Genomic DNA, 113,436 nt, shown 5'->3' on the forward strand with positions numbered 1-113,436 from the left:
ATCGCTATGGCCGCCCCGGCAAGGGCAACGACACGGGGAATGTCGAGGCCTTTCTGGAAGAACAGTGCCGCAAGCGCCAGGGTGACAGGCTGCGCGGTGAGAGCGAGACGATCGCTGAACGGCTGCAGCGCGATCTGGCAGCTATGCAGACCTTGCCAGCCTCGCCCTTTGACGCCTTCGATCAGGCCAGTGCCAGACCTCAATGGATGTCGTCAGGGGCTTTCACTGGCCTTGACCAGACACGCCGCAAGCCTTTCCGGGTTGGGCGCAAAGCCGTGGCCGGGGCGGTCCGGTGCTTTTGCCTCTCCGGGGCCGCTCAGGTGGATCGGGGGCTCGGCCATATCCTTTGCGTAGAGCCGGCCTTCCGGAAAGATGTCGGCGGCATAGGCCAGACCCGGCAATGTCGCCAGCGCCATGGAAACACCCTGGCCGACACAGGATTCCAGCATGCCGCCGATCCAGCAGGGGACGTCGCGTTCAATGCATAGGGCGTAAATTGCAAGCGCATTGGTCAGTCCGCCCACGCGACCGTGCTTGATGTTGATCCAGCGGGCCGCGCCGAAATCGAGTGCCTGTTGAGCGCGCTGGAGGGAAATGATGCTCTCGTCAAGACAGATCGGCGTTTCAAGCTGCGCCTGCAACCAGGCGTGGTCGAGAAGGTCGTCGCTTGAAAGCGGCTGTTCGATCATTGTCAGGCCAAGCGTGTCGAGTTCGCGGAAAAGCGGCAGGTCGTCGCGGGAAAAGCCGCTGTTGCAGTCGATATGCAGCACAGCGTTGGGAAAGGCCTCGCGCACGCTGCGAACCATTTTGGCGCCGCTATCGGGCCGGAATTTCATCTTGATGCGCGAGAAGCCCGCATCCACCGATTTCTGAACATCGGACAGAAGTTTCTCCATACTGTCCTGTACGGGGATATCCGCGCCCACTTTCACGGTTGCACTCTTGCCGCCGATCATCTGCCAGAGCGGCATGTCGCGGCTCCTGGCGAGAAGGTCCCAGAAGGCCGTGTCGATGGCGGCCTTGGCAAACTGGTTGCCCTTGAAACGCGAGAGCATACGCTGAAGCGTTACGGCATCCTCGATGTCCTGACCCTCGAGGAGTGGCTTGAAGATATCGCGGATGAGATAAAACAGCCCGCTTGCCCATTCAGCACAGAATTCCGGTGCGGCATAGGGGGCGGCTTCGCCCCAGCCGACAAGATCGCCGCTCTGGATGCGAACCAGCACGCTGTCGATTACCGTTTCCTCGCTGAACGACGTTTTCCACGGCGCGATCAGGGGCATGGCCACATGAAAAACGTCTATTTTATCGATGCGCAATGACACACCCTCCTGCATTCAGTTTCTGTTCTTGTCCGGTGTCAGTTGCTGCTGTCGAGCTCGCCGAGCAGGTCCATCATTTCTTCAATGCGGACCAGGCGCTGTCGCGCCGGCTTGCCGCCAATTTCATTGGCCTGCGTGCAGATGAAATTGATCAGGCTGATTACCGAAGCGTAGCTGTCGAAAAGCGAGGTGCCGCGCACGTGGCAAGCCAATGTCCAGGTCGCATATTTGGTGGTTGATACCGCGCGCCGATCGGTAATGTAGGCGATCGGCACGTTCTGCCTTTGCAAGAGCGCCATGGTTTCTCCCAGCGCACGGGCGCGACGGCGCAGGCCGACCGCAAAGACAAGATCGTCTTCTCCCAGGTCCGACATATCTTCCATGAGCATCTGGCCAGCGCTTGGAAGAACCGTAACCTGCGGCCGGGTGTTGATCATCAGGCGCCGGGCATAGGCGGCGAAAAAATGGCTGTTGCGGAAACCAAGGCAGACGATCCGCTTGGCTGATACGATTTTTTCAGCCACGGCGAGCGCTGTTTCCTCATCGATATTGGCAAGGGTCTGGCGCATGCAGTCGATGTCTTGCTCGAAATGGGCCGCGAGCAGGCCGGTCTTCTCAGCCTCGTCCTTCTTTCGACCCGAGGTCAGGAAAATCGGATCGCCGGTCGACTGGGCGTGGCGAATTTCCTTCTGCATGTCGCGAAAATCATTGTAGCCCAGACGTTTGACGAAGCGCGTCACCGCCGCCTTGGATGAGCCTGCCAGATCCGCCAGTTCGGTTGCCGAGCAGACGATGACGTCGCCCGGATATTCAAGAACACGGTCCGCCAGCACCCGCTCGCTGCCCGGCATGCTCTCGTAGGCCGCCTTTATCCTGCGCTCGAAAGCGCGGGGCTGCAGAGGGTTGGTTTTATCATTCGTCATGGTCGTCTCGCCTGCTTCGTCTCGTCCGGGCCGGACTGCTTTGCATTAAAACATTTTTTTTAAAACGTTGACAAACTAAAAATTCAGTATCAGTCTTCGTTTTGTGTGGCGGCGCACAATAAATCTAGCACTCAAAAATAAATGCGGAACAGCTCGAATAAGGAGACAGCGAATGTCTGGCAGTAAGACACTGGCCATGGCCGGTATCATTTTAATGGGGGTAGCAGCTCCCGCCGCCGCGAAGGATATCGTGTGGGCGCGCGATGGTGATATCGATTCACTTGACCCGCACCGCGCGACTTCAACCCTTTCCCGTCAGGTCTGGTACCAGATCTATGACTCGCTGCTCGAGTTCAACGACGATGGCGAACCGGTGGCAAACCTTGCGACAAGCTGGGATGTTTCCGATGACGGCAAGGATGTCACCTTTCACCTGGCCGACGACATCGTCTGCCATGACGGTACGCCCTTCAACGCTGACGATGTGCTCTGGACGGCCAATCGTGCACTCGGCGATGATAATCCGAGCCTGACCAAGGCAAGCTGGGGTCCGATCACATCGGTCGACAAGATCGACGATCTCACCGTGAGCTTCAAATTCTCCGAGCCCTTCGGCGCCTTCGTGCCGTTCATGGCCGACCAGTTCACCTCCATGCTGTGCGACAGCAATGCGGATGCCGAAGGCTTCGGTGTTTCAACCGCAATCGGCACGGGTCCGTGGAAATTTGCGAGCTGGACCAAGGGCTCGGAAATCGTTCTCGACAAGAATGCCGACTACATCAACCGCGGACGTCCGGTCGACAATCCCGGCGCTCCCCTGGCTGACCGGCTGGTGATCCGCACCATTCCCGAAGCGCAGACCCGCGTTGCCGGCCTTCGTACCGGCGAACTGAACGTGATTGCGCCGCCGATCCAGGAGGTGAAGGCGCTGCAGGATGATGACGCGGTCGATGTGCATGTCGCCACCGGCACGGGTCAGAACATGTTCATCCAGTTTGCGGTTAACCGTCCGCCCTTCAATGATGCGCGCGCCCGTCAGGCCGTTTCCCACGCGATCAACAAGGATATGGCCATTCAGGTCGTCTACGGCGATCTCGTCGAACGTCAGTATTGCCCGATCTCTCGGGGCGTCTTCGGCAATGATCCGGAATTCTGCAAGCAGTATGACCAGGATTACGATCCGGCAAAGGCGAAGGAACTTCTGGCCGAACTCGGATACGGTCCCGACAACCCGATGGAGGTGACGCTTGCCACATGGACCGGCGACAGCCGCGAGCGCATGCTGCAGATGCTTCAGAACCAACTGGCCCAGGTTGATATCGTCGCCAATATCGAAGTCATGGATATCGGTACGCTGAATGCGCGCGATACGCAGGAGAACGAAAAGACCGAAGGTCCCGGCTACATGGACCTGATGGGCTGGACCTGGTTCGACCCGGACCTCCTCTATCTGCTCTGGCATTCGCCGGGTGCCTATCATGGATTCCACACGCCGGAACTCGATGCGCTTCTGGAAGACATGCGCACGACGGTCGATCCTGATGCCCGTGAAGAGGTTGTCCACCAGGCCTTCAAGATCCTGCTTGAAGAAGCAGGGCAGGTGCCGATCTACACGCCCGGCTGGTCGTGGCTCTATGCCGTCTCGGCCAATACACCGGGCTTCAAGATCGGCCCTTTCAACCGGGCTGAATTCGCCGCCATGCAGCCCTGATTGAAGCGCGGACGGGACTGAAGTCCCGTCCGCACTCTTTTCTTCCTATCGGAGAACCGCCATGAGCCGCTACCTGCTCCAGCGATGTCTTGCCGCGCTGCTCACGATCTGGGTCACCACAATTGCCGTTTCGATGCTGATCCATCTGGTGCCGGGCAATCCAGTCCAGATCATGTACGCGCAATCTCAGGGTACAACGCCTGAACAGCTGGAAGAAGTCCGCCAGCGCCTCGGCCTCAGCGATCCGCTGGTCGTCCAGTATTTTCATTACATGGTGCGCGTCTTCCACGGAGACCTTGGCTATACGATCCGCGGCGAGCAACCTGTACTGCCGCTGCTTCTGGAACGTCTGCCAAACACGCTGGCGCTAACGGGTGCAGCGCTTCTGATTGCCTGCGTCATCGGCCTGACCTTCGGTTTTATCGCCGCCTACAAGCGTGGCAGTTGGCTTGATACGACGCTGATGACATCGGCCATTCTCGGCGTTTCGATGCCGCATTTCTGGCTTGGGCTCATCCTGCTGTTTTTCTTTGCCGTGCGGCTTCACTGGTTTCCGGTGGCGGGCAATGGCGTTGAAAACCTCATTCTTCCGGCACTCACACTCGGCATTACCAATGCGGCGATCATTGCTCGTCTCACACGCTCGTCGATGATTGATGTGTTCGATCAGGAGTTCATCCGCACCGCACGCGCCAAGGGCCTGCCGAAAGCCATGGTGCTCTATGGCCATGCGCTGCGCGCCGGGCTGGTGCCGATCGTCACCATGATCGGCCTGCAGTTCACCTACATGATGGGCGGCGCCATCGTGGTCGAGAATGTCTTCGGCTGGAACGGCGTCGGTCGCATGGCGATTCAGGCGATCTTCCAGCGCGATTATCCGCTGATCCAGGGCTTTATCCTGATGTTCGCCTGTGTCGTGGTCGCGGTCTCGCTGATCATGGATGTTATCTATGCGTGGCTTGATCCGCGTATCCGCTACTGAGGAGACGGCGATGAACAAGCGCATGAAAACAGCCCTTGCCGTTGCCTCGGCGGCCGGTCAGCACAGCCATTCGATACCAGATACGCCGGGGCCACTCAGCGTCTTCTTCCGTAGCCTTTATGCGGTGCTCAGTGCGGCAACAGCCAATCGGGGCGCAAAGGTCGGACTTTTTCTCGTCCTGGCGCTCATATTCGTGGCTATCTTCGCACCTTGGATTGCGCCCTATCCTGCCGATCAGATGGGGGCGGGCATGGCGCTGTTGCCGCCCAACGCAGACTACTGGTTCGGCACGGATGAGTTCGGTCGCGACATGTTCTCCCGCGTGGTTTATGGCGCGCAGCTCACCATCCAGGTGGGCCTGATCGCCGTCGGCATATCGCTGACCATCGGTACGCTGACCGGCCTTGTCGCCGGGTATGCGGGCGGCTGGACCGAGCGCGTATTGATGCGCCTTGTTGATGTGGTTTTCTCGTTCACGGAAACGCTGATTGCACTGGCCGCCGTTGCGGTGCTTGGTCCGAGCCTGACCAATGCGATGATCGCAGTCGGTATCGCGGCCATTCCGTTTTACGCTCGCGTTGCCTATTCGGTGACGCTGGTGGAGCGTAACCGCGCCTATTTCGATGCCGCCTATGTGGCTGGCGCCGGACATTTGCGGCTCATCTTCCGCCATCTTCTGCCGAACATCATTCCGCCGTTGATCGTGGTGGCAACGCTCGGTGTTTCCTCGGCCGTGCTGGCGGCAGCGGGCTTGAGCTTTCTCGGTCTCGGCGCACAGCCGCCATCGCCGGAATGGGGGGCGATGCTCTCGGCAGGGCGCGACTATTTCAATCAGGCACCGTGGATCATGATCTTCCCCGGCGTCGCAATCATGGTCGTGGTTCTGGCCTTCAATCTGCTTGGTGACGGTGTGCGCGAAGCGCTCGATCCGAGGCAGAAATGATGCGGGAGAGCGATATGGCAGTTATGCAAGCTAAAGCGACCCATGCACGTCAGGCCGATACCGTGCTGGCCGTTGAGAACCTGCAGACCGAGTTCAAGACGAAAGCCGGTATTGCGCGCGCTGTCGATGGGGTTTCCTTTGCGCTGAAAGCCGGAGAAATTCTCGCTATCGTCGGCGAAAGCGGGTCGGGCAAGAGCGTAACATCGCTGTCGATCATGGGGTTGATTCCGAACCCTCCGGGCCGGATTGCCGGAGGCCGGGTGCTGTTTGATGGCAAGGACCTTACGACACTTTCCGACCGGGCTTTGCAGGACCTGCGCGGCGCTGATCTTTCTATGATCTTTCAGGAGCCGATGACCTCGCTCAACCCGGTGCTCAGCATCGGCCGTCAGATGACGGAGGGCATCAAGCAGCATCTCGGCATGAATTCGTCGGAGGCGCGCGAACACGCGATCAAGATGATGAAGCGGGTCAGTATCCCGGCGCCGGAACAGCGGCTGAAGGAATTTCCGCACCAGTTTTCCGGCGGCATGCTGCAGCGCATCATGATCGCCATTGCCATGTCGTGCAATCCGAAGGTCCTGATCGCCGATGAGCCGACGACCGCACTCGACGTCACCATTCAGGCGCAGATCCTCGACCTGATGAAGGAACTGCGCGACAATACAGGTACGGCTATCGTACTGATCACCCATGATATGGGCGTGGTCGCGGAAATGGCCGATCGGGTAATCGTCATGTATGCCGGACAGAAGATCGAGGAGGCGCGGGTTGACGACCTGTTCCGCCGGCAGCGCCACCCTTACACGATCGGCCTTTTGGGCGCGCTCCCAAAGCTTGGTGAGGCCGGCGAAGTCGGCGATACCGAGTTGCAGGAAATACCGGGTGTGGTGCCGCCACTGACAGATCTGCCGCCCGGCTGTCGCTTTTCCGACCGCTGCCGCTTTGCCACCGACAAGTGTCGGAGCGAAATGCCGGTCTTCGAAGCCAAGGCACCGGATCATTTCGCCGCCTGCTGGCATTCAGATGCGCTGGAGACCCAACCATGAGTATGCAATCCGTTCTCACCGTCGATAGTCTGGCGAAGCGTTTTCCGGTGCGCGGCAAGGGCTTTGTGAATGCAGTCAATGGTGTTTCCTTCGATATCGCACCCGGTGAAACGCTCGGACTCGTCGGCGAAAGCGGCTGCGGCAAATCCACTGTCGGCAAGATGATCATGAAGCTGCATGAACCTTCCGACGGCGCGATCATGGTGCATGGCAAGAATATTGCCGGGCTTTCCCGCAAGCTGATGAAGCCGGTGCGCCGCCAGGTTCAGACGATCTTTCAGGATCCCTATGGGTCGCTCAACCCGCGCATGACGGCTGGGGCGATTGTCGGAGAGCCACTGAAAATCCACGGGCTCGCTTCAGGTCGCGAACTGACGAAAAAGGTTGCCGAAACTTTCGAGAAAGTCGGGCTGCGTCCCGATCAGATGACACGGTTCGCCCACGAATTCTCCGGCGGCCAGCGTCAGCGCCTCTCCATAGCAAGGGCCCTGATCGTCGAGCCGGAGGTAATCGTTGCCGATGAACCGGTTTCCGCGCTTGATGTCTCGATCCAGGCATCTGTGATCAATCTTCTGATTTCGCTGCAGAAGGAAATGGGCCTGTCGCTACTGTTCATCTCGCACGATATGAGCGTGGTCGAGCATATCAGCCACCGTGTTGCGGTGATGTATCTCGGGCGGATCGTCGAGATCGGGCCGCGCAAGACCTTGTTCGCCAGCCCGCAACATCCCTATACGCAGGCGCTTCTCTCGGCCGTTCCCGTTGCCGATCCGTCTGCCCGAAAACGCGAGCGGATCGTGCTCAAGGGGGATGTGCCGAGCCCGGTAAACCCGCCGTCTGGTTGCCATTTTCATACGCGCTGTCCGATTGCCGAGGACATTTGCCGCCAGAAGGTCCCGCCGTTGAAGCGCGTGGCATCCGGCCAGAAGGTCGCCTGCCATTTGCGCGAGGGTGTTGAAGCCGGAAAGATCGGTGCGGCATGACCATCGGCATTGGCGCAATGGGCCCGCAAGCGGGACTGGCGGTCTTTCGGGCATTACGGGCGGCTGAACGGGTCGGAACCGGTTCGATCGGCGGGTTTGCGGTCTTCGCCGCGATCACTGCTGACGGCCGGTTGCTGCGGGCCGAAACCCAGCGCGGCGGCACGTCGACGCTTTTTACCGAAGGCGAGATGACAGGCCCATTGCCGTCGACCGAAATCGCCGACGCGCCATGCGCCGCCGTCATCTCAAGCGGTCCCGACCGGCCTGCGCCGCTTATGCAGTTTCTGGCAGCGGATGCGGATACCGGCCTTGTCACCGGCCACCGTCTGCCAAACGCCTATTCTGTGTCCGGACTGCCGCTCAATCAAGCCGTGCTTGCCGAGATGAACGCCGGCGCGATAGCGGCCGACGCGCTGAAAAAGGTTCTAGATGAAAACGCTGACCGTGATGTCGGAATGATCGCGCTTGGGCCAGGCTGCGGCCTTGCTGCACGCAACAGCGCGTTCGTCGGCAAAAGGCCGGACCTGGGTTCCGCGCGGCGCGTTCGTGGCGAGGCCTGCGTCGAGGTGCTGCACAATGCCATCGCGCCGCATCAAAGCCTGGCCGCTCTTGTCGCCGATATCGCGCTTGACGTCATGGCACCGCTTTACACGCCGACAGGCACCATAATAGTCAATGCCGGAACGCCGCTTGTTGCTGCTGACCGGCATCGCATCATTGTCGACGGCGACTGTGTTGTTCAGAGTATCGAAACGGACGCCCACTATCTGCTGTCGGGACGATGGAATTGCGCCGCGCTCTATCTGGGCGCACCGGTTGTGCAGGACGGGCGCATCATTGGCCATACCACCGCTGAACCGAATGTGGTTGTCGATGGTGGTGCGGTCGTGAGCCTCAGCGGCAAGCAACAGTTCTCGATCCCGTTTTCGGCTCCGGCAAGCGCAAAGAAATGACCTCAACCACGCTCAACCATCTCGAAAAGCTTATCGGTTTTCCGTCCGTCTGTACCGCCGCCAACTATACGGATATCGCAGACTACATCGTCGACCATCTGGCCGGTATCGGCTTTGCCTGCCATAAGCTGCCTGATCCGACGGGCACGCGAGCCGGTATATTCGCAACCTCTGATCCGGGCGCTCCGGACGGTGTCATGTTGTCGGCACATCTTGATGTGGTGCCGGTGGAAGGTCAGCCTTGGCGCTTCGATCCTTTCGCGGTGACGGAGCGGGACGGGCGGATTTACGGACGTGGAAGCTGCGACATGAAAGGCTTTGCCGCCGCCGCGCTCGCCGCCGCCGACAGAGCGGCAATGATGGAACTGGCTCAGCCGCTGAAGCTCGCCTTTTCCTATGACGAGGAGCTTGGTTGCATCGGTATTGCCAACATGATCGGCGAGCTCGATGCGGCCATTGGCAAACCTGCGATCTGCATTGTTGGTGAGCCCACCCGCATGCAGCCCGTCATCGGCCACAAGGGCAAGACCTCCTACCGCGTCACATTCGAGGGCATGGCCGGACATTCCGCCTCCGCCCCGAAATTCCTCAATGCGCTGCATCCGGCCGGTGATTTTCTGGCGATCCTGCGGCAGGTTCAGGCCGATCTTGCGCAAAACGGCGCGCAGGACGCCGCCTATGGCATTCCCTTTTCCACGGTGCACGCCGGACTGTTTTCCGGCGGCACGGCGCTCAACATCGTGCCCGACAAGGCGGTCATGGAATTCGAGATCCGGCATCTGGCCGGTGAAAAGCCGGAGGGTATTCTTGCACGCTTTGCAGCCGCGGCCGGCAAGCTTGAAGAGGCGTATCGCTCGCAATTCGGTCAGTGTTCGATTGTGATCACGAACACGAATGCCTATCCGGGCTTTGATGCGAAACCGGATGATCCCGCCGTTGAAATGATCGCTGCCACAGGCGGGAAGGGAACGTGCGGCAAGGTCGATTTCGGCACGGAGGCCGGCTTCTTCCAGTCAGCGGGCATTGCGACCGTGGTTTGCGGACCGGGCGACATGGCGCAGGGGCACAAGGCGGACGAATTTGTGGAACGCTCGCAGCTTGAAGCCTGTGACACGATGCTTGACGGGGTTCTGCGGAGGCTTGCTGCTGGACATAGCTGAGCAATCTGCCGGTCCGCTCTCAGGCTTCCCTGTTTGACTTTTGCAGATGAACCTGTGCGGGCACAACCAATCGCTGACGAGCGTTGAGGAACACGAAAGTCATCTTCTTGTCGCGGGATGTCAGAGTTTTTTAGGCTACGTCGTGATCGCCACAACCATGAAGGCGGCTCGGCAACACCGCCAAGCAGTGCCGCGGCCCCCTGCGGCTCGCTTCTCTGCACATCGACCGTTTCAATACGCGAGAGATATGATCTCGGATATATCGATCTGGAACAGAGAACATTGCAGACAATCGACAGCCCGCTCGGCTCGAGGATGTCACCCATGTCCTAGGTACATTCTGTTATCTATGTCTTCGGGCTGCACAGACGATGTGATGGCGGAGGAGGTGGGATTCGAACCCACGGTACGCTTTCACGCACGCCGGTTTTCAAGACCGGTGCCTTAAACCGCTCGGCCACTCCTCCGCAAAGGGCTGCGCTGCCGGTCCGCAGCTTTGGCGGGCGTCCCGGATGCAGCGTTCCGCGCTTTATCACCGCTTTCTTGCAACGGTCAATGCTGTATCAGGCGACAGATGCCAATATGCTGACCTGGAGCCTGTGGTTGTCGCGCTTACGGCAATTACGGGTTGAATAGGGCGGTTGAATTTGCTACGCGCCATAAAGAGGCCACGAAGTCTCCCCATAGGGGACGATATCCAAATTTCAAGATGGCGGTTTCAGGCGATGTTTTTCCGCTGGCCGGTCAAGACAAATGGAAGAATTGCTGGCATGAGAGAATTCCGGTTATCCGCTTCGGTCGCAATGTTGGCCGTGACAGCCATGCTGAGTGCTTGCACGACCACCGGAGATACATCCGACAAGACCAAGGATGACGTCAAGGAAACCACGGAGACCGCCGCGAAAAAGACGGCGACTTCCGCCAGTCTCGGCTATCAGAAGATCGGCAAGCCCTACCAGGTGAAGGGCAAGTGGTACACGCCCAAACATGTCGAGGAATATTCCAAGGAGGGGCTCGCCTCCTGGTACGGTCCGAACTTCAACGGCGGGCGCACCGCCAATGGCGAGACCTACGACATGAACCACCTTTCGGCGGCCCACAAGACGCTGCCGCTGCCGAGCTATGTGCGCGTCACCAACAAGAAGAATGACAGCTCCGTCATCGTGCGCGTCAACGACCGCGGGCCCTTTGTCTCCGGCCGGATCATCGACCTGTCGAAAAAGGCGGCGGAAATGCTCGACATGACCCATGAGGGCGTTGCCGATGTGCGCGTCGACTATATCGGTCCCGCGCCGCAGTCGCCCGATGACATGGACTATCTTCTCGCTTCCTTTGAAAAGAAGGCCGTGCCGGAAGGCGTCGATCCCGGCCGTTTCGGCGAAGCCGGGGTTCAGGTTGCGCAGGTTAAGACGAAGCCTTCGGCCGAGCCTTCCAACACGCTGTTGGCCCTTGTCGAGAACAAGGCCGAGAAGAAGCCGGCGGCGACGACCGCCAACATGAAGGTCGCGGCAGTCGCCTCCGCAAAGGCGCCGCAGGAGGCGCTGGCGCTCGTCGACAGCGCGCCGGATGCGCCGACAAGCGCTGCCGGCAAGGCGGCGGAATCCATCCTGACGGACGATGCGAGCCTGCCCGTCGTCGCTCCCATTCCGTTCAAAAAGTAGGGTCCTGCGCCCGCAGGGCTTTTTCCGGCCGCCGAATTCCTCTAAACCGGCGATGGTCGGGACAAAGGCAACGGGCGGCATGACTGAACAGGGCATTTTCATCAGTTTCGAAGGCGGGGAAGGCGTCGGCAAATCGACGCAGATCCGCTTGCTCGCCGAACGCCTCGGCAAGCTTGGCCATCAGGTGCGCGTCACCCGCGAACCCGGCGGCTCGGCCGGCGCGGAGGCCGTGCGCCATGTTCTGCTCTCCGGCGCCGCGGAGCCTTTCGGCGTCGGCATGGAGGTCCTGCTGTTTTCTGCCGCCCGCAACGATCACGTTGAGGAAATCATCCGCCCCGCGCTTGCCGCGGGAGAGATCGTGCTCTGCGACCGGTTCATGGATTCCTCGAGGGCCTACCAGGGCGCCTCCGGTGTGCTGGCACCGGAATTTGTTGCCACGGTGGAGCGGGTCGCCGTCAACGGCGTTCGCCCCGACCTGACGCTGATCTTCGACCTCGATGCTCTGGAAGGGCTGAAGCGGGTGCGCGGGCGGCTGCCGGAGACCGCGCTTGCCGGCGCGCCCGACCGTTTCGAGAAGGACGACATCGCCATTCACGAGGCGCGGCGGCAGGCGTTTTTAGGCATTGCCGAGGCCGAGCCTGAGCGCTGCCGGGTGATCGATGCCGCGGCCGCGCCTGAAAGGGTTGCCGAGGCGGTCTGGCGGGTTGTGTCGCAAGCCCTTGCCGCCCGCGATCTCGGGAGTGGCGCCGATGGCTGACGAGCTTCTTCTCGAAGGCGCCGTCGAGCCTTCGCGCAACCGCCATCTCTTCGGCCACGACGAGGCGGAAGCCTATCTCGCCCAGTCCTATCGCAGCGGCAAGGGGCATCATGCGCTGCTGCTGGAAGGGGCCGCCGGCATCGGCAAGGCGACGCTTGCCTTTCGCTTTGCCAACCACGTGCTGCACTTTCCCCATCCCGCCGATGCGCCGGACCTTCTGATCACGCCGGATCACGCTTCGCCGCTGACGCGGCAGATCATAGCCGGCGCATCGCATGATCTCCTGCACCTGAAGCGTCCGGTGGACGCAAAGAGCGGCAAGCTGAAGACGGCGATCACGGTGGAGGAGGTGCGTCGGGCAGGGCACTTCCTGTCCCAGACGTCGGGAACCGGAAATTGGCGCATCGTCATCGTGGATGCGGCCGACGACCTCAATCGCAATGCCGCCAACGCCATTCTGAAGATCCTCGAGGAGCCACCGAAGAATGCGATGTTCCTGCTGATCTCGCACGCGCCGGGCAGGCTTTTGCCGACAATCCGCTCGCGCTGCCTGCCGCTGCGCCTGCGCCCGTTGGCAGCGGACGACCTGAAGGCGGCGCTTGGCGCGCTTGGCCTTTCTGCGGGCGGACAGGATGAAGGGCGCATGGCGGCGCTTGCAAACGGCAGTGTCGCCGAGGCGCTGAAACTGGTCAATTATGGCGGGCTGGAGATCATCGATGCCTATGACGCCGTGCTGATGGGGACGCCCGCCGAGGCGCGCCTCGTCATGCACAAGCTCGCCGACACGGTGTCGAAGCGCGAGAACGAGACGATTTTCGATTTTCTGCTGGGCCATATCGACGGGGACATCAAGGTACGGGCGCGCGAGGCGGCGTTTTCGGGCAATCTCCGGCTCGCCGAACGACTGGCCGGCCTGTCCTCCGAGATCGAAGCCGATGTCACGGAGGCCGATGCCTATAATCTTGACCGCAGGCAGTTGGCGCTCGACCTGCTGTCGCGGCTGAGAACAACGCTTGAACCCTCAGGTGCCGACGCCTGACGCAGGTTTGACTTGATGCGCTGATGGAGGGGCGTTAAGACCGGTCTGATTTCAAGCACCGGTCCCGGTTTTCAGCGGATGCCGGCTTGCCCGCAATATCAGGAACGTCCCCGGAGCAAAGCGGCTCCGCGACAGCCATGCACACGGACAGCGGAATGAGCGACAACAACAAGTATTTCATCACAACGCCGATCTTCTATCCCAATGGCGCGCCGCATATCGGTCATGCCTACACCATGATCGCGACGGACGCCCTTGCACGTTTCCGCAGGCTCGATGGCATGGAGGTGCGTTTCCTGTCGGGCACGGACGAGCACGGCCAGAAGATGCAGCAGACCGCCGAGAAGGAAGGGATCGCCCCGATCGAGCTGGCGAACCGCAACTCCGCCGTCTTCCGCGGGCTTCTCTCCACGCTCAACTGCTCCAATGACGATTTCATCCGCACCACCGAGGAGCGCCATCGCAAGGCCGTGCAGGCGCTGTGGAAGCGCATGCAGGAAAACGGTGACATCTATCTCGGCAAGTATGGCGGCTGGTATTCGGTGCGTCAGGAGGCCTATTTCGACGAGGGCGAGACCACGCTCGGCGAGGACGGCGTGCGCCGCGAACCGCTCGGCTCACCGGTCGAATGGGTCGAGGAGGAAAGCTACTTCTTCAAGCTCTCGGCCTATGGCGAGCGGCTGCTCGAATATTACGACAATCACCCCGATTTCATCGGACCGGCGGAGCGCCGCAACGAGGTCGTTTCCTTCGTGAAGTCCGGCCTCAAGGACCTGTCGATCTCGCGCACCACCTTCGACTGGGGCGTGCCGGTGCCCGGCGACCCGGACCACGTCATGTATGTCTGGGTCGACGCGCTGACCAACTACATCACCGCGCTCGGCTTTCCCGATGAAACGGGGCCGATGTGGTCCTACTGGCCCGGCATTCATATCATCGGCAAGGACATCATCCGCTTTCACGCGGTCTACTGGCCGGCCTTCCTGATGTCGGCGGGCGTGGCGCTTCCGGAACGGGTCTATGCCCACGGCTTTCTTCTCAACAAGGGCGAGAAGATGTCGAAGTCCGTCGGCAATGTCATTGATCCCTTCAATCTCGTTGAACATTTCGGCCTCGACCAGATCCGCTATTTCATGCTGCGCGAGGTTTCCTTCGGCCAGGACGGCAGTTACAGCGACGAGGCGATCGGCACGCGCATCAATTCCGACCTCGCCAACGGCATCGGCAATCTCGCCAGCCGCTCGCTGTCGATGATCGCCAAGAACTGCGACGGCAAGATCCCGGAATGCGGGCCGCTGACGGCTGAGGACGAGGCTATGCTGGCCTCTGCCGACGGCGTCATCGAGACGGTGCGCGAGGCGATGGAAAAGTTTGCGATCCACAGGGCGATGGCGGCGATCATCGGTCTCGTCTCGGAGGCCGACCGCTATTTTGCCGGGCAGGAGCCCTGGGCGCTGCGCAAGACCGATCCGGGCCGCATGGCCACCGTCCTTTACGTCACGGCGGAAGTCGTGCGCCAGGTCTCGATCCTGCTGCAGCCGGCCATGCCGGCCTCGGCGGCGAAATTACTCGACCTGGTGTCAATTCCGGAAACAGAACGCGATTTCGCGCATTTGGGAAAGACGGGCCGGCTGAAATCGGGCACGCCGCTTGAAAAGCCGTCTCCGGTCTTCCCGCGTTACGTTGCGCCCGAGGAATAGGAATTCATGCTGATCGATAGCCATTGCCATCTCGATTTCCCCGACTTCGACGCCGAGCGTGACGCGCTGATAGCGCGGGCGAAGGACGCCGGCGTCGGGCAGATGGTGACAATTTCAACGCGCGTGAAGAAATTCGACCAGGTCGTTGAAATTGCGGAAAAATATGAGAACGTCTTTTGCTCTGTCGGAACCCATCCGGCCAACGCCGATGAAGAACTCGACATTGGCACGGACGAGCTCATTCGCCTGAGCGGCCATCCGAAAGTGGTGGCGATCGGCGAGGCTGGACTTGATTACCACTACCAGCCGGAAAAGGCCGAGGCGCAGAAGACCGGGCTGAGGCGGCATACCGCGGCCGCGCGCCGGACAGGTCTGCCGCTGGTGATCCATAGTCGCGATGCCGATGACGACATGGCCGCAATCCTGCGTGAGGAGACGGGCGAGGGCGCGTTTCCCTTCATCCTGCATTGCTTTTCGTCCGGCGCGGCGCTTGCCCAAACGGGCGTTGAGCTTGGCGGCTATGTGTCCTTCTCCGGCATCCTGACCTTCAAGAAATCCGATGATCTGCGCGCCATTGCCGCCGATGTGCCGATGGACCGTCTTCTGGTGGAAACAGATGCGCCGTACCTCGCGCCGACGCCCTTTCGCGGCAAGCGCAACGAGCCGTCCTATGTGGTAAACACCGCGCGGGTTCTCGCCGAGGTCAAGGGCGTCAGCGAGGCCGAGATCGCCGAGATCACCACCGAGAATGCGTTCCGCTGCTTCTCCAAGATGACGCGGGTCTGACCTTGGCCTACCGCCGCCGCTTCACCATTCTGGGCTGTTCTTCCTCGCCCGGCGTGCCGCGCATCACCGGCGACTGGGGCGCGTGCGATCCGGAAAACCCGAAGAACCGCCGCACGCGCACGGCCTTTCTCGTCGAGCAGTTCGCGCCTGATGGCGGGGTGACGACGGTGGTGATCGACACCGGACCGGATTTCCGCGAGCAGATGATCCGGGCAGGGGTAAAGCGCATCGATGCGGTGCTCTTTACCCATGCCCATGCCGATCACATCCACGGGATCGACGACATTCGCGGATATTTTCATGCGCAGCGCCAGCGTATCCCCGTCTACGCCGACGAGGCGACGATGGCACGCATTCTGGAAGGCTTTGCCTATTGTCTCGAGACGCCGAAGGGCAGCGCCTATCCGCCGATCGCGCGCGCCAATGTGATCGAGGATTTCGACAGCCCGGTCGAGATCGACGGGCCGGGCGGCAGAATGCGGTTCATGCCGCACCGTCAGCAGCATGGCGACATCATCTCGCTCGGCTATCGGCTGGGAAATGTCGCCTATTGCACGGATGTCAGCGATTTTCCGACCGATTCGATCGACAGGCTGCGCGCACTCGACCTGCTGGTGATCGACGCCCTGCAATACCATCCGCATCCGAGCCACCTGTCGCTGGGGCAGGCGCTCTCCTGGATCGAGCGTCTCGGCGCGCGTCGGGCCATCCTCACGCATATGCATATTCCGCTCGACTACGCCACGGTGGCGGGTGAAACGCCTGACCATGTGGAGCCTGCTTTCGACGGGCTGAGCGTTACATTCGACGTTGCCGACGACGCGATCTGAATTCCGATCTGCCGCAATAGACTTTTTTGCACGCCGCGCGTGCGGCCTCTCCGCAGGCCTGTATTTCCTGCGCTAAATGCGTGTTCTTGCAGCCTAAAATGCCTAAGACGAAAGTCTGTCAACCCCAGAAAACGGCAAATCCCTGTTGAAATTGGGGCCGATTTCTGCCCATTCTTTGTCCGATTGGAAAATTTGAGGTTGATTTAGGCAGCGCGAATTGCAGTATGAAGCCGGATTGCTTGAGAAGGCGCGCACAGGAATGCGGCCCGCGAGGTCCATAATGACAAGGGGACAAAATGGCTGAAAACCGGGGTGCTTCGGTTAAGTACGACAATGTTCAAAAAAGTTATGATGGCGAAAGCCTCGTTGTTAAGAAATTAAATCTGGATATTCCGCCGGGCGAATTTTTGACCATGCTCGGCCCTTCCGGCTCGGGCAAGACGACTTGTCTGATGATGCTTGCCGGGTTTGAACCTGCCACCTATGGCGAGATCTTTCTCAACGAGAAGCCCATCAATAACGTGCCGCCGCACAAGCGCGGCATCGGCATGGTGTTTCAGAATTACGCTCTGTTCCCGCACATGTCGGTTGCCGAGAACCTTGCCTTTCCGCTGCAGCTTCGCAACATGGGCGAGGCCGAGCAGGAAGAGAAGGTCAAGCGCGCGCTCGACATGGTGCAGCTTGGCAATTTCGGCGGTCGCCGTCCGGCCCAGCTTTCCGGCGGTCAGCAGCAGCGCGTCGCAGTCGCGCGCGCCCTGGTGTTCGATCCGGAACTGGTGCTGATGGACGAACCGCTCGGCGCGCTCGACAAGCAGCTGCGCGAGCAGATGCAGTACGAGATCAAGCATATCCACGAGAGGCTCGGCGTCACCGTCGTCTACGTGACGCATGACCAGACCGAGGCGCTGACCATGTCGGATCGCGTCGCCGTCTTCAATGACGGCGTGGTGCAGCAGCTTTCCGAACCGTCAATGCTGTATGAGGATCCGAAGAATTCGTTCGTCGCCCAGTTCATCGGCGAGAACAACAAGCTGAGCGGCACGGTGACCGAAATTCGCGGCAGCGAATGCTCCGTCAAGCTCGATGACGGCACGATGATCATCGCCGACAAGGTGAATGTCGATAATGTCGGCGATCGCACAACCATTTCGCTCCGTCCGGAGCGTGTCGAAATCGTTCCCACCGATGATCATGCCAACACCATTACCGGCACGATCGAGGAACTGATCTATCTTGGCGACCATATCCGCGTGCGCATGAATGTGTGCGGAAACGACGAATTCGTCGTCAAGGTTCGTAATCGCGGCGAACGCTGGGATCTCCACGAAGGCAAGCAGCAGACGATCGGCTTTGCCGCCGGCGACTGCAAGGCTCTCGATCCCGTCGCGTAACAGCAACTGCCGGTCCCCTTGACCGGCGGTTCTCCAAAATCCGGGCTTTGAAGGTCCGACAAATCATCTCGAAGAAGGGGAAGAAAGACTATGAAATCCAAGTCTATTATTCTTGCACTGGCGGCTACGCTCGCCACGTCGACGGCAGCTTATGCCGAACAGATGACCATCGTTTCGTGGGGCGGCGCCTACCAGGCTTCGCAGAAGAATGCCTACACGGATCCCTACATGGAAATGAATCCGGATATTGAAGTTGTCTGGGACGAATCCTCGAATGAGGCCGTGGCCAAACTGCGCGCCATGAACGAAGCCGGCAATGTGACCTGGGATCTGGTGGACGTCGTTGCCGCTGACGCCATGCGTCTTTGCGACGAAGGCCTCGCCATGGAATATGACCCGGACGAGCTGCTGGCCGATGCGCCCGACGGCACGCCGGCTTCGGAAGACTTCGGTGACCTGATCGTGTCCGATTGCTTCATTCCGCAGATCGTCTACTCGACGACGGCCGCTTACCGTCCCGACCTTCTCCCGGAAGGCGCGCCGGAACCGGAATCCATCTGCGCCATGTTCGACACCGAGACCTATCCGGGCAAGCGTTCGCTCGAGAAGCGTCCGATCAACAACATGGAATGGGCTCTGATCTGCGACGGCGTCGCCAAGGAAGACGTCTATGACGTTCTCGAAACCGAAGAAGGCCAGGACCGCGCCTTCGCCAAGCTCGACACCATCAAGGACGACGTGATCTGGTGGTCGGCCGCTGCCGAGCCGCCGCAGCTTCTCGCCGACGGCGAGATCGTCATGGGGTCGTCCTATAACGGTCGTTGGTTCTCGGCGATCGTTGAAGAGGATCAGCCCTTCAAGATGCTGTGGGACGCCCAGGTGTTTGACCTTGACGGCTGGATCATCCCGGCTGGCCTGCCGGAAGATCGTCTCGCGATGGTCAAGGATTTCGTGAAGTACGCGACCGACACCCAGCGTCTTGCCGACCAGGCTGCCTACATCTCCTATGGTCCGGCCCGTAACTCTTCGGCTCCTCTCGTCGGCAAGCATGCCGAACTCGGCGTCGAAATGGGTCCGCACATGCCGACCGCTCCGGAGAATTCGAAGAACGTCTTCGTCTACAACTACGAATGGTGGGCTGACTACCGCGATGACCTGGACGCCAAGTTCCAGTCCTGGCTGGTACAGTAAGGGCCATTTGCTCTGACCAGAGCGCGGAAGGGCCGGTTACGGCCCTTCCGCACCACGCATACCAAGGCCGCAACAGACGGTCGAGCATGATGGCCAAACGGCCGAACCAGCAAAAGAAGCGGGGACCATGAGCGACACGACCTCCAACACGGCGGAGAAGCTGACGACCTCCGACGGCAAGCCGCTGAAGGCAAGCCTGGCAAAGGCGCTGAGACGCCAGAAGATGCGCGCGCTGCTTCTGATCGCGCCGCTCCTGCTTTTTGTGCTGATTTCCTTTGCAGCACCGATCGTCGACATGCTGTTCCGCTCGGTGCAGAACGAGATTGTCCCCGAAACGCTGCCGCGCACGGTCACCGCGCTGGAAAGCTGGGATCCGGCTTCCGACCAGTTGCCCGATGAATTCGTGTTTGCCGCGCTGCGCGATGACCTGATCATTGCCGCCGAGCGCAAGCAGCACACAAGACTTGGCTCGCGCCTCAACTATGAAATGACCGGCATGTCGAGCCTGTTCCGCAAGACCGGGCGCCGGGTCGACGATTTCGGCGAGATCTTTACCGAACAGTTTGAAGACCTGAACGAGGCCTGGGTCGAGCCAGCCACATGGGTTTCCCTGATGGCCTCTGAAGACTGGATCGCGGCCCAGGCCGAATGGGCCGGCGCTGATGACGATACGGTTGCCGAACCGGCATTCGTGGTTTCCGAGGCGGCGAAGGAAGCGCTGCCGCGCACGGCGGAAATCTACGCCGGCTTCGCCGATGTCATCCAGACGGAAGACAATGACAGCCCGACGGAGGAGGAGCCGTGGAACCCCGTCTACGCGGCGCTTTATGACGACCTGATCGCCAATCCCGATGCCGCTGCCAACTATTCCGGCGCGACTGCCGAACTGCTGGCGACGGCTGCAGCGGCGGTCCCCGAATTCGAAGCGACCACCGCGCGCGAGGAATTTATCGATGCCGATGAGGACTGGGGCTCGCTTGATGTCTGGCAGACGCTTTATCGCTTCAAGGGCGCCTACACCGCCGGCTATTATCTCGCCGCGCTCGACGCCCAGATGACGGCCGACGGCATCAAGATGGTGCCTGATGATCAGCGCATCTATCTGCTGCTGTTCATGCGCACGCTGATCCTCAGCGTGGTCATCACCTTCTCCTGCCTTGTTCTCGGCTATCCGGTCGCCTTCCTGCTGTCGCATCTGCCGCTACGCTCTGCCAATCTGCTGATGATCCTCGTGCTTCTGCCGTTCTGGACTTCGCTTCTGGTCAGAACATCGGCGTGGAAGGTGCTGCTGCAACAGCAGGGCGTCATCAATGATATCCTTGTGTATATCGGCATCGTCTCCGATAGCGGACGGCTTGCGCTGATCAACAATGCGACGGGCACGGTCATCGCCATGACCCATATTCTGCTGCCCTTCATGATACTGCCGCTCTATTCGGTGATGAAGACAATCTCGCCGTCCTATGTGCGCGCGGCCAAGAGCCTGGGGGCGACCGACTGGACGGCCTTCTGGCGGATTTATTTCCCGCAGACCGTGCCCGGCATCGGCGCCGGCGCCGTTCTCGTCTTCATCCTGTCGATCGGCTACTACATCACGCCTGAACTTGTCGGCGGAACCTCCGGTATCTTCATCTCCAACCGGATCGCCTACCATATCTCGAGTTCTCTCAACTGGGGCCTGGCGGCCGCGCTCGGCACGCTGCTTCTGGTCGTGGTGCTGCTCTGCTTCGTCATCTACGACAAGCTTGTCGGCATCGATAATGTGAAACTCGGATAGGAGAGGGACCATGGCCAAACTGCCCCCATACATGACCACCGGCCAGCGCGTCTGGCACTACGGTTTCCGGGTGATCTGCGGAGTGATCTTCTTCTTCCTGATCTTTCCGATCCTGGTGATCATTCCGCTCAGCTTCAACGCGACGGATTTCTTCACCTTCACGCCGGAAATGCTGGCGTTCGATCCCGCAGGCTACTCGTTCAAGCATTATCAGGACTTCTTCACCAATCCCGACTGGCAGCAGGCGCTCAGAAACTCGGTGATGATCGCGCCGGCTGCGACGCTTCTGGCAACCAGCTTCGGCACGCTTGCCGCAATCGGCCTGTCGCAAAGCCATGTGCCCTATCGCGGCGCCATCATGGCGATCCTGATCTCGCCGATGATCGTGCCGCTGATCATCTCTGCCGCCGGCATGTATTTCTTCTATTCGCGCCTCGGCATTCAGGGCACCTATTGGGGCGTTGTTCTCGCGCATGCCGTGCTCGGCACGCCCTTCGTCATCATCACCGTGACGGCGACGCTGGTCGGCTTCGATCGTTCGCTGGAGCGGGCGGCGGCAAGCCTCGGCGCAAATCCGGTCACCACCTTCTTCAAGGTGCAGATGCCGCTGATCCTGCCCGGCGTGATCTCCGGCGCGCTGTTTGCCTTCATCACCTCGTTTGACGAAGTCGTCGTGGTGCTGTTCGTCGGCTCGGCCTCTCAGAAGACGCTGCCATGGCAGATGTTCACCGGGTTGCGCGAGCAGATCTCGCCGACGATCCTTGCTGTTGCCTCGATCCTGGTGACCATTTCGATCATCCTGCTGACGGTGCTCGAACTGCTGCGCCGCCGTTCGGAAAAACAGCGGGGCCTTTCTCCGGGCTGATAAACGCAATTTCGATCCGTGCTGACGCGCCCTCCGTAGAGATGTGTGAACCGCATTTTTCCGGAGGGCGACGTGTCTCTAACGCTGCTGATTTTCGTTTTCATCGGTCTTTGCCTCGGCATGACCGGCGCATGGGCTGTCCAGAGGGTAACCGGCAACAGCGGCTGGATCGATACGATCTGGGCTGCAGTCACCGGCCTTGGCGGGCTCTCAGTGATCGTCTTCTCGGAGAGCGGCAACCCGGCGCGCAAGTGGCTCGCCGGCATTCTCGTCGGGCTCTGGGCCCTGCGTCTTGCCGGCCACATCGCCAGCCGCAGCGCCGGCAAGAAGGACGATCCGCGCTATGCCGCGCTGATTTCCGAGTGGGGCGATAGCGCCGGTCCGCGCCTTCTCTGGTTCCTGCAGATACAGGCCTTCGCGGCCTTTGTCCTGGCGCTGTCGATCTATGGCGCGATCCTCAATCCCACGCCCTTTCCCGGTGTTCTTGACGGGCTGGCCCTTGCCGTCGCCTTGATCGCGATCGCGGGCGAGGGAACGGCCGACTGGCAGCTTTCGCAGTTCAAACGTCGGAGCCCGGAGGGCAAGACGGTCTGCGATATCGGCCTGTGGGGGTATTCCCGCCATCCGAACTATTTCTTCGAATGGACCTGGTGGTGCGCCTGGCCGCTTCTGGCGCTTTCCGGCTTTCAGTCGATCCTGCCGTTCATCCTGTCGCTTCTGGCACCGCTGATGATGTACTGGCTGCTCAATCATGTCTCCGGCATTCCCTATCTGGAAAAGCACATGGAGAGCTCGCGCGGGGACGCCTTCAAGACCTATCAGAAACGCGTCAACGCCTTCTTCCCCTGGTTTCCAGACGATCGAAAATCCAGCTCTCGCAATGGATTGAACAAGCCCGATGATGTCAATTCCTAAGTCCGGTCAGGAAGGGGCGCCACGCGCTGACCCGCTGGCGAGCGCGGCAGGTGCGACGGCGCTGGTGCTGGCGCTCAACAAGCCGGTCTATCCGCTCTATGTCTGGTTTCTGGCCGAGAGTGCGTTTCATCTCTCTTTGCTGACGGCGCTGACCATGCCGTTCTACCTTGCCGTCTGGTACCTTTCCCGCATCGGAGCAAGCCGTGCGGCGCGCCTCGGCATGGTGATCGTCGGGATCGTCGACACGCTGGCGATCGCCTTCATCCTCGGCGGGGAGAGCGATATGCTTGCCTTCCTCTTCGCCTGCCTGATGCTTGCGGGGCTCTGCTTCTACCGCTCGGAAATCTGGCTGTCGCGCGGATTGATCGCGGTGATCTTCGTCCTGTTCGTCGCGTTGGAGGGACGGATCGGCGGGCCGCTGATGTCTGTGTCGGAACGAGACATGCAGAACCTCGCCTTTCTCAACATCACGGGAGCCGCGGCGCTTGCCGCCTTCATCATGCTGCGCTTCCCGCGACCGTGGCGGCCGGACTGATCTTCAGATCGCCGGCTTCATCAGGTGGAACTGCGCGACATCGATCCGCCCGGCGCTGAAGCCGGAGGCGCAGTAATTGAGGTAATAGCGCCACATGCGGCGGAAACGTTCGTCGAAACCGAGCGGATGGATCGCCTCCCATTCCGATAGGAACCGCTTCTCCCACTCCAGCAGCGTGCGCGCATAGTCGTTGCCGAAGGAGAACAGGTCCTTCACCGCCAGGCCGGCGCTCGACGCGCCCTTGCGGAAGGTCTCGATGGAGGGAAGCATGCCGCCGGGAAAGATGAAGTGCTGGATGAAATCCGGATTGCTGCGATAGTCGTTGAGCCGATGGTGCTCGATTGCGATCGACTGGATGACGGCCGTGCCGCCGGGCGCCAGCCGCTGGTTGACCGTCTCGAAGAAGACCGGCCAGTTTTCCTCGCCGACGGCCTCGAACATTTCGATCGAGACGATCTTGTCGAACGTGCCCCGGCAGTCCCGGTAGTCCTCAAGGCGAATGTCGGTCTGCGCGGCAAGGCCCTTGTCGGCAAGCCGCTTGCGGGCGAATTTCGCCTGCTCCTCGGAAAGCGTCAGGCCGGTGACGTGGCAGCCGGTGGTCCTGGCCGCATGCTCGGCAAAGCCGCCCCAGCCGCAGCCGATCTCCAGGATCCGGTCTTGCGGGCCCACCTGGAGGCAGGCGAGGATGCGGTCGTATTTCGCCGTCTGCGCTTCCGGCAGCGAGCGTTCGCGGCCCTCGTAGAGCGCGCTCGAATAGGTCATCGTCTCGTCGAGCCACAGCTTGTAGAAGGCGTTGCCAAGGTCGTAGTGGAAGGCGATGTTGCGTTTGCTGCCCGTTTTGGTATTGGCGCGCAGACGATGGCGCAGGCGGCTCATCTGGGTGAACAGATAGGAAGAGGAGAGCGTCTTCGACAGCTCCTCCTCATTGGCGATCGCCAGATCGATGACCGCGCCGAGATCCGGCGTATCCCAGTCGCCGTCAATATAGGAGCGCGCGAAGCCGAGGTCGCCTTCGCTCAAGAGGCGGAAGAGCGGGCGGGGGTTGTTGAGGCGGATCTCCGCGGCAGGCCCTGCCTTGGCTCCGGAGACGCGGGTGCTGCGGCCATGGGGGAAACGAAGCGTCAACGAGCCGGTGTTGATCCTGGCCGCCATGCCGGCGATCGGCTTCTGCCAAAGTTTCAGGCTCTTTTGCGGGGCGTCTTGATCATTCATCTCGGTCATCGGCTCTGTCCGTTCGCGACGGGCCGCCCGCGACAACGCTTTGAACGCGCAATGCGGATGGCCGGTGTTTGAATACCGGTATTCCCTTCATCAGCAGTCGTAAAGCTTCGAGGTGAATGCCGGCAATGATTTTCACCGTCATGAGCGGGTAGGCGGCAAAGGCGGACAGGAGTTTCCAGTCGGAGAGCGCGTCGCGCTTGCCGTTGAAGGCGGCAAACAGGAGCGGGCCTTCGCCATCCTTCTCGTTGATGCGCACCGACACCGTTTCGCCGGGCGGCGCGATGGAAAAATGATAGGTGCATTCCATCGGGATGAAGGGGGAGACGTAAAGCTGCTTCTCCGCCGTCTGCCGCACGGGACGGCTGTCATCGGCGACGGGGATGACATAGGTCATCCGCTCCTTGAACGTGTTGCAGACCTCATAGAGGATCGCGACGAGGCCGCCATTTTCGCCATGGCAGAAATAGACGGTGAGCGGGTTGAAGACATAGCCGAGAATGCGCGGATAGCAGAGCATTTCGACGCGGGCGACCGGCGCGGAGATGCCGGCTCTTTCGACTTCGCCCAGCGCCCAGGATTTCAACCCGCCGCCGTCAAGATCGCCGTGATCGCTGTCATGGACGCTGAAGAGTGCAAAGCGATTGTGGCCGAAGAGCCGCAATGCGCCATCGAGTGCCGGCAGTTCGTCGAGATCGATCAGCAGCGAGAACACGCGGTAGTGCAGCCGGTGCGTTTTCGGCCGGTGGCGCCGGTGGATGACGTCGCCTTTGTAGAGGGCGGAGTTCCAGCTCATTCGGCGGCGACCAGGTTCGGATTGAGATGGATGCGGCCCGATTCGTTTTCCACCGACCAGGGCCGCCGGACGCCGCCGAGCGCCTCGGCGACGGCAAGGCCAGACTGCAGCCCGTCCTCGTGAAAGCCGCTGCCGAAATGCGCGCCGCAATACCAGACATTGCCCTGTCCCTGGATTTGCCAGAGATCGCGCTGGGCTTCGATCGCGGCACGGTCGAACAGCGGATGGGTATAGGTGTAGCGGGCGTGGATCGCATCCTCCCTGATCGGTTCGGCGGGATTGAGCGTCACGAACAGCGGAATGTCCTCATCAATGTTCTGCAGCCGGTTCATCCAGTAGGTGACGCACAGCGATATGTCGTCGGCGCTCTTGCGTTCAAGATAGTTCCAGCTCGACCAGACCTTGCGCCGCCTCGGCATCTGCTGCGCGTCACTGTGCAGATAGGCTTCGTTGATGGTGTAGCGGAAGGCGGAGAGGAGCCGCTTCTCGGTTTCACCGGCATCGGCCAGCATGGCAAGCGCCTGGTCGCCGTGGGTCGCCACCACGACGTCATCGAATTCCTGCTCCTCGCCGTGGTCGAGCGTCAGGCATACGCCATTGACGATGCGACGGATATGCCGGACCGGAGAGGAAAGGCGGATCTCGCCGTTGATCTCTTCCAGCATGCGGGTGACATAACTCCGGCTTCCGCCTGAGACGGTGCGCCATTGCGGCCGGTCGACGAGCGTCAGAAGCCCGTGGCTTTCAAAGAAGCGGGTGAAGGCGGCAAGCGGATAGGCGCGCATCTGATCGGCAGTGGTCGACCAGATCGCAGCGCCCATCGGCAGGATGTGATCTTCCACAAAACGCCTGGAATAGCCCTTGCTATCGAGATAATCCCCGAGCGTCAGGTCGAGCGCGGCGCTGTCATTCGCGGCCGCCGGCGCCTCGCGGTAGAAGCGGAAGATATCGTAGACCATCCGCCAGAAGCTGAAGCGCAGGATGTTCGACTTCTGCGCCAGCATGGTGGCGATATTCGTGCCGCCATATTCGAACGCGCCATTGTTGAGCGAGGCCGAAAACGACATGTCCGATTCTTCCGTCTCGACGCCCAGATGGGCAAACAGCGCGGTGAGGTTCGGGTAGTTGCGCTCGTTGTAGACGATGAAACCGGTGTCGACGGGGATGTGCCGGCCGTTGATGACCGCATCTGCGGTGTTCGAGTGGCCGCCCGGGCGGCTGTCGGCCTCAAACAGCGTGACATGGGCGGATTTGCTCAAGAGCCATGCCGCCGAGAGGCCGGAAATGCCGGATCCGATGACAGCGATGCGCCTGTCGGCGCGAAATTTCCGGTGGGCCTTGTCCAGCGTGTGATGCATGCGCGGTTTTCCTCTAATCTTTAGCCTGAATAACGTGTTCGGCGCCCGGGCGGATTGAAATCGGAAGAAATTTGTTGGACCTTCAATCCGGTTGGAAAACCGCGCCGTTATAGCTGGCATGACAGACCTTGCTCATCATATGCCGGCCGCCGGCACGGTTTCCAGCGCTGCCCGTAACAGGGCGGCGACCATGATTGTGGGAATGCGGAAGCCAAAGTCGAAAGGCCCAGCCTTGGCGGAAATGTCGGCCGAAGAAATGACGCTTTGTCTGGTGCGCACCGGACGGTCCCGCGATGTCGCCTCTTTCGAGCGGCTGTTCGTGTATTTCGGACCGCGTATCCGCAGCTTCATGCTGAAACGCGCGCTTGACGGACAACTGGCCGAGGAACTGATGCAGGAGACCATGATGATGGTCTGGCGCAAGGCTGCGCTCTTCGATCCCCAGCGCGGCAATGCCTCCGCCTGGGTCTTCACCCTTGCCCGCAATGTGATGATCGACAATCTGCGCAAGGCGAAGCGTCCCGAATTCGATCCGACCGACCCCGCCTTCGTGCCCGATGCGCCGGAAACGCCCGATGTGAATTTCGAGCAGGATGAAAGCGCGGAACGGATCCGGCAGGCGCTCGCCAGTTTGCCGGAGGACCAGGCCGAGCTGCTGCGCATGTCGTTTTTCGAGGATATTTCCCACAGCATGATCGCCGAAAAGACCAATTTGCCTCTCGGGACTGTCAAGTCCCGGATCCGAGCCGCGTTTTCCAGACTGAGGGCGGCGCTTGGAGAAGACCGATGACCCCGATCAATCACCACATCTCGGATGCCCTGTTGCTTGAATACGCCGCCGGCACGCTGGAGGAGGGCTGGAGCCTGGCCGTTGCCACGCATCTGGCGCTCTGCCCCGATTGCCGCAAGCGCCTGTCGCTGATGGAGGCCGCTGGCGGCGCGCTGATCGAGAGCATCGCGCCTGAGACCACGCCCGAGCGCGAAAGCGAGAGCTGGGAGGCCATGCTGCAGCGGCTGAAAGCCGAGCCGGCCGAAGCGCCCGAAAGCGAGCCGAAGCCGGCGCGCCGGACGATCGGCGACGTGGACCGGACGATCCCGGAGCCGCTGCGTTCCTATATCGGCGGTTCGCTGGAGGCGGTCGAGTGGCGTCGCCTCGGCATTGGTGCTGCGCAATATCAGGTGCCCGTTGATGGCGATCTCAACGTCAAGCTGCTGCGCGTCGGGCCCGGGCGCCCCTTACCCGAACACGGCCATGGCGGGCGCGAGCTGACGCTGATCCTCAAGGGCTGCTATCGCTGCGACGGCGAGGCCTTTGGTCCCGGAGACCTTGACGAGGAGGATGAGGAGACGGTGCACGAACCGGTGGTGACGCCGGATGGCGAATGCATCTGCCTGATCGTCACCGACGCGCCGCTGAAGTTCAAGAGCCGCATGATGCGCGCCGTCCAGCCGTTTCTGGGCATATGAGGAGAGGTCGATGACCCGCTACCTGATTGCCTTCGCCGTCATGGCGGCGTGTTTTTCCGCGCTCGATTTCATCTGGCTTGGCACGGTCGCCTTCAGCTTCTACGAGGCGGAGATCGGCCAACTTCTCCTGGCATCCCCGAACTGGAACGCCGGTTTAAGTTTTTACTTCATGTACCTGATCGGCATATATTATTTCGTCGTCTATCCGGGCGTAAAGGCGCGCTCCTGGTTGAAAGGCCTCGTCAACGGCGCGGCCTTCGGCTTCATCGCCTACGGCACCTATGACCTGACCAATATGGCGACTCTGAAGGACTGGTCGTGGACCGTTGTCGGCGTGGACATGGCCTGGGGCACGTTCGCGACCGGCCTGACCGGCTTCGTCAGCACCTTTGTGACCGGTCGGATCATGGCCCGCCGGGCCCGCGCTTGACTTCACCGCGCATGTGGCATTCAAACGGCTGATCGTCCACCACGCGGAATGCCATGTTCAAGCTCACCCGTCCCGCAACAGCCGAGCGCGAAATCAAGAAAAGCCGGTTCGCGACCATCGCCGCGCCGATCGCCGACGAGGCGGCGGCCAAGGCCTTCATCGCGGAAAATTCCTTCGCCGATGCCAGCCATAATTGCTGGGCCTGGCGCATCGGCGCCGACTATCGTTTCTCCGATGACGGGGAACCTGGCGGGACGGCCGGCAAGCCGATCCTGCAGGCAATCGAGGGGCAGGAGGTGGACAATGTCGTGGTGGTCGTCTCCCGCTGGTTCGGCGGCGTCAAGCTCGGCACGGGCGGTCTTGCCCGCGCCTATGGCGGCAGTGCCGCGGAATGCCTGCGCGAGGCCGAGAAAGAAGAGATCATCCCAACCACCATGCTTTCCGTCGCGATCGCCTTTACCGATCTGGCGCTGGTGGAATCACGGCTGGAGGCCTACGACGACATCGTCACGGCCGCGCGGGATTTCGACGCTCAGGGCGCGGTGTTCCGCCTCGTGGTGCCTGATACGAGGCTTGTGCCGCTCGCCGAATTGCTGCGCGACCTGACCAACGGCCGCGCCGCCCTCGACCCGGACATTCTGGCTGATCCGTCGCTTTCCGCCTAAAAAAACGCGGGCCTGCCGCTTTCTTCCGCAAGAGACGAGCCTATTTAGCTATGATGAAACGGCGCTGCCGGAACCGGTGCGGTTCTGAAGCGTTGACTGACCGATTTCTCTTTTTTCTCCGACCGAGGTGACCTTCATGCGCATGACCGCCCCCATTCTCGCTCTCGCCGTGCTTGCCGCCGGCTGCACCCAGCGTTCCGACACGATCGGCGCCATGCCCGTCTCGCCGAGCGAGTACGAAGGGGCGAGCTGCTCCCAGCTTTCCGAGCTCATGCAGACGGAAAAGGCCAAGCTGAAAGATCTCTCCCGCCTGCAGGATGAGGAGATTGTCGGCGATTTCCGCGTCATGGGCGCCAATCTCGGCGCGGTCGCGGCGGACGGCGCGGGCAACCAGGAAAACGCGATTGCCTATGCAAAGGGCAAGGTCAACGCGATCGACATCGCCATGCGCCGTCAGGGCTGCGCCATGTAGGCATTCGGCTGCGCGATCGCGCCCGGCCGCACTTGGCGGATCGGTGGTCCGTGTGTAGAACAAGCCGGACACAGCGAACAAGGCAGAGAATGAAATGACATCGGCAGGTGAACCGGAGGAGGAACGCCCCGAGGCTGAGGCCTCTTCCGGAACGGCGCGCGGCGCGACCCCTTGGGCCTGGCCCGGTCTCGTCGCCGTCTCGGTTGCCCTTGTCATCCTGCTTTCGCTGGCCGGGCTGCCGGCGGCGCTGCTGCTCGGGCCGATGCTTTCGGCCATCGCCTTCTCATTCTTCGGTTTTCGCATCGCCGTGCCGCGCGTGCCGTTCAACCTGGCGCAAGGCATTGTCGGGCTCTTGATCGCGCGGACCATGACCTGGCCTGTGGTGCAGGAGATCGGCCACGACTGGGCGCTCTTTGTCGTCGGCGTCCTTTCCGTTGTCTTTGCCGCCGTCGCGCTCGGCTGGCTTCTGGCGCGGTTCCAGGTCCTGCCGGGAACGACGGCGATCTGGGGCGCCTTTCCGGGAGCTGCCACGGTTATGACGCTGATGTCCGGGTCATTTGGCGCGGACATGCGGCTCGTCGCCTTCATGCAATATACCCGCGTCGTCATCGTCACCATCGTCGCCGCCACCATCGCCCGGCTCTGGACCGGAGTGGGCGGCGAGGGCGCGCCCCAGCCGATCCTGTGGCTTGCGAGCCCGGACTGGTGGGCGCTTTGCCAGACCGCCGTCCTCGTCGTCATCGGCGTACTCGTCGGCCGGCGTTCGGGCCTGCCGGCGGGTGCGATGATCGTGCCGGTGATCATCGGCTCGGCGCTCAATGTTTCGGGCCTCGTGACAATCGAACTGCCGCAGCCCCTGCTGGCCGTCTCCTATGCGCTGGTCGGCTGGGCCATCGGCTCGCGCTTTGATCGCGACGTCATCCTCCATGCCAGCCGGGCGCTGCCGCGCGTGCTCGCCTCCATTCTGGCGCTCGTGGCGATCTGCGCCGTGTTTGCCTGGCTTCTGGTGATCTTCGCCGGCATCGATCCGCTGTCGGCCTATCTTGCCACCAGCCCCGGCGGCGCGGATGCGGTCGCCATCATCTCCGCCTCGACGGATGTCAACGTCGCCTTCGTCATGTCGATGCAGATCGCCCGCTTCTTCTTCGTCATGGCGCTCGGGCCGATGCTGGCCCGCTTTGTCGCCAAGCGGAGCCATTTTTAGGACAAAGCGCAATTGGCGTTGTCCATCGCCGTCGATCGGGTTAGCCTCAGCCAACCAAACATTCAGGGTCAGGCGGAGGAATTCCCATGTGCACGCGCATCTTCTATGAAACCGGAACGTCAACCTACATCACCGGGCGCTCGATGGACTGGCGCGACGTGACGATGCAGTCCGACCTCTGGGTGTTTCCGCGGGGCATGGCCCGCAATGGCGGGGTGGGCGAGGGCTCGGCGACATGGACCTCGAAATACGGCTCGGTCATCGTCGCGATCTACAATCTCGCCACCTCCGACGGCATGAACGAGGCGGGCCTTGCCGGCAACATGCTCTATCTGGTGGAATCGTCCTATGGCGATCCGGCCGCGCGGGGCAAGCCGCTGATCTCGGTCGGCGCCTGGCTGCAATACATGCTCGATAATTTCGCGACCGTCGCGGAAGCAGCCGAGGCCATGGCCGACGACCCGCTGACGGTGATCACCGGTGAGGCCCCGAACGGCGCGCCGGCGACCGTGCATCTGGCGCTTTCCGATGCCTCCGGCGACAGCGCGATCTTCGAATTCGTCGGCGGCAAGCTCACCATCCACCACAGCCGCGACTACAGGGTGATGACCAATTCGCCGACCTATGACCAGCAGCTTGCGATCAACGGCTACTGGAACCTCGTCGGCGGCAAGAGCTTCCTGCCCGGCACGGTGAACGCCGCCGACCGCTTCGCCCGCGCCAGCTACAACCTCAAATCCGCGACGCCGCTGAAGGACCGCCGCGCGGCGCTCGCCTCCGTGTTCTCGCAGGTGCGCGCGATCTCGACCCCGCTCGGCATGTCCGACCCCGAAAAACCCAACATCGCCTCCACCCTCTGGCGCACCGTCGCCGAACACGACCACCGCCGCTACTATTTCGACTCCGTCATCAACCCGTCGGTGTTCTGGGTCGATCTTGCGGATTTCGATCTCTCCGAGGGCGCTCCGGCAAAGACGCTGGGGTTGAACGATCCGGCTCTGCCGGGCGGGGATGTTGCGGGGCTGATGAAAGAGGCGGCGCCGTTTGAGTTTTTGGTGCCGTGAGGCTGTCTGGCGGCAGCTCAGCCAACCGCTGCCGCCCCGCCTCCCAAAGACCTCTGAGCCCACAATCTCTCCCCTTGAGGGAGAGATGCCCCGACAGGGGCAGAGAGGGGTGAACCCTCTCCGAGAGTACGGAGCCGGCGGCTTATGCCCGATACCCCTCTCTGTCGCTTTCGCGACACCGATTAGAAAAAGCCGAAAGTCGAGTGTACTTTTGTGTGGTAATATTATTTATATTTCAAATAAACTCAGTTGCCGTCCTTCAATTTCAGCAATTATTCTAGCTTTTGTTTTTGCGCTTCGGAAAAGTTGATACTGCGCCGTGCTTTTCACAGTCGCACAAGCCCGCGCCAGCAACTCGAGCGCCTCCGTTACCAAAATTCTCAAATCACCATCGTTGTCGGGTATCTGTATAGATTTTTGAGAAATTATGAGACTCGCCACATATAAAACAAACCAGTGTCCGTACACCAGATACTGGTTTCCTTCGGTATAATCCAAACTCTTTATACTTTTTATTTTGTATGTATCTCGCATATCTTCGATTATGCGATAAAGCTCAATCAACCGACACAATGTATCTATCTCATGACGCTCGTGAAAAATTTGATGAAACCGTTCGCCAAAAATCGAGTCCGAATCTGTTTTTGCCTTGTCAGGCTCTCTAACTTGAAATGAAAGCAGTATTTGGCCAAGTTTAAGCGCGTCGATCCGTCTCCTCGGGTCGCGATCTGAATGCATATTTCTCTTGCGTTCGAAATAGTAACCCCTGTCTCGAAAGGAAATCTCCAGCTTTTTGAGAACGGGATCATTGGCACGAAGATCCCTTGATTGAATTCTAGCTTGGCTATTGGTAGCGACAGCAACTCTCTCGGCTATATCTTCACGATTTGTGGCGTATATACGAACCAATATCACCACGTTCTCAAATGATTCGGGTGATTTTTTGAACGCTTTCAAAAGAGAATGAGAGGTCTGAGCGCCATTAACTATCTGAAAATCTGTTAGCTGAATTTTCGGATTAACATGACCTTTATTGTAGGCGTAATCTCTGCATGTAATCGTTATTCCATTATTAAGATACCAAAAAAGATGACTATCAGAAGACGCGGCTGTTTCGATAATATTGCTGTTGTAGCCTCCGTTTGCTCCTAGGAAAATACGCAGATTTTCGTCAAAGAGATGGCGTTTAATTGTTCGTGCATCGTCCGTTTGAATCAGGCTGACAAATGACCTTGCGTCAACAGATGCAATTACACCTCTTATGTCACCATCACTGCGTTCATAAGCTTCCCTACCGATGACTTGGAGATATCCGGATTCCGCTTCGCGTTCGCGTGCCCCAATATCTCTCAAAATCTCCTTTGGGCCATACACTTCGTATTGTGTGGCGTAGAGACTCTTCAACGAGCTTGAGATTATACCTTCTGCGCTGGAAGATAGCCCCATACCGTTCGTACAAAACACAATCCGGTATTCGCATATCGTTCCCTTCTGATGGAGGGACCATATTCTACTGACCGCCTCCGATAATTGCAGGTTGCCCGTCTCTAATAGGCGAGGCTCCTTGTCGAAAACCGCTCTCAAGAACGTAGCGATTTTTAACACCTCTGAGTCATTTATTGTCCGGTCGGTCGATTTAAGTGTCGTGCGGTGCTTTGCTTGAAAGATATAAACCTCCGCTCTTTCGTCGCGCTCAATAACTTCGATAGCGTCAACGCCTAAGTCGTTTCCGCCATCGACGACCATTTCCGGAAAATCGAGGTTTCTATTTGGAAAAAAGTGCTCGAGAATGAGATGTAGAAACGCTGAGGACACGTCAGCCGTCCCATAGCGCTCCATACAGCGCTGCACGCGAGATTCAATTATGTCCCATTCAATAGCGGAAATTGATGGCATAAGCTCTAATCCTCAGCTTGGATACTGATAGGTTTAAACTTATGCAGGTGAGGTGGTACAGTATTTAAACAGTTATTCACATTATTATTGTTTCTGCGCTTCGCAACCAACCTCCATCTCAAAAGGGGAGGTTGGTTGCGAATTGTACTCTCGCAGGATAGTCAAATGAGCGGTGCCAGACTTCAGCCGTAGCCCTTCTAATTCGTCATTAAAAAAAGCTACTTCACCTTCTACCTTCTACCTTCTACCTTCCTACTCCGCAGCCTCCGCATACGCACTCATCGGCGGGCAGGCGCACACCAGATTCCGATCCCCATAGACATTGTCCACGCGGTTGACCGGGGGCCAGTATTTATCGACGCGGAAGGCGCCGGGGGGGAAGCAGGCTTCCTCGCGGGAATAGGGGTGGGTCCATTCGCCGACGAGATCTTCCACCGTGTGGGGCGCGTTCTTCAGCGGGTTGTCGACGCGGTCGGCTTTGCCTTCCTCGATGGCGCGGACTTCCTCGCGGATCGCCAGCAGCGCATCGCAGAAGCGATCCAGCTCGGCCTTGGTCTCCGATTCCGTCGGCTCGATCATCAGCGTGCCGGGAACGGGAAAGCTCATCGTCGGGGCATGGAAGCCGCAGTCGATCAGGCGCTTGGCGATATCGTCGACGGAGACATCGGCGCTATCCTTCAGCGGGCGCGTGTCGATGATGCATTCATGCGCCACGCGGCCCTTTTCCGATTTGTAGAGCACGTCGTAAGCGCCCTTCAGCCGGGCGGCGATATAGTTGGCGTTGAGGATCGCCACGCGGGTTGCCTGCGTCAGCCCTTCGCCGCCCATCATCAGGCAATAGCTCCAGGAGATCGGCAGGATCGAGGGCGAGCCGAAGGGGGCGGCCGAGACCGCGCCGCCTCCCGCATCCGTCGCCGGATTGGCGGGCAGATGCGGGGCCAGATGCGCCTTGACGCCGATCGGCCCCATGCCCGGACCGCCGCCGCCGTGGGGAATGCAGAAGGTCTTGTGCAGGTTCAGGTGGCTGACATCCGAACCGATATCGCCCGGCCGCGAAAGCCCCACCATCGCGTTCATGTTGGCCCCGTCGAGATAGACCTGGCCGCCATATTTGTGCGTGATCTCGCAGACCTCCTTCACCGTCGCCTCGAACACGCCATGGGTCGAGGGATAGGTGATCATGCAGGCGGCGAGATTGTCGGCATGTTGCGCGGCCTTTTCGGCGAAATCATCGAGGTCGATATCGCCATTGTCGCGCGATTTGACCGGCACCACCTTCATGCCCGCCATCTGGGCGGAGGCCGGATTGGTGCCGTGCGCCGAGGTCGGGATCAGGCAGATGTCGCGGTGCGCCTCGCCATTGGCGCGGTGGAAGCGACGGATCGTCAGAAGCCCGGCATATTCGCCCTGCGCGCCGGAATTCGGCTGCATGGAGAAGGCGTCATAACCGGTGATGGCGCAGAGTTTTTGCGACAGATCCTCGATCATCTCGCGATAGCCGAGCGCCTGGTTTTCCGGCGCGAAGGGATGGATGTCGGCAAATTCCGGCCAGGTGATCGGCAGCATTTCTACCGTGGCATTGAGCTTCATCGTGCAGGAGCCGAGCGGGATCATCGCCCGGTCGAGCGCCAGATCGCGGTCGGCGAGGCGGCGCATATAACGCGTCATCTCGCTTTCCGCACGGTTCATGTGGAAGATCGGGTGCGTCATGTAAACGCTTGTGCGCAGTAGGCTTTTCGGCAGACGATAATCCGCCTCGAATTCGGCGATCGAGAATTTTCCGCCGAAGGCCTCCCACACCGCTTCCACATGGGCGGGGCGGGTGCGCTCGTTGACGGAGATGCCGATCTTCGTTTCGCCCACCTTGCGCAGGTTGACGTTGTTTTCCACGGCGTTGCGCAAGATCAGCCCCTGGAAGGCGCCGACCTCGACCGTGATCGTGTCGAAGAAGGTTTCCGGCTCAACCGTGAACCCAAGCGCTTCCAGCCCCTTGGCCAGCAGCACGCCCTTGCGGTGTACCTGTTGGGCAATCGCCTTCAGCCCGTCCGGGCCGTGGAAGACGCCATACATCGCGGCCATGACGGCGAGCAGCACCTGGGCGGTGCAGATGTTCGACGTCGCCTTTTCGCGGCGGATATGCTGTTCGCGGGTCTGCAGCGCCAGACGATAGGCGCGGTTGCCGCGGCTATCGACCGATACCCCGACAAGGCGGCCGGGCATGGAGCGCTTGTAGGCGTCCTTCACCGCCATATAGGCCGCATGCGGACCGCCATAGCCAAGCGGCACGCCGAAGCGCTGGGACGAACCGATGGCGATATCGGCATCCATCTCGCCCGGCGATTTCAGAAGCGTCAGCGCCAGCGGATCGGCGGCGACGGTCGCGATGGCCTTCGCCTCATGCAGGGCGGCGATCACCTCGGTGAAGTCGTTCACATGGCCGTGGGTGCCGGGATACTGGAACAGCGCGCCGAAGACGTCCTCGGCCTTCAGATCGGTAAACGGATTGCCGATGATGATCTGCCAGCCGAGCGGCTCGGAGCGGGTTTTCAGGAGCGCGATCGTCTGCGGATGGCAGTTCTCGTCGACGAAGAAGGCGGTTGCCTTGGATTTCGCCACACGATTGGCCATGGCCATGGCTTCGGCCGCCGCCGTTGCCTCGTCCAGAAGCGAGGCATTGGCGATGTCGAGGCCGGTGAGGTCCGCCATCATCGTCTGGAAGTTCAGGAGCGCCTCAAGCCGGCCCTGGGAAATCTCCGGCTGGTAGGGCGTATAGGCCGTGTACCAAGCCGGGTTTTCCAGAATGTTGCGCTGGATCACCGGCGGCACGATGGTCGGGTTATAGCCCTGGCCGATCATCGAGATCATCGGCTTGTTCTTGTTGGCGGTCTCGCGCAGCTTGTCGAGCGCCTCGCGCTCGGTCATCGCAGGACCCCAGGCAAGCGGCTGCTCCTGGCGGATTTCGGCGGGCACGGTGTCGTCGATCAGCGCGTCGAGACTGTCATAGCCGATTGTCTCCAGCATTTTCGCCATCTCGACGGGCGAGGGGCCGATATGGCGGCGGTTGGCGAAGTCGTAGGGCTGGTAATCGGTGAACTGGAATTCGGCAGGCGTCGTCATCAGGCGATGAACTCCTTGTAGGCCGCTTCGTCCATCAGCGCGTCGGCGTCGGACGGGTTGGCGAGCTTCAGCTTGAAGAACCAGCCGCCCTCCATGGGCTCGGCGTTGACGAGCTCGGGATTGTCGGTGATCGCTTCGTTGACCTCGGTGATCTCGCCGGCAAGCGGGCAGAACACGTCCGATGCGGCCTTCACGGATTCAACGGTCGCGGCATCGTCATTCTTCTCGAAGGTGGCGCCGACGTCCGGCAATTCGACGAAAACGAGGTCGCCGAGCTGTTCGGCTGCGTGCGCCGTGATGCCGACGGTGGCGATGCCGTCTTCGATCTTCAGCCACTCGTGTTCTTCGGTAAATTTGATGGTCATGACAATAAGGTTCCCGCTCAGCGTTTGTAGGTGGGTTTGATAAAGGGGGTGTCGGTGATGGTGACGGGCAGGAATTTCCCGCGCACCTCGGCATAAAGGGTCGTGCCGGTCTCGGCGTGGTCTGCAGCCACATAGCCCATGGCGACAGGCGCGCCGACGGAGGGGCCAAAGCCGCCGGAGGTGACGTGGCCAATCTCGGTTTCGCCCTTGTCATCGGCATAGAGTTTCGCCGGCGGGCGGATCGGCGCGCGGCCTTCCGCCTTCAGCCCGACGCGCAGGCGCTTTGCGCCTTCGGCAAGCTGCTGCAGGACGATATCGGCGCCAGGGAAACCGCCTTCGCGGTCACCGCCGGGCCTGCGGGCCTTCTGCATGCCCCAGACGAGCGAAGCTTCCACCGGCGTCGTGGTCGTGTCGATATCGTTGCCGTAAAGGCAGAGGCCGGCTTCGAGCCTCAGCGAATCGCGGGCGCCGAGGCCGATCGCCTCGCAGTCCTCATGCGCCAGCAGCGTGCGGGCGAGTGCGTCGGCATGTTCGGCGGGGACCGAAATCTCGAAGCCGTCTTCGCCGGTATAGCCGGAACGCGAGATCACGCAGGTCACGCCCATCAGTTCGCAGGCGCGCACATCCATGAATTTCATCTCGGCAACGGCCGGGCAGAGCGGCGCCAGCACGTCTTCGGCCTTCGGCCCCTGCAGCGCCAGCAGCGCCTTGTCTTCGAAATGCGTTTCCACCTCGCAAAGGTCTGAGAGATAGGCCTTCATATGGGCAAGGTCGGCATCCTTGCAGGCGGCGTTGACGATGACCAGCAGATGATCGCCGCGATTGGCGACCATCAGGTCATCCAAAATGCCGCCTTCCTCATTGGTGAAGAAGGCATAGCGCTGGCGGCCGGGCTTGAGACCGAGGAGGTCGACCGGCGCCAGTTTTTCCAGCGCGATCGCCGCATCGGCGAGATTGCCGGATCGCGGTTTCAGATAGACCTGGCCCATGTGCGAGACATCGAAAAGGCCAGCCTTTTCGCGGGTATGCAGGTGTTCCTTCATCACGCCCATCGGGTATTGCACAGGCATGTCATAGCCTGCGAACGGCACCATGCGGGCGCCGAGCTCCAGATGAAGCGCGTGAAGCGGGGTTTTTTCTAGCGGTTCTTGCGAGACCAAGACTTGCCTCCGGATTGCGTTGATGAACGCCGGCTCAAAGGGGCGGGCGTGTGCGACATGCCCGATACGAATGAGCCCCCTCTGTCCCGTGTGCCTGAGATTATTATCCCTTCGGCCGGTCCCGGCGTGTGCCGGGCCTTGTCTCCAGAGTTCAGAATCACGCGCTGGTCCTTTGGCCTGAGAGTTTCCGGGGCAGTTGCTCCTTCGGCACCGCTTCACAAAAAAGCGGATTCTCCCAACGCGAATTTTGAAACGGATTATCCAAGTTGTGGCGGGATTTGCAAGAGGCAAGCGTTCGCCAGCCGAAATATCCACGTTCCGCATCGCTGCTCTTCTTCAACGGCGGGAGAAGAGGGGGTGGGCAGAACATCGCGAAGGGTCTAGTAAGGTGGAAGCCCCAGGACCTGATCAATCAGACGGAAATCCGCCCGTGTCGAATATTCTTTCTCATGCCCTCATTGTCGCTGCAGGCGGAGCGCTCGGCTCGGTCGGGCGCTATCTCGTCGGCGTCTTCGCCATCAGACTGTGGGGGCCGCATTTTCCCTGGGGCACATTCGTCGTCAATATCGTCGGTTCGCTCATGATCGGGATCCTGGTGGAAGCGGTCGCGCGAGCGCTCAACCAGTCGGCGGACATGCGGATGTTCATCGTCACCGGCTTTCTCGGCGGCTTCACCACGTTCTCCTCGTTTTCGCTTGATGCGATGACGATGATCGAACGGGGTGATGTCCTGCATGCCGTTGCCTATATAACCGCAAGCGTCGGTCTCGCGCTGATCGCGGTCTTCGCAGGCCTCGCGATCGGACGGATGGTGTTCTAAACCCATTTCATTCCGGCGCGTCATGCGATAGAAGCCACGGCTTCAATGAAGGGTTTTCGCACGATGGCGGGTATTGAACATATCAAGGTGGATCAGGACGAGGCGGGCATGCGGCTCGACCGCTGGTTCAAGCTGCATTATCCGGGGCTCGGCTTCGGCGCGCTGCAGAAGCTGCTGCGCTCAGGCCAGATCCGCGTCGACGGCGGACGGGTCAAGAGCGACACGCGTGTCGAACCCGGCCAGATGGTTCGCATCCCGCCGATGAATGTCGACCCGAAGACGTCCGGCCCGATACCGGGCAGGGACCTCAAGCACTCGCCCGACGGCGAGCTTCTGTCGCGCATGCTGCTGCATGAGGACGAGCGCGTGTTCGTGCTGAACAAGCCGGCCGGTCTGGCGGTGCAGGGCGGCTCGGGCGTGGTCCGTCATATCGACAAGATGCTGGAGGCCTGGACCAACAAGAAGGGCGAAAAGCCGCGCCTCGTCCATCGCCTTGACCGCGACACCTCCGGCGTTCTGGTCGTCGCCCGCTCGCGCCGCGCGGCGCAATCGCTCACCGAGGCCTTCCGTCAGCGCACCACGAAGAAAACCTACTGGTCGCTGGTCAAGGGCGTGCCGCGCAAGCGCGAAGACAAGGTCTCGACCTGGCTTGCCAAGGAGCAGACGCCGGACGGCGACCGCATGCGCATCGTCAAGCATGGCGAGCCCGATTCCGATCACGCGGTTTCCTACTACCGTGTCATCGATACGGCGGCCCATACGCTTTCGTGGCTGGAAATGGAGCCCTATACCGGGCGGACCCACCAGCTGCGTGTTCATGCGCTTCATATCGGTCACCCGATCATCGGCGATCCGAAATATTTCGACGAGGACCCGAACTGGGAATTTCCCGGCGGCATCCAGAAACGGCTGCATCTGCACGCCCGCCATATCGATGTGCCCCATCCCGATGGCGGCAGGCTCAGGGTCACCGCGCCCCTGCCGCCGCATATGGTGCAGAGCTGGAATCTTCTCGGCTTCGATGCCGATCGCGAAGATCTCGACAAGGATTGAGACAGGGATTGACATGAAGCTCGTATTGTTTGACTGCGACGGCACGCGGGTCGACAGCGCCGTACGCATCCATGAGACCATGCGCCGCGCCTTTGTCGCCTTCGGTCATCCGGAACCGACCCTTGCCGAGACCAAGACGATCATCGGCCTGTCGCTCGATTACGCCATCGCCCGGCTGCTCGGCCGGCACCAGATCGACGACGAGGTTCTGGCGATCCGGGTGAAGTTCAAGTCGCTCTTTGCCGAGGTCCATTCCGATCCCAACATGATGGAACAGCTGTTTCCGGGCATTGCCGAACTGATCGAGGGCCTTGCCGCGCGCGGCGACGTGACCATCGGCGCCGTCACCGGCAATTCGCGCCGGGGCCTCAGCCATGTTCTGGATCTGCACGGACTGGCGCCGCGTTTTACCGTTTCGCGCACCGCGGATGACTGTCCCTCCAAGCCGCATCCTGCCATGGTGCTTGAATGCTGCGCGGAAGCGGGCTTCAATCCGGCCGATGCCGTGATCATCGGCGACGCGGTCTTCGACATGGAAATGGCGGCGAAGGCCGGATCCCATGCGATCGGCGTCGCCTGGGGTTACGGCGAGATCGCCGATCTGCAGGATGCCGGAGCGGGCGCGATCGTCTGGCATCCGGAAGAGATCTTGAAACTTGTCTGAGCCGGGAGTGCTCCCATGAAGCTGGTGCTTTTTGACTGTGACGGAACGCTGGTCGACAGCCTGGCCATCATCCAGGAGACCATGGCCCGCACCTTCCGCGCCTTTGGCCATGACGCGCCCGACGAGCACGCCACGCGCGGCACGGTGGGACTGACGCTGGACGTCGCGATTGCCGGGCTGCTGGGCCGCGATCAGGTCGATCACGAATGCCGCGACATGATGGGCTACTACCGCTCGCTGTTCGTTGAGGTGCGGCGCGACCCGGCCATGCAGGAGAAGCTTTATGAGGGGATCTCGGCCATGCTGTCGCATCTCTTCCTGCAAGACGATATTCTGGTTGGCGCGGTCACCGGCAAGTCGCGGCGCGGGCTCGACCATATGCTGAAGACCCATGGCTACGCCGACAAGTTCATCACCACGCGCACGGCCGATGATTGCCCCTCCAAGCCGCACCCGGCCATGGTGCTGGAATGCTGCGATGAGACGGGCATGCGGCCGGAGCAGGCGGTGGTGATCGGCGATACGGTATTCGACATCCAGATGGCGAAATCCGCCGGCGCCGGCGCTGTCGGCGTTTCCTGGGGCTATGGCGCGCCGGATGCGCTGAGACTGGCGGGGGCGGCGGCGATCGCCGAGACGCCGGATGACATTCTGAAATTCGTTCTGAAGGGTGCATGATGACCAATGATCCCATCCGCCGGTCGCAGGAACTGATGCGCGCCGAACTGCCGAAGAAATTCTACTCCGAGGCAACCATCGCCGCGGAAGACGGGGGCTTTGCGGTGAAGCTCGACGGCCGGCCGGTCAAGACCCCGTCGCGAAAGCCGCTGATCCTGCCGACGGAGGCAGCAGCCGAACATGTGCGGGCCGAATGGCAGGCGCAGGAAAAGGTCATCGATCCGGCGAAGATGCCGATGACGCGGCTTGCCAACACGATCATCGACGGCGTGGCCGTCAACGCCGGCGCGGTGTTCGAGGAAATCGTCAGCTATGCCGGCAACGACATGCTGTTCTATCGCGCGGAAAGTCCGGAGGAGCTTGTCGCCCGGCAGGCCGAGCGCTGGGGGCCGGTGCTTGACTGGATGGCCGAGGAATATGGCGCGCGCTTCGTGCTGGTCGAAGGGGTGATGTTTGCCGAACAGCCGGCGGAAAGCCTTCAGGCCTTCCGCAGGGAGCTCGAGCATCACCGGGCGCCGTTCGAGCTTGGCGCCTTGCATGTGATGACGACGCTGACCGGTTCGGCACTGGTGACGCTGGCGCTGGCGCGCGGCCGCCTGACGCTGAACGAAGCCTGGGCGCTCGGCAATCTCGAGGAAGACTGGACGATCGAGCTCTGGGGCCATGACGAGGAGGCCGCCCGCCGCCGCGCCAAGCGGTTCGAGGACATGCAGGCGGCGCACGATTTGTTCGTGGCGCTGGGGTAGAGCTGGGGGCAGGGCTTAGGTGCTTCGAAGCGTCTTTTTCCCTCTGATCTCCCCCTCAAGGGGGGAGATTATGGGTGGCAAGGCTCCCAATAACCTACCAATGGCTCATGCTCGACGGCACTGTTCGGCGGTCACTCACACCCGCTCCGCATGCCAGCGCAGGTGATCGTCCATGAAGGTGGAGATGAAGTAGTAGGAATGGTCGTAGCGCTCGTGCATTCTCAGCGTCAGCGCGATGTCCGTATCCTTGACCGCCGCCTCGAACAGCCAGGGCTTCAGACCTTCCTCGAGAAAACCGTCGGCCGTGCCCTGGTCGATCAGGAACTCGGGAAAGCGGGCGCCGGCGGCAACCAGTGCGCAGGCATCATGCTTGCGCCACACATCCGGGTCCGTGCCGAGATATTTCTCGAACGCGCCCTGCGCCCAGGGCGACGTCGTCGGTGAGACGATCGGGGCGAAGGCCGAGCAGCTCTTGTAGCGGCCCGGATATTTCAGCGCGAAGGTCATGGCGCCATGGCCGCCCATGGAATGGCCGAAAATGCCCTGGCGATCCATGTCGGCGCGGAAGCTGCCGGCGATCAGCGCGGGCAGTTCCTTCGTGATATAGGTTTCCATCTGGTAGTTCAGCGCATAGGGGCTTTCGGTGGCGTCCACATAGAAGCCCGCGCCCTGGCCGAGCTGCCAGTTGGTCAGCGAATCGGGAACGTCCTTGCCGCGCGGGCTCGTGTCCGGGCAGACGATGATCAGGCCGAGTTCCGCGGCCATGCGGCGATATTCGCCCTTTTCCATTACATTGGCATGGGTGCAGGTAAGCCCCGAGAGATACCAGAGCACGGGGCAGGGGCGTTCGGTCGCCTGCGGCGGCACGAAGACCGCGAAGGTCATCTCGCAATTGCAGGCTTCCGAATCATGGGAAAAGACGCCCTGCATACCGCCAAAAGCGGTGTTTTCGGACAAAATGTTCATGTCTGTCTCCTTCGAAGAATTCAGGCAAAGAGTGCAACCGCACCGCTGACGGCGGCGGCAAGAAGCACGGTGTTGAAGAAATAGGAAAAGACGGCGTGCAGCAGGTTGCGCCGCCGCATCACCGAGCTGGTAATCGCGATATCACCGGTTTGCGCCGTCATGCCGATGCCGAAGGCAAAGCACAGGAAGTCATATCCGCCCGGTTGGGGCACGCCGGGAAAGTCGAGACCGCCCGCAACGCCGTCGCCGCCGGCCTGACGGTCGGGCCGCCAATACATATGGGCGTAATGGATTGCCGCCATCGTATGGATCGTCGCCCATCCGGCAACCACGGACCCGAAGGCGAGGATGAGTTTTGCAAGGCCCGCATCCGTCTTGTGATGGAGCACCACGAACAATGCGACGATCGCAACGACAACCGTCAGCAATGTGACGACGATAATGACCGGCGCCGGGGCATCGTCATTGGCCGCCCGCTTCTTGAGGTATTCGCCCGTCATGTCCGGCAAGTGGATGAAAACGACCACCAGATAGGTGATATAGAAAACAATATTCGGAATATCGATTCCGAGATGCGGGATCCAGATCGATGCGGGCGCGATCGACAGCAAAGCGGCAATTGCCGCCAGCGCAAACGGGCCATGGCGATGGTGCAGTGCCCGTTCGAACGACAGTTTCATATCCGCTTTTCCCGAATTTAGGATCCCAGACCGGGCTATCACGCCTTGGCGCGCCGGCAAAGCCGTTCCATGGTCTGCAGGAAGGCCGAACGGTCCTTCGGCGAAAAGGCGGCATTATAGCCCTTGCTCTCGCCGGTTTCGCGCAGGTGCTGGCCGAGATCGCGCATGGCGCGGGCCATGCCGATATTGGCTTCATCGAAAAGCCGGCCGGTGGGCCCGGTGACGAGCGCGCCAGCGGCAACACAGCGCTCGGCAAGCGGCACGTCGGCGGTGATCACGATATCCCCGGCAACGGCGCGCTCGGCGATCCAGTCATCGGCGGCATCGAAGGCGCCGGAGACGATGATATTGCGGATCATCGGATCGCGCGATGGTCTGAGCCCGGAATTGGCGACGAAGGTGACCGGCAGGCCGTGGCGCTCGGCAACCTTGATCACCTCGGTCTTAACCGGGCAGGCATCGGCGTCGACATAGATCATCCAGCGGCTTCCGTCTGGGTTCTGGCAGCATCGCGAAGCATGTCGATATGCGGGATGCCGTCCTCGAGATACTCTTTCGACACGGCCTCGAAGCCGAAGCCGGCGTAGAACCGCTCGAGATGGGCCTGGGCGGAAATCGCGATCGGCGTATCGGGCGCCAGTCTTTCGCAGGCGGCAATGGCTTCGCTCATCAGTCGCTCGCCGAGCTTTTGTCCCCGATGGGAGGGCGCGACGACGATGCGCCCGATGCGCGCCTGCCTGGCCGTTCCAGGGGCGAAGATGCGACCGTAAGCGACCGGCTTGCCGTCTTCCAGAAGGCGCAGGTGAAGCGCATCGGCGTCCTTGCCGTCGAGCTCGGGATAGGGGCAGTTCTGCTCCACCACGAAGACATCGACGCGCAATTTCAGCACGTCATAAAGTTCGCCCGCAGTGAGCGCGTCCATGCGGGCGATATCGACGGTGAGCGATGACATCAGTAGACGACGACCGAGCGGATGCTTTCGCCCTTGTGCATCATGTCGAAGCCCTTGTTGATGTCCTCGAGCTTCAGGAGGTGCGTGATCATCGGGTCGATCTCGATCTTGCCGTCCATGTACCAGTCGACGATCTTCGGCACGTCGGTGCGCCCGCGCGCGCCGCCGAAGGCCGTGCCCATCCAGGAGCGGCCCGTTACAAGCTGGAACGGCCGGGTGGAGATTTCCTGGCCGGCGCCGGCAACGCCGATGACGACCGACTTGCCCCAGCCGCGATGCGAGCATTCGAGCGCCTGGCGCATCACCGTGGTGTTGCCGGTGCAGTCGAAGGTGTAGTCGGCGCCGCCGATCGTGTCATTTCCACGCTTGGTCAGGTTGATCAGATAGGGGACGATGTCCTCGCCGATTTCCTTCGGATTGACGAAATGGGTCATGCCGAATCGCTCGCCCCATTCCTTCTTGTCATTGTTGAGGTCGACGCCGATGATCATGTCGGCGCCGGCAAGGCGCAGGCCCTGGATGACATTGAGGCCGATGCCGCCGAGACCGAAGACGACGGCGGTTGCGCCCACTTCCACCTTGGCCGTGTTGATCACAGCGCCGACGCCCGTCGTCACGCCGCAGCCGATGTAGCAGACCTTGTCGAAAGGCGCGTCGGGATTGATCTTGGCGACCGCGATCTCCGGAAGGACCGTGTAGTTCGCAAACGTCGAGCAGCCCATGTAGTGATGGATCGGCTTGCCGTTGAGCGAGAAGCGCGACGTGCCGTCCGGCATCAGGCCCTGGCCCTGTGTCGAGCGGATCGCGGTGCAGAGATTGGTCTTGCGCGACAAGCAGGACGGGCATTCGCGGCATTCCGGCGTATAGAGCGGGATGACATGATCGCCCTTCTTGACCGAGGTGACGCCGGGGCCGACATCGACGACGACGCCGGCGCCTTCATGACCGAGAATGGCCGGGAAGATGCCTTCCGGGTCCGCGCCGGAAAGCGTGAAGTCGTCCGTGTGGCAAAGGCCCGTCGCCTTCACCTCGATCAGAACTTCACCCGCCTTGGGGCCTTCAAGTTGAACGGTCATGACTTCGAGCGGCTTTCCAGCTTCGACTGCTACGGCTGCACGCACATCCATCGGTGTCTCTCCATATCGCCTTTGTTATCCGTCAATCTTTGGCATGGCCGCTCGCTGATCCGCAAGCACAAGTCTGCGTGATCGGCCATTTCTCTGTTCATCGCGCCCTGCTGTCGTGCAGACTGGCACTTTTGCCCGGTTTTGGCTATGAAGGGAGGCAAGAACCGGAAAATCCGGCACGCCCAACGGGATGGAAAGGCCGACAATGATGGAAGAGGAACTTTACGGCGACGATACGCTGGGGGGACGGCTGCTCGCCGCCCGCGAGCGCGCCGGATTAAGCCTGGCGGACCTCGCCGGTCGCCTGGGGGTGACGCGCGAGACGGTGAGAAACTGGGAGTGTGATCGCTCCGAGCCATCGCTGGAACGGCTCGTCAGGATCGCGGGCCATCTGAACGTTCGTCCGCTCTGGCTGATTTCCGGGGATGAGGAGAAGCTCCGTTCGACCAGCCGCCAGATCGGATTGAACCTCAAGGACGTCGTCATCGAGGTCAACCATGTCGGCCACGCGGGTCGCTATCCCGATGCGATCACGCGGCCGCGCCGTCCCGGACCGTTCGGCTTTACCGTAACCGGCGGACGAACGCTGCACTGAAGCCTCAAGGCTGGTCCGGCGCTGTCGCGCCGAAGACCTCCTCGAAGGCCTTCTTCAGACAGATGTCGACGTCTTCCATCGTCACCGTCAGGCCGAGATCGATGAGACTTGTGACGCCGTATCCGGAAATGCCGCAGGGCACAATGCCGCCGAAATGTTCGAGCTCGGGTTCGACATTGATCGACAGGCCGTGGAAGCTGACCCAGTGGCGCAACCTGATTCCGATCGCCGCGATCTTGTCTTCCGCGGGCGAACCATCGGGAAGGGGCGGGCGCTCCGGTCGTTTCACCCAGACGCCGACGCGGTCCTCGCGCCGCTCGCCGCGCACATTCATCATATCAAGTGTCTTGATGATGGTTTCCTCGATCGCCGCGACGAAAGCGCGGACGTCGCGCCGCCGTCGCTTCAGGTCGAGCATCAGATAGGCAACCCGCTGGCCGGGACCGTGATAGGTATATTCTCCGCCGCGTCCGGTCTCGTAGACGGGGAAGCGGTCGGCGATCAGAAGGTCGCTGGCATTGGCGCTGGTGCCGGCCGTATAGAGCGGCGGATGCTCGACCAGCCAGACAAGCTCGTCCGCCTCGCCGCGGGCGATCAGATCGACCTGCCTCTCCATTTCCGCAAGCGCTTGCGGGTAGGGGATAAGGCCGTCCGAGACGCGCCACCGGACCGGCGGCGCGCCGGCTTCGGCATGCATCAGAAAATCGATTTCGCGTCGTTCCATGGCTTAGTCCTTCGGCCTTCTCCTTGCAGATTTCGGACCCGGCGGCAAGGCGAAAGCGCGGAGGCAAACCGGCGGCCATCGGACGCCCAAAAGTTTCTCCCGCAGAAATGAAAAAAAACGGTCACAGACGCTTGTGCGCTGAGAAGGCTTTTGCTACATGCAGCGGCGCCGGCACAAACCGGCCCTACCACGATGCGGTCGTGGCGGAATTGGTAGACGCGCAGCGTTGAGGTCGCTGTGGGGCAACCCGTGGAAGTTCGAGTCTTCTCGACCGCACCAAAAAACAAGCCTGTTAGGCTTGTTTAAGTCTATGTTTTCTTTCACCAAATAATCCTAGCTGTCTGTTGTGATTGCAATAAGCGCTCTTTCTGTGTAACAAAAACTGTATCAAAACGTGACACAGGGTGCCGAAATGGCGGTCAGGAAGGGTGAGGATCCGGACAGGTATTTGCACTTGCGCGCGGGCATTTATGCCTATGTGCGCCGGGTGCCAAAACGGCTTGTCGGGCTTGATGATCGTGCACCTGCCGTGCGCATCTCGCTGGGCACGAGAGACCTTTCCGAAGCCCGTGCGAAGCGGGATATCCACGAAGAAGCTGACAATGCGCTGTGGGCCTCGATGCTGGCCGGCGGCGATAGCGCCCAGGCTGATGCCCGCTACAAGGCTGCGGTGGCGCGCGCCCATGCATTGGGCTTTTCCTATCGCACCACTGCCGAGATCCTCGCGAGCGAGTCGGGCGCGATGATATATGAGCGGCTGATGACGCTTTCGAAGCTGCCGGTCGGTGGGCTGGAGGCTGCTGCTGTGGCAGGCCTTGAAAAGCACCCGCGCGTGCGCATCTCCGAAGCCTTCACCGTTTATACCGAGGAGATCGCCGCGCCGGAACTGACCGGCAAGAGCGACTTCCAGAAGTTCTCCTGGCTGAAGGTGAAGCGCCGCGCGCTCAACAACTTCATCGCCGTAGTTGGCGACAAATATATCGACGAGATCAGCCGGCAGGATGCGACGGCCTTTTATAATTACTGGCTGGCCCGGATTGCGCCAAAAACAGGCAAGGCCACGCACACAGCCTCATCGGGCAATCGCGATATCGGCAACCTGCGCAAGCTGCTTTCCGAATACCACCGCTATCGCGGCATCGACGATGTGAAGAACCCCTTTGCCGGGCTTTCCTTTTCGCAGAAGGTGAAGACATCGCGTCCGCCTTTTCCGACAGACTGGATCATCAGGCGGATCCTCGCGCCCGGCGCTCTTTCCGGGCTCAATGACCAGGCACGCGCGATCGTGCTCACGCTGATCGAGACCGGCGCGCGGCCGTCGGAGATCTGTAATCTGACAGCCGAAATGATTCGGCTGAATGACGACGTCGCCCATATCCTGATCGAGCCGCGATCCGATCCTGACGATCGGCGCGAGATAAAGACGGCATCATCGATCCGCGCCGTGCCGCTGGTTGGCGTTGCGCTTGCGGCCATGCAGCAGCACCCGCAGGGCTTCCCGCGTTACAAGAACAAGGAATACGGGCTTTCCGCCGCGCTGAACAAGTATTTCAGGGAGCACAAGCTGTTTCCCTCGTCGCGCCACAAGATCTATTCGTTCCGTCATTCCTTCGAGGACCGGATGAAAGAGGCGGGGATCGATACGGAACTCAGGATGATGATCATGGGCCACGCAATCGACCGACCGCAATATGGTTCGGGCGGGTCTCTGGCCTGGAAGAAGGCGGCTCTAAAAACGGTAGAGCTCTTCCCATTCTGTGCTAATTCTTAGTTGGATCGCGTCGGTATGCAACCACAGGAAATCTTATGGCTTTCGTGAAGATCAGTACAATTGCGGCAGCAATAATAACAGCATGTGCTGGAATTGTAACGGTTTTGGCTTTTGTATCCGTAAAACCCCTCGAAAAAATGTCTATAGTCGTTTCTGATATCACAAGTGACGGAGATACAAAATGTTACTTTGGTGTAGCCATCCGTAGATGGAAGCGATGCTAAGGTCGAAGATATTCCAAGATTAATTGGTAGTGTTGTTTACATGAATTTTTTGGCCTTAACTGAGGTTAGAAGGTCAACTACCGATGAAGTATTTTTTGATTCGACGTTTGGTCGTTGTCATCTCGGAGTGCAAAATCGCACTGAATGGGAGCGTATGACCGGTGAGTTAGCATCGGACGAGCTTTCTGACTACTTTGATATTTCCACTAGCGGAAGGATATATTTGGAGTGGGAAGATTCATTTGTAGACGGGACAATAAATTTCATAATTCCGAACAATTCGAGCGAGTTCATTACAATAAATAGTTGCGAGGGCCACTGCTTTAGGCTTGTTGGTCCTGTCCGGCTTCGTATGCTTTATAACGAAGAGGGGTATGTTGGAGTACAGCTTTCACCGGTAAACATTTACCAGAATGCTGATTTGAACGCTCGATATGATTGTAGGATGAGAGTCAACGATTCTGACTTCGGGTTTCTTTCTTCGCTATTTTGCGCGCTTTAATGAGATGTGTTGATCTTTGAAAAATCCAAACTATATCGCCCAATTTTCGTCGCCTTTCCGATGTTTGAGTTTACTTGTAGCAAGAATAGTAAAGTTATATTATTCTATTCTGTTTTCACAGCCGCATTCACTATCCGGCGTCTGTTTGTCCACCCACCCGTGAGACGTGACGCTGCGCTATCCGTTCCCGTGCGGCCTCGAAGATGGACCGGTTCTGCCGACGCTTTTCCAGTTGGCCTTCCATCCAGGCATAAAGATCGAGCAGCGGCACGGCCTTGTCGCCGCGCGCGACGATTTCTTCGGCAAGCCGGTCGAGCGCCTTCTCGATCTCGGCGACCGAAACATATAGCGGAATGTCAGAGGGCTGGCCGCTCATCGTCTGCGCCTCCAGTCATCGAAGTCCTTCACCATCTTGCGCCAGCGGACGGCGGCTTCGGCGTCTTCGTTCAGTTGCTTTCGGCTTGTCAGCGCGAGTACGGATTTCACGCGGGTGGCGGTCTTTTTGTTGTCGGTCGGCAGGTTCAGGTCATGGCGCTCGGCCATGAAGCGCTGAAAGGTGGTTTCCGCGCATTTCATGGCGCATTCGGCGGCATAGTTCTTTGCCGGTCTGCCGCCCTTGTTTTCGATCGCCTGGCGCAGGCGCTGGCATTCGGCGCGCTCGGTCGGCCGGTTCGGCCATGGGCTCGGCATGCAGCTTACCGAATGGCCTTCTCTGATCGAGCACGACGAGAGCCTTCTGGAGGAAAACATGGTGCTGACGTTGGAGCCCGGCATCGAGACAGGCGGCGGCAACATGCTCGTTCACGAGGAAAATATCGTCGTGACCGCTACGGGCGCGCGGGCACTGACGAAATTCGCCGCACCGGCGCTGACGGTGGTTTGAACGATGGCGACATTTACCTACCGCCTCGACGACAAACACAGCCTGAGGGCCCGGCTTGGCCTCATCGTCTTGCAGTCGGACGAGACGATTGAGGGCGAGTTCCGACGGATGTTGCCATCGGAAGGCGTTGCGCTCTACATCACCCGCGTTGAAAGCGATCCGGAAGTCCGCGCCGACACGCTTGCCAGAATGACCGACCGGATCGAGGGCGCGGCGCGCCTGCTTCCCCGGCCGCTCACCTATGACGCCGTCGGCTATGCCTGCACCTCAGGCACGTCGGTCATCGGCGCGCGGAAGGTCTCGGCTCAGATCAATGCCGGTTGCGCGACAAGGGCGGACAGCCAGCCGATAGCAGCGCTTCTCGCCGCCGCCAGAGCGTTGGGGCTCGACCGGATTGCGTTTCTCTCTCCCTATCTCGAAGACGTCTCAGGGCGCATCCGGCAGATCCTTGGAGAAGGCGGGCTGGCAAGCCCTGTCTTTGGCACGTTCAACGAGAGGCGCGAGGAAAATGTGGCCTGGATCAGCCCGTCCTCCATCCGCGATGCGGCGGTGGAGCTCGCCGACCGGAGCGGCGTTGACGGCATTTTCCTGTCCTGCACCAATCTGAGAACGCTAGATGTGATCGCTCCGATCGAGGCCGAGACCGGTTTGCCGGTCCTTTCCAGCAATCAGGTCCTTTTCTGGCACATGATGCGTCTTGCAGGGCTTGAAGACAGAATGGCTGGCTTCGGGCGTCTGCTCGAAGAGGCATGAAAGGCGGCGTCTTTCTTTGCCGCGCGGTGCGTGAGGCAGGTCTCAGGATCTGCTGCCCGCCCGCCTGACATGAAGTTCGACATCGCGCGGCACACCATCGTCGCCATTGATGACAATCAGATCCTGCGGACAGGCTGAGACGGCGAAATAGCAGTCGATCTCCGCTCTCAGGCGCACATATTGGCCGGGCCTGGTGGTGCTCGGCATATCCTTGAGGTCATTGCTGTTTTCAACGATCGTCTCCATGAACAGGTTCCAGGGAGTCGGCACGCGGTGGAACGGTACGCCGAGTTCTTCGAACTGACCCTTCAGATTGTCGCTGCAGTTGTCGTGATAGCCTTCGTGGCCGTAGAAGATGTTATAGCTCGGTTCGCAACAGGCGGGGCAGAGGGTGTCGTGAATACCCGGTGAGGTATCCTCGACGAAGGTCATGATGGTTCGCCAGTTGTCTGTGCAAAGCGCGTCGCCCGGCCGGAAATTCAGCCGGTAATGCAGAACATGGCTATGCTCCATCGACATGTATTCCGCCGGGTTGTCGCGGGCAAAGGCCCATGTGTCGACCACCTGGCCGCCATGGACATTGACTATGTCGACGAGGTCGCCGGCGTCAAGCGCGATCATGCGGCCCCGGCGGGCGGGTACTTTTGTGATTTCCATCGTCTCGGTCATCATTCCGTCTCAGTAGTCAAATTCGTGGGTCCAGGAACGCTCGAAAACGGCGCGACCAGCCTCGCGCGCGGCGAAGCGCGAAACCAGCACAAGCCTGCCGTTTTGGCGATAGACCTGCGTGTCCGTCTCGATCGAAACCTGCCAGCTATCGCGCTCATAGGTCTGGGAAAACTGGAAGCCGGCGCGCGCCGATTGGCCATCGTGAGGGAGAATTGAATAGTCGTGATCGTACCGTCCGGTAATAGAAAGACCGTCGATCTTCCAAGTCGAGGGCGTATCCTTCGAGAAAAGCTGTGCTCGGCCCGTGGCCTGATCTGATATCATGTAGCGCCTGTATTCGGGAGCGCGGATCGTGGTGGAGGGAACGGGCATCGCGTGCAACGCCTCGCCGAAATCGGGTTGGTCATGGCTGGCATTCTCCGGCATTCCGGGCAGGCGCAATGTCAGGTTCTTCGTCTCGATGCGAATGGCATTGTCGGCGGCCTCCGGCCAGATCATCGGCCAGTAGCTTGTCGAAAGCGCGAGCCGTAATCTGCTTCCGGGCGAAAAGCGGTGTGCGACGGCGTTGACCGGGATGGCGACCTCGAAGACTTCGTCCGCTGCGATGCCGTCCGGACGTTCGAGACGCCTTGCCGTGAAGGTTACCCGCGCCGAGGTGCCATCTGCCTTGACCTCGTTGAGGCGAACGACCAGCAATGCCCGCGTTCCAGCAAAGGACAGGCGCAGTTTCAGGTCAGGGTGGCCAACCAGCTCGAGCGGCTCTTCAAGCGGACGGGTATCGAAGCAGAGCGACAAACCGTCGTCGGCGCGCTGATCGGCGGCGAATTCGGGACCGTTGCCGCCTGCGTCGAGAGGGCACCACTCGCCGCCGCCAGCGCCAAGCGTCAGCGGGCTTTCGAGAGTGAGCGCATCGCCGGTCGCGCCGCGGACTTTGGAAAGGTTCCGATCATCGACAAAATACTTGGTTTCCGGCGCCTGGGGCGGCCATGTATCGAGACCGAGCCATCGGCCGCCGATTTCGGGCGATGCCGCATCGGGCTTCGGGTCTTCGCCCTGCCAGAGCCGCAGCATGGGCTCATCCATGATGCCGGTGTCCTCGTCCAGAAGCCAGTGGCGCCACCAGCGCATGCATTCCTGCAGGAAGCCGATCTGCGGGCCGGGCTGCCCCCATGTCGGGTACATGTGTGTCCAGGGGCCGATGAGTCCCTTGCGCGGAACGCTCAGGTTTTCCATCAGCCGCAGGATCGGGTCGGAGTAACCGTCAACCCAACCGCCGACAGCATAAACCGCGCATTCGATGTCGCTGTAATTTTCGCAGACGGAACCGTGCTTCCAGAAATCGTCCCGCTCCATATGCGACAGCCAGCCGGCGAGCGGCGGCTCGAGATTGTCCAGCCGGTGCATCCAGATGTCGCGCCAGTTCTGGCCGGCATGTCTTGGATCGGGCGGGCGGCCCAACTGGGTAAACAGACCGGCGCCCCATTGCATGCCGTCTGTGAGCAGCGCGCCGCCCATGAAATGCACGTCGTCGCTGTAGCGGTCATCGGTCGAGCAGGCGGTGACGATGGCCTTCAGGGCCGGCGGACGGCGGGCGGCGATCTGCAGGCCCGCAAACCCGCCCCACGAAATGCCGATCATGCCGACATTGCCGTTGCACCAGTCCTGGCCGGCAAGCCACGCGATGACCTCGAGCGCGTCATCCTGTTCCTGTTTCAGATATTCGTCGCGCAGAAGGCCTTCTGAATTGCCCGAGCCGCGAATGTCGACGCGGCATGCGGCGATGCCGCATTCGGCGAAATAACCGTGCATCATGCTGTCGGCGAGCGCCGTGCCATCGGACTGGCGATAGGGTATCCATTCGAGAACGACCGGGACTTTCGATGCAACTGGCTTTTCCGGCAGCCAGAGACGCGCGGTCAGCCTTGTGCCATCGGAGAGCGGAACGACGATCTGGCGAAACGGCGCCGGTTGGCTGCCGGTCACGCGCACTGAGAAATTCTGCAAGAGACAGCTCCCGTCTTGCTGCAGGAGAAAACAGGCGGAGGAGGGGCGGGCCGGTCAACGCCCGCCCCTCCGGTATTGGTCAGGAAGCCTTGAAGTCGCGGAGGAAGGCGATCTGCGCATCCGGCTTGAAGGCAGGTTCGATGCCGGGCTTGGTCACCCAGGCGTTGACGCCATGATAGAGGAAGATATAGGCGCCGGTTTCCTCCAACTTGTCCTGCAGCTCGACATACATCTGCTCGCGCTTTGCCGAGTCGGTTTCCTTGACTGCGGCGGCGTTCTTCGCATCCCATTCGGGCGAGCAGGTGCGCTGGAAGTTCCAGACGCCGACCTGGTCGCAGGTAAACCATTCCGTCACCCAGCTCGGGTCGGGCGTTGTGGTGAAGGGTTCGATGATCAGGTCGATGTTCTGGTATCCGCCGCCTTCATTGTCCTGCGCCTCGGCGATCATCGTGGCGCTGTCCATCTGGCGGATAGACAGGTTGATGCCGACCTGGGCGAGTTGCGCCTGCAGCACCTGCGCCACGATCATGATGTCGGGGTCCGTGCCGAAGGTGAGGGACAGGTCGAGCCCCTCCGCGCCGGCCTCCTGAAGAAGGGACCGGGCTTTTTCCGGATCATAGCCATAGAGCACCTTGTCGCGGGCGCCGAGTAGCGGCGGCGGAACCAGGCCATAGGCGGGGTCGACAGCGCCGCCGAAGGTTGCATCCACGATTTCCTGAACATTGACGGCATGCTGGATCGCGCGGCGTACCTTGACATCGGCAAGCTTCGGGTTTTCGACATTCATGCCGATCCACGCATAGCCGAGTGCGGGCTTGACGGTCAGCGTGTTGTCTGTGCCCTCATAGGCCTGGATCGAGTTGACGGCGATCTGGGTGCAATCGAGATCGCCAGCCGCAAACGCCGTTTCGGCAGAGGTCACGTCGGCGATCGGATAAAGCTGGATCTCGTCGTAATAGGGCTTGGGACCGACCCAGCCGGGATTGCGCGTCAGCCGGATGATCTCGCGCGGACGCCATTCGGCGAGCTGATAGGGGCCGGAGCAGGCCAGCGGATCGGCGGCGATATCCGCCTCTCCCGAGGCCTCGACCGCCTTCTTCGAGATGATCAGGCCGGAGGCGTTTGGCAGCGTGGACGTGAACAGCGGAGCAAAAGGCTCCTTCAGGCGGATGGTGCCGGTATATTTGCCCGTGACCTCGACTTCGTCGAGCGCGGCCCAGTCGGAGGCGTAGACGGCATTGACTGCCGGATCGGCGAAGCGCTCGTAGGAGAACTTCACGTCGTTGGCCGTCATTTCGCCGAAACCATTGGTGAACTGGATACCGGGGCGTAGTTCGAACTTGATGTTCATCGGGTCGCTGTCGTCGAGAACAGTCGCTGCATCGAGTTCCCAATCCCAGTTGTCGCCGGCGCCATAGCGCACGAGGCCGGCGAAAATCGCAAACATGACGGTTTCGTCGTACCAGCCGCCGCGGCTCGCCGGGTCGAGGCGCTCCATGTCGCCGTCGTTACGGATCTTGAGAACCTTGTTCTCCTGCGCGAAAGCGGCGCCCTTTCCGGCAAGATTGGCAACGGCAAGCGCAAGTCCGCCTGCGCCCAGTCTCTGCATCGCCTGGCGTCGGGTGATCTTGAATTCATTCATGTTCAGGGTTTCCTTCGTTTGGCTTCGAGGTGGGTTGATGACGTGTTTGGTGGACGCCGGTTTGGGGAAGGGAACCGGCAAAATGACAGGTCGCGAGATGTTCCCTGCCGATGCGCCGTGCCGGGGGAGGCTTGTCGGCGCAGATCGCGCGGGCGATCGGACAGCGCGTGCGAAACTCGCAACCTGCCGGACGTTGCTTCAGGCTCGGTACCTCGCCGGAAATCAGTTGGTCGACATCGACCGTTTCCTTGGCCGCCAGCAGCGCGCGCGTATAGGGATGCGCGGGGTCATGAAAGACCTGCTCTGACGGTCCTTCCTCGACGATGCGCCCGAGATACATGATGGCGATCCGGTCCGTGACATGGCGCGCGACCGCGAGATTGTGGGTGATCAGAAGGAATGAGACATTAAGTCTTCGCTGCAGATCATTGAGAAGATTTAATAATTCCCCCTGAACCGAAAGGTCGAGGCCGGCAGTTGGCTCATCGGCAACGACCAGCTCCGGCTCGAGTGCCAGCGCGCGGGCGACGGTGACGCGGCGCGCCTGGCCGCCGGAAATCTCATGCGGGTAGCGGTCGGCGAAATCGGGCGAGAGGCCGACAAGCCCCAAGAGTTCAATGGCTTTTTCCCTGCGATCGCCCTTGAGCATATGGTGCACGACAAGCGGCTCGGTGACGGATTGGCCAAGCCGCATGCGCGGATCGAGCGAAGCAACGGCATCCTGAAACATGAAAGCCGTCTTGCGCCGCATGCCCGGCCACAGCTTGTCGGTCTGCGATGTGACCGTGTCCCGGTCCAGACGGACCTGCCCGGCGGAAATCGGTGCCAGGCCCATGACGGCGCGGCCGAGCGTGGTTTTTCCGCTGCCGCTTTCACCTATGAGACCGACAGTCTTCCCGCGCTCGATCGTGAGCGATGTGTTCGGCAAAACCGTAACGAAACGGTCTGCTCCGCGGATCCGCTCAAACAGGGTGGCCGATGGATAGCGAACCTCGAGGTCGTTGATTTCGAGCAGATTGTCTTTCTTGGTCATACGGTCACCAGATGGCAGGCGCTTTTCCAGCTCTCCCCGCAGGCGGCAAGGGCTGGCCGCTCGGTGGTGCAGGGGCCGAAGGCCGCGGGGCAGCGGGGTGAAAATGTGCAGCCCGAGCGCGGTTCGTTCGGCCGGGGCACCGTGCCGGGGATGGTCGGAAGCGTTCGGGTCGGCTCGCTGATGCGGGCCGGATCGCATTCGAGCAGCGCCTTGGTGTAGGGGTGCTGTGGATTGGACAGGACCTCGGCGACGGGGCCGGTCTCCAGCAGTTCGCCCGCATAGAGAACGGCCACCCGGTCGCAAACGCGTGACACGACGCTGATGTCGTGGGTGATGAAAATCGTCGAACCGGTCAATTCGGCCTTGGCTTCGCGCATGATCGCAAGGATTTGCGCCTCGGTCGTCGCGTCGAGCGCGGTTGTCGGTTCATCGGCGATCAGCAGGCGCGGCTCGGCGAGCAGCGCCGCGCCGATGGCAACGCGCTGGCGACTGCCGCCGGAAAGCTGATGGGGAAACTGGCGCATGCGGGTTTCGGGATCGGAAAGCCCGACCTTTTCGAGCATTTCGGTCGCGCGCTTCCAGCGCTCCGCCCTGGTAAGCTCCTTGTGCCAGTGCTGGAACGCCACCATCTGGCTGCCGATCCGCAGCACAGGGTTAAGCGCGGTGAACGGATCCTGCGCGATCGTCGCGATGGCGGAGCCGCGCAGACGCCTAAGCTCCGGCTCTGCAAGCGCCGTCATCTCGCGGTCTTCGAAATGAACGGAGCCCTCGATCCGTGCCCCGGCGGGCAGGAGACCCAGCATGGCGGCGGCAAGGCTCGACTTGCCGGAACCGCTCTCGCCGACGAGTCCCAGCGTTTCGCCCGGGGCGACGTCGAGCGAGACGTTGCGCACGGCGCGCACATCGGCCCGCTCGCCGGGATAGACGATGCTGACGTCCTTCAAGGAAAGCAATGGTTTCATCGGATCAGCGCCTCGCTACCTTGCGGGGATCGAGAACATCGCGCAGCGCTTCGCCGAGGAAGGTGAACGCGATTGTGGTCATGACAATGGGAAGTCCGGCGGCAACCGCGATATGGGGCGCCTGGCGGACATAGGTATAGCCTTCCGCCAGCATGTTGCCCCAACTCGATTGCGGCGGCTGAACGCCCTGTCCGAGAAAGCTGAGGCCTGATTCAATGCCGATGACGGCCGGAATATCCATCGCGACCAGCACGAAGATGGGTCCGATGAGATTGGGCAGGAGATGCGTGAGGGCAAGGCGAAACCGTGTGCTGCCGATCGCCTCGGCGGCAACCACGAAATCGGCATTGCGCAAAACCAGAACCTGATTGCGCACCACGCGGAAATAACCGGGCGCCATGGAGGCGGAAATCACAAAGATCAGCGTGGTCATCGAAGGGCCGTAGATCGAGACCAGCACCAGGGCAAACAGGACGAGCGGCAGCGATTTTACGGAATCGTTGACCAGTACGAGAAAGCTGTCGATGAATTTCGAACCCAGTCCGGCGATCATGCCCATCGCCATACCGGCGACGAGCGCGCCGGCAGTTCCGAGCAGCGCCACCTTGAAGGCGGTTCGGGTGCCATAGATCACGCGGCTCAGGAGATCGCGGCCGAGCTGGTCGGTGCCCAGCCAGTGGGCAAGCGAAGGGCCCTGCATCCGCACTCGCGGGGCGATCGCATTCGGGTCGTAGGGCGCGACCAGCGGGGCAGCGATGGCTGCAACAATGAAGAGAATGATGACGAGTGTCGCGATCGCGCCGGTCGGGTTGCACATCAGGCGTTTCAAGACGGCAAAGCGCTGCGGCGATTTTGCGGCGTCGACGATGTCGGTTGTGGCGTCGGTCAATGGTCAGCCCTTCTCCGCAAGGCGTGGATCGAGAATGGCAATGGCGATGTCGGCGAGGAAGTTGGCAACGACATAGAGCGCTGTCGTGACGACGACAGAGCCGAGGACGACAGGAAAATTGCGGCTGATGACTGCATCATAGGCCATGGAGCCGAGGCCGGGACGCGAGAACACCACCTCGACCAGCACGGCGCCCGACAGGAGGTTGCCCATCCCGACGCCGAGTACGGAGATCACCGGGATGATCGCGATTGGCAAAACGCAGCGCAGAACGATGTGCATCTTGCTGACGCCGAACGTCTGGAAGGTGCGCACGTGCGGTTCCGCCAGCGTTTCCAGCATGGCGACCCGCACCAGTCGGGCGATGTAGCCGACCCAGGCGACGCCGACGGCAAAGGCCGGCAAGATCAGATGATGGAACTGATCGCCGATATCGCCCGGCTCGCCCGCGCCGATTGACGGAAACCATTGGAGCTGAACGGAAAACAGGATCAGGGCATAGATCGCCATCAAAAAGGCGGGCAGGGCCACGACGCTGGTGGAAATCAGGCCAATGATGCGGTCGGTCCAGCTATCCGGCCTCAGCGCCGCCCATATGCCGAGAGGAATACCCATGACGGCTGCCCAGCCGAGACCGGTCACGGCGAGAAGAACGGTCTTGGGCAGCGCCGAGAGCACCATCTGCGTGACGGGGCGCTGATTGAGGATATCCGTCCCCAGATCGCCGTGAAGCAATGACCACAGGAAGTTCAGAGCCTGGATTGCCAGGGGCTGATCGAGCCCCATGCGCTGCCTGAAAGCTTCTTTCTGCAGTTCACTGGCGCGCGGTCCCAGAGCGATTGTCGCCGGGTCGCCGGGCACAGTGTAGATCAGGAGAAAGAGAATCGTCATGGCGACGAGCAGCACTGCTACGCCGAGCGCGAATCGTCTTGCGATATAGCTTGCCATTGGCTCCGTTTCGGTCGCTTGCGCGGGCAGGGCGTCCGGGAAGGAAGTCAGCGCCTGCCTGCGTTTCAAGACTTCTTAAGGGCAGTTTCGAAATACGCACCATAATATATTACAGTGTACATTGCCAATAAGGTATCAACCTTTTAAAGTCAACGGACGGAATCAGAATGGGGTGGAGCCGAATGGCGGCGGAGCGTGTTTTCAAGTGGCGAGATGATGTCGATGCGGGACGCGGCAGGTCTCCCTCGCTCACGGACAAGGCCTATGAGGGCATCCGAGAACGCATTGTCGAGCGCAGCCTGGAGCCCGGCCATGACTTCACCGAGGCGGAACTCGCACGTGATCTTCAGATGAGCAAGACGCCGGTGCGGGAGGCGCTGGCACGCCTTCAGATGGAAGGCTTCGTGCAGGCAATCCCGCGACGGGGCTATATGGTCACGCCGCTGCACATGTCCGCCATCAGGGACCTGTTTGCCTTCCGCGCTCTGGTGGATGGCGAAGCAGCCGCGCTTGCGGCCCGGAACCTCGCATCTGCGCATGCGGACGAACTGAAAGAGTTGCTCGAAGTCAGTGCGCTAAGCGCGCCGGCGATCAAGCCCGACGCCTCGGCGATTGCCCGGATGATCCGCATCGACAATGCCTTCCATGAGATCATTGCGCTTGCCTCCGGCAATGCCCGGCTCCATCGCTGTATCGTCGGCGTGCTCCGTGAGTTCGAGCGGTTCTACCATATCGAGGCCAGCCATCCGGAATTCTATGGATCGGATTTCGTCGGCCATTCTGATGTTTATGATGCGATTCTGAAGAGCGATCCTGAATATGCGCGCAAGACAATGCATGCTCATCTGGAAAGCTCTCGCCGCGTCCTCATCAAGGGTCTCACCGAAGGGCCTTCCGAGACCGGGGGGCAGTCCGCCTGGATATAGAGTGCTGAAGGATGAACCGAGCGAGGTCTCTCGGTGCCGGATCGGCCAGCACATGGCAGCCCGCGCGGCCTTCGCGGCTTGTCTGTTTGCAGGCTGGGGAAGCTTGCCGGCGACCGTCCGCAGCATTTTGCGCTGCCTGTTGGGACATTGACTGTCATGGCGGTTCGCGTCACAAGCGGGCAGGGCATCCGGCCCGTTTCACGATGTGACGGCAAAAGGGCGAGCTTTGAATATCTGGATTTTGACGGACGGCAAGATCGGGGATCGGGTGCAATGCCTTGGGGTTGTCTCGCGCCTTGGCGCCAGGGCCGAGGAGAAGGTCATTCTGCCCGGCAAGCCATGGGAATGGTGGATGCCGCACGGTCCGGTTCCGCCGAAACACAGGCCCGGCCGGCCGGAAAGCCCGATCTCGCCGCCTTATCCCGATGTCGCGATTGCAAGCGGCCGGCGGATGGTGCCCTATCTGAAGGCAGTCAAAAAGGCGTCCGCGGGGCGAACCTTTACGGTCTTTCTGAAGGATCCGCGCATCGGCGCGTCAGCGGCTGATCTCATCTGGATGCCGCGTCACGACAGGTTTCGCGCCGACAATGTGCTGGTGACCGACACAGGCCCCCATCCGCTGACTGAGGAAGCGATTTCAGAGGCCACCGGCGAGCGGCCGGAGGCCTGGGCGAAATTGCCTGCGCCCAGACTTGGCATTCTGATCGGCAATCCTGTGTCCGGCACGCGCGATGAGGATGCCGCGCTTGCGCACTTCCTTGCGCAGGTCGATCATGCAAAGGCCGAGGTCGGCAGCATCGTCGTTACCCAGTCGCGGCGCACGCCGGATGCCGTCATGACGGCATTGCGCGCGCGCCTTTCCGGTTTTCCACACTGGATCTGGTCGCCGGATGCCGAAGCCAATCCATATCGGGCGCTGCTCGGCTTTTGCGACATGCTGGCGGTAACGGGCGATTCCCACAACATGGTGAGCGAGGCCTTGTCCACCGGCAAACCGGTGTTCCCGTTGGTGCCGTATCACATCAACCCGAAGCTTGCAGGCTTTCTGAAACGGCTGGAGGCGGCGGGCCAGACCCGTCCGTTCGACGGGCCCCTTCGCCCCTATCGCTACGAGCGGGTTGATGCGACGGAAGAGATCGCCGAGGCAATCCGGCGCGGCCTAGCGGCGCATGGCCGCAAGGCTCCTTGATCAGGCCGGGCGATCAGGCAACCGTGATCGGATCCTCGGGAAAGGCGAGTTGTTCGCGGGCGCGCCATTCCGGCGTGACGTAATTGACGATCAATGATTTGCGTACGCCCTCGATCGGGCGCTGTTCGAAGCCGTGCCATGTATTGTTGGCCGGCACGAAAATCATTGCCAGGTTCGGCCCGAAGGGCGAGCGGCCGAAATGTTCCTCCTTCGAGGCATAGATATCGGTTCCGAGCTTCTCGTGGCCCGGTCCGTCGGACAGGTAGATCAGCAGGGTAAAGAGCTTCACGCCGATATCCGTGTGGGGCTCCAGCCAGAAGCCGTTCGTGTCCTGGGCGTATTCGATCCGAAGGCTCGACCCTTCGATATTGGTGCCGAACGTGTTCTGCACGACGGCTGCGACGTCAGGCGACTGGAAGGCTGCGGCCACAGCGGCGCAACTGTCGTATTTCGCCTTGTTCTCCTGATCGAAATAATGTCGGCTCTTGTTGTGAACCTCGCGCGTGCCCGACACGCCGCCGAGATCCGGCCGCGGAAAATCGAGCGACTGAAGATCGGCGAGCAGGGCCTCGGGAAACATCTCCTTGACCAGCCAGTGCCGGTAGGGCGTCGGGGTCGACTCAGCATTCGTGAATGCCGCTTTGACGTGTTCACCGACATTGCCGTATTTCGCTTCGTTCATTTTTGAAACCATTCTTCAATTAAACTGGCGCAACCGTACATGCATCGCCGACGCCGCACAACTGCAGTGGTGATGGCGACCGTGCCGGCTATTTACCGGGTTTTCCGGTCTTGCCCTTGCGCCTGCCGCGCTGCTTCTGTTCGGCCGGGTCCTCATAGGAACCCGCGCCGATCTTGCCGCGCTTGACGGGCTTGGCGTCGCCGCCGCGCGGCTTTTCGGTTCGCCCGACCGTCATTTCGTCCAGCGTGTTCTTGCGAAACAGCGGTTTGGCCGTGTCCGTGCCCGGGCCCATGTCATCGAGCGACGGGCGGGCAAAATAGGAGGTGCCTTCTTCGCCCGATGATTTCGGCGCGGCTTCGGCCTGGCGCGATTCCGCCTTTTCCAGCTTGTCGTCCATGCCCTCGAGCTCGGCGGCCTTCAGCCGCTTGATCTCGTCGCGCAGCCGTGCGGCGGTCTCGAAGTCGAGATCGGCGGCGGCATCGCGCATCTGCTTTTCCAGCGCCTCCAAATGAGCCTGCAGATTGTTGCCGACAAGGTGTCCATCCTTGGCAAAGCCCTTGCCGCCCTTGGCGCCGATATCCGCACGGACGTGGTCCTTTTCGTAGACCGAATCGAGAATGTCGGAGATCCGGGCCTTGACCGATTCCGGCGTGATGCCGTGTTCCTCGTTATAGGCGAGCTGTTTCTCGCGGCGGCGGCTGGTCTCATCCATGGCGCGCTGCATCGAGCCGGTGATCTGGTCGGCATAGAGAATGACCTGGCCGTCGACATTACGGGCCGCGCGGCCGATCGTCTGGATCAGCGAGGTCTCCGAACGGAGAAAACCTTCCTTGTCGGCGTCGAGAATGGCGACGAAACCGCATTCGGGGATATCGAGACCCTCGCGCAACAGGTTGATGCCGACCAGTACGTCGAAAGCGCCAAGACGCAGGTCGCGGATGATCTCGATGCGTTCCAGCGTGTCGATATCGGAATGCATATAGCGCACGCGGATGCCCTGTTCATGCAGATATTCGGTCAGATCCTCGGCCATGCGCTTGGTGAGCACGGTGACCAGCGTGCGATACCCCTTCGCCGCCACATCGCGGATTTCCGACAGCACATCGTCGACCTGGGTTTTCGCCGGGCGGATTTCGACCGGCGGGTCGATCAGCCCGGTCGGACGGATCACCTGTTCGGCGAAGACGCCGCCGGACTGTTCCATCTCCCAGCCGCCGGGCGTTGCAGAAACCGCGACCGTGTCCGGGCGCATTGCGTCCCACTCCTCGAAGCGAAGCGGCCGGTTGTCCATGCAGGAGGGCAGGCGGAAGCCGTATTCGGCGAGCGTCGCCTTGCGCCGGAAGTCGCCGCGATACATGCCGCCGATCTGCGGAATGGTGACGTGGCTCTCGTCGATGAAGATGAGCGCGTTGTCGGGAATATACTCGAACAGGGTCGGCGGCGGCTCGCCGGGCCTGCGACCGGTCAGGTAACGCGAATAGTTCTCGATTCCGGGGCAGGACCCGGTCGCCTCCATCATCTCGATATCGAATCGCGTGCGCTGTTCAAGCCGTTGCGCTTCCAGAAGACGTCCAGCCTTTTCAAGCTCTTGTAGGCGTCCCTTCAACTCTTCCTTGATGGACTTGATGGCTGCGTTCAGCGTCGGTCGCGGGGTGACATAGTGCGAATTGGCGTAGATTTTCACCGATTGCAGGTCACCGGTCTTCTGCCCGGTCAGCGGATCGAATTCGGTGATCTGGTCGATCTCGTCGCCGAACATGGAGATGCGCCAGGCGGCATCCTCAAGGTGGGCGGGGAAGATCTCGATCGTGTCGCCGCGCACGCGGAATGAGCCGCGCTGGAAATCCATGTCGCGGCGCTTGTATTGCTGGGCAACCAGGTCGGCCAGAAGTTGGCGCTGGTCGAGCGTATCGCCGACGGACATCTGGAAAGTCATCGCCGTATAGGTCTCGACCGAGCCGATACCATAGATGCAGGAGACCGAGGCAATGATGATGCAGTCGTCGCGCTCGAGGATCGCGCGGGTCGCGGCGTGGCGCATCCGGTCGATCTGCTCGTTGATCGAGGATTCCTTCTCGATATAGGTGTCCGAGCGCGGCACATAGGCTTCCGGCTGATAGTAGTCGTAGTAGGAGACGAAATACTCGACCGCATTGTCAGGGAAGAAGTTCTTGAACTCGGAATAGAGCTGCGCGGCAAGCGTCTTGTTCGGCGCCAGGATGACCGCCGGGCGCTGAGTCTCCTCGATCACCTTGGCCATGGTGAAGGTCTTGCCCGACCCGGTGACGCCGAGAAGAACCTGGCTGCGCTCGCCGTCGTTGAGGCCGCTGACCAGATCGCGGATCGCCGTCGGCTGGTCGCCGGAGGGTTTGTATTCGGTCTCCATGCGGATCGGGATGCCGCCTTCGGATTTTTCCGGACGGTCCGGCCGGTGCGGCGTCCAGATCTTGCCGTCCTTGAACAGCGGATTGCCGCTTTCGATCAATTTGGAAAGCGCATCGACCGTCGCGGTGATCGCGCCGGGGGCAAGGTTCTTGGCATCTTCCAGCGAGACATCGACACCTGAAACCGGATTGAGGCCGGCGGCGGCGCGCGTCTTCGGATCCGTCGACGCGCCGATCGAGACTCCGCGGGATGTCCGCCCGGCGGTCGCATCGCCGCTTTCCGCCGCTTTCCTGCGATGCTTGCCGGCGCGGGAGGCGAGCTTGCGCTGCGAGTCGGCTGTCTCGGCCTCCGCTTCGCGCTCCAGGCTTTCCAGCCAGTCGCTCATCGAACCGTCATAGCGTTCGCCCTCGAAGGGCGCCTGCGGCGCCTCCTCGAAACCGGGCTTTTCGGAGGATTTCCTAGGTGTTCTGGCCATGGGGCGAATATGGAGCCACCCGCCGAAAAAGAAAAGGGGTAGGGGCAAAGAAACGGAACAAATAAGAAACATTTTGGCGGTCGGCTTCAGTTCCTCAGCACGACATAGGCGCGGATGAAACCGTCATAGAGCATGCGGCCGCGCCAGAGGGCGAACGGCCAGACCCACCAGACGAACAGGACCAGAAGCGTGGCGGCGTTGAGCACGAGGATGTCGGCGATGGCGCGCTGGTCGGTTCCCACGGTCTCGAGCAGAGCGACGGCCTCCGTGACGGAAGAGGGGTTCGGCGCCTTGGACGCAATGACGAACTGAATGACATTGTTGGCAATCAACGGCCAGAACTTGAGATACTCCCGCGTAACGGTCTTGCCGGGCGAGAGCGGCGGCGGGTCCTTGGCCAGCGCGTCCGTGGTCACGCGGAGCGACATGAGCCGCTTGCCGGGCGTCCAGCCGAGGAAAATCATCGACAGCGCGAGCGCCAGCGGGAAGGCGAGGAGTTGGATCGTGGAGACGGCGCGCTCGATCAGCGGCGAGGGAAAGACAGGATCGCCGCTCTCGTCGAGCTGGATGGAAACGGAGCGGGTGAAGGTTCCGCCGTCTTCGCCGGTGCGGCTTTCGGTGACCGTGGCCAGGCGCTTCTGCGGCAGGAAGAAGCTGTCGACCGTGCAGGACTGCGCGCTCATTGCCGTGTCGCCGTCCTCCGTTCCTGGCCAGTTCTGTTCGATTTCGGCAAAGACCGGCAGGCTTCTGTCCGCCGGCTGGCAGATGCGGGTGTGGAAGAAGGAGCTGGCGACGCCATCCCTGAGCTGCGGGCTCGCCAATGCCAGAGCTCCGACCGCGAAGGTGGCGAGAATGCCGAAGATGACAAAGTCAATGAGAAGCGCCGCCAGACGACGCAGAAACAGGCGCGGCGGGCGCTGAGGGGCGGCGTTCCGGTCGGTCATGCTTCATCGTCCGCTTCGCTGATGGATGGCTGCTTCGTCTGCGGAACGGGGGCGGGCCTGCCGCTTGCATCCATCGCCACCATCACGAATTCGGCCTCGGTGACTTTCTCTCGGCGTGGCCGGTCGTGACGATGAACCCACGCCTCGACCTTTACCGTCATCGAGGTGCGGCCGATCCGGGCGAAGTCGGTATAAACGCAAAGCGTATCGCCGATCTTGACCGGTTTCTGAAAGGTGATCGAATTGACGGCGACAGTGACCGTTCGCATGCCGGCATGTTCCGACGCTGCGACGAAGGCGCCGAGATCCATCTGCGACATCACCCAACCGCCGAAAATGTCTCCGGCCGGGTTGGCGTTGGCGGGCATCGCCACGGTTCTGAGCGTCAGATCGCCCTTGGGTCTCTCGGTCACTGATTCTTCTCCTGCGGCCAGACTTGTTGCAATTTACCGCCCGTTTGGCCCGGCGCAAGTGCCGCCGCGCGGGCGAGGGCGCGGGCGGCAAAGCATTTGTTTACATATGTCTGTTTTACTCGCCCAAAGGTTTCAACCCCTGGGCATGATGAACGGTATGGCGTCTTTTTCTCATCTGCGAAACGCGGTTTCCTGCGCGACGATTTCTCTGGTTCTTGCCAGTTGTTCCATCGGCGGGCTGATGACATCGTTTTCCTTCGATACCAGCGACAAGGACACGCAGGTGGTCACGCGGAGCGAGGCGGAGAAGGCGAAGCCTGCCGTGGCCTCCGCTCCTGCGCCTCAGACCTCACCGGAAGACCTTGCCAGGGATGATCCGCCTCCTCAGTCCATCGAGCAGCTTATTGCCGAGACGGAGACATCGGCTGGCCTGCCGATCGACGGCTATCTTGGCTTCAATGCCACCGAGGATAAGTCGGACGTCGCATCGATCGCCGATACAGAGGCGAGGCTCGCCGAGGAACAGACGGCGGCCGCAGCGGCGAAGGATCCCGGCATTGACCCGATCAACACGGCCTCGCTTCTGCCCCATGTGGCTCCCGGCGCAGGTGCGGGGCAGGGGAGTGTTGCAGAGCCGAAGCAGAAGCGCATACCGGGCCTGATGCCGCTTGCCGAGCGGCAATGCCGCAGCGAACTCAACGCGATGGGGGTCACCTTTACCGATGTGGAGGCGATCGCCAAGGGTAGTCAATGCGGCATCGCCTATCCGGTCAGATTGCAAAAACTGCCGGGCAATATCGCGATCTCGCCGGATGTGACGGTCAATTGCGAGACCGCTCTTACCTTTGCCCAGTGGGTTCAGAACGATGTCGCGCCGGCCGTGCGCGTGCGCTACCTCACCGGCCTGAAATCGATCGAGACCATGGGCGGCTATTCTTGCCGCCGGGTCAACAATGGCACGAACTCGCGGACGATGTCGGAGCATTCGAAGGGGAATGCAATCGATATCGGCGGCTTCACACTCAATTCCGGCAAGACCATAGATGTCTCCCCGAAGGGCTTCTTTGCCTTCCGGGAGAAGGGGCTTTTGAAATCGGTCCGCGCCAGCGGGTGCGAGTATTTCAACACCGTGCTCGGTCCCGGCTATCCCAAGCATAATGATCATTTTCACTTTGATTTGAAGCAGCGCTCCTCCGGCAGGACCTACTGCAACTGATCGAGCTTCCGCAGAGCTGCGGATGCGTTCACGTCGAGAACTCTCCCGGCCTTCGGCTGTGCTCCTCACGATCTAGCGTGTCAAGCAAGAGCACGAAACGTTTCGCGTGGTCGTGCGTAACGTTTCGCGCGACGCAAAGGGGCTTTCGTCGCCGATCTGCCGGAGGAGTGGTGTTCGATTATGTTTGAATTATCACCCTAGGGTTGCGAATCTGCTGACGGCGATAGCTGCACGAAGGAGGCATGCGGGCAGCCGTCCTTGAGGCGATGTCTTTTTCTTAATGACAAGGCCGGAAGATCGGCATTAAGATCGGATCAGTCTCAGGGAGCTTGAAACGGACTCGGTACATACAGATATGAACGTCAACAAAGGCTGGTGTACGCGGCTTAAAATCTAGAGGACGCACGGAGTTAGTGAGAATGATCGCGATGTCGATCCGGATGCAGAACGACCCTTCGAAGAACGGGGGCAATCCGAACCGCGGAACGGCGGTGATCGCGCGCACCAAGCCCAAGACGAAGAAACCCAGCCTCTACCGGGTTCTCCTGTTGAATGATGACTACACACCAATGGAGTTTGTAATCCATATTCTGGAGCGTTTCTTCCAGAAGGATCGCGAGGCGGCGACCCGCATCATGCTGAATGTCCACAATAACGGCGTGGGCGAATGCGGGGTTTTCACCTATGAGGTGGCTGAGACCAAGGTCAGTCAGGTCATGGATTTTGCGCGTCAGCACCAACACCCATTGCAATGTGTCATGGAAAAGAAGTGAGGATCTGATCGTGCCAACATTCTCTCCCAGTCTCGAAAAGGCGCTGCATCAGGCTCTGACCTATGCAAATGACCGGCACCATGAATACGCGACGCTGGAGCACCTGCTCCTGGCGCTGATTGATGATGGAGATGCCGCCGCCGTCATGGGTGCCTGCAATGTCGACCTCGACGCTTTGCGAAAGATAGTCACCGAATATGTCGATACCGAACTTGCCAATCTGGTGACCGGTTATGACGAGGATTCCAAGCCGACCTCCGGCTTCCAGCGCGTGATCCAGCGCGCGGTGATCCACGTCCAGTCTTCCGGCCGCGAGGAGGTGACGGGCGCCAATGTGCTTGTCGCCATCTTTGCCGAGCGCGAAAGCCATGCGGCCTATTTCCTGCAGCAGCAGGAGATGACGCGCTACGATGCGGTCAATTATATCTCGCACGGGATCGGCAAGCGGCCGGGCTCGTCGGAAATCCGCACGCCGCGCGGCGCCAATTCCGAAAACGAGGATACCGATGGTGCGGCGCAGCAGGCCGATGAGAACGGGCGCAAGCAGCCCGACGCGCTGAAGGCCTATTGCGTCAATCTCAACGAGAAGGCGATGAGCGGGAAGATCGACCCGCTGATCGGCCGCGATGCCGAGGTCAACAGGACCATCCAGGTCCTGTGCCGCCGCTCGAAGAACAACCCGCTTTACGTCGGCGATCCCGGCGTGGGCAAGACGGCGATTGCCGAGGGTCTGGCCAAGCGGATCGTCGAAGGCAAGGTGCCGGAAGCACTCATCGATGCGACGATCTTCTCGCTCGACATGGGCACCCTTCTCGCCGGCACGCGCTATCGCGGTGACTTCGAGGAGCGGCTGAAGCAGGTGGTCAAGGAACTCGAGGAATATGAGGGGGCTGTGCTCTTCATCGACGAGATCCACACGGTGATCGGCGCGGGCGCCACCTCCGGCGGCGCCATGGATGCGTCGAACCTGCTGAAGCCCGCGCTTTCCTCCGGTGCGATCCGCTGCATCGGTTCGACCACCTACAAGGAATATCGCCAGTTCTTCGAGAAGGACCGCGCGCTGGTGCGCCGGTTCCAGAAGATCGATGTCAATGAGCCTTCAGTGGACGATGCCATCGCGATCATGAAGGGGCTGAAGCCCTATTTCGAGGAATACCACAATCTGCGCTACACCAACGACGCCATCAAGGCGGCGGTGGAGCTTTCCGCGCGCTATATCTCCGATCGCAAGCTGCCGGACAAGGCCATCGACGTGATCGATGAGAGCGGTGCTGCGCAGATGCTTCTTCCGGCGTCCCGCCGACGCAAGATGATCACCGAGAAGGAGATCGAGGCGACCGTCGCGACCATGGCTCGCATTCCGCCGAAATCCGTTTCTAAGGATGACGAGCAGGTTCTTGCCAATCTCGAGCAGGAACTGCGTTCGGTGGTCTACGGCCAGGACAAGGCGATCGATGCGCTTGCGACCTCGATCAAGCTTGCCCGCGCGGGTCTTCGAGAGCCCAACAAGCCGATCGGCTCCTACATCTTCTCCGGGCCCACGGGCGTCGGCAAGACCGAGGTGTCGAAGCAGCTTGCCTCCTCGCTTGGCGTCGAGCTTCTGCGCTTCGACATGTCGGAATATATGGAGCGGCACACGGTCTCGCGGCTGCTCGGCGCTCCTCCCGGCTATGTCGGTTTCGACCAGGGCGGCCTTCTGACCGACGGCGTCGACCAGCACCCGCATTGCGTTGTGCTCCTGGACGAGATCGAGAAGGCGCATCCGGACATCTACAACATCCTGTTGCAGGTCATGGATCACGGCTCGCTGACCGACCACAACGGCAAGAAGATCGATTTCCGCAACGTCATCCTGATCATGACGACCAATGCGGGGGCGAGCGAAATGTCGAAATCGGCGATCGGCTTCGGCTCCTCGCGGCGCACCGGTGACGATGAAGAGGCGCTCAACCGCATCTTCACGCCGGAGTTCCGCAACCGTCTGGATGCGATCATTCCCTTCGCGCCGCTGCCGACGGAGGTCATCCATCAGGTGGTGCAGAAGTTCGTCATGCAGCTCGAATCGCAGCTTTCCGAACGCAATGTCACCTTCGAACTCGAGGACAAGGCGGTCGAGTGGCTCGCCGAGCGTGGCTACGACGAGAAGATGGGCGCCCGCCCGCTCTCGCGCGTTATCCAGGAGCATATCAAGAAGCCTCTGGCGAACGAGATCCTGTTCGGCAAGCTCAAGAAGGGTGGCGTGGTCCGCGTAGATGTGAAGACGGACAAGGATGGCAAGGACGAGTTGACGCTCGACGCCATTCCGGACTCAACGCCCGTCAAGCCGTCGGAGCTGAAGTCGGACGGGCCGAAGGGCAAGTCAGGCAAGAAGGGCGGATCCAAATCCGATAAGTCTGCGGCCGATACATGATCGGCTGCCCCATGATGAAACGCAGAAACGCCGGGCTGACCGCCCGGCGTTTTCAATTTGACCGAAAAGAACCGTTGCGGCTCTAGAAATTCTTGGCGATGCCCAGGCCGCCATAGGTCAGGCCGCTGTTCGGGGTCGCGAGATCTGCGTTGGAGGAGTGGCGTACGGTGGCCGTAATGCTCCAGCTGTCATCGAGATCGACGCCGAAGGCGATATATTCGTGAAACAGTAGGTGGGAACCGATGCCTGGGCCGCGACCGCCAAACTCGTCGAGGCTTCCGTTCGACAGCGCTCCGCCGAAGCCGATATCGAGGAAGGTCGGTCCGGCGACGGGAAACTTCCAGCTCGCGCCGGCCATGATCTGCGATGCCTCGTCTGCCGTCGAGATACTGGCGCTCAGAAAGAAGCGCGGATGCAGGAACTTGTCGAACCCTTCGCGGCCTTCGCTGTGCAGCGGATCGAAGAACAGGCTCGGGATCAGGAAAACACCGCTTTCGAAATCGGAGTTGGATCCGAGCGAGGCCGCGACCTCGAAGCGGGCCTCATCGAAGATGCTCTCCTCGACGACCGGCGCCGAGCCCTGCGGCACTTCCGCGTCCGCTGCGAAAACCGACCCTGCGCCCAGCGCCAGATAGGCCATCATGGTCGCGGGTCTGAAATACGATACTGAAGTCATGCGTCTTTCCAATGATCAAATGCGGCGGATCGCCTCGAATGGCGCTCCGCCGCCAGCACGCATTACTGTCGATTCCGGCCCCAAGGTCAAGCGAAAGCTCCTGATCCGCCCGATTGCCGCGACAAAGAAAAGTCAGGCTGTGGCAAGCAAGCCGAGAGCCGATTCGAACAGGCGCCGTCCGTCCGTGCCCCCATGGGCGGGCTCGATCAGGTTTTCGGGATGTGGCATCATGCCGAGCACATTGCCTTCGGCGTTGATCAGGCCGGCGATGTCATTGATCGAGCCGTTGGGGTTGGTGCCTTCGGCATAGCGGAAGACGACCTGTCCATTGTCTTCGATGCGGGCGAGTTCTGCGGCCTCGGCAAAATAGTTGCCGTCATGATGGGCCACCGGGCAGTTGATGACTTCGCCCTCTCCATAGGCCGAGGTGAAGGCCGTGCGATTGTTGGCGACCTGCAGACGGACCTGGCGGCAGACGAATTTGAGCGAGGCGTTGCGCATCAGCGCGCCCGGCAAAAGACCGGCCTCAAGCAGGATCTGAAATCCGTTGCACACGCCGATGACGCGCACGCCGGCGCGCGCCTTTTCGGCCACCGCACGCATGACCGGCATGCGCGCCGCGATCGCCCCGCAGCGCAGATAGTCGCCATAGGAAAAGCCGCCTGGAATAATGATCAGGTCGGCATCCGGCAGTTCGGTCTCGGTCTGCCAGACGGGAATCGGGTCATGGCCGGAAATCGTGCGGATCGCGGCGAACATGTCGCGGTCGCGGTTCAGGCCCGGAAGCTGGATCAATGCGGTCTTCATGGCTTTCGCTCTCTTCCTGCGCTCAGGCCTGGGTCAGTTCGATCGCGTAATTCTCGATCACCATGTTGGCCAGAAGCTTCTCGCACATGGCCGCGACATCGGCCTCGGCCTTGGCGCGGTCATCGGTGTCGAGCGCAAGATCGAAGACCTTGCCCTGGCGCGCGCCGGCAAGCCCGTCGAAGCCGAGTCCGTGCAGGGCGCCTTCGATGGCCTTTCCCTGCGGATCGAGAACGCCGTTCTTCAAGGTAACGATGACACGTGCATTGATCACTGGTTCAATCCTCAATCTGCTATTTGACAAGTACCGGGCCGGCGGCGCGGGCGGGTTCGTTCTCGTTCATGATGCCAAGCCTGCGGGCAATCTCGGAATGGGCATTGGGTGCTGCGCCGCCGCGCGCGTCGCGGTCCATCCGCTGGCGCGTCTGCAGGTCGATGAGGCGGCAGGAATCCGGCGATATCTCGTCGGCCAGGATGATGCGCATCATGTCGCCCTCGAACAGGCGGCCGCATTCGATCTTGAAATCGACAAGCTGCATGCCGGCGCCGAGAAACAGGCCGGAGAGAAAATCGTTGATGCGGATCGCAAGCGCCACCATGTCATCGAGTTCCGGCGGCATGGCCCAGCCGAAGGCGGTGATGTGCTCTTCGGTCACCAGCGGGTTTTTCAGTTCGTCCGATTTCAGCGAAAACTCGACGATGGAACGGGGAAGGGGCGTGCCTTCCTCGATGCCGAGCCGGCGCGAGAGCGATCCGGCCGCGATATTGCGCACGGTAAGCACAAGCGGAATCATCTCCACCTCGCGCACCAGCTGTTCGCGCATGTTGAGGCGGCGGATGAAATGGGTCGGAATGCCGATCGCGTTCAGATGGCTGAAGACATATTCGGAGATGCGGTTGTTGAGCACGCCCTTGCCGTCAATGACCTCACCGGTAATGCCCGGCTCGGCGGCATCATCCTTGAAGAACTGGATCAGCGTTCCGGGCTCGGGGCCTTCGTAGAGGATCTTGCCCTTGCCTTCATAAACCCGGCGGCGACGATTCATTTTTTTCTCGCGTAGTTGGCGTGGCCTTGGCGCACGCGATATTTCTGTCTCTCTCGCTGGAATAGCGAAGTCGTGCGGCTTTCTCAATCAAAACCAAGCGTTTTTCAAGGCAATTGCGCGGACAGGCCGGCCGGCGGCCGCCATTGGAACCGATTTCATCTTGGATTTTAAACGATCTTATTAAAATAGTTAAATCCTGCTTCTTTTCAAACGTCAGTTTTGTCGCCATTCTCTTTGCAAGAGGAAACAGTGCGCCGTCTGCCGGCGCGATGGAGGTGGATATGTCCGGATCGATCTTTACCGATCGCGAGCGTGCCTTCGAGGCAGCCTATGTGCAGCAGGAAGCCGCGCGCTTTCGCGTCATCGCCCGGCGCAACCGGATGCTGGCTGCCTGGGCCGCAGAGCTTCTGGGGCGCGACGATCTCGAATTCTACGCCAGCGAAGTGATCGCCGCCGATTTCACCCATGCCGGGCATGACGATGTGCTGAAGAAGCTGATGCGTGATTTCGCCGAAGCGGAAATCGAGATCGACGAAGAGACCGTGCGGATGAAGATGCATGCCTTCCTGCAGGCAGCAAGCCGGCAGAGCGAGGGGGCCGAGTGATCAAGGCTCGTTCGGGTCAAGCATCATCACGCTGAGCGGGTCGCCGGGTTTTACCGGACCGTCTGCCGGCGGGCGAACGATCAGGCAGTCGGCGCTTGCTAGCGTGGCGATCAGCGATGAGTCCTGGCTTGAGCAGGGAGCGACCAAGGCGTTGGTGCGGTCGGTGAAACGCGCGCGCATATAGTGGCGGCGCGGGCCGTTGGGGCCGATCGCTTCGGCGGCGAAAGCGCGCATCAGGCGATTACGGGGCGCAAGCCGGGCAAGGCGACGGATCAATGGTTCGGCAAAGACCAGCGCGCAGACATAGGCGGAAACGGGATTGCCGGGCAGGCCCAGCACCTTCATGGCGTCGAGATTGCCGACCATGAGCGGCTTTCCCGGCCGCATCGCGATCTTCCAGAAATCAAGCGTCATTCCCATGGCCTGCAGGGTCGGGCCGACGAGATCGCGGTCGCCGACAGATGCCCCGCCGATGGTGATCAGGACATCCGCGCCCCATGCGCGGGCGCTGGCAACCGCAGCTTCTATCGCGGCTGCGTTGTCGCGGGCGATACCGAGGTCGCGGGTTTGCGTTCCGTTGGCGCGGGCGAGCGATTGCAGAGCGATTCCCGCCGAAGCGGAGATCTGCCCCGGACCCGGCACTTCGCCCGGCGGCACCAGTTCGTCGCCTGTGGCAAGCACGGCGATCTTCGGACGGCAATAGACGGGAAGAGTTCCATAACCGCCGGCAGCAGCCAGAGAAAGCGCGCGCGCTTCGAGCCGGCGGCCCTGTCGGAGCAGGGTCAGTCCTTCGCGAAAATCCTGCCCGGCGGGGCGTATGTTAGACCCACTTTTCGTAGGTTCAATAAGCTTGATGCGATCGCCGCCGACCGATTGGCAATCCTCCTGGATGACCACGCTGTCGGCGCCCGGCGGCAAGGGTGCGCCGGTGAAGATACGGACCGCCGTCCCGGGGGCTACGGTCTGGCGCGGCGTTTCGCCGGCAGCCACCGTGCCTATTACCGAGAGCAGCGCGCCGGCGGCATCTGCGTCGGCGGCCCTGACCGCGTAACCGTCCATGGCCGAGGCGCTGAAGGGCGGCTGGGTCACGCGCGCGGGAAGGTCTTCCGACAATATGCGCCCGTCAGCTTCGATCAGGTCCAGCGTTTCTGTGTTCGCAATTGCCCGCGTGTCGTCCAGCAGGATGGCGAGCGCCTCGTCAACGGGCAGAAGCGAGCCGGCCATGCCTCAGGTCTCCGATCGTTTGTAGTCGCCGCTTGCGCCGCCCGATTTTTCGACAAGGCGGATCGCGCCGATTTCCATCTCCCGGTCGGCCGCCTTGGCCATGTCGTAGATCGTCAGGCAGGCGACGGAAACGGCCGTCAGCGCTTCCATCTCGACGCCTGTCCGGCCCGTCAGCCGCGCGGTGGCGGTAACCCGAAGGCCGGGCAGGGCGGCATCGGCAACGATATCGACCGCGATCTTGGTGAGCATCAGCGGGTGACAGAGCGGAATGAGACTGGCGGTCTGCTTGGCGCCCATGATCCCGGCAAGGCGGGCCGTGGCGATGACGTCGCCCTTCTTCGCATTGCCGCTTTCAATCAACGCCAGCGTCTCGGGCTTCATGCGCACGAAACCTTCGGCCGTGGCCGTGCGAACGGTCTCGTCCTTGCCGCCGACATCGACCATATTGGCCGAGCCGTCGGCCGCGATATGGGTCAGATTTGCGGGCCTGTCGCTCATTGCGTCGGAAGCCCGGCGTCAACGCCAGTCAGAAGCGCGCGCGTCGCGCCTGCAATATCGTCCTTGCGCATCAGGCTCTCGCCGACGAGGAAGGTGGTGATGCCGCTCCTTGCCAGCCGCTGGCAATCGTCATGGACGAAGATGCCGCTTTCCCCGACGAGCAGCCGATCCTCCGGCATCATCTTGACCAGGCGTTCGCTGGTCTCAAGCGTAACCTCAAAATTCCTGAGATTACGGTTATTTATGCCGATCATCTGAGATGAAAGCTTAAGCGCGCGCTCGCATTCTTCCTCGTTATGGACCTCAATCAGTGCATCCATGGCCAGTTCGAAGGCGGTCTCTTCCAGCGCGCGCGCCTCGTCATCGGAAAGGCTTGCCATGATGATCAGGATGCAGTCGGCGCCCCAGGCACGGGCCTCGTGCACCTGATAGGGCTCGAACATGAAATCCTTGCGCAGCGCGGGCAGGGCGCAGGCATTGCGGGCGGCGGCCAGGAACTCGGGCGCGCCCTGGAAGCTCGGCGTATCGGTGAGCACCGAAAGACAGGCCGCGCCGCCCGCCTCATAAGCTGCGGCAAAGGCCGGCGGATCGAAATCCGGGCGAATCAACCCCTTGGAGGGGCTCGCCTTCTTGATCTCGGCGATCAGCCCGAACCGGTCCTCGTCCTGTTTGCGACGGAGTGCTTCCAGAAAGCCGCGCGGCTTTTCCTGATCGGCTGCGCGCGCCTTCAGGTCGTCGAGTGTGACCTTCGCCTTGGCGTCGGCGATCTCTTCGCGCTTATAGGCTTCGATCTTTCGCAGGATGTCGGTCATGGCCGGTCCTCAGCCTTCGCTTTTCTGGTTGGAGACGGCAACGAGCCGGTCGAGCGCGAGCGCCGCATTGCCGCTTTCAAGCGATTGGGCGGCGATCGTCATCGCGTCGGCAAGCGTCTCGCCCTTGCCGGCGATCATCAGGGCGGCGGCGGCATTGCAGAGCGAGATGTCGCGATAGGCGTTGCGCTCGCCGGAAAGCACCTTGCGCAGCGCCGCGGCATTGACCTTGCCGTCACCGCCGCGAAGCGCGTCGAGCGTCACCGCCTCGACGCCGAAATCCTTCGGCGTCAGCGAATATTCGCGGATCTTGCCGTCAGAGAGCTCGGCGATCCTGGTCGTTCCGGTCGTGGTGATCTCGTCGAGACCCTCGCCATGCACGACCCACACGGTCTCGGATCCGAGATCGCGCAGCACCTCGGCGAGCGGCACCAGCCATTGCGGCGAGAACACGCCGAGAAGCTGGCTCTTCACGCCGGCCGGATTCGAAAGCGGTCCCAGCAGATTGAAGATCGTGCGCGTGCCGAGTTCGACCCGGGAGGGGCCGACATGGCGCATGGCCGCATGGTGCTTCTGCGCGAACATGAAGCCGATGCCGGCTTCCGCCAGGCAGGCTTCGATGATCGCGGGCCCGGTGTCCAGTTCAACGCCAAGCTCCGACAGGCTGTCGGCCGTGCCGGACCGCGAGCTCAGCGCCCGGTTGCCATGCTTGGCAACGGTCACGCCGGCGCCTGCCGTCACGATGGCCGCGAGCGTCGAGATATTGTAGGTGCCGGCGCCGTCGCCACCGGTGCCAACGATATCGATCGCGTGTTCGGGCGCCTTGACCGGCAGCATCTTGGCCCGCATCGTCGTGACGGCGCCGACAATCTCGTCGACCGTCTCGCCCTTGACCCTGAGCGCGATCAGGAAGCCGCCGATCTGCGAGGGGGTGGCCTCGCCAGACATCAGGATATCGAAGGCATTGCGTGATTCTTCGGCCGTCAGGGACTGGCCGTCGGCGACCTTGGCGATGAAGGGCTTGAGTTCGGACATGGCTTCCTCTCGCTTACCGCAGGTTCACCGCCTGCTGGGCGAGCGTCTGGTTGATCGAGACGCCGTATTCGCTCTGCAGCTTGTTGATCATTTCATCGAGGATATCGTCTCCGGCAGACGAGGCAATGGCGGTGATGGCCTGATTGTCGCCGCTGGTCTCGAGCGTGTCGGAAGGGTTGACCACGGTTGCCACCGAAAGAACGATCTGCTCTGCGCCGCTGTCGCGCGGAGCGGTGGCCACGGTGCCAAGCGGGCCGCTGAAGGCTGCCGCGATCGCCTCGGGACCGAGATTGCTGTTCTGCGAGGTTCTCGTGATCGACGGGCTCTGCTGAACGTCGATGGCCAGATCGTCCGCCACCTGCTGCAGGCTCTCGCCGTTTTCGACGCGTTCCTTCAGCTCATTGGCCTTGGCGGCGAGCGCGTCGCGCTGCTGTTCGGCCGCCCAGTCCGCTTCCACCTGGCTGCGAACCTCGTCGAATGTCCGGTCACGCGGCGGCGTGATGTCATCGACCTCGTACCAGACGACGCCGCCGTCATTGAGGTTCAGCGGGAGGTTTTCGAGACCGGTATCGCTTTCGAAGGCAGCGCCGACAAGCTCGGTTCCAAGGGGGATGTCCTCGATCGGGTTACCGTTTTGGTCGCGTCCATTGGCATCGATCGCGTCGATCGTGACGGCCTGAAGTCCAAGGCTCTGGGCGGCTTCGGCCATGCTGGCGCCGCCGGCGCGCTGGTCTTCATACTGGTTCTCGACATTCAGAATGTCGTCGGCGGCCTGCTGTTCGGCAAGCTCGGTGCGGATCTGGTCTTCGACATCGGCAAAAGGCGTCGTGCTTTCCGGCTGAATGTCGGTCACGCGCAGGATCACCGGGCCGAAATTGCCCTGGACGACGCCGCTGACGCCGCCTGGCTGAGGAATGGCAAAGGCTGCAGAATCAATGGCCTGATCGGGGAACTGGCCCTTCTCGTAGATGCCGAGCGTGACGTCGGCGGTGGTTCGTCCGGCTTCGGAAATGAGCTGGTCGAAGGTCTTCGCGCCGTCGGCAAGGGCTTGCGCCGCTTGTTCGGCAGCGGCCTGATCGCTGAAGGTCAACTGCTGGATCCGGCGCTCTTCCGGCGTCGTGTAACTGGCGATCCGCGCTTCATAGTCGGCCCGCACCGCATCGTCGGAGATCGCACCGGGATCGGCGATATCGGACGGTCTGAGCGCGACATAGGCTATCTTGCGGTATTCGGGCGCGCGATAGGCTGCCTGTCTCTGTTCGAACCATGGCTGCAGAACGTCGTCGCCCGGCGACTTTATGGGTTCGACAAAGGCGTTGTTGAGCACGATGTAGTCGACCACGCGGCTCTGGCTGCGATATTCGCGGATCGCGTCGACCAGCGTTTCGGGCGGAACGAAGCCGTCGGCCATGCCGTCGACGATCTGGGAGCGCACAGCTACCTTGCTGCGCTCGGCCACATAGTCATCTTCGTTCAGGCCGACATTGCGCAGCAGCGCACTGAAGCGTTGGCGGTCGAATCGGCCGTCGGCGTTCTGGAAGGCCGGGTCCTGCGCAATAAGTTCGGCCAGCCGGTCTTCCGAAAGCCCGAGATTCATGTTGTCGGCGAGCTGGTCGAGGGCGGCGCCGGCAACGAGCTGGGCATAGACCTGCTGGTCGACGCCGATCATCCGGGCTTCCTCGCCAGTCAGGCGGCGGCCGAACTGGTTGCTGAGGCTGTTGATCTGGCGCTGGTAGGCCAGCCGGTACTCATTGGCCGAAACCGTCTTGTCTCCGACCTGAACGACCACGTCCGAATTGCCGGAAAACAGCGCGCTCGAAGCGCCCCAGACGCCGAACGAGATGATCAGCAGGATCAGGAGAAGTTTCGCGACCCATGTCTGGGCGCCTCTGCGCATTGTTTCGAGCATTCTTGTGCGGTCCCTGTGTTCCGATCCTTCGGGTTTGTGACGCTTCTTAGACGAAGATGCAACGGAATTGAAGACATAGCTGCATGTGCGACGAAAACACCGCCCGAACCGGATTAACCAAGCGCTAACCATAAACATTAAGCATGGCGGCCAATTCCCCCATCGCAAGAAGTTCTTAATTTACTGCAGTCCAGAATTGCAGGCATGCGAGACCGGTCGCCGTTGAGGACCGGCCGCAGGTGGTTCAAGCGTTTGTGTGCTGGAGGTGTCATGCGTAATGTGAGTTTGCGGCTGAAGGCGGCCCGTTCGGTCTTCCTGAGTTCATCCGCGCTTTTCCTCCTCTGGGGCACGCCGGGGCTAGCCGCCAACTTCCTGTGGACCGGCGCCGAATCGACCGACTGGTATACGGCCAACAATTGGCTCGAGAATGGCGCGGCCACGACCAATACGCCCAAGGCAGGTGACAACGTTACCATAGACACCACGACCAATGCGCCCATTCTGCCCACCGATGGCGGCACGGAATATATCAACACGATCATTATCGGAAGAACCGCGACTGGTCAGATGACATCGAATGCGACGATCAACGGCGAAAAGACCCGCCTTGGTTCGTTGGCCGGCAGCAACGGCACGCTGACGCTCGGTGCCGGCGGCGCGATTCAGATGGATAACTCGATCATGGTCGGTGATTTCGGTACTGGCCGGATTGCAATGGCGGACGGCGCCACCGGGCAGACCGCGTCGATCATTCTCGGCAATTCAGCAGGCAGTTCGGGTACAGTCACGCTTTCCGGCAGCGGAACCAGCCTGAGGACCTACGGCAGCGGCGACAACGGTCTTTCGGTGGCAAACAGCGGTACCGGCACACTGACGGTTTCCAATGGCGCCTATCTGGAATCGGATCAGGCGATCATTGGCCGCCATGCCGGTGGCGAGGGGAGTATTACGCTTTCGGGCGCCGGCACGGAGTGGAACGGCTACGGCGCGACGACGATCGGCAGCAGCGGCAAGGGTACTGTGCTGGTTCAAAGCGGTGCCCATGCAATCAGCGGCTCGCTTTCGATCGGCGAGAACACGTCCTCCACCGGCAATGAAGCAACCGTGACCGGCAGCGGTTCGCTGTGGAATGTCTATAATGACATTTCACTCGGCGGCAATGTGAACACCGGCGGTACCGGCGGCGAAGGCACGCTGTCCATCCTCGACGGCGCGACCATGACTGCCAGCAATGCCTATATCGGCAATGTTTCGAGCGGCGAGGGTACGGTTTATGTCGACGGCGCCGGCGCGCAATTGCAGCTTTCCGCCTCGCTCAGGGTCGGGCGCAATGGCGATGGCCGTATGGCAGTATTAAATGGCGGTTCCGTCACAGCGGATTTCGCACTGGTCGGCGCGAATGAAGACAGTATAGGTCTTCTCCTTATTGCCGATGCCGGCAGCGAGGTTACCCTCACCAACAGAATGACTGTCGGCGCGACGGGAGGCGGCGCTCTGGCGCTGGAAAATGGCGGCACCCTGAATTCGAACGGCGGCATTATCGGTCGCGATGCCGGCAGCCTCGGCGTTGTTGGCGTCATTGAAGGCGCTACATGGAACAACACCTCGAACCTCGAGGTCGGTTCCGAAGGTGTGGGCCTTCTGGATATTTTCGACGGTGGCATCGTCACAAACCGCACGGCGGAAATCGGGACAACCGCCGCCGGCGAGGGTCTTGTCGGGGTAAGCGGCGCGGGATCGACCTGGACGGTCGATGGCGGCATTACCGTCGGTGTTGAAGGAGAGGGCGGCTTGCTCGTCGCAGATGGCGGCGTTGTTACCAGTACAGCGAGCACACTGGCATCCGCAGCGGGCTCAATTGGTTTCGCGGCGATCGACGGGGCCGGGTCGTCCTGGACGGTCGAGGGCGATCTGACCGTAGGCGAGAGTGGCGGCGGTCTGCTGGCGCTTTCAAACGGCGGGACGCTGACGGCTGACAACCTCGTGCTGGCTGCAAATGCCGGTTCGTTCGGCGAGCTTGTGATCGGCTCCGTTCCAGGCGTGGCCGCACAAGCGCCCGGCACACTTGATGTCAACGAAGTCTCCTTCGGTGACGGACAGGGATATCTGGTCTTCAACCACACCTCGACGGATTATGAATTCTCGCGCGAGATCAGCGGCACGGTCGATATCGAAGCCTATGGCGGCACGACCATCCTGACCGCCGACAACACCAATGAAGGCAATACCTATATCGACACCGGCGCCGAGATTCAGGTCGGCGATGGCGGCACGACCGGAACGCTCCAGGGCAATGCGGCAATCGAGACCGGCGGCAAGCTGAGCTTTGCCCGATCCGACGATATCGAGTTCGCCGGCCTTCTGCGCGGCACGGGCACTGTCTCCCAGAAAGGCTCGGGAACGCTCAGACTGACGGCCGACAACGACCAGTTCGCTGGCACGCTTGAAGCCGAAAGCGGCACCTTCCTGGTGGACGCTTCGCTACGCGGCACCAGCGCAGATATCAAGGCGGGGGCCTCTTTCGGCGGTTCGGGCGAGATCGGCTCGACCACGGTGCGCACCGGCGGCACATTCCTTTCCGGCGACGAGGACGGGTCGATCACCGTCAACGGCGATCTCGATTTCGAACCGGATGCCACCTATGCGGCCGTGATCCAGACCAACCAGGTTCCGGCCAAGGTTACCGGCACGGTTTCCTTTGACGAGACAGAGCTCGATATCGATTTCGTCGACGGCGGCGAACTGAAGCAGCAATACACGCTGCTGGAGGCGGGCGAGATCACCGGCACCTACGACGCGCCGCTTGCCTCGCTGCCATCGCAGTTTCGCGGCACCATCTCCGAGGAAGGCAACAGGCTTAACATGTCGCTCGCCTATGTCGGCGGCAATTTCAATTTCTCCGCGCTCGGCAAGGGTGTCAACGACCAGTTGGTCAAGGCCTTCAACGACGGCGTGCCGCTGACGGGAACCTTGTCCGCCGGCATGCTGCAATCGGGAAGCGCTTACGAGGCGGCAATGACGACGCTTGGCGGTGAACTGGGCATCAACGCGACGATGACGGCTACTCTCGGCATGCAGGACTTCCTGCGCCGGTCGTCCAATCCGAGCCGGTTGCTCGCCGGTTGGCGTCCGATCGAGGAAAAGGACGAGGACACGTTGCCCTCGGCCGGCGAAACATCGGCGCTCGCCTACTGGAACCTCGGCACGCCTTCGAACCGGCAGCCGCAATGGGATTGGGCATCAACCAGTCGCGGCGCGACCTATGGAGGCTCTTACGGAGGCACGGCAGGCGGCGCATACGGCAGTTCCTACGGTGCGCCCTACGCGCCATACCGCTCCCTGACGCCGGCCAATTCCATCTGGCTCGAATATAACGGCGAGACGGCGAGCGTCGACGGCGATTCAGGCGCCGGCAATTCGGGCGCTGACATCAAGGGCAATATCGTGGAGGGCGGCTACCTGGCCCAGCTCGACGACTCGACCGCGATCGGCTTCGTCTTCGGCGGCGGACAGACAAGTTACGACCAGACGGAACAGGACGGCTCGGCCGACAGCCAGTCGCTGCATGCCGCCGTCACGGCCGCCGGGCAAACCGCGCAGGGGCTTTACGGCCTGGCAACGGTCGGCCTCGGGATCGACAATATCGACACGGAGCGCACCGTTGCCTTCGGCACGGCGAGCGACCGGCTGCGCGGCAGCTATTCTGCCACCACCTTCGGCGGTCGTTTCGAGGCGGGCGGCCGGATCGTCAATGGCGGCATGGCCTTCATTCCCTTCGCCGCTGCAAGCGCCGTCTACACCAGCGCGCCGTCCTACCAGGAGGAGGTGGCATCGGGGGTCGGCAGTTCGGCTCTTGCCTATTCCGATTCCAGCCTCTTCCGCGGCACGGTCGAGGCAGGCGTCGGCTTTGATACCGCGGCAGGGGATTACGCGCGGCGCTTCTCGTTCAATTCGCGTGTCTCCTATCTTTACCGCTATGGCGGCGGCGGCAATGCGAACGCGAGCTTCCTCGCTCTGCCCGGATACGGCTTCTCCATCTCCAGCAATGCGCCGACGGGAAGCGCGGTCACGGCCAATATCGGCACGCGCATCCAGCTCACCCCGCAGGCCGATCTTTCGATCGGCGCCTACGGCGAATGGGGTGCTGAGTATTCGGCGCTGATCGCCTCGGCAAAGCTTCGCTACATCTGGTAGCCGGCCGTAACAAGGGGCGCGCGGGTTTCGACAACAGCTTGAAGCCCGCCGCCTTTCATGCCATCAAGGGCGCCTCTCAAAGGAGGAGCCTGATGTCTCTTTCGCACCGTGCCCAGCGCCCGCTTGATCACCTCGTTATGCCGGTTGTCGACCTGGCGACCTCAAGGCTCAGGCTGAGCGCGCTCGGCTTCAGCGTCGCGCCCGATGCCCGCCACCCCTTCGGCACGGAAAACGCCTGCGTTTATTTTGCCGACGGGACCTATCTCGAACCGCTCGGGATCGCAGATCTGCAGATCTACGGGAATCACATTCGCGACGGCCTCCAATTCGTGGCGCGCGACAAGGCCTTTCGTTTCCGCGTCGGCGAGGACGGGCTGTCAGCAATCGTGTTCAAGAGCGAGGACGCGGTCGCCGACCACGAGGCTTTTGCAACGGAGGGCATCGCCGCCGGCGATCTCTTCCGCTTTTCCCGGACATTCCAGCGCGAGGACGGCAGCGAGGCGGAAGCCGGTTTCCGGCTGGCCTTCGCGGCGGATCTTCGCGCGCCCGACCTTTTCTTCTTTACCTGCGAGCGGCTGTTGCCGCTGAGCCCGCCGGAAGCGCTGATGGCCCACCAGAACGGCGTGACCGGGATTGCCGAAGTGCTGATCGGCGAAGACTATCCGATGGAGTTCGAGCCGCTGCTGCAGCAGTTGAGCCATTGCCACGAGACGGATATCCATCCGCACGGCGTGACTGTGGAAGGGGCCGGCGCCGACCTTTCAATCTTCACCCATGACCATCTCCGCGCGCGTTTCGGTATCGATCCGCCGGCCACGGGACGCGGTCTTGTCGGTCGTGCGATTGCCTTTGAGGCTGCGGATATCGGCAATATCGCGGACATTCTCGCGAAAAACGCGATCCAACACGAAACAGCGGACGGGATGATTTGCATTCCGCCTGCGCCCGGACAGGGCGTGACATTCATATTCAAGGAAGCATGACATGAGCAATCGGACCGTTTCGGCCGGCGCGGGCGCTGCGAAGGTCGCCTTTTCCAACAGCGGCAGGCTGTCGCTGATCGCCGGGCCCTGCCAGATGGAAAGCCGCGACCACGCCTTCATGATGGCCGGTCGGCTTGTCGAGATCTGCAGCGATGCCGGGATCGGCCTCGTCTACAAATCCTCCTTCGACAAGGCCAACCGGACCTCGCTCAACGCCGCTCGCGGCATGGGACTGGAAAAGTCGCTGGAGATCTTTGCCGACCTGAAGAAGGAATACGGATTTCCGGTGCTGACCGACATTCACACCGAAGCGCAGTGCGCCGAAGTGGCGCCGGTCGTCGATGTGCTGCAGATTCCCGCATTTCTCTGCCGCCAGACCGATCTCCTGATCGCGGCCGCGAAGACTGGTCGGGTCATCAATGTGAAGAAGGGTCAATTCCTGGCACCCTGGGACATGAAGAACGTGCTCGCCAAGATCGTCGACAGCGGTAATGGCAACGTGCTCCTGTGCGAGCGCGGCGTCTCCTTCGGCTACAACACGCTGGTCTCCGACATGCGCTCCCTGCCGATCATGGCCGAAACCGGCGCTCCGGTGATCTTCGATGCCACCCATTCGGTTCAGCAGCCTGGCGGGCAGGGCGGTTCGACCGGCGGTCAGCGCGAATTCGTCGAGACGCTCGCGCGCGCTGCGGTTGCCGTGGGCGTCGCCGGGGTGTTCATCGAGACCCATCAGGATCCGGACAACGCGCCGTCAGATGGGCCGAATATGGTTCCGCTCGACCAAATGCCGCGGCTTCTCGAAAAACTTCTGGCTTTTGACGCGATCGCGAAGGATAGATAATCTTGGCTTCAAGGGACCGGTCCGCGTTTTTCCTGGGGTCGGCCCTGAAAATCTTTCATTCGTCATAGTTCTGGCGAATGAACTGCTTTATGCAGTTTTGCTGCAACGCGCGGGTGACCCAAGACACCGGGCGTATTATGGAAAAACTCTGCGCTTTGGTGCGCGCATCACAATTTCGAACAGCAAGGTCGACAGGTAGACAGACATGACGACAATCACCGACATTCTCGCCCGTGAAATTCTCGACAGCCGTGGCAATCCCACGGTCGAGGTCGATGTGTATCTGGAAGACGGCACCATCGGCCGCGCCGCCGTGCCCTCGGGCGCCTCGACCGGCGCGCACGAGGCGGTAGAACTGCGCGATGGCGGCGAGCGCTATCTCGGCAAGGGCGTCGAGAAGGCCGTCAACGCCGTCAACACGGAAATCCTCGAAGCCATCGTCGGTCTCGATGTCGAGAACCAGCTGGAAATCGACCAGACGATGATCGAACTCGACGGCACGTCGAACAAGGGCCGCCTCGGCGCCAACGCCATCCTCGGCGTTTCGCTTGCCTCCGCCAAGGCCGCCGCGACTGCCTGCGGCCTGCCGCTCTATCGCTATGTCGGCGGTTCCTTCGCCCATCTCCTGCCGGTTCCGATGATGAACATCATCAATGGCGGCGAGCATGCCGACAACCCGATTGACTTCCAGGAATTCATGATCATGCCCGTCGGCGCCGACACGCTGCGCGACGCGGTCCGCATGGGTTCGGAAATCTTCCACACGCTGAAGAAAGAGCTTTCGGCCGGCGGCTTCAACACCGCGATCGGCGATGAGGGCGGTTTCGCGCCGGCGCTTCCCAGCACCATCTCCGCGCTTGATTTCATCATGAAGTCGATCGAAAAGGCCGGCTACAAGCCGGGCGATGATGTCTATCTTGCCATGGATGCCGCCTCGACCGAATTCTACAAGGACGGCAAGTACGAGATGGAAGGCGAGGGCAAGACCTTCTCCTCCGGCGAAATGGCCGCCTATCTCGCAGACCTGATCGGCAAGTACCCGATCTTCTCGATCGAGGACGGCCTGGCCGAAGACGACTGGGACGGCTGGAAGGAACTGACATCGATGATCGGCGGCAAGTGCCAGCTGGTCGGCGACGATCTGTTCGTCACCAACACCAAGCGCCTGAAGGACGGCATCAAGATGGGCGTCGGCAACTCGCTGCTCGTCAAGGTCAACCAGATCGGCTCGCTGACGGAAACGCTCGATGCCGTCGAGACAGCTCACAAGGCCGGCTACACCTCGGTCATGTCGCACCGTTCGGGCGAAACCGAAGACGCCACGATCGCCGACCTCGCCGTTGCCACCAATTGCGGTCAGATCAAGACCGGTTCGCTGTCGCGATCGGATCGTCTTGCCAAATACAACCAGCTCATCCGTATCGAGGAAGAGCTTGGCGCTCAGGCTGTCTACGCCGGAAAGTCGATCCTCAAGGCGTAATTGCCCGAAGGCAACAGTCAATTGTCATGACTTGTGATGCCCGCGGCCCCGTGCCGCGGGCATTTTTCGTGCTTTTCGCCTTCGGATTTGTGCGCATTGCACGATTGGCCCTGAGCCGGGACCGCGAAACCGTCAATCTTATGCGGCCGCATTCACCCGGCTCAAAACTGGTGTCACGGTCGAGACCGAGCAGAGCTTGTTGACCTTTCCGTGAGGGCGCCCGCGTTTCCAAACCATTTGCGGAAACTGTCGGGCGCTTTATTCTTGGTTAAGGTTAGGGCGCTAGATTCCGGGTCACAGTATTGCGTAATTTCCGGACAGCCTCATGTGGACCCGCCATCACAAACCACGGTTTTACGGCCGCCTCGTCGTTCCCGCGATCACGGCCTGTTTCATGAGCTATTTCGTCTATCATTCCATCCACGGCGATTACGGCCTGATTGCCGCCGAACGCTTCGAGACTCACAAGGAGCTGAACGAGCGCAAGCTTGAGAAGCTTGTGAGCGAGCGGCAGGCGATGGAGGAGCGCGTTCGGATGCTTTCCGACGGCTCTTTGATGAAGGATGCGCTTGACGAGCAGGCGCGCTACGCGCTCAATCTGCTGAGGCCGGACGAAATCGTGATTTTCGACCGAAATCTGCAATAAACTGAATTCCTATTAATTTGATAAAATTTGTTATATTTCAGTATATTAGTTATTGAATTTTCTCGGTAAATCTAGCATTGCCGTGCCGCACAAAACTGACTATTGTGGCGCCAACTCCACGTCTTTCCTTCCATAGGAGGTCTTGATGGCGTCGCAAGCGTCTGCTTCACGGAAATCCCCCAAAAAAGAAGATAACAACCGGATCGTCGAATTCGATCGCGATCAGGAAATGCATGCGCTCCGCGAGATGCTCATGATTCGCCGCTTCGAGGAAAAGGCCGGCCAGCTTTATGGCATGGGCTTCATCGGCGGTTTCTGTCACCTTTACATCGGTCAGGAAGCTGTCGTCGTCGGCATGCAGATGGCGCTGAAGGATGGTGATCAGATCATCACAAGCTATCGCGATCACGGTCATATGCTCGCCACCGGCATGGAAGCTCGTGGTGTCATGGCCGAGCTCACCGGTCGCCAGTCCGGCTATTCCAAGGGCAAGGGCGGCTCGATGCACATGTTCTCCAAGGAGAAGGCGTTCTACGGCGGTCACGGTATCGTCGGCGCGCAGGTGCCGCTCGGCGCCGGCCTCGCCTTTGCCAACAAGTATCGCGAGGATGGCAAGGTTTCGGTCGTCTATTATGGCGACGGTGCTGCCAACCAAGGCCAGGTTTACGAGACTTACAACATGGCTCAGTTATGGAAGCTGCCGGTCGTCTTCGTCGTTGAAAACAACCGTTATGCTATGGGCACATCTGTTGCCCGCTCCTCGGCAGAGACCGATTTCTCCAAACGCGGCAGTTCCTTCGGCATTCCCGGCGTTCAGGTCGATGGCATGGATGTTCGTGCGGTGAAGGCTGCGGCGGAAGATGCCGAAGCGCATGCGCGCTCGGGCAAGGGGCCGATCATTCTGGAAATGCAGACCTACCGCTATCGTGGCCACTCCATGTCTGACCCTGCCAAATACCGCAGCAAGGATGAAGTGCAGAAGATGCGTTCCGAACATGACCCGATCGAGCAGGTCCGCAAGCGGATTCTGGACAAGAAATGGGCCAGCGAAGATGAACTGAAGGCCATCGACAAGGATGTGCGTTCGATCATCTCCGATGCCGCCGATTTCGCCCAGACCGATCCGGAGCCGGATGTTTCCGAGCTCTACACCGACATCCTGCGTTAAGACGGGGAGGGATATAAATGCCTACCAATATTCTCATGCCGGCGCTCTCCCCGACGATGGAAGAGGGCAACCTCACCAAATGGCTCAAGAAGGAAGGCGACAGCGTCGCCGCCGGTGACATCCTCGCCGAAATCGAGACCGACAAGGCGACGATGGAAGTCGAGGCCGTCGATGAAGGCACGATTGGCAAGATCCTGATCTCCGAAGGTACCGAGGGCGTCAAGGTCAACACGCCGATCGCCGTTCTCCTCGAGGAAGGCGAAAGCGCCGACGATATCGACGAGGCCGCGACCAAGGCGCCTGAGGAAACGAAGGCTCCGGAAGTCGCCCAGGAGGAAAAGCCGCAGGCTTCTCCCGACGCCGTTCCCGCCGAGCCGAAGGCCGCCGAAGCCGCTTCCGATCCGGATATTCCGGAAGGCACGGAAATGGTGATGACGACGGTGCGCGAAGCGCTGCGTGACGCCATGGCGGAAGAAATGCGCGCCGACGGCGATGTCTTCGTCATGGGCGAGGAAGTCGCCGAATATCAGGGCGCCTACAAGATCACGCAGGGCTTGCTGCAGGAATTCGGCGCCAAGCGTGTCGTCGACACACCGATCACCGAGCACGGTTTTGCCGGCGTCGGCATCGGCGCGGCGCTTGCCGGGCTGAAGCCGATCGTCGAGTTCATGACCTTCAACTTCGCCATGCAGGCGATGGACCAGATCATCAACTCCGCCGCCAAGACCCACTACATGTCCGGCGGCCAGATGGAGAGTTCGATCGTGTTCCGCGGTCCGAACGGGGCAGCGGCGCGTGTTGCAGCGCAGCATTCGCAGTGCTATGCCGCCTGGTACAGCCATATTCCGGGCCTCAAGGTTGTCATGCCCTATACGGCCGCTGACGCGAAGGGCCTGTTGAAGGCCGCGATCCGCGATCCGAACCCGGTGATCTTCCTTGAGAACGAGATTCTCTACGGTCACAAGTTCGAAGTGCCGAAGATGGATGACTTCGTCCTGCCGATCGGCAAGGCGCGGATCCACAAGACGGGCAAGGACGCGACGCTCGTCTCCTTCGGTATCGGCATGACCTATGCCATCGAAGCGGCTGAAAAGCTTGCCGAAGAGGGCATCGATGTCGAGGTGATCGATCTCAGGACCATTCGCCCGATGGATCTGCCGACGGTTGTCGAATCGGTGAAGAAGACCGGCCGCCTGGTCACCGTCGAGGAAGGCTTCCCGCAGTCCTCGGTCGGAACAGAGATCGCAACCCGCGTCATGCAGCAGGCCTTCGACTATCTCGATGCGCCGATCATGACGATCGCGGGCAAGGACGTTCCGATGCCTTACGCCGCGAACCTCGAAAAGCTCGCCCTGCCGAACGTCGGTGAAGTCATCGATGCGGTCAAGGCCGTCTGCTACAAGTAAGGGAGACGTTCGATGCCGATCAAGATTACGATGCCGGCGCTTTCCCCGACCATGGAGGAGGGCAACCTCTCCAAATGGCTGGTGAAGGAAGGCGACAGCGTTTCGGCCGGTGATGTGATCGCCGAGATCGAAACCGACAAGGCAACGATGGAAGTCGAAGCCGTCGATGAGGGCACGGTCGCCAAGATCGTGGTCGCTGAAGGGACCCAGGGCGTTCAGGTCAATGCGCTGATCGCGATCCTTGCCGAGGATGGCGAGGATGCCGCTGAAGCCGCCAAGGCGGCAGATGGCGGCGGCGATGCCGCGCCGGCCGCCAAGGAAGAGCCCAAGCAGGAAGCCAAGGCCGAGGCGCCGAAGGAAGAGAAGACCGAGGATGCCGTCGCCAAGGGCGGAATCCCGTCGTCCGACACCCCGGTTCCCGAACCCAAGGCCCCGGCAGCGCCGAAGGCTGACGGCGAACGCATCTTTGCCTCGCCGCTCGCCCGTCGTCTGGCCAAGGATGAGGGGCTTGATCTTGCAGCCCTTTCCGGCTCCGGCCCGCACGGCCGCATCGTCAAGCGCGATATCGAAAAGGCCGTCAGCGAGGGCGTCGGCAAGGCCGCGCCGAAGGAAGAGGCCGCGCCTGCAGGAGAGAAGCCTGCCGCCGCGCCGATCCCGCAGGCTCAGTCGGAAGACGCCATTCTCAAGCTGTTCGAGGAAGGCTCCTACGAGCTCGTGCCGCATGACGGCATGCGCAAGACCATTGCCAAGCGCCTGCAGGAAAGCAAGCAGACCATCCCGCATTTCTATGTGACGGTGGATTGCGAACTCGACGCGCTTCTGGCGCTCAGGAGCCAGCTCAACAAGGCCGCACCCGTCAAGGACGAGAAGCCGGTCTACAAGCTCTCGGTCAATGACATGGTAATCAAGGCCATGGCGCTTTCGCTGAGGGATGTACCGGAAGCCAACATCTCCTGGACGGAGAACAACATGGTCGTGCACAAGCATGTTGATGTCGGCGTTGCCGTTTCCATACCGGGCGGGCTGATCACGCCGATCATCCGCAAGGCGGAGGAAAAGCCGCTTTCCGTCATCTCCAACGAGATGAAGGACATGGGCAAGCGCGCCAAGGAGAAGAAGCTGAAGCCCGCCGAATATCAGGGCGGCACCACAGCGGTCTCCAACATGGGTATGATGGGCGTCAAGGACTTCGCCGCCGTCGTCAATCCGCCGCACGCGTCGATCCTCGCGGTCGGCGCCGGCGAGAAGCGCGCCGTGGTCAAGAACGACGAGATCACCATCGCCACCGTCATGTCGGTTACGCTGTCGACCGACCATCGCTGCGTCGACGGCGCTCTGGCGGCCCGGGTTCTGGCGTCGTTCAAGGGCTATATCGAAAACCCGATGTCGATGCTGGTTTGATCCGGTCTCATGCAGGGATGATGCGCAATGAAAACGGTTCTTTGCTACGGTGATTCCCTGACCTTCGGTCATGATCCGGCCGGAAACGGCCGGCATGCCCATGAGGACCGCTGGCCGATGGTTCTGCAGAAAGCTTTGGGGGAGGGCGTTCATGTCCTCTCCGAGGCCCTTGGCGGCCGCACCACGGCCTATGACGATCATACGGCGGCGGCCGACCGCAACGGCGCGCGCATTCTTCCGACGCTGCTTGCCAGTCACACGCCGCTCGATCTCGTCATTCTCATGCTCGGCACCAATGACCTGAAGCCCTGGACCGGCGGCGGCGCATTTTCCACCCGCAACGGGCTGAAGCGGCTGATCGAGATCATCCGTTCGCATCCCTATGCGTTTGGAGACGATGCGCCGGACATTCTGGTGGTTTCGCCGCCGCATGCGGTGCCCACGGCCAATGATACCGGCATGGGTTTCCTGAAAGGCGTTGTGGAGCAGTCGCAGATGCTTTCGACCTATTACAGCGAAATTGCCGATGAACTTGGATGCGGCTTCTACGATGCGGCCTCTGTTGCCAAGGCCAGCCCGATTGACGGCGTTCATCTGGACGCGGAAAACACGCGCGCGATCGGCCGTGGTCTGGAACCCATGGCGCGAATGATGCTCGGTTTGTGATCTGAAACGTATTTGACAGAAATCAAGGAGCGCGGCCCGGTAAAGATTAGCGTTGGGTAATAGTCTTCAATCATAGGAGGAAAGACCCAATGTCGAACACACCGCACGAACTGGCCGAAGAATTCCCGGATTTCGTCGACAAGATGCATGTCTTGAAGGTTGAGGACGGGCGTTTTGCCAAGCTCTTCGACGAGTATCACGAGGTAAACCGCGCGGTTCATCGCGCGGAAACGAAGATCGAGCCGACTGACGATGCGCATATGGAAGACATGCGCAAGCGGCGGATGGTTCTGAAAGATGAAATCTACGGGATGCTGGCCGGATAGATAAGACGCGGCATCCCTTAAAGTTGGGCCGGGCAGGCTATTGCCGCCCGGTTCCTTTGCAAAGGAGATGAGCCCCGTGTCCCAGAACTATGATGTCATCGTCATCGGCGCCGGTCCTGGCGGCTATATCGCTGCAATCCGCGCCGCCCAGCTCGGCTTGAAGACAGCCGTCGTCGAACGCGAACACATGGCCGGTATCTGCTCCAACTGGGGTTGCATCCCCACCAAGGCGCTGCTGCGCTCCGCCGAGATTCTCGATTTCACCGCGCATGCCAAGGAATACGGCCTTTCCGTCGATGGTTCGGTCAAGGCGGACCTCGAAGCCATCGTCAAGCGCTCGCGCGGCATTGCCGAGCGGATGAATGCCGGCGTCGGCTTCCTGATGAAGAAGAACAAGGTCGACATCATCTGGGGCGAGGCGACGCTGTCGAAGCCCGGTGAGGTTACGGTTTCGGAGGTCAAGAAGAAGATCGTCGAGCCGCAGGCGCCGAAGCCGAAGAATGCGCTTGGCGCCGGCACTTATTCGGCCAAGCACATCATCGTTGCTACCGGTGCGCGTCCGCGCGCGCTTCCGGGCATCGAGCCCGACGGCAAGCTGATCTGGACCTACTTCGACGCGCTGAAGCCGGCGAAGCTGCCGAAGTCGCTGCTGGTCATGGGCTCGGGCGCGATCGGCATCGAATTCGCCTCCTTCTACCGTTCGCTCGGCGTCGAGGTGACGGTTGTCGAGGTGATGAAGCAGGTCATGCCGGTGGAAGACGCGGAGATCGCAAAATTCGCCCAGAAGCGTCTGGAAAAGCGCGGCATCAAGATCATGCTGGAAGCCAAGGTTTCCAAGGTCGAGAAGGGCAGCGACAACGTCACCGCCCATGTGGAGACCAAGGACGGCAAGGTCGAGAAAATCACGGCTGACCGGATGATCTCGGCTGTCGGCGTTCAGGGCAATATCGAAAATATCGGTCTTGAAAAGCTCGGCATCAAGACCGATCGCGGCTGCATTGTCATCGACGACTACTGCAAGACCAATGTCGAGGGCATCTACGCCATCGGCGACGTCGCCGGTCCGCCGATGCTGGCGCACAAGGCCGAGCATGAGGCCGTCATCTGCGTCGAAAAGCTGGCGGGCGAGAAGAATGTTCATCCGCTCGACAAGCGCAAGGTCCCCGGATGCACCTATTGCAATCCGCAGGTTGCCTCCGTCGGGCTGACGGAAGCCAAGGCCAAGGAAGCTGGCTATGACGTCCGCGTCGGCCGCTACAGCTTCGTCGCCAACGGCAAGGCGGTTGCGCTCGGCGAGGACCAGGGCATGGTCAAGACGGTGTTCGACAAGAAGACCGGCGAGCTTCTCGGCGCCCATATGGTCGGCGCGGAAGTGACCGAACTGATCGAAGGCTTTGTCGTCGCGATGAACCTCGAGACCACCGAGGAAGAACTGATGCACACGATCTTCCCGCATCCGACGCTGTCGGAAATGATGAAGGAAAGCGTTCTGGACGCTTATGGGCGTGCACTGAACGCGTGATTCCTCTATGCTTCCGAGGCGGGCCAGAAGGAGGCCTGCCTCAACACTGAAGAGAGAAGGGAGCGCATCACATGGAAGAACAGGGTGTAGGCTGGATAGCCGCCATCGTCATCGGCGGCATCGCAGGCTGGCTCGCCGAAAAGTTCATGAAGTCCGACATGGGCGTCATCATGAACATTATCCTCGGCATTGTCGGGGCCATTGTCGCGAACGCCATTCTTGGCCTGTTCGGCATTGCCCTCGGCGGCTGGCTCGGCTACCTCATCGCCGGCTTCATCGGCGCGGTGATCCTGATCTGGGTCGGGCGTCTGATAAAGCGCTGACAAGAGATTGCAGAAAAGCCGTCCGGGCCTTCGGGCTCGGCGGCACGCAAGGATGAAAGATGGTTACGCTTCTTGATACGACAGGCAATGCTCCCAAGCGGGTGCGCCATCCGGAAAAGGCCCACAAACCCGATACGGAGGTGATGCGCAAGCCGGACTGGATCCGGGTGAAGGCGCCGACCTCGAAGGGCTATCAGGAAACCCGCGGCATCGTGAAGGAGAACAAGCTCGTCACGGTCTGCGAGGAAGCGGGCTGTCCCAATGTCGGGGAATGCTGGGACAAGAAGCATGCCTCCTTCATGATCATGGGCGAAATTTGCACCCGCGCCTGCGCCTTCTGCAACGTCTCCACCGGACGCCCCGGCGCGCTCGATCCGGACGAGCCGGAAAACATCGGCAAGGCTGTCAGCCAGATGGGCCTTCAGCATGTCGTGATTACCTCGGTCGACCGCGATGACCTTGCGGACGGCGGCGCGGAGCACTTCGAGAAGGTGATCCTCGCCATCCGCGCGGCCTCTCCATCGACTACGATCGAGGTCCTGACGCCGGATTTCCTGCGCAAGCCCGGCGCGCTGGAGCGCGTTGTTGCTGCCCGTCCAGACGTGTTCAACCACAATCTGGAAACCGTGCCCTCGAACTACCTCACCGTTCGTCCCGGCGCGCGTTATTTCCACTCCATCCGCCTTCTTCAGCGGGTGAAGGAGCTCGATCCGAATATGTTCACCAAGTCCGGTATCATGGTCGGCCTCGGCGAAGAGCGGAACGAAATCCTGCAGTTGATGGATGATCTGAGGACGGCGGATGTCGACTTCCTCACCATCGGACAATATCTGCAGCCGACCCGCAAGCACCATCGCGTGGTCAGTTTCGTGACGCCGGAAGAGTTCAAGTCCTATGAGACGGTCGCCTATACCAAGGGTTTCCTGATGGTTTCAGCAAGCCCGTTGACGCGCTCGTCCCACCACGCCGGCGATGACTTCGCGCGGTTGCGTGAAAACCGCGCGAAAAAGCTGGCCCAGATGGCGGCGGAATAGGACGGACAGGCTGCAATCTTTGATTGCGGTCTTGCCTTAACCCTAACATGATCAAAGACTTGCCTGAGTTGCAGGCGAGTTGTATACCCCTTGTCCTGGGGTTGGGGGAGTTCATGAGACAGGTCGCCGTTAGGGAAGCCGCCGTGCTGTTGCACACCGCGCGGCGCATTATGGTGATCGGCTGCTCGGGCAGCGGAAAGTCAACGCTTTCGCGACGGCTCTGTGCCCGTTTCGACCTGCCCTACGTCTCCATGGATCGCGACATCTTCTGGTTGCCCGGCTGGGTCATGCGGGAGCGATCCGATATCATCGCCAAGGTTGAAAAGTTTGCCGCGGGCAGCGACTGGGTGTTCGACGGCAACAACACGGAGACGATGCCGGCCCGCCTTCTGCGCGCCGATCTGGTTCTGTGGCTGGCGCCGCCGCGCCGCGTCAGCCTTTGGGGAGCGATGAAGCGCATCGCCGGCTCCTATGGCGAGGTTCGCGCCGACATGGCGCCTGGATGTCCCGAGCGGATTGACTTCGCTTTCCTCCGCTATATCTGGAATTTCAATCAGGTGACCGCGCCGCGACTGCTGCAGATGATAGAATTGAAAGGCGGACGCGTGCCGGTCTGCATGTTGAAATCGCACCGTGAGATGAATGAATTGCTTGCGCTTTCGGGCGGGGGCCATTAGCTGAAAAACCATGCCCGAGTTTAAGACAACACGACACGTCAACCATTCCGCCGACCGGATGTTCGACCTCGTTGCCGATGTCGAGCGCTACCCTGAATTCCTGCCGCTTTGCGAAGCCCTTTCTGTGCGCTCGTCGCGCGAGAAGGACGGCAAGACCCTGCTGATCGCCGATATGACGGTCGGCTACAAGGGAATCCGCGAGAGCTTCACCACCCAGGTGTTGCTGAACGGCGATGAACGCCGGATCGACGTCAGCTATGTCGATGGTCCGTTCCGTTTTCTCGACAATTGCTGGCATTTCGAGCCGGAAGGCGAGGACGCCTGCGCCGTGCAGTTCTACATCAACTACGAGTTCAAGAACCGTATCCTCGGCGCGATGATGGGGTCGATGTTCGACCGGGCCTTCCGCAAGTTCTCCGAGGCCTTCGAAGCGCGAGCCGACAAGATCTACGACTGAATGAGGCCTTCCAGCATGCCAAGCGCGGTCTGTACCGTGGCCATGCGAATGCCATCGCGGCCGATATCGCCGTACCGGCTTTCGATGTGATGCAGACGGCCGTGGCGATCACGGGCGGCAAGATGAACGAGACCGACGGGTTTCTCGGGCGATCCGCCCGAAGGGCCGGCAATTCCGGTCACGGCAATGGCGAGATCGGCGCCGGAGCGCCACAGCGCGCCGGCCGACATCTGCAATGCGGTCTCGCGCGAGACGGCGCCGAACGTGGCCAGCGTATCGGCACTGACGCCGAGCATGTCAATCTTTGCCTGGTTCGAATAGGTGACGTAGCCGCGATCGACTACGGCAGAGGAACCGGCGATATCGGTGAGCGCGCCGACAATCAGGCCTCCGGTGCAGCTTTCCGCCGTGGCGATGGTCTTGCCGGCCTTTGTGCAATGCGCGACCAGAAGCCGCGCCCGTTCTTCGATATCCGCGTTGATCATCGCATGCTTCCGTAACTGACGCTTGCCGTCGCGATCGCGGCTATGCCTTCTCCGCGGCCGACGAAACCGATGGTTTCGTTGGTGGTGGCCTTGACCGAACAACGGGAAAGATCGATGCCGAGGCATGAGGCCATGGCTTTGCGCATCTCGTCGCGATGTGGGCCGACCTTGGGCGCTTCCGCGATCAGGCTGACATCGGCATTGAGGATCACACCGCCATGGCCGCGCACGATTTTCGCCGCGTGGGCCAGGAAGATGTTCGAGGCTGCGCCTTTCCATTGCGGATCGGACGGCGGAAAGTGATCGCCGATATCGCCTTCGCCGCAGGTGGCGAGAAGGGCGTCCGTCAGTGCATGGAAAGCCACGTCGGCGTCGGAATGGCCGGAAAGCGTCATGTCGTGGGGAATGCGAACGCCGCAGAGCGTCACGCCATCGCCGGGCACCAGTTTGTGCACGTCGTAGCCGTTGCCGGTGCGGATATCGGCAATCAGATTGAGCGAGAGCTTTTCGTCGGCCATGGCGATATCCCTGCGGAAGGTCAGTTTGACATTGTCGGAGAGCCCGTCCACCAGCCGTACGCCGAGACCTGCCCATTCGGCGATGCCGGCGTCATCGGTGAAGTCGATACGCCCTTCCTCGGCGGCTTTCCTGTGCGCCGCATAGATCGTGTCGAACGTGAAGGCCTGCGGGGTCTGGGCGGCAAAGAGCCCGGCGCGCGGCACTGTTCCCGCCACCATGTTGTTGGCATCCGCCTGTTTCAGCGTATCGGCGACGGCGATGGCGGGCAGAACGGCGTCGTCGCCGGACTTCAGCGCCGAGCAGATGCGATTGATTAGCGCTGTATCGAAGAAGGGGCGAACCGCGTCATGGATCAGCACATGGCTGGGGGAGGCATTTTCCAGAGCCTGAAGCCCGTTCAGAACCGACTGCTGACGGGTGTGGCCGCCATGGACGAAACGTATGTTCCCGGTCTCGCGCACATGCGACAGAGCGTCGCGGAACAGGCCCTGATCATCGGGATGAATGACTACGACGATGCCGGCGGTTGCCCCGCCCCAGTCGACGAATCCGGAAAGCGTGTGTGAAATCACGGGCATACCGCCAATCAGGCGATACTGCTTCGGCCCTTCTTCAGGGGTTCCGGCCCGTTCTCCACGGCCGGCGGCGACCACGACAATGCCGGGATTGAAGCTTTTGCCTGCTGTCATGATCAGATATGTACCTGCGTGTTGATTCCAGTTGGCGCGAACTTACCCCGATTGCTCCAATTTTCCAGCATATGCCTAAATTTTGTGAAATGCCGGCGAAATCGCTTGGCAAAGAGTACCGACTTGTCTAAAAATAGGGCAAAATGATGTGCTGCATGAAAGATAGCCATTTGCCTCACCCAAATCCATCGGATTCCTTTGCGATTGGCAATATCCGGATCCGCAATCGCGTCATTCTGGCGCCGATGTCCGGTGTCACCGATCTTCCGTTCAGAAAGCTCGCCTTCCGCTTCGGCGCCGGCCTTGTCGTAACCGAAATGATCGCAAGCCGCGAACTGACATTCAATACCGCCGAAAGCTGGGCGCGCCTGAAAGGGGCGGGTCTGACGCCGCATGTCGTTCAGCTTGCCGGGCGGGATCCGGCCTTCATGGCCGAGGCGGCTCGGATCGCCGAAGCCAATGGGGCGGATATCATCGACATCAATATGGGCTGCCCGGCCAAGAAGGTTGTTGGCGGCTATACCGGTTCGGCGCTGATGCGCGAGCCTGAGCGCGCGCTGGAGATCATCGAGGCGACGGTCAAGGCCGTCGGCGTGCCGGTGACGGTGAAGATGCGGCTTGGCTGGGACCGGGAAAGCATGAATGCCCGCCATCTCGCCGCACGCGCCGAAGAGGCTGGCGTTCAGGCCATAACGGTCCATGGTCGCACCCGCATGCAGTTCTACAAGGGCAGCGCGGATTGGGACGCGATAGAGGCCGTCGCCGAGGTCGTCAGCGTGCCCTTCATCGCAAACGGCGATATCGAAAGCCTGAGCGATGTCGAAAACCTTCTGGGGCGAAGTGGAATCTGCGCGGTCATGACCGGCCGGGCATGTCAGGGCCGGCCCTGGCATGCCGGCTTTCTTGCGGGAGCCGCCGACCTGCCGCAGGACATCAAGATCGAAACCGCGCTCGAACACTACCAGGACATGCTGTCGTTTTACGGAAAGGATGTCGGCGTGCGGCACGCGCGCAAGCATCTCGGCTGGTATCTCGAACGGCTTGCGCCCAACATTGACGGCGCTGAAAGAGCTCACATCATGACCGAGACGAATCCCGATCGCGTCATCGCGCGACTTGACGCCGCGCTTTCGCGCGCAGACGGGGAAAGGAAAGCCGCATGACACCCGACAATGGCGGCATGCGCAAGGCCGCCGAAATGGTTGCGCTTGAAGTGCTGAACGCGATCCAGAATCCCGTCGTTCTGATCGAGGAGAATGGCCGCATCTCCTATACCAACTGGGAAGCGGAAGTGTTCTTCGGCGCGAGCGCTGCGCATCTTGCGAAAAAGGCGCTCTCCGATCTCATTCCCTTCGACAGCCCGCTTCTGGCGCTGATTTCGCAGGTGCGCGAGCGTCGCGCGCCGGTCAACGAATACAGGGTCGATCTCTCCTCGCCGCGCCTCGGCCAGGATAAGCTGGTCGATATCTATGTCGCGCCGGTGGGTGAGGAGGGCTCTGTCGTTCTCGTCTTCCAGGTGCGGTCCATGGCCGACAAGATCGACCGGCAACTCGTTCACCGCGCGGCCGCCCGCTCGGTGACGGGGCTTGCATCCATGCTGGCGCATGAGATCAAGAACCCGCTTTCCGGCATTCGCGGCGCGGCACAGCTTCTGGAAACCAATGCCAGTGACGAGGACCGGGCGCTGACGCGGTTGATCTGCGACGAATCCGACCGGATCGTTTCGCTGGTTGACCGTATGGAGGTGTTTTCCGACGAGCGGCCGATCGACCGCGTGCCGCTTAACATCCACTCGGTGCTTGATCATGTGAAGGCTGTGGCCAAGGCGGGTTTTGCGCGCAATATCAAGATCACAGAGGAATATGATCCGTCCCTGCCGCTGATCTTCGCCAACCGCGACCAGATGGTCCAGGTCTTCCTGAACCTCGTCAAGAACGCCTCCGAAGCCGTTGCAGACCGTCCCGACGGCGAGATCATCCTGACATCGGCTTACCGGCCCGGCATTCGCATGTCGGTGGCGGGAACGCGGGAGAAGATTTCCCTTCCGCTGGAATTCTGCGTTCAGGACAACGGGCCGGGCGTTCCGCCCGACCTGATGCCGCATCTGTTTGATCCCTTCATCACCACCAAGCCGAACGGAACCGGGCTGGGCCTTGCGCTTGTCGCCAAGATCATCGGCGCGCATGGCGGGATCATCGAATGCGAGAACATGAGCGGTCGCACGACCTTCAGGATCCTGATGCCCGTCTCCAAGGATGTCCTGCCTGCTGACGGCGACCCGAAAATGGAAAAAGACCAATGACAGCCACGATACTTGTCGCAGACGATGACGCAGCCATCCGCACCGTGCTGAACCAGGCGCTGAGCCGCGCCGGTTATGACGTCCGTATCACCTCCAACGCCGCGACGCTCTGGCGCTGGGTTTCCTCGGGCGAGGGTGATCTCGTGCTGACCGATGTCGTCATGCCGGACGAGAACGCCTTCGATCTTCTGCCGCGCATCAAGAAGTCGCGTCCGGAGTTGCCGGTCATCGTGATGAGCGCGCAGAACACCTTCATGACGGCCGTGCGCGCTTCGGAAAAGGGCGCCTATGACTATCTGCCGAAGCCATTCGACCTGACGGAACTGATCGCCATTGTCGGTCGCGCGCTTTCCGAACCCAAGCGCAAGCCGGCGCCACTCGGCGACGACATGCAGGACGGCATGCCGCTTGTCGGCCGTTCGGCCGCCATGCAGGAAATCTACCGCGTTCTGGCGCGGCTGATGCAGACCGACCTGACACTGATGATTACCGGCGAATCCGGCACGGGCAAGGAACTGGTGGCGCGGGCGCTGCATGACTATGGCAAGCGCCGCAACGGCCCCTTCGTCGCCATCAACATGGCCGCGATCCCACGAGACCTGATCGAATCGGAACTCTTCGGCCACGAGAAGGGCGCCTTCACCGGCGCGCAGACCCGCTCCTCCGGCCGGTTCGAACAGGCCGAGGGCGGCACGCTGTTCCTCGACGAGATCGGGGACATGCCAATGGATGCGCAGACGCGCCTGCTGCGCGTGCTGCAGCAGGGGGAATACACCACCGTCGGCGGCCGCACGCCGATCCGAACCGATGTGCGCATCGTCGCTGCCACCAACAAGGACCTCAAGCAGTCGATCCATCAGGGTTTGTTCCGTGAGGACCTCTATTATCGCCTCAACGTGGTGCCGCTCAGGCTGCCGCCGCTGCGTGAACGCGCCGAGGATATCGGCGATCTCGTCCGTCATTTCATCAATGAGGGCGAGGTCGAGGGACTGGGTGGCAAGCGGTTCGAACAGGCCGCGATTGACGCGATGAAGGCCTATCCCTGGCCGGGCAATGTGCGCGAGCTTGAAAACCTCGTACGCCGGTTGATGGCACTTTATCCGCAGGAGGTCATCACCCGTGAGATCGTCGAGCAGGAGTTGCAGGCCGACCAGCCGGATGCGCCCGCCGAGGGAGCGCAGGTGAGGACAGGCATGCCGACGATCGCCCAGGCCGTCGAGGAAAACATGCGCAGCTATTTCGCAAGCTTCGGCGAAAGCCTGCCGCCGCCCGGGCTCTACGAGCGTGTGCTGAACGAGGTCGAGTATCCGCTGATCCTTGCCGCGCTGACGGCCACGCGCGGCAACCAGATCCGCGCGGCCGATCTTCTCGGCCTCAACCGCAACACATTGCGTAAGAAGATCCGTGAACTCGGGGTTTCGGTCTACCGGAGTTCGCGCAGTTCATCGTGACGCCGCCTGCCGCGGTTGACGGCTCAGGCAGCTTTCCGTTGCATTTGTGCCACATTCTGTTGCATATCCTTCCCCAAGGGATGGAATCGCGCCGAGGGCCTTCGCCTTTGCCGCGTGCGCCCTTCAGCGCTTTCGACGATATGCGGCGAAAGGGCGTTCGAGAACGGCAGGCATGACAGCAGACGACGGCAAGGCAGAGGGTTTTTTCCGCGCGCATTCTGAAGATGACGGCGCGGGTGGCAGTGAAGCGGCCTATGGCGGCGGCGGCGCTCGTGCCATCTTGACCTCGCCAGGGATGTTCGTTGTCGTCGGCGCGCTGGTAACCGCCTTCATTTCGCTTTTCGTTCTTCTTGGTCTGACGCCGATCAAACCGACGGGGCGCGTTGTCGCCGGACTGGTTGGCGCGAACTCGCTTTTCGTTTTGGCGATGATCTTCCTGATCGGAAGGGAGGTCATGCGGCTCTTGAAGGCGCGCAGGCGCGGCCGCGCGGCCGCTCAGCTTCACATCCGCATCGTCGCGCTGTTTTCGATCGTTGCGGTAACGCCGGCAATCGTGGTGGCGATCTTCGCCACGCTGACGCTGAATGCCGGGCTGGACCGCTGGTTTGCGCTTCGCACCCAGTCAATCGTCCAGTCCTCGCTCAATGTCGCGCAGGCCTACATGATGGAGAATGCCAGCTATCTCCAGGGCCAGACGCTCTCCATGGGCAACGACCTTGAGCGCAACCGCTCGCTCTACTTTCTCGACAGAACCGGTTTTTCCGACCTGATGACCCGTCAGGCGCGCGGGCGAGGGCTCCTCGGCGCCTTTCTGATGCGCGACGACGGCAGTGTCATCGTCCAGGCCGATCTCGGCGACGAGACGGTGTTGCCGGACATTCCGGACGATGCGCTGGAGAAGGCGGCAGCCGGCACGCCGACTTTGATTCCGCCGGGCGACACCAATCTCGTCGGCGCCATCATCGCGCTTGAGGCTATTCCCAACAGCCTTCTTTACACAGTGCGGGCGGTCGATCCGAACGTCATGGGTGCGATGCGGATGATCGAGGACAACGTCTCCGAATATTCGACCATGGAAGAAGGGCGCTTCTCGATCCAGGTGGCCTTTGGCGTGCTCTATCTCGGTTTCGCCCTGATCGTCTTGCTCGCGGCGATCTGGACCGGCATCGCGGTTGCCGACCGTATTGTGCTGCCGATCCGGCTCCTGATCGGGGCGGCCGACCAAGTTGCTTCCGGCGACATGAAGGTCGTGGTTCCTGTCCGAACGATCGACGGCGACGTCGGTCGGCTTTCCAGCACCTTCAACAAGATGATTGCCGAGATCCGCGCCCAGCAGCGCGAGATCCTGGTGGCCAAGGACGAGATGGACGACCGCAGGCGCTTCATCGAAGCGGTGCTCTCCGGCGTGACCGCGGCCGTGATCGGCGTCGATGACAGCCGAACCATCACCATCGCGAACATCTCCGCCGAGCAGCTTCTGGCTTTGAAGGGCGAGGAGTTGATTGGCCGGAAGCTTGCCGATATCTCGCCCGAGATCGACATGGTGATGACGGCTGCCATGCGCCGCCGTCGCCAGAATTTCCGTCGTCAGATCAATCTGCTTCGCCTCGGCAAGGAACGCACGCTCTCCGTCCAGGTTACGCGCGAGGACAGTCGGGACGCATCCAATTCCTACGTGATCACGCTTGATGATATTACTGATTTGATCATAGCCCAGCGTTCCACTGCCTGGGCCGACGTCGCCCGCCGGATCGCGCACGAGATCAAGAATCCGCTGACCCCGATCCAGCTTTCCGCCGAACGCATCAAGCGCCGCTTCGGCCGCAAGATCGAGGATGAAGAGGATCGCAAAGTTTTCGACCAGTGTACTGATACAATTGTCCGTCAGGTCGGCGATATCGGGCGCATGGTCGATGAGTTTTCATCCTTCGCGCGCATGCCCAAGCCCTCGAAATCGGCCGGCGACCTGCGCAGAATCGTCTCCGATGCGGTGTTCCTCCTGGAGATGGGACGAACCGACATCACCTTCCTGCGCGAGTTGGGCGATGAACCGCTGGAAGGGCTTTTCGATGACAGGATGCTTGGGCAGGCCTTCGGAAACCTTCTCAAGAACGCCATAGAAGCTATTGAAAGCGTTCCGACAACGGAGTTTGATGGAGAGCGGAAAATCCTCGTCAAGGCGGCTTTCGACAAGCAGCGTGACCGCTATGTCATCGACTTCATCGACAACGGCAAGGGCCTGCCGGTCGAAAACCGCCACATGATCCTTGAACCGTATATTACGATGCGCGAAAAAGGCACCGGGCTTGGCCTTGCGATCGTGCGCAAGATCATCGAGGAACATGGCGGCAAGCTTGAATTGCATGATGCTCCCGAGACGTTCGCCGAGGGACGGGGCGCGATGATCCGCGTGGAACTGCCGCATGTGCACGATGGCGAGCGCGCGCGCGAGGAAACAGACAAGGAAGAACAAGATGGCCTCTGATATTCTCGTCGTCGATGACGAGGCGGATATCCGTGATATCGTCTCGGGCATCCTGTCCGATGAAGGGCACGAGACGCGTGTTGCCCACGATAGCGACAGCGCGCTCGCCGCGATCGCCGACCGCGTGCCGCGCCTGATCTTCCTCGACATCTGGATGCAGGGAAGCCGGCTGGACGGTCTTGCGCTCCTGGAGGAGGTCAAGCAGCGCTATCCCGACCTCCCGGTGGTGATGATCTCCGGCCACGGCAATATCGAAACCGCAGTCTCCTCGATCAAGCGGGGCGCCTTCGATTTCATCGAGAAGCCGTTCAAGGCCGACCGGCTTGTGCTGATCGCCGAGCGGGCGCTGGAGAATTCGCGACTCAAGTCGGAAGTACAGGAGTTGAAGCGCAAGAGCGGTGATCCCGACGAGCTTGTGGGATCCTCGCTGCTGATCTCTCAATTGCGGCAGACCGTCGACAAGGTCGGCCCGACCAACAGCCGCGTGATGATTTTTGGCGGCTCGGGCTCCGGCAAGGAGATCGTCGCCCGTCTGATGCACAAGAAGAGCCTGCGCGCCGAAGCGCCCTTCGTGGCGCTGAATGCGGCGGCCATCACGCCGGAAAACATGGAGACCGAGCTTTTCGGTGTGGAGCCGGGCGGCGGGCGGACACGCAAGACCGGCGCGCTTGAACGCGCCCATCGCGGCACGCTCTATCTCGATGAGATCGGTGAAATGCCGCTTGAAACGCAGAAGAAGATCCTGCGCGTCCTCGTCGACCAGCAGTTCGAACGCGTCGGAGGAAGCCGGCGGGTCTCCGTCGATGTCAGAATTCTGTCCTCGACAGCGCTCGACTTGAGGTCCCGGATCGACGAGGGCCAGTTCCGTCAGGACCTCTTCCATCGCCTGGCCGTCGTGCCGGTGCGCATTCCCGCGTTGTCGGAACGGCGGGAAGATATTCCCTTTCTCGTCGATTTCATCATGCGCCAGCTCTGCGAACAGGCGGGCATCCGCCAGCGCCGGATCGGAGACGACGCCATGGCGATCCTGCAGGCGCATGACTGGCCGGGCAATATCCGCCAGTTGCGCAACAATCTGGAGCGCCTCTTGATCCTGTCGCGCGAGGAGGATGCCGCCCAGCCGATCGGCGCCGAGCTTCTGCCGGCCGATCTCTCCGATGTGCTGCCGCAGATCCAGACTTCAGGCGACGCCCATATCATGACGTTGCCGCTGCGTGAGGCACGCGAACGCTTCGAACGCGATTACCTGATGGCGCAGATCAACCGCTTTGGCGGCAACATCTCGCGCACGGCCGAATTTGTCGGCATGGAACGCTCGGCACTGCATCGCAAACTGAAGTCCCTTGGCATTTGACGGAAAACCGGGCAGATTGCGGCCTGCTGAACCACCAGAATTTTAAAACCCCAGAGGGGTTCTGATGAAGATCATTATCTGCGGCGCAGGCCAGGTCGGCTTCGGCATCGCCGAACGCCTATCCCAGGAATATAACGATGTTTCCGTCATCGACACATCGGCCTCGCTGATCACCGCCATCACCGAACTGCTGGATGTACGCGGCTATGTCGGTCATGGCGCGCATCCGGATGTGCTGGCCAAGGCGGGCGCGGACCAGGCGGACATGATCATCGCCGTGACGCTGCACGACGAGATCAACATGGTGGCCTGTCAGGTTGCCCATTCGCTGTTCAACGTGCCGACGAAGATTGCCCGCATCCGCTCGCAGAGCTATCTGCATTCGCATTATTCGGACCTTTTCTCGCGCGACCACATGCCGATCGACGTGACGATTTCGCCGGAAGTCGAGGTCGGCAAGATGGTGCTTCGGCGCATCTCCTTTCCGGGCGCCACCGATATCGTTCGCTTTGCCGACGAGAAGATCGCGATGCTGGCTGTCGAGTGCAACGATGACTGCCCCGTGCTCAACACGCCGCTGATGCAGCTCAGCCAGCTCTTTCCCGACCTGAACGCCACTGTAACCGGGGTCTACCGCGATGAGGAAGTGATCATTCCGCACTCGACGGACCAGATCCTCGCCGGGGACCTCGTCTATGTCGTGTGCGAGCAGGAGCATATCCGCCGCACGCTCGCCCTGTTCGGTCACGAGGAGCAGGAAGCACGGCGGATCGTGATTGCCGGCGGCGGCAATATCGGCTTCTTCGTGGCCAAGTCCATCGAGGACCTGCAGCCGAAGACGCGCCTGAAGATGATCGAGCTTGATCGGGAAAAGGCCATAGCCGTATCCGACGCGCTCCACCACGGCATCGTCCTGCAGGGCTCGGCGCTCGACCAGAACATCATGATCCAGGCGGATGTGCCCGATGCGCACCTGATGGTCTCGCTCACCAATAACGACCAGACCAATATCCTGGCTTCCGTGATCGCCAAACAGCTCGGCTGCAAATCGAACCTGGCGCTGCTGAATAATCCCTCGTTCCATGAGGTGACGAAATCGCTTGGGATCGACGCCTATATCAATCCGCGCGCCGTCACCATCTCGCGCGTTCTCCAGCATGTGCGCAAGGGGCGGATCCGCTCGGTCTATGCGGTGCAGAAGGGGGCGGCCGAGGTGATCGAGGCCGAAGCGCTGACGACGTCACCGCTGGTTGGTACGCCGTTCCGCGATCTCGATCTGCCGGAGGGCATTCGCATTGGCGCGGTCTATCGCGGCAACGAGATCCTGCGTCCGAACGGCGATCTCAAGATCAAACCGCATGACCGCGTCATTCTGTTCGCCGTGGCCTCGGCGGTGCGGCATGTCGAGCAACTTTTCCGGGTTTCAATCCAGTATTTCTAGCCTCTGGATGCGCCTTGGCGCTGCTATGCAGCAGGCGAACGGTTTTCGCCGTTGCGGAAGGCCTGTCAATTTGCTACCACCTGAGCTTGACTGGTTGTTTTCGTGCTTTGGAAGCAACTAACGTGAGGTGGGCACCGGCCTTTGGCCGGCAAGAGTAAGAAAGAAGCGGCGCCATGGCGGAACGTTCTCAGAATTTGCAGGATCTTTTCCTCAATACTGTCCGTAAGCAGAAGATCTCCCTGACGATTTTTCTCATCAACGGAGTAAAACTCACAGGTGTTGTCACCTCTTTTGACAATTTCTGCGTTTTGCTGCGTCGCGATGGGCATTCCCAGTTGGTTTACAAGCATGCGATCTCGACCATCATGCCCGGTCAGCCGGTTCAGATGTTCGAAAACGATGACAGCGCTTCCTGATCTGGTGATCTTCCATTACCGATACATTCTTCCCTGAAAGCGAATATGAGAACCGGGATTCGTCCCGGGCTCTGGTTCTTGTGCCCGTCATCAAGGCGCAGCGCGGCGGCGAGGGCGAAACCTCAACGCGCGCACCCGAAAGCCGTCTGCAGGAGGCCGTGGGCCTTGCGCGGGCGATTGGACTTGATGTCGTGGCTTCGGAGATCGTTACCGTCAACGAGCCGCGTCCCGCGACGCTGATCGGTACCGGCAAGATCAAGGAGATTGACGAACTGCTCGATGAGCGCGACATCGGTCTCGTGATTGTCGACCATCCACTGTCGCCGGTACAGCAGCGCAATCTCGAGAAGGAATGGGTCGCCAAGGTCATCGACCGGACGGGGCTCATCCTTGAAATCTTCGGCGAGCGTGCCTCCACCAAGGAAGGCCGGCTTCAGGTCGAGCTTGCCCATTTGAACTACCAGCGCGGCCGCCTTGTGCGAAGCTGGACCCACCTTGAGCGTCAGCGCGGCGGCGGCGGCTTCATGGGTGGTCCCGGCGAGACCCAGATCGAGGCCGACCGGCGGCTCCTGCGCGAACGGATCACCAAGCTCGAGCGCGAGTTGGAGCAGGTCGTGCGCACGCGAAAGCTCCATCGCTCCAAGCGCAAGAAGGTTCCTCATCCCATCGTTGCGCTTGTCGGCTATACCAATGCCGGGAAGTCGACCCTGTTCAACCGGATTACCGGAGCAGGGGTTCTGGCCGAGGATATGTTGTTCGCCACGCTCGACCCGACTCTCAGGCGCATGAAACTGCCGCATGGGCGGACCGTCATTCTTTCCGACACTGTGGGATTCATTTCAGACCTGCCGACCCATCTCGTTGCCGCCTTCCGCGCCACGCTGGAAGAGGTTCTCGAAGCCGATCTGATCCTGCATGTTCGCGACATGGCCGATCCCGCGCGCGACGCGCAGTCCGACGATGTTCTGCGCATTCTGGGTGAGCTTGGCATTGACGAGAAGGCCCAGAACGAGCGGATCATCGAGGTCTGGAACAAGCTGGATCTCCTGGAACAGGAAGAGCATGACGCCCTGATGGCGCGAGCATCAGCGAACGAGGCGGTGATGGGCGTTTCGGCCGTCACCGGCGAGGGCGTCGATAAGCTGGTGGACAAGATCGCCGCAAGGCTTGCCGGCGTTCTGACTGAGACCACGATCACGCTTTCGCCCGACCGGCTGCATCTTCTGCCCTGGATCTACGAGCATGCGCTCGTCGATGAGCGCCGCGACCTCGAGGATGGCTCGGTCAGCCTCGATATCCGCGTCCCCGGCGCCGAGGCCCAGCGGCTGGAAAGCATGCTGATCGGGTAGCGCCCGGCAGTGATGCTCTGCGGAGACGACCGGTCATCAGGCGGCAGCGCCTGTTCATTCCAATCATCATGTCCACCTTCCGCCCCATGGGATCGCTTGCCATCGCGGAACTTCGCACAAAAAAAGGCCGGCCCTTGGGGGCCGGCCTTTTGACGTTTCACCGTCTTTTCGGCGTCCGATCAGCGATCGGCAATCGCCACGAAATCGCGTTCGGCGGCGCCGGTGTAGAGCTGGCGCGGACGTCCGATGCGCTGTTCCGGATCCTCGATCATCTCGTTCCACTGGGCAATCCAGCCGACCGTGCGGGCGAGGGCGAACAGCACCGTGAACATGGTGGTGGGGAAACCGAGCGCCTTCAGAGTGATACCGGAATAGAAGTCGATATTCGGATAGAGCTTCTTCTCGATGAAATACTCGTCGGTAAGCGCGATCTTCTCGAGCTCCATGGCGACGTCGAGCAGCGGATCGTCCTTGATGCCGAGCTCGCCCAGAACCTCGTGGCAGGTCTTCTGCATGATTTTGGCGCGCGGGTCGTAGTTCTTGTAGACGCGGTGGCCGAAGCCCATCAGGCGGAACGGGTCGTCGCGGTCTTTCGCGCGGGCGATATATTCCGGAATGCGGTCGACAGAGCCGATTTCCTGCAGCATGTTGAGCGCGGCCTCGTTGGCGCCGCCATGGGCCGGGCCCCAGAGGCAGGCGATACCAGCGGCGATGCAGGCAAACGGGTTGGCGCCCGACGAGCCGGCCAGACGCACGGTCGAGGTCGAGGCGTTCTGCTCGTGATCGGCGTGCAGGATGAAGATGCGGTCAAGCGCGCGCGACAGGATCGGATTGACCTTATATTCCTCGCACGGCGTGGCAAAGCACATGTGCAGGAAGTTGGCTGCATAATCAAGATCGTTGCGCGGGTAAACGAAGGGCTCGCCGACATGATATTTGTAGGCCATCGCTGCAATCGTCGGGATCTTGGCGATCATCCGGATGCTGGCGATCTCGCGCTTGTAGGGATCGGAGATGTCGATCGAATCGTGATAAAAGGCCGACATGGCGCCGACAGCGCCGCAGATGATGGCCATCGGATGCGCATCGCGGCGGAAGCCGGTGAAGAGCCGCGTCAACTGTTCATGGATCATCGTGTGATGGGTGACGCGGAAGTCGAAATCCTTCTTCTGCGTTGCCGTCGGCAGTTCGCCGAACAGAAGCAGGTAGCAGACTTCCAGGAAGTCGGCATTTTCGGCGAGCTGGTCGATCGGATAGCCGCGATGCAGCAGCACGCCCTGGTCGCCGTCAATGTAGGTGATCGTGGACTTGCACGATGCCGTCGAGGTGAAGCCGGGGTCGTATGTGAACATACCCGACTGTTTGTAGAGCGAGTTGATGTCGAGCACTTTTGGACCGAAGGTGCCTGCTTCGACGTTCAGTTCCAGTTCCTGTCCGTCCAAGGTGAGTTTGCCAGTTTCCGTCATGCTATCCTCCAAATCTTCCAGCGCACAGTACGCGTGAGATACACGATCAAAGGTATCAACTAGGTATAGGATCGATGCGCCGCTGCCAAGCCGCTGAGTGGTTCATGTTGCGGTGCAATTGATGATTTATAATTGCGTTTAGCAAGTTTTTTCATGATCTGAAAAGGAAAATTTCCCCGCTGCCTGTTCCTGCAACGTTGCATTTTGTCACAAGCGGTTACACGATACCGGACGTTGCATCTGGGCGGTCGGCATGGGAGAGGATCAGACACAGTCTGCGCGGTTTGGAGAGCGTGCCGATGGCAGAGCCATTCGCCGGAAGGCGCCCGGGCTGCGACGCTTCGAAGCGCCTTTTCGCGGGCGTTTTTCGTCTTTTGGCGAAACGGACGCACGGTCGCGTCCGCGTTGGCGTCTGGCTGCCTGCATCTCCGATGAACTGGCATTCGGCCGGGCCTTCCTGTTTGCGCCGCTGGCGATGGCCTCGGGGGCCGCGTGGTGGTTCTCAAGGCCGGTATCTCCGCCGTTCTGGGGCTTGCTGCTCTATTGGGCGATCGCGATTTCGGCCTGGCTTTCGCAGCGCCATGCGCGGCCTGCGACCCGGCTTCCGGCAGCCCTCGCAGCCATGTTTTTGAGCGGGGCGGTCGTCGCTTCGCTGGAGACATTACGGCTCTCGACGGTGATGCTCGATTCTCCGGTAACGACCCATGTCACAGGCGTGGTCGATGCGCGTGAACCGACCGACACCGGATGGCGCTATGTGGTGCGCGTGACCGCGACCGAGGAGCCCGTGATCCATCGTCCGCCTGAACGCGTCACCCTGGTTGCCCGCGGCAAATTGCCGCCCGTGGAAATCGGTGGCGCGGTGAGCGGGCTGGCCCGGCTTTCGCCGCCCTCGGGGCCGGCGCTTCCGGGACTGGTCGATTTCGGCTTTCTGTCCTATTTCGACGGTATCGGCGCTGTCGGCTTCTTCTATGGTGCCCCGGAGGCCGCGGTTGTTCCGCCGCCAAGGGATGGCTTCGCCCAGACTGCCGGTCTCGCGGCAAGCCGCTGGGTCGAGCGCCTGCGCGATTCGATAGCTGGACGTATCCGCGCTGTGCTGCCGGGCGAATCGGGCGCCTTCGCCAACGCGATCATCACCGGGCAGAGGCGGGCGATGAGCGATGCGACGCTGGATGCGCTCAGAAATGCGGGGCTCGCCCATGTCATCGCAATCTCCGGCCTACATATGGCTCTTGCCGCCGGCATCTTCTATTCGGCTCTGCGCCTGCTCCTGACCCTTTCGCCGAAGACGGCCGAGGCGATCGCCACGAAGAAGCTCGCGGCCCTGACGGCGATCGGCGCGGCCGGGTTCTATCTTGCTATTTCGGGCATGCAGGTCTCAGCGCGGCGCGCCTTCATCATGCTTGCAATCATGCTCGCAGCGGCGATTGCCGACCGGCCCGCAATCAGCTTGCGCAATGTCGCGCTTGCCGGTCTCGCTATCCTCGCGGTCTCTCCGTCCGAAGCGGTTGGCCCCGGTATGCAGATGTCATTTGCCACGACGCTTGCGTTGATCGCCGGCTACAGCTTATGGCAGAAGCGCTCTGCGGGCGCGGGACCGTCTGTGCCTCACGGGCTGCTGCGGATCATCATGCTCGGCGTTTCCGGCATCATTCTGACGGCCCTGATCGGCGGGCTCTCGACCGCGCCGATCGCGATGGCCCATTTTCAGCGCGTTGCGGGTTTCGGCCTCGTCGGCAATCTGCTCGCCATGCCGATCGTGACCTTCCTGGTCATGCCGGCAGGTCTCGTGGCCATGCTGGCGATGCCACTCAACCTTCACGCACCGTTCCTTCTGGTCATGGGGTTCGGCCTCGACCGCGTCATCGCGATCGCGAAATGGGTTGACGGGCTCGGTGGCGCTTTCGAGACGGGGGCGATGCCGCGCGGATTTCTGCTGTTGTTCATGGCAGGTTTCATGCTGCTCGTTTTGCTGCGCACCCGGCTCCGGTTGATCGGCCTCCTTCCGATGGCGATCGCCCTGGCACTGCCTGCGCTGTCGCGCAGCACCGAGGGGCCGATCCTGCTTGTGTCGGAAGATGGAGCTCTGGTCGCGCTCGTTTCCGGCCAAAGTGCTGCCCTCAGCAAAAGCCGACCGCCGGCCTTCACATTCGATCAATGGCATAGCGCTCTTGCCCTCAAGGCCATCGCGCCGCCGCTCGGGAGCACGAGGACCACAGCACTCCTTGAAAGGGCTGATCGCTTCGAACGTCTTGATCATGCCCGGATCGTCACGGCGACCGATGCGCTCGCCGCCGATCTCGCGCAATCACGGTCTCGACCCGGCCAATTCATCTGCACGAAAGATGAGTGGTGCGTGGCAACGT

106 protein-coding genes, 2 tRNA genes, 1 pseudogene and 1 riboswitch (2 of these 110 cut by a window edge) are annotated in these 113,436 nt (G+C 61.1%); of the genes and pseudogenes, 67 read left to right on the forward strand and 42 right to left on the reverse strand.

Annotated features, from left to right (window positions below; translation table 11 throughout):
- Window positions 1-197: pseudogene (locus tag GGR30_RS01300) on the forward strand (IS21 family transposase); its annotated part reaches 267 nt to the left of the window's first position; the annotation flags it as partial.
- 15 nt (window positions 198-212) lie between these two features.
- Here GGR30_RS01300 and menC read toward each other — a convergent pair.
- The gene (menC, locus tag GGR30_RS01305; RefSeq protein WP_183481480.1) at window positions 213-1,319 is read right to left on the reverse strand and encodes an o-succinylbenzoate synthase; all 1,107 of its coding nucleotides are present in this window, start codon (window positions 1,317-1,319) and stop codon (window positions 213-215) included.
- A gap of 41 nt (window positions 1,320-1,360) precedes the next feature.
- Complete coding sequence (locus tag GGR30_RS01310; protein ID WP_183481482.1) at window positions 1,361-2,245, reverse strand: MurR/RpiR family transcriptional regulator; 885 nt, start codon at window positions 2,243-2,245, stop codon at window positions 1,361-1,363.
- 172 nt (window positions 2,246-2,417) lie between these two features.
- Here GGR30_RS01310 and GGR30_RS01315 point away from each other — a divergent pair, with 172 nt between their 5' ends.
- The 7 genes from GGR30_RS01315 (at window position 2,418) to argE (ending at window position 10,026) form a co-directional block, all read left to right on the forward strand.
- Entirely contained in the window at window positions 2,418-3,956 is a 1,539-nt protein-coding gene (locus GGR30_RS01315; RefSeq protein ID WP_210287891.1) for an ABC transporter substrate-binding protein, read from the forward strand.
- Between the two features lie 61 nt (window positions 3,957-4,017).
- Complete coding sequence (locus tag GGR30_RS01320; protein ID WP_183481485.1) at window positions 4,018-4,938, forward strand: ABC transporter permease; 921 nt, start codon at window positions 4,018-4,020, stop codon at window positions 4,936-4,938.
- Window positions 4,939-4,948: 10 nt separating this feature from the next.
- Entirely contained in the window at window positions 4,949-5,881 is a 933-nt protein-coding gene (nikC, locus tag GGR30_RS01325; protein ID WP_246413484.1) for a nickel transporter permease, read from the forward strand.
- Between the two features lie 14 nt (window positions 5,882-5,895).
- Window positions 5,896-6,930: an ABC transporter ATP-binding protein gene (locus tag GGR30_RS01330; protein ID WP_246413485.1), complete on the forward strand. Its 1,035-nt coding sequence runs from the start codon at window positions 5,896-5,898 to the stop codon at window positions 6,928-6,930.
- The gene (locus tag GGR30_RS01335; RefSeq protein WP_183481488.1) at window positions 6,927-7,913 is read left to right on the forward strand and encodes an ABC transporter ATP-binding protein; all 987 of its coding nucleotides are present in this window, start codon (window positions 6,927-6,929) and stop codon (window positions 7,911-7,913) included. Before GGR30_RS01330 ends, GGR30_RS01335 begins: the two co-directional genes overlap by 4 nt.
- The gene (locus GGR30_RS01340; RefSeq protein WP_183481491.1) at window positions 7,910-8,866 is read left to right on the forward strand and encodes a DUF6963 family protein; all 957 of its coding nucleotides are present in this window, start codon (window positions 7,910-7,912) and stop codon (window positions 8,864-8,866) included. Before GGR30_RS01335 ends, GGR30_RS01340 begins: the two co-directional genes overlap by 4 nt.
- Window positions 8,863-10,026 (forward strand): acetylornithine deacetylase, encoded by a 1,164-nt coding sequence (argE, locus tag GGR30_RS01345; RefSeq protein ID WP_183481494.1) that lies wholly within the window; start codon window positions 8,863-8,865, stop codon window positions 10,024-10,026. The genes GGR30_RS01340 and argE overlap by 4 nt, the downstream gene beginning before the upstream one ends.
- Before the next feature lie 377 nt (window positions 10,027-10,403).
- On the opposite strand, the gene GGR30_RS01350 is transcribed toward argE, so the two are convergent.
- A tRNA-Ser gene (locus tag GGR30_RS01350) sits at window positions 10,404-10,493 on the reverse strand.
- Between the two features lie 354 nt (window positions 10,494-10,847).
- On the opposite strand from GGR30_RS01350, the gene GGR30_RS23515 reads away from it, so the two are divergent.
- The 12 genes from GGR30_RS23515 (at window position 10,848) to GGR30_RS01410 (ending at window position 23,473) form a co-directional block, all read left to right on the forward strand.
- Window positions 10,848-11,687 carry a septal ring lytic transglycosylase RlpA family protein gene (locus GGR30_RS23515; protein ID WP_281378093.1) on the forward strand — a complete coding sequence of 280 codons (840 nt, stop codon included), beginning with the start codon at window positions 10,848-10,850 and terminating at the stop codon, window positions 11,685-11,687.
- A 79-nt stretch (window positions 11,688-11,766) separates the two neighbouring features.
- Window positions 11,767-12,444, forward strand: coding sequence for a dTMP kinase (gene tmk, locus GGR30_RS01360; RefSeq protein ID WP_183481500.1), 678 nt, complete (start codon window positions 11,767-11,769; stop codon window positions 12,442-12,444).
- On the forward strand, window positions 12,437-13,483 hold the full coding sequence (locus GGR30_RS01365) for a DNA polymerase III subunit delta' (protein WP_183481503.1): 1,047 nt from the start codon (window positions 12,437-12,439) through the stop codon (window positions 13,481-13,483). The genes tmk and GGR30_RS01365 overlap by 8 nt, the downstream gene beginning before the upstream one ends.
- A gap of 155 nt (window positions 13,484-13,638) precedes the next feature.
- Window positions 13,639-15,183, forward strand: a complete 1,545-nt coding sequence (gene metG / locus GGR30_RS01370; protein WP_183481506.1) for a methionine--tRNA ligase — start codon at window positions 13,639-13,641, stop codon at window positions 15,181-15,183.
- A gap of 6 nt (window positions 15,184-15,189) precedes the next feature.
- On the forward strand, window positions 15,190-15,969 hold the full coding sequence (locus GGR30_RS01375; RefSeq protein WP_183481510.1) for a TatD family hydrolase: 780 nt from the start codon (window positions 15,190-15,192) through the stop codon (window positions 15,967-15,969).
- Between the two features lie 2 nt (window positions 15,970-15,971).
- On the forward strand, window positions 15,972-16,799 hold the full coding sequence (locus tag GGR30_RS01380; RefSeq protein ID WP_183481513.1) for an MBL fold metallo-hydrolase: 828 nt from the start codon (window positions 15,972-15,974) through the stop codon (window positions 16,797-16,799).
- A gap of 296 nt (window positions 16,800-17,095) precedes the next feature.
- Window positions 17,096-18,190 carry an ABC transporter ATP-binding protein gene (locus tag GGR30_RS01385; RefSeq protein ID WP_183481516.1) on the forward strand — a complete coding sequence of 365 codons (1,095 nt, stop codon included), beginning with the start codon at window positions 17,096-17,098 and terminating at the stop codon, window positions 18,188-18,190.
- Between the two features lie 90 nt (window positions 18,191-18,280).
- A complete protein-coding gene (locus GGR30_RS01390; protein ID WP_183481519.1) occupies window positions 18,281-19,381 on the forward strand; it encodes an extracellular solute-binding protein in 1,101 nt (366 codons plus the stop codon).
- Window positions 19,382-19,508: 127 nt separating this feature from the next.
- On the forward strand, window positions 19,509-21,158 hold the full coding sequence (locus GGR30_RS01395) for an ABC transporter permease (RefSeq protein WP_183481522.1): 1,650 nt from the start codon (window positions 19,509-19,511) through the stop codon (window positions 21,156-21,158).
- A 10-nt stretch (window positions 21,159-21,168) separates the two neighbouring features.
- Window positions 21,169-22,023: an ABC transporter permease gene (locus tag GGR30_RS01400; protein WP_183481525.1), complete on the forward strand. Its 855-nt coding sequence runs from the start codon at window positions 21,169-21,171 to the stop codon at window positions 22,021-22,023.
- Between the two features lie 72 nt (window positions 22,024-22,095).
- Window positions 22,096-22,938, forward strand: coding sequence for a DUF1295 domain-containing protein (locus GGR30_RS01405; protein WP_343066457.1), 843 nt, complete (start codon window positions 22,096-22,098; stop codon window positions 22,936-22,938).
- Window positions 22,922-23,473, forward strand: a complete 552-nt coding sequence (locus GGR30_RS01410; protein WP_183481529.1) for a hypothetical protein — start codon at window positions 22,922-22,924, stop codon at window positions 23,471-23,473. Before GGR30_RS01405 ends, GGR30_RS01410 begins: the two co-directional genes overlap by 17 nt.
- Window positions 23,474-23,476: 3 nt before the next feature.
- Here GGR30_RS01410 and GGR30_RS01415 read toward each other — a convergent pair whose 3' ends face one another.
- From GGR30_RS01415 to GGR30_RS01425, 3 genes are read right to left on the reverse strand one after another with little or no spacing between them, the layout of a single operon-like run.
- Window positions 23,477-24,694 carry an SAM-dependent methyltransferase gene (locus GGR30_RS01415; RefSeq protein WP_246413486.1) on the reverse strand — a complete coding sequence of 406 codons (1,218 nt, stop codon included), beginning with the start codon at window positions 24,692-24,694 and terminating at the stop codon, window positions 23,477-23,479.
- Window positions 24,678-25,487, reverse strand: coding sequence for a DUF1365 domain-containing protein (locus GGR30_RS01420; protein ID WP_183481532.1), 810 nt, complete (start codon window positions 25,485-25,487; stop codon window positions 24,678-24,680). The genes GGR30_RS01415 and GGR30_RS01420 overlap by 17 nt, the downstream gene beginning before the upstream one ends.
- Window positions 25,484-26,845, reverse strand: coding sequence for an NAD(P)/FAD-dependent oxidoreductase (locus GGR30_RS01425; protein WP_183481535.1), 1,362 nt, complete (start codon window positions 26,843-26,845; stop codon window positions 25,484-25,486). The genes GGR30_RS01420 and GGR30_RS01425 overlap by 4 nt, the downstream gene beginning before the upstream one ends.
- Before the next feature lie 241 nt (window positions 26,846-27,086).
- Between GGR30_RS01425 and GGR30_RS01430 the strand changes: the two genes are divergently transcribed.
- The 7 genes from GGR30_RS01430 (at window position 27,087) to GGR30_RS01460 (ending at window position 32,147) form a co-directional block, all read left to right on the forward strand.
- Window positions 27,087-27,635, forward strand: a complete 549-nt coding sequence (locus tag GGR30_RS01430) for a sigma-70 family RNA polymerase sigma factor (protein WP_183481538.1) — start codon at window positions 27,087-27,089, stop codon at window positions 27,633-27,635.
- Window positions 27,632-28,312: a ChrR family anti-sigma-E factor gene (locus GGR30_RS01435; protein ID WP_183481541.1), complete on the forward strand. Its 681-nt coding sequence runs from the start codon at window positions 27,632-27,634 to the stop codon at window positions 28,310-28,312. The genes GGR30_RS01430 and GGR30_RS01435 overlap by 4 nt, the downstream gene beginning before the upstream one ends.
- Window positions 28,313-28,322: 10 nt before the next feature.
- Window positions 28,323-28,742, forward strand: a complete 420-nt coding sequence (locus GGR30_RS01440) for a DUF2177 family protein (protein WP_183481544.1) — start codon at window positions 28,323-28,325, stop codon at window positions 28,740-28,742.
- 53 nt (window positions 28,743-28,795) lie between these two features.
- Window positions 28,796-29,407 carry an IMPACT family protein gene (locus GGR30_RS01445; RefSeq protein ID WP_183481547.1) on the forward strand — a complete coding sequence of 204 codons (612 nt, stop codon included), beginning with the start codon at window positions 28,796-28,798 and terminating at the stop codon, window positions 29,405-29,407.
- Window positions 29,408-29,543: 136 nt separating this feature from the next.
- Complete coding sequence (locus GGR30_RS01450) at window positions 29,544-29,879, forward strand: hypothetical protein (RefSeq protein ID WP_183481550.1); 336 nt, start codon at window positions 29,544-29,546, stop codon at window positions 29,877-29,879.
- A gap of 94 nt (window positions 29,880-29,973) precedes the next feature.
- Complete coding sequence (locus GGR30_RS01455) at window positions 29,974-31,083, forward strand: AbrB family transcriptional regulator (RefSeq protein ID WP_183481553.1); 1,110 nt, start codon at window positions 29,974-29,976, stop codon at window positions 31,081-31,083.
- A gap of 86 nt (window positions 31,084-31,169) precedes the next feature.
- Entirely contained in the window at window positions 31,170-32,147 is a 978-nt protein-coding gene (locus GGR30_RS01460; RefSeq protein ID WP_183481556.1) for a linear amide C-N hydrolase, read from the forward strand.
- Between the two features lie 228 nt (window positions 32,148-32,375).
- On the opposite strand, the gene GGR30_RS01465 is transcribed toward GGR30_RS01460, so the two are convergent.
- The 4 genes from GGR30_RS01465 to gcvT all read right to left on the reverse strand — a co-directional run bounded on the left by GGR30_RS01465 (window position 32,376) and on the right by gcvT (window position 38,685).
- Complete coding sequence (locus GGR30_RS01465; protein WP_183481559.1) at window positions 32,376-34,043, reverse strand: AIPR family protein; 1,668 nt, start codon at window positions 34,041-34,043, stop codon at window positions 32,376-32,378.
- Between the two features lie 252 nt (window positions 34,044-34,295).
- Complete coding sequence (gene gcvP / locus GGR30_RS01470) at window positions 34,296-37,160, reverse strand: aminomethyl-transferring glycine dehydrogenase (RefSeq protein WP_183481562.1); 2,865 nt, start codon at window positions 37,158-37,160, stop codon at window positions 34,296-34,298.
- Window positions 37,160-37,525, reverse strand: coding sequence for a glycine cleavage system protein GcvH (gene gcvH / locus GGR30_RS01475; protein ID WP_183481565.1), 366 nt, complete (start codon window positions 37,523-37,525; stop codon window positions 37,160-37,162). Before gcvH ends, gcvP begins: the two co-directional genes overlap by 1 nt.
- A 17-nt stretch (window positions 37,526-37,542) precedes the next feature.
- Window positions 37,543-38,685 (reverse strand): glycine cleavage system aminomethyltransferase GcvT, encoded by a 1,143-nt coding sequence (gene gcvT, locus GGR30_RS01480; protein ID WP_183481568.1) that lies wholly within the window; start codon window positions 38,683-38,685, stop codon window positions 37,543-37,545.
- A gap of 155 nt (window positions 38,686-38,840) precedes the next feature.
- Window positions 38,841-38,933, reverse strand: a riboswitch (glycine riboswitch).
- Between the two features lie 182 nt (window positions 38,934-39,115).
- Here gcvT and crcB point away from each other — a divergent pair.
- From crcB to GGR30_RS01505, 5 genes are all read left to right on the forward strand, one after another.
- Window positions 39,116-39,505 carry a fluoride efflux transporter CrcB gene (gene crcB / locus GGR30_RS01485; protein WP_183481571.1) on the forward strand — a complete coding sequence of 130 codons (390 nt, stop codon included), beginning with the start codon at window positions 39,116-39,118 and terminating at the stop codon, window positions 39,503-39,505.
- Window positions 39,506-39,568: 63 nt separating this feature from the next.
- Window positions 39,569-40,558: an RluA family pseudouridine synthase gene (locus GGR30_RS01490; protein ID WP_183481574.1), complete on the forward strand. Its 990-nt coding sequence runs from the start codon at window positions 39,569-39,571 to the stop codon at window positions 40,556-40,558.
- 13 nt (window positions 40,559-40,571) lie between these two features.
- Window positions 40,572-41,222, forward strand: coding sequence for an HAD-IA family hydrolase (locus tag GGR30_RS01495; RefSeq protein ID WP_183481577.1), 651 nt, complete (start codon window positions 40,572-40,574; stop codon window positions 41,220-41,222).
- 15 nt (window positions 41,223-41,237) lie between these two features.
- The gene (locus GGR30_RS01500) at window positions 41,238-41,900 is read left to right on the forward strand and encodes an HAD-IA family hydrolase (RefSeq protein WP_183481580.1); all 663 of its coding nucleotides are present in this window, start codon (window positions 41,238-41,240) and stop codon (window positions 41,898-41,900) included.
- Complete coding sequence (locus GGR30_RS01505; RefSeq protein ID WP_183481583.1) at window positions 41,897-42,646, forward strand: ATP12 family chaperone protein; 750 nt, start codon at window positions 41,897-41,899, stop codon at window positions 42,644-42,646. The genes GGR30_RS01500 and GGR30_RS01505 overlap by 4 nt, the downstream gene beginning before the upstream one ends.
- Window positions 42,647-42,781: 135 nt before the next feature.
- Here GGR30_RS01505 and fghA read toward each other — a convergent pair whose 3' ends face one another.
- The 5 genes from fghA to GGR30_RS01530 are packed head-to-tail and all read right to left on the reverse strand — an operon-like array spanning window position 42,782 to window position 46,371.
- Window positions 42,782-43,612, reverse strand: coding sequence for an S-formylglutathione hydrolase (fghA, locus tag GGR30_RS01510; protein WP_183481586.1), 831 nt, complete (start codon window positions 43,610-43,612; stop codon window positions 42,782-42,784).
- A gap of 20 nt (window positions 43,613-43,632) precedes the next feature.
- The gene (locus tag GGR30_RS01515; protein WP_183481589.1) at window positions 43,633-44,292 is read right to left on the reverse strand and encodes a DUF1345 domain-containing protein; all 660 of its coding nucleotides are present in this window, start codon (window positions 44,290-44,292) and stop codon (window positions 43,633-43,635) included.
- 38 nt (window positions 44,293-44,330) lie between these two features.
- The gene (locus tag GGR30_RS01520; protein ID WP_183481591.1) at window positions 44,331-44,771 is read right to left on the reverse strand and encodes a YaiI/YqxD family protein; all 441 of its coding nucleotides are present in this window, start codon (window positions 44,769-44,771) and stop codon (window positions 44,331-44,333) included.
- Complete coding sequence (locus tag GGR30_RS01525; RefSeq protein WP_183481594.1) at window positions 44,768-45,244, reverse strand: GNAT family N-acetyltransferase; 477 nt, start codon at window positions 45,242-45,244, stop codon at window positions 44,768-44,770. Before GGR30_RS01525 ends, GGR30_RS01520 begins: the two co-directional genes overlap by 4 nt.
- Window positions 45,244-46,371: an S-(hydroxymethyl)glutathione dehydrogenase/class III alcohol dehydrogenase gene (locus tag GGR30_RS01530; RefSeq protein ID WP_183481596.1), complete on the reverse strand. Its 1,128-nt coding sequence runs from the start codon at window positions 46,369-46,371 to the stop codon at window positions 45,244-45,246. Before GGR30_RS01530 ends, GGR30_RS01525 begins: the two co-directional genes overlap by 1 nt.
- A 205-nt stretch (window positions 46,372-46,576) precedes the next feature.
- On the opposite strand from GGR30_RS01530, the gene GGR30_RS01535 reads away from it, so the two are divergent.
- Window positions 46,577-46,966: a helix-turn-helix domain-containing protein gene (locus tag GGR30_RS01535; protein ID WP_246413488.1), complete on the forward strand. Its 390-nt coding sequence runs from the start codon at window positions 46,577-46,579 to the stop codon at window positions 46,964-46,966.
- 4 nt (window positions 46,967-46,970) lie between these two features.
- Here GGR30_RS01535 and lipB read toward each other — a convergent pair whose 3' ends face one another.
- Window positions 46,971-47,690, reverse strand: a complete 720-nt coding sequence (gene lipB, locus GGR30_RS01540) for a lipoyl(octanoyl) transferase LipB (RefSeq protein ID WP_183481600.1) — start codon at window positions 47,688-47,690, stop codon at window positions 46,971-46,973.
- Window positions 47,691-47,884: 194 nt separating this feature from the next.
- On the opposite strand from lipB, the gene GGR30_RS01545 reads away from it, so the two are divergent.
- A tRNA-Leu gene (locus GGR30_RS01545) sits at window positions 47,885-47,969 on the forward strand.
- Between the two features lie 175 nt (window positions 47,970-48,144).
- Window positions 48,145-49,461, forward strand: a complete 1,317-nt coding sequence (locus tag GGR30_RS01550) for a tyrosine-type recombinase/integrase (RefSeq protein ID WP_246413490.1) — start codon at window positions 48,145-48,147, stop codon at window positions 49,459-49,461.
- A gap of 856 nt (window positions 49,462-50,317) precedes the next feature.
- Here GGR30_RS01550 and GGR30_RS01555 read toward each other — a convergent pair.
- Window positions 50,318-50,563, reverse strand: a complete 246-nt coding sequence (locus GGR30_RS01555; RefSeq protein ID WP_183481606.1) for a hypothetical protein — start codon at window positions 50,561-50,563, stop codon at window positions 50,318-50,320.
- Entirely contained in the window at window positions 50,560-50,877 is a 318-nt protein-coding gene (locus tag GGR30_RS01560) for a hypothetical protein (RefSeq protein WP_183481609.1), read from the reverse strand. Before GGR30_RS01560 ends, GGR30_RS01555 begins: the two co-directional genes overlap by 4 nt.
- On the opposite strand from GGR30_RS01560, the gene GGR30_RS01565 reads away from it, so the two are divergent.
- Both GGR30_RS01565 and GGR30_RS01570 read left to right on the forward strand, forming a co-directional pair.
- Window positions 50,876-51,070 carry a M24 family metallopeptidase gene (locus tag GGR30_RS01565; RefSeq protein WP_183481611.1) on the forward strand — a complete coding sequence of 65 codons (195 nt, stop codon included), beginning with the start codon at window positions 50,876-50,878 and terminating at the stop codon, window positions 51,068-51,070. The genes GGR30_RS01560 and GGR30_RS01565 overlap by 2 nt on opposite strands.
- A 3-nt stretch (window positions 51,071-51,073) precedes the next feature.
- A complete protein-coding gene (locus GGR30_RS01570) occupies window positions 51,074-51,823 on the forward strand; it encodes a maleate cis-trans isomerase family protein (RefSeq protein WP_183481614.1) in 750 nt (249 codons plus the stop codon).
- A 42-nt stretch (window positions 51,824-51,865) separates the two neighbouring features.
- On the opposite strand, the gene GGR30_RS01575 is transcribed toward GGR30_RS01570, so the two are convergent.
- From GGR30_RS01575 to GGR30_RS01605, 7 genes are all read right to left on the reverse strand, one after another.
- Complete coding sequence (locus GGR30_RS01575; protein ID WP_246413492.1) at window positions 51,866-52,495, reverse strand: DUF1989 domain-containing protein; 630 nt, start codon at window positions 52,493-52,495, stop codon at window positions 51,866-51,868.
- Between the two features lie 6 nt (window positions 52,496-52,501).
- A complete protein-coding gene (locus tag GGR30_RS01580) occupies window positions 52,502-54,496 on the reverse strand; it encodes a CocE/NonD family hydrolase (protein WP_183481618.1) in 1,995 nt (664 codons plus the stop codon).
- Window positions 54,497-54,575: 79 nt separating this feature from the next.
- The gene (locus GGR30_RS01585) at window positions 54,576-56,138 is read right to left on the reverse strand and encodes an ABC transporter substrate-binding protein (protein WP_183481621.1); all 1,563 of its coding nucleotides are present in this window, start codon (window positions 56,136-56,138) and stop codon (window positions 54,576-54,578) included.
- Window positions 56,131-57,171, reverse strand: coding sequence for an ABC transporter ATP-binding protein (locus GGR30_RS01590; protein WP_183481624.1), 1,041 nt, complete (start codon window positions 57,169-57,171; stop codon window positions 56,131-56,133). Before GGR30_RS01590 ends, GGR30_RS01585 begins: the two co-directional genes overlap by 8 nt.
- Window positions 57,168-58,133, reverse strand: coding sequence for an ABC transporter ATP-binding protein (locus GGR30_RS01595; RefSeq protein ID WP_183481629.1), 966 nt, complete (start codon window positions 58,131-58,133; stop codon window positions 57,168-57,170). Before GGR30_RS01595 ends, GGR30_RS01590 begins: the two co-directional genes overlap by 4 nt.
- A gap of 4 nt (window positions 58,134-58,137) precedes the next feature.
- Window positions 58,138-59,022: an ABC transporter permease gene (locus tag GGR30_RS01600; protein WP_210287893.1), complete on the reverse strand. Its 885-nt coding sequence runs from the start codon at window positions 59,020-59,022 to the stop codon at window positions 58,138-58,140.
- Between the two features lie 3 nt (window positions 59,023-59,025).
- Window positions 59,026-59,970 carry an ABC transporter permease gene (locus GGR30_RS01605; protein WP_183481632.1) on the reverse strand — a complete coding sequence of 315 codons (945 nt, stop codon included), beginning with the start codon at window positions 59,968-59,970 and terminating at the stop codon, window positions 59,026-59,028.
- A gap of 182 nt (window positions 59,971-60,152) precedes the next feature.
- On the opposite strand from GGR30_RS01605, the gene GGR30_RS01610 reads away from it, so the two are divergent.
- Both GGR30_RS01610 and GGR30_RS01615 read left to right on the forward strand, forming a co-directional pair.
- Window positions 60,153-60,896, forward strand: coding sequence for a GntR family transcriptional regulator (locus GGR30_RS01610; protein ID WP_183481635.1), 744 nt, complete (start codon window positions 60,153-60,155; stop codon window positions 60,894-60,896).
- A 226-nt stretch (window positions 60,897-61,122) separates the two neighbouring features.
- Window positions 61,123-62,085 carry a mitochondrial fission ELM1 family protein gene (locus tag GGR30_RS01615; protein ID WP_183481638.1) on the forward strand — a complete coding sequence of 321 codons (963 nt, stop codon included), beginning with the start codon at window positions 61,123-61,125 and terminating at the stop codon, window positions 62,083-62,085.
- A 13-nt stretch (window positions 62,086-62,098) separates the two neighbouring features.
- Here GGR30_RS01615 and GGR30_RS01620 read toward each other — a convergent pair whose 3' ends face one another.
- The 4 genes from GGR30_RS01620 to GGR30_RS01635 form a co-directional block, all read right to left on the reverse strand.
- Complete coding sequence (locus GGR30_RS01620; protein ID WP_183481643.1) at window positions 62,099-62,767, reverse strand: 2OG-Fe(II) oxygenase; 669 nt, start codon at window positions 62,765-62,767, stop codon at window positions 62,099-62,101.
- A gap of 88 nt (window positions 62,768-62,855) precedes the next feature.
- On the reverse strand, window positions 62,856-65,627 hold the full coding sequence (gene uvrB / locus GGR30_RS01625; RefSeq protein ID WP_183481647.1) for an excinuclease ABC subunit UvrB: 2,772 nt from the start codon (window positions 65,625-65,627) through the stop codon (window positions 62,856-62,858).
- 86 nt (window positions 65,628-65,713) lie between these two features.
- A complete protein-coding gene (locus GGR30_RS01630) occupies window positions 65,714-66,571 on the reverse strand; it encodes an RDD family protein (RefSeq protein WP_183481650.1) in 858 nt (285 codons plus the stop codon).
- Complete coding sequence (locus tag GGR30_RS01635; protein ID WP_210287920.1) at window positions 66,568-66,939, reverse strand: acyl-CoA thioesterase; 372 nt, start codon at window positions 66,937-66,939, stop codon at window positions 66,568-66,570. Before GGR30_RS01635 ends, GGR30_RS01630 begins: the two co-directional genes overlap by 4 nt.
- Window positions 66,940-67,141: 202 nt before the next feature.
- Between GGR30_RS01635 and GGR30_RS01640 the strand changes: the two genes are divergently transcribed.
- The 3 genes from GGR30_RS01640 to clpA all read left to right on the forward strand — a co-directional run bounded on the left by GGR30_RS01640 (window position 67,142) and on the right by clpA (window position 71,383).
- A complete protein-coding gene (locus tag GGR30_RS01640) occupies window positions 67,142-68,200 on the forward strand; it encodes an extensin-like domain-containing protein (RefSeq protein ID WP_183481658.1) in 1,059 nt (352 codons plus the stop codon).
- Between the two features lie 419 nt (window positions 68,201-68,619).
- Window positions 68,620-68,973, forward strand: a complete 354-nt coding sequence (gene clpS / locus GGR30_RS01645) for an ATP-dependent Clp protease adapter ClpS (protein ID WP_024707881.1) — start codon at window positions 68,620-68,622, stop codon at window positions 68,971-68,973.
- Window positions 68,974-68,983: 10 nt separating this feature from the next.
- On the forward strand, window positions 68,984-71,383 hold the full coding sequence (clpA, locus tag GGR30_RS01650) for an ATP-dependent Clp protease ATP-binding subunit ClpA (RefSeq protein WP_183481662.1): 2,400 nt from the start codon (window positions 68,984-68,986) through the stop codon (window positions 71,381-71,383).
- A gap of 82 nt (window positions 71,384-71,465) precedes the next feature.
- Here clpA and GGR30_RS01655 read toward each other — a convergent pair whose 3' ends face one another.
- From GGR30_RS01655 to GGR30_RS01675, 5 genes are all read right to left on the reverse strand, one after another.
- Complete coding sequence (locus tag GGR30_RS01655; protein ID WP_183481665.1) at window positions 71,466-72,059, reverse strand: acyloxyacyl hydrolase; 594 nt, start codon at window positions 72,057-72,059, stop codon at window positions 71,466-71,468.
- A gap of 132 nt (window positions 72,060-72,191) precedes the next feature.
- On the reverse strand, window positions 72,192-72,866 hold the full coding sequence (gene purQ / locus GGR30_RS01660) for a phosphoribosylformylglycinamidine synthase subunit PurQ (RefSeq protein WP_183481668.1): 675 nt from the start codon (window positions 72,864-72,866) through the stop codon (window positions 72,192-72,194).
- A gap of 22 nt (window positions 72,867-72,888) precedes the next feature.
- Window positions 72,889-73,137 carry a phosphoribosylformylglycinamidine synthase subunit PurS gene (purS, locus tag GGR30_RS01665; RefSeq protein ID WP_183481671.1) on the reverse strand — a complete coding sequence of 83 codons (249 nt, stop codon included), beginning with the start codon at window positions 73,135-73,137 and terminating at the stop codon, window positions 72,889-72,891.
- A 19-nt stretch (window positions 73,138-73,156) separates the two neighbouring features.
- A complete protein-coding gene (locus tag GGR30_RS01670) occupies window positions 73,157-73,909 on the reverse strand; it encodes a phosphoribosylaminoimidazolesuccinocarboxamide synthase (RefSeq protein ID WP_183481674.1) in 753 nt (250 codons plus the stop codon).
- On the reverse strand, window positions 73,884-74,138 hold the full coding sequence (locus tag GGR30_RS01675) for a hypothetical protein (protein ID WP_183481677.1): 255 nt from the start codon (window positions 74,136-74,138) through the stop codon (window positions 73,884-73,886). The genes GGR30_RS01670 and GGR30_RS01675 overlap by 26 nt, the downstream gene beginning before the upstream one ends.
- 52 nt (window positions 74,139-74,190) lie before the next feature.
- On the opposite strand from GGR30_RS01675, the gene GGR30_RS01680 reads away from it, so the two are divergent.
- Window positions 74,191-74,514, forward strand: a complete 324-nt coding sequence (locus GGR30_RS01680; RefSeq protein WP_183481679.1) for a DUF1476 domain-containing protein — start codon at window positions 74,191-74,193, stop codon at window positions 74,512-74,514.
- Here GGR30_RS01680 and GGR30_RS01685 read toward each other — a convergent pair whose 3' ends face one another.
- From GGR30_RS01685 to GGR30_RS01705, 5 genes are read right to left on the reverse strand one after another with little or no spacing between them, the layout of a single operon-like run.
- Window positions 74,515-75,738, reverse strand: a complete 1,224-nt coding sequence (locus GGR30_RS01685) for a molybdopterin molybdotransferase MoeA (protein ID WP_183481682.1) — start codon at window positions 75,736-75,738, stop codon at window positions 74,515-74,517. It lies immediately after the preceding gene.
- 3 nt (window positions 75,739-75,741) lie between these two features.
- Complete coding sequence (gene moaC / locus GGR30_RS01690) at window positions 75,742-76,236, reverse strand: cyclic pyranopterin monophosphate synthase MoaC (RefSeq protein WP_183481685.1); 495 nt, start codon at window positions 76,234-76,236, stop codon at window positions 75,742-75,744.
- Complete coding sequence (gene trpC, locus GGR30_RS01695) at window positions 76,233-77,048, reverse strand: indole-3-glycerol phosphate synthase TrpC (protein WP_183481688.1); 816 nt, start codon at window positions 77,046-77,048, stop codon at window positions 76,233-76,235. Before trpC ends, moaC begins: the two co-directional genes overlap by 4 nt.
- 9 nt (window positions 77,049-77,057) lie before the next feature.
- Window positions 77,058-78,080 carry an anthranilate phosphoribosyltransferase gene (trpD, locus tag GGR30_RS01700; RefSeq protein WP_183481693.1) on the reverse strand — a complete coding sequence of 341 codons (1,023 nt, stop codon included), beginning with the start codon at window positions 78,078-78,080 and terminating at the stop codon, window positions 77,058-77,060.
- 13 nt (window positions 78,081-78,093) lie between these two features.
- Window positions 78,094-79,989 (reverse strand): SurA N-terminal domain-containing protein, encoded by a 1,896-nt coding sequence (locus tag GGR30_RS01705; protein ID WP_183481696.1) that lies wholly within the window; start codon window positions 79,987-79,989, stop codon window positions 78,094-78,096.
- 270 nt (window positions 79,990-80,259) lie between these two features.
- Here GGR30_RS01705 and GGR30_RS01710 point away from each other — a divergent pair, with 270 nt between their 5' ends.
- The 15 genes from GGR30_RS01710 to GGR30_RS01780 all read left to right on the forward strand — a co-directional run bounded on the left by GGR30_RS01710 (window position 80,260) and on the right by GGR30_RS01780 (window position 97,113).
- Window positions 80,260-84,183: an autotransporter domain-containing protein gene (locus tag GGR30_RS01710; RefSeq protein WP_183481698.1), complete on the forward strand. Its 3,924-nt coding sequence runs from the start codon at window positions 80,260-80,262 to the stop codon at window positions 84,181-84,183.
- Between the two features lie 92 nt (window positions 84,184-84,275).
- Window positions 84,276-85,166 carry a VOC family protein gene (locus GGR30_RS01715; RefSeq protein ID WP_183481701.1) on the forward strand — a complete coding sequence of 297 codons (891 nt, stop codon included), beginning with the start codon at window positions 84,276-84,278 and terminating at the stop codon, window positions 85,164-85,166.
- Window position 85,167: 1 nt separating this feature from the next.
- Entirely contained in the window at window positions 85,168-86,007 is an 840-nt protein-coding gene (gene kdsA, locus GGR30_RS01720; RefSeq protein ID WP_183481704.1) for a 3-deoxy-8-phosphooctulonate synthase, read from the forward strand.
- A 205-nt stretch (window positions 86,008-86,212) separates the two neighbouring features.
- Window positions 86,213-87,487, forward strand: a complete 1,275-nt coding sequence (eno, locus tag GGR30_RS01725) for a phosphopyruvate hydratase (protein WP_183481707.1) — start codon at window positions 86,213-86,215, stop codon at window positions 87,485-87,487.
- Window positions 87,488-87,812: 325 nt separating this feature from the next.
- The gene (locus tag GGR30_RS01730; protein ID WP_183481709.1) at window positions 87,813-88,133 is read left to right on the forward strand and encodes an FtsB family cell division protein; all 321 of its coding nucleotides are present in this window, start codon (window positions 87,813-87,815) and stop codon (window positions 88,131-88,133) included.
- A 145-nt stretch (window positions 88,134-88,278) separates the two neighbouring features.
- Window positions 88,279-89,301, forward strand: coding sequence for a pyruvate dehydrogenase (acetyl-transferring) E1 component subunit alpha (gene pdhA / locus GGR30_RS01735; RefSeq protein ID WP_183481712.1), 1,023 nt, complete (start codon window positions 88,279-88,281; stop codon window positions 89,299-89,301).
- 17 nt (window positions 89,302-89,318) lie between these two features.
- A complete protein-coding gene (locus tag GGR30_RS01740; protein WP_183481715.1) occupies window positions 89,319-90,707 on the forward strand; it encodes a pyruvate dehydrogenase complex E1 component subunit beta in 1,389 nt (462 codons plus the stop codon).
- A 51-nt stretch (window positions 90,708-90,758) separates the two neighbouring features.
- Window positions 90,759-92,108 (forward strand): pyruvate dehydrogenase complex dihydrolipoamide acetyltransferase, encoded by a 1,350-nt coding sequence (locus GGR30_RS01745; RefSeq protein WP_425488333.1) that lies wholly within the window; start codon window positions 90,759-90,761, stop codon window positions 92,106-92,108.
- Between the two features lie 27 nt (window positions 92,109-92,135).
- Window positions 92,136-92,774, forward strand: coding sequence for an SGNH/GDSL hydrolase family protein (locus GGR30_RS01750; protein ID WP_183481721.1), 639 nt, complete (start codon window positions 92,136-92,138; stop codon window positions 92,772-92,774).
- 89 nt (window positions 92,775-92,863) lie between these two features.
- Entirely contained in the window at window positions 92,864-93,100 is a 237-nt protein-coding gene (locus GGR30_RS01755; RefSeq protein ID WP_183481723.1) for an HP1242/YdcH family protein, read from the forward strand.
- Between the two features lie 76 nt (window positions 93,101-93,176).
- Complete coding sequence (gene lpdA / locus GGR30_RS01760) at window positions 93,177-94,622, forward strand: dihydrolipoyl dehydrogenase (protein WP_183481726.1); 1,446 nt, start codon at window positions 93,177-93,179, stop codon at window positions 94,620-94,622.
- Between the two features lie 71 nt (window positions 94,623-94,693).
- Window positions 94,694-94,945, forward strand: coding sequence for a GlsB/YeaQ/YmgE family stress response membrane protein (locus GGR30_RS01765; protein ID WP_183481730.1), 252 nt, complete (start codon window positions 94,694-94,696; stop codon window positions 94,943-94,945).
- A gap of 59 nt (window positions 94,946-95,004) precedes the next feature.
- A complete protein-coding gene (lipA, locus tag GGR30_RS01770; RefSeq protein ID WP_183481733.1) occupies window positions 95,005-95,979 on the forward strand; it encodes a lipoyl synthase in 975 nt (324 codons plus the stop codon).
- Between the two features lie 113 nt (window positions 95,980-96,092).
- Window positions 96,093-96,656, forward strand: a complete 564-nt coding sequence (locus GGR30_RS01775; protein WP_183481736.1) for a P-loop NTPase family protein — start codon at window positions 96,093-96,095, stop codon at window positions 96,654-96,656.
- Between the two features lie 10 nt (window positions 96,657-96,666).
- Window positions 96,667-97,113 (forward strand): type II toxin-antitoxin system RatA family toxin, encoded by a 447-nt coding sequence (locus GGR30_RS01780; RefSeq protein WP_183481739.1) that lies wholly within the window; start codon window positions 96,667-96,669, stop codon window positions 97,111-97,113.
- On the opposite strand, the gene GGR30_RS01785 is transcribed toward GGR30_RS01780, so the two are convergent.
- Complete coding sequence (locus GGR30_RS01785; RefSeq protein ID WP_183481742.1) at window positions 97,104-97,598, reverse strand: CinA family protein; 495 nt, start codon at window positions 97,596-97,598, stop codon at window positions 97,104-97,106. The two genes, GGR30_RS01780 and GGR30_RS01785, sit on opposite strands and share 10 nt — an antisense overlap.
- Window positions 97,595-98,806: a bifunctional 2-C-methyl-D-erythritol 4-phosphate cytidylyltransferase/2-C-methyl-D-erythritol 2,4-cyclodiphosphate synthase gene (locus tag GGR30_RS01790; protein ID WP_183481745.1), complete on the reverse strand. Its 1,212-nt coding sequence runs from the start codon at window positions 98,804-98,806 to the stop codon at window positions 97,595-97,597. Before GGR30_RS01790 ends, GGR30_RS01785 begins: the two co-directional genes overlap by 4 nt.
- A gap of 146 nt (window positions 98,807-98,952) precedes the next feature.
- On the opposite strand from GGR30_RS01790, the gene dusB reads away from it, so the two are divergent.
- The 8 genes from dusB (at window position 98,953) to hflX (ending at window position 109,604) form a co-directional block, all read left to right on the forward strand.
- Window positions 98,953-99,969 (forward strand): tRNA dihydrouridine synthase DusB, encoded by a 1,017-nt coding sequence (gene dusB, locus GGR30_RS01795; RefSeq protein ID WP_183481748.1) that lies wholly within the window; start codon window positions 98,953-98,955, stop codon window positions 99,967-99,969.
- Window positions 99,966-101,108, forward strand: a complete 1,143-nt coding sequence (locus GGR30_RS01800) for a two-component system sensor histidine kinase NtrB (RefSeq protein ID WP_183481751.1) — start codon at window positions 99,966-99,968, stop codon at window positions 101,106-101,108. The genes dusB and GGR30_RS01800 overlap by 4 nt, the downstream gene beginning before the upstream one ends.
- Window positions 101,105-102,559 carry a nitrogen regulation protein NR(I) gene (gene ntrC / locus GGR30_RS01805; protein WP_183481754.1) on the forward strand — a complete coding sequence of 485 codons (1,455 nt, stop codon included), beginning with the start codon at window positions 101,105-101,107 and terminating at the stop codon, window positions 102,557-102,559. The genes GGR30_RS01800 and ntrC overlap by 4 nt, the downstream gene beginning before the upstream one ends.
- A gap of 172 nt (window positions 102,560-102,731) precedes the next feature.
- Entirely contained in the window at window positions 102,732-105,044 is a 2,313-nt protein-coding gene (locus tag GGR30_RS01810) for a sensor histidine kinase NtrY-like (RefSeq protein WP_183481757.1), read from the forward strand.
- Complete coding sequence (gene ntrX, locus GGR30_RS01815; protein WP_183481759.1) at window positions 105,034-106,398, forward strand: nitrogen assimilation response regulator NtrX; 1,365 nt, start codon at window positions 105,034-105,036, stop codon at window positions 106,396-106,398. The genes GGR30_RS01810 and ntrX overlap by 11 nt, the downstream gene beginning before the upstream one ends.
- A 64-nt stretch (window positions 106,399-106,462) precedes the next feature.
- Window positions 106,463-107,839, forward strand: a complete 1,377-nt coding sequence (gene trkA, locus GGR30_RS01820; RefSeq protein WP_183481762.1) for a Trk system potassium transporter TrkA — start codon at window positions 106,463-106,465, stop codon at window positions 107,837-107,839.
- A gap of 173 nt (window positions 107,840-108,012) precedes the next feature.
- Window positions 108,013-108,255 carry an RNA chaperone Hfq gene (gene hfq / locus GGR30_RS01825; protein WP_183481765.1) on the forward strand — a complete coding sequence of 81 codons (243 nt, stop codon included), beginning with the start codon at window positions 108,013-108,015 and terminating at the stop codon, window positions 108,253-108,255.
- A 14-nt stretch (window positions 108,256-108,269) separates the two neighbouring features.
- The gene (gene hflX / locus GGR30_RS01830) at window positions 108,270-109,604 is read left to right on the forward strand and encodes a GTPase HflX (RefSeq protein ID WP_183482624.1); all 1,335 of its coding nucleotides are present in this window, start codon (window positions 108,270-108,272) and stop codon (window positions 109,602-109,604) included.
- Between the two features lie 179 nt (window positions 109,605-109,783).
- Here hflX and gltA read toward each other — a convergent pair whose 3' ends face one another.
- Window positions 109,784-111,070, reverse strand: coding sequence for a citrate synthase (gene gltA / locus GGR30_RS01835; protein ID WP_183481768.1), 1,287 nt, complete (start codon window positions 111,068-111,070; stop codon window positions 109,784-109,786).
- Window positions 111,071-111,323: 253 nt separating this feature from the next.
- Here gltA and GGR30_RS01840 point away from each other — a divergent pair, with 253 nt between their 5' ends.
- A protein-coding gene (locus tag GGR30_RS01840; RefSeq protein ID WP_183481771.1) for a ComEC/Rec2 family competence protein crosses the window boundary here: on the forward strand, window positions 111,324-113,436 show its 5' portion. It continues 752 nt past the right edge of the window; only the first 2,113 of its 2,865 coding nucleotides appear in the window; its start codon is at window positions 111,324-111,326; its stop codon lies beyond the right edge, outside the window.

It is taken from the genome of Martelella radicis (assembly GCF_014196625.1).
In the GTDB taxonomy this organism is placed as follows: Bacteria; Pseudomonadota; Alphaproteobacteria; order Rhizobiales; family Rhizobiaceae; genus Martelella; species Martelella radicis.

Excerpts from the sequence above, each read along its gene's own strand:
- GGR30_RS01755 (WP_183481723.1), top strand. The coding sequence starts at position 92,864 with ATGTCGAACACACCGCACGAACTGGCCGAAGAATTCCCGGATTTCGTC.
- dusB (WP_183481748.1), top strand. The coding sequence starts at position 98,953 with ATGTGCTGCATGAAAGATAGCCATTTGCCTCACCCAAATCCATCGGAT.
- GGR30_RS01420 (WP_183481532.1), bottom strand. The coding sequence starts at position 25,487 with ATGAGCTGGAACTCCGCCCTCTACAAAGGCGACGTCATCCACCGGCGC.
- GGR30_RS01520 (WP_183481591.1), bottom strand. The coding sequence starts at position 44,771 with ATGATCTATGTCGACGCCGATGCCTGCCCGGTTAAGACCGAGGTGATC.
- GGR30_RS01750 (WP_183481721.1), top strand. The coding sequence starts at position 92,136 with ATGAAAACGGTTCTTTGCTACGGTGATTCCCTGACCTTCGGTCATGAT.
- gcvH (WP_183481565.1), bottom strand. The coding sequence starts at position 37,525 with ATGACCATCAAATTTACCGAAGAACACGAGTGGCTGAAGATCGAAGAC.
- ntrC (WP_183481754.1), top strand. The coding sequence starts at position 101,105 with ATGACAGCCACGATACTTGTCGCAGACGATGACGCAGCCATCCGCACC.
- GGR30_RS01455 (WP_183481553.1), top strand. The coding sequence starts at position 29,974 with ATGACATCGGCAGGTGAACCGGAGGAGGAACGCCCCGAGGCTGAGGCC.
- GGR30_RS01610 (WP_183481635.1), top strand. The coding sequence starts at position 60,153 with ATGGCGGCGGAGCGTGTTTTCAAGTGGCGAGATGATGTCGATGCGGGA.
- GGR30_RS01425 (WP_183481535.1), bottom strand. The coding sequence starts at position 26,845 with ATGCATCACACGCTGGACAAGGCCCACCGGAAATTTCGCGCCGACAGG.
- GGR30_RS01525 (WP_183481594.1), bottom strand. The coding sequence starts at position 45,244 with ATGTCATCGCTCACCGTCGATATCGCCCGCATGGACGCGCTCACTGCG.
- GGR30_RS01710 (WP_183481698.1), top strand. The coding sequence starts at position 80,260 with ATGCGTAATGTGAGTTTGCGGCTGAAGGCGGCCCGTTCGGTCTTCCTG.
- GGR30_RS01810 (WP_183481757.1), top strand. The coding sequence starts at position 102,732 with ATGACAGCAGACGACGGCAAGGCAGAGGGTTTTTTCCGCGCGCATTCT.
- GGR30_RS01565 (WP_183481611.1), top strand. The coding sequence starts at position 50,876 with ATGCAGCTTACCGAATGGCCTTCTCTGATCGAGCACGACGAGAGCCTT.
- GGR30_RS01515 (WP_183481589.1), bottom strand. The coding sequence starts at position 44,292 with ATGAAACTGTCGTTCGAACGGGCACTGCACCATCGCCATGGCCCGTTT.
- GGR30_RS01670 (WP_183481674.1), bottom strand. The coding sequence starts at position 73,909 with ATGAATCGTCGCCGCCGGGTTTATGAAGGCAAGGGCAAGATCCTCTAC.
- GGR30_RS01365 (WP_183481503.1), top strand. The coding sequence starts at position 12,437 with ATGGCTGACGAGCTTCTTCTCGAAGGCGCCGTCGAGCCTTCGCGCAAC.
- trkA (WP_183481762.1), top strand. The coding sequence starts at position 106,463 with ATGAAGATCATTATCTGCGGCGCAGGCCAGGTCGGCTTCGGCATCGCC.
- purQ (WP_183481668.1), bottom strand. The coding sequence starts at position 72,866 with ATGAAGACCGCATTGATCCAGCTTCCGGGCCTGAACCGCGACCGCGAC.
- GGR30_RS01435 (WP_183481541.1), top strand. The coding sequence starts at position 27,632 with ATGACCCCGATCAATCACCACATCTCGGATGCCCTGTTGCTTGAATAC.
- uvrB (WP_183481647.1), bottom strand. The coding sequence starts at position 65,627 with ATGGCCAGAACACCTAGGAAATCCTCCGAAAAGCCCGGTTTCGAGGAG.
- GGR30_RS01390 (WP_183481519.1), top strand. The coding sequence starts at position 18,281 with ATGAAATCCAAGTCTATTATTCTTGCACTGGCGGCTACGCTCGCCACG.
- GGR30_RS01595 (WP_183481629.1), bottom strand. The coding sequence starts at position 58,133 with ATGAAACCATTGCTTTCCTTGAAGGACGTCAGCATCGTCTATCCCGGC.
- GGR30_RS01530 (WP_183481596.1), bottom strand. The coding sequence starts at position 46,371 with ATGGATGTGCGTGCAGCCGTAGCAGTCGAAGCTGGAAAGCCGCTCGAA.
- GGR30_RS01585 (WP_183481621.1), bottom strand. The coding sequence starts at position 56,138 with ATGAATGAATTCAAGATCACCCGACGCCAGGCGATGCAGAGACTGGGC.
- GGR30_RS01335 (WP_183481488.1), top strand. The coding sequence starts at position 6,927 with ATGAGTATGCAATCCGTTCTCACCGTCGATAGTCTGGCGAAGCGTTTT.
- GGR30_RS01310 (WP_183481482.1), bottom strand. The coding sequence starts at position 2,245 with ATGACGAATGATAAAACCAACCCTCTGCAGCCCCGCGCTTTCGAGCGC.
- GGR30_RS01400 (WP_183481525.1), top strand. The coding sequence starts at position 21,169 with ATGGCCAAACTGCCCCCATACATGACCACCGGCCAGCGCGTCTGGCAC.
- GGR30_RS01680 (WP_183481679.1), top strand. The coding sequence starts at position 74,191 with ATGTCCGGATCGATCTTTACCGATCGCGAGCGTGCCTTCGAGGCAGCC.
- GGR30_RS01785 (WP_183481742.1), bottom strand. The coding sequence starts at position 97,598 with ATGATCAACGCGGATATCGAAGAACGGGCGCGGCTTCTGGTCGCGCAT.
- GGR30_RS01640 (WP_183481658.1), top strand. The coding sequence starts at position 67,142 with ATGGCGTCTTTTTCTCATCTGCGAAACGCGGTTTCCTGCGCGACGATT.
- GGR30_RS01765 (WP_183481730.1), top strand. The coding sequence starts at position 94,694 with ATGGAAGAACAGGGTGTAGGCTGGATAGCCGCCATCGTCATCGGCGGC.
- GGR30_RS01790 (WP_183481745.1), bottom strand. The coding sequence starts at position 98,806 with ATGACAGCAGGCAAAAGCTTCAATCCCGGCATTGTCGTGGTCGCCGCC.
- GGR30_RS01800 (WP_183481751.1), top strand. The coding sequence starts at position 99,966 with ATGACACCCGACAATGGCGGCATGCGCAAGGCCGCCGAAATGGTTGCG.
- GGR30_RS01555 (WP_183481606.1), bottom strand. The coding sequence starts at position 50,563 with ATGAGCGGCCAGCCCTCTGACATTCCGCTATATGTTTCGGTCGCCGAG.
- GGR30_RS01685 (WP_183481682.1), bottom strand. The coding sequence starts at position 75,738 with ATGGCCGGCTCGCTTCTGCCCGTTGACGAGGCGCTCGCCATCCTGCTG.
- GGR30_RS01500 (WP_183481580.1), top strand. The coding sequence starts at position 41,238 with ATGAAGCTGGTGCTTTTTGACTGTGACGGAACGCTGGTCGACAGCCTG.
- GGR30_RS01605 (WP_183481632.1), bottom strand. The coding sequence starts at position 59,970 with ATGGCAAGCTATATCGCAAGACGATTCGCGCTCGGCGTAGCAGTGCTG.
- GGR30_RS01330 (WP_246413485.1), top strand. The coding sequence starts at position 5,896 with ATGGCAGTTATGCAAGCTAAAGCGACCCATGCACGTCAGGCCGATACC.
- gltA (WP_183481768.1), bottom strand. The coding sequence starts at position 111,070 with ATGACGGAAACTGGCAAACTCACCTTGGACGGACAGGAACTGGAACTG.
- GGR30_RS01415 (WP_246413486.1), bottom strand. The coding sequence starts at position 24,694 with ATGACCGAGATGAATGATCAAGACGCCCCGCAAAAGAGCCTGAAACTT.
- GGR30_RS01775 (WP_183481736.1), top strand. The coding sequence starts at position 96,093 with ATGAGACAGGTCGCCGTTAGGGAAGCCGCCGTGCTGTTGCACACCGCG.
- GGR30_RS01395 (WP_183481522.1), top strand. The coding sequence starts at position 19,509 with ATGAGCGACACGACCTCCAACACGGCGGAGAAGCTGACGACCTCCGAC.
- GGR30_RS01445 (WP_183481547.1), top strand. The coding sequence starts at position 28,796 with ATGTTCAAGCTCACCCGTCCCGCAACAGCCGAGCGCGAAATCAAGAAA.
- GGR30_RS01630 (WP_183481650.1), bottom strand. The coding sequence starts at position 66,571 with ATGACCGACCGGAACGCCGCCCCTCAGCGCCCGCCGCGCCTGTTTCTG.
- GGR30_RS01375 (WP_183481510.1), top strand. The coding sequence starts at position 15,190 with ATGCTGATCGATAGCCATTGCCATCTCGATTTCCCCGACTTCGACGCC.
- GGR30_RS01620 (WP_183481643.1), bottom strand. The coding sequence starts at position 62,767 with ATGAACGAAGCGAAATACGGCAATGTCGGTGAACACGTCAAAGCGGCA.
- GGR30_RS01570 (WP_183481614.1), top strand. The coding sequence starts at position 51,074 with ATGGCGACATTTACCTACCGCCTCGACGACAAACACAGCCTGAGGGCC.
- GGR30_RS01340 (WP_183481491.1), top strand. The coding sequence starts at position 7,910 with ATGACCATCGGCATTGGCGCAATGGGCCCGCAAGCGGGACTGGCGGTC.
- GGR30_RS01320 (WP_183481485.1), top strand. The coding sequence starts at position 4,018 with ATGAGCCGCTACCTGCTCCAGCGATGTCTTGCCGCGCTGCTCACGATC.
- fghA (WP_183481586.1), bottom strand. The coding sequence starts at position 43,612 with ATGAACATTTTGTCCGAAAACACCGCTTTTGGCGGTATGCAGGGCGTC.
- GGR30_RS01315 (WP_210287891.1), top strand. The coding sequence starts at position 2,418 with ATGTCTGGCAGTAAGACACTGGCCATGGCCGGTATCATTTTAATGGGG.
- GGR30_RS01575 (WP_246413492.1), bottom strand. The coding sequence starts at position 52,495 with ATGATGACCGAGACGATGGAAATCACAAAAGTACCCGCCCGCCGGGGC.
- GGR30_RS01675 (WP_183481677.1), bottom strand. The coding sequence starts at position 74,138 with ATGGCGACAAAACTGACGTTTGAAAAGAAGCAGGATTTAACTATTTTA.
- GGR30_RS01740 (WP_183481715.1), top strand. The coding sequence starts at position 89,319 with ATGCCTACCAATATTCTCATGCCGGCGCTCTCCCCGACGATGGAAGAG.
- GGR30_RS01505 (WP_183481583.1), top strand. The coding sequence starts at position 41,897 with ATGATGACCAATGATCCCATCCGCCGGTCGCAGGAACTGATGCGCGCC.
- GGR30_RS01410 (WP_183481529.1), top strand. The coding sequence starts at position 22,922 with ATGATGTCAATTCCTAAGTCCGGTCAGGAAGGGGCGCCACGCGCTGAC.
- moaC (WP_183481685.1), bottom strand. The coding sequence starts at position 76,236 with ATGAGCGACAGGCCCGCAAATCTGACCCATATCGCGGCCGACGGCTCG.
- GGR30_RS01385 (WP_183481516.1), top strand. The coding sequence starts at position 17,096 with ATGGCTGAAAACCGGGGTGCTTCGGTTAAGTACGACAATGTTCAAAAA.
- pdhA (WP_183481712.1), top strand. The coding sequence starts at position 88,279 with ATGGCGTCGCAAGCGTCTGCTTCACGGAAATCCCCCAAAAAAGAAGAT.
- GGR30_RS01460 (WP_183481556.1), top strand. The coding sequence starts at position 31,170 with ATGTGCACGCGCATCTTCTATGAAACCGGAACGTCAACCTACATCACC.
- tmk (WP_183481500.1), top strand. The coding sequence starts at position 11,767 with ATGACTGAACAGGGCATTTTCATCAGTTTCGAAGGCGGGGAAGGCGTC.
- metG (WP_183481506.1), top strand. The coding sequence starts at position 13,639 with ATGAGCGACAACAACAAGTATTTCATCACAACGCCGATCTTCTATCCC.
- trpC (WP_183481688.1), bottom strand. The coding sequence starts at position 77,048 with ATGACCGACATCCTGCGAAAGATCGAAGCCTATAAGCGCGAAGAGATC.
- nikC (WP_246413484.1), top strand. The coding sequence starts at position 4,949 with ATGAACAAGCGCATGAAAACAGCCCTTGCCGTTGCCTCGGCGGCCGGT.
- lipA (WP_183481733.1), top strand. The coding sequence starts at position 95,005 with ATGGTTACGCTTCTTGATACGACAGGCAATGCTCCCAAGCGGGTGCGC.
- ntrX (WP_183481759.1), top strand. The coding sequence starts at position 105,034 with ATGGCCTCTGATATTCTCGTCGTCGATGACGAGGCGGATATCCGTGAT.
- GGR30_RS01705 (WP_183481696.1), bottom strand. The coding sequence starts at position 79,989 with ATGCTCGAAACAATGCGCAGAGGCGCCCAGACATGGGTCGCGAAACTT.
- GGR30_RS01730 (WP_183481709.1), top strand. The coding sequence starts at position 87,813 with ATGTGGACCCGCCATCACAAACCACGGTTTTACGGCCGCCTCGTCGTT.
- GGR30_RS01535 (WP_246413488.1), top strand. The coding sequence starts at position 46,577 with ATGATGGAAGAGGAACTTTACGGCGACGATACGCTGGGGGGACGGCTG.
- gcvP (WP_183481562.1), bottom strand. The coding sequence starts at position 37,160 with ATGACGACGCCTGCCGAATTCCAGTTCACCGATTACCAGCCCTACGAC.
- GGR30_RS01495 (WP_183481577.1), top strand. The coding sequence starts at position 40,572 with ATGAAGCTCGTATTGTTTGACTGCGACGGCACGCGGGTCGACAGCGCC.
- GGR30_RS01745 (WP_425488333.1), top strand. The coding sequence starts at position 90,759 with ATGGAGGAGGGCAACCTCTCCAAATGGCTGGTGAAGGAAGGCGACAGC.
- GGR30_RS01440 (WP_183481544.1), top strand. The coding sequence starts at position 28,323 with ATGACCCGCTACCTGATTGCCTTCGCCGTCATGGCGGCGTGTTTTTCC.
- GGR30_RS01465 (WP_183481559.1), bottom strand. The coding sequence starts at position 34,043 with ATGCCATCAATTTCCGCTATTGAATGGGACATAATTGAATCTCGCGTG.
- hfq (WP_183481765.1), top strand. The coding sequence starts at position 108,013 with ATGGCGGAACGTTCTCAGAATTTGCAGGATCTTTTCCTCAATACTGTC.
- GGR30_RS01490 (WP_183481574.1), top strand. The coding sequence starts at position 39,569 with ATGGCGGGTATTGAACATATCAAGGTGGATCAGGACGAGGCGGGCATG.
- GGR30_RS01560 (WP_183481609.1), bottom strand. The coding sequence starts at position 50,877 with ATGCCGAGCCCATGGCCGAACCGGCCGACCGAGCGCGCCGAATGCCAG.
- lipB (WP_183481600.1), bottom strand. The coding sequence starts at position 47,690 with ATGGAACGACGCGAAATCGATTTTCTGATGCATGCCGAAGCCGGCGCG.
- GGR30_RS01780 (WP_183481739.1), top strand. The coding sequence starts at position 96,667 with ATGCCCGAGTTTAAGACAACACGACACGTCAACCATTCCGCCGACCGG.
- kdsA (WP_183481704.1), top strand. The coding sequence starts at position 85,168 with ATGAGCAATCGGACCGTTTCGGCCGGCGCGGGCGCTGCGAAGGTCGCC.
- clpS (WP_024707881.1), top strand. The coding sequence starts at position 68,620 with ATGATCGCGATGTCGATCCGGATGCAGAACGACCCTTCGAAGAACGGG.
- GGR30_RS01715 (WP_183481701.1), top strand. The coding sequence starts at position 84,276 with ATGTCTCTTTCGCACCGTGCCCAGCGCCCGCTTGATCACCTCGTTATG.
- trpD (WP_183481693.1), bottom strand. The coding sequence starts at position 78,080 with ATGTCCGAACTCAAGCCCTTCATCGCCAAGGTCGCCGACGGCCAGTCC.
- GGR30_RS01590 (WP_183481624.1), bottom strand. The coding sequence starts at position 57,171 with ATGACCAAGAAAGACAATCTGCTCGAAATCAACGACCTCGAGGTTCGC.
- eno (WP_183481707.1), top strand. The coding sequence starts at position 86,213 with ATGACGACAATCACCGACATTCTCGCCCGTGAAATTCTCGACAGCCGT.
- GGR30_RS01430 (WP_183481538.1), top strand. The coding sequence starts at position 27,087 with ATGTCGGCCGAAGAAATGACGCTTTGTCTGGTGCGCACCGGACGGTCC.
- argE (WP_183481494.1), top strand. The coding sequence starts at position 8,863 with ATGACCTCAACCACGCTCAACCATCTCGAAAAGCTTATCGGTTTTCCG.
- GGR30_RS01655 (WP_183481665.1), bottom strand. The coding sequence starts at position 72,059 with ATGACTTCAGTATCGTATTTCAGACCCGCGACCATGATGGCCTATCTG.
- GGR30_RS01635 (WP_210287920.1), bottom strand. The coding sequence starts at position 66,939 with ATGCCCGCCAACGCCAACCCGGCCGGAGACATTTTCGGCGGTTGGGTG.
- GGR30_RS23515 (WP_281378093.1), top strand. The coding sequence starts at position 10,848 with ATGCTGAGTGCTTGCACGACCACCGGAGATACATCCGACAAGACCAAG.
- GGR30_RS01450 (WP_183481550.1), top strand. The coding sequence starts at position 29,544 with ATGCGCATGACCGCCCCCATTCTCGCTCTCGCCGTGCTTGCCGCCGGC.